This is a genomic window from Pseudomonas sp. GW821-FHT09A09 (genome assembly GCF_059418405.1).
Map to the genome: position 1 here is coordinate 1 of NZ_JBWKPU010000001.1, position 115,343 is coordinate 115,343.

Annotated in this window: 89 protein-coding genes and 1 tRNA gene (1 of these 90 running past the window's edge); 62 read left to right on the plus strand and 28 right to left on the minus strand. The window is 62.0% G+C overall.

What is annotated here, in order from left to right; translation table 11 throughout:
* Window positions 1-176 precede the first annotated feature (176 nt).
* The 6 genes from AC07OV_RS00005 to AC07OV_RS00030 all read left to right on the plus strand — a co-directional run bounded on the left by AC07OV_RS00005 (window position 177) and on the right by AC07OV_RS00030 (window position 8,316).
* The gene (locus tag AC07OV_RS00005) at window positions 177-1,712 is read left to right on the plus strand and encodes an MFS transporter (RefSeq protein WP_495091197.1); all 1,536 of its coding nucleotides are present in this window, start codon (window positions 177-179) and stop codon (window positions 1,710-1,712) included.
* 15 nt (window positions 1,713-1,727) lie between these two features.
* Window positions 1,728-2,786 (plus strand): HlyD family secretion protein, encoded by a 1,059-nt coding sequence (locus AC07OV_RS00010; protein WP_495091198.1) that lies wholly within the window; start codon window positions 1,728-1,730, stop codon window positions 2,784-2,786.
* Window positions 2,783-4,228, plus strand: coding sequence for an efflux transporter outer membrane subunit (locus AC07OV_RS00015; RefSeq protein WP_495091199.1), 1,446 nt, complete (start codon window positions 2,783-2,785; stop codon window positions 4,226-4,228). The genes AC07OV_RS00010 and AC07OV_RS00015 overlap by 4 nt, the downstream gene beginning before the upstream one ends.
* 74 nt (window positions 4,229-4,302) lie before the next feature.
* The gene (locus tag AC07OV_RS00020; RefSeq protein WP_176997450.1) at window positions 4,303-4,812 is read left to right on the plus strand and encodes a sigma-70 family RNA polymerase sigma factor; all 510 of its coding nucleotides are present in this window, start codon (window positions 4,303-4,305) and stop codon (window positions 4,810-4,812) included.
* Complete coding sequence (locus AC07OV_RS00025; RefSeq protein WP_495091200.1) at window positions 4,809-5,759, plus strand: FecR domain-containing protein; 951 nt, start codon at window positions 4,809-4,811, stop codon at window positions 5,757-5,759. Before AC07OV_RS00020 ends, AC07OV_RS00025 begins: the two co-directional genes overlap by 4 nt.
* 106 nt (window positions 5,760-5,865) lie before the next feature.
* Window positions 5,866-8,316: a TonB-dependent siderophore receptor gene (locus tag AC07OV_RS00030; RefSeq protein WP_495091201.1), complete on the plus strand. Its 2,451-nt coding sequence runs from the start codon at window positions 5,866-5,868 to the stop codon at window positions 8,314-8,316.
* A gap of 74 nt (window positions 8,317-8,390) precedes the next feature.
* Here the strand turns inward: AC07OV_RS00030 and AC07OV_RS00035 are convergent, their stop codons facing one another.
* Together AC07OV_RS00035 and AC07OV_RS00040 are read right to left on the minus strand one after the other, a co-directional pair.
* Window positions 8,391-9,095, minus strand: a complete 705-nt coding sequence (locus AC07OV_RS00035) for a DUF3142 domain-containing protein (RefSeq protein ID WP_494996023.1) — start codon at window positions 9,093-9,095, stop codon at window positions 8,391-8,393.
* Window positions 9,092-11,263, minus strand: coding sequence for a PA5441 family protein (locus AC07OV_RS00040; protein ID WP_495091202.1), 2,172 nt, complete (start codon window positions 11,261-11,263; stop codon window positions 9,092-9,094). Before AC07OV_RS00040 ends, AC07OV_RS00035 begins: the two co-directional genes overlap by 4 nt.
* A 163-nt stretch (window positions 11,264-11,426) precedes the next feature.
* On the opposite strand from AC07OV_RS00040, the gene AC07OV_RS00045 reads away from it, so the two are divergent.
* Genes AC07OV_RS00045 through AC07OV_RS00060 form a run of 4 tightly spaced genes read left to right on the plus strand, consistent with a single transcriptional unit; the run spans window position 11,427 to window position 16,143 of the window.
* The gene (locus AC07OV_RS00045; protein WP_176997443.1) at window positions 11,427-12,200 is read left to right on the plus strand and encodes an efflux RND transporter periplasmic adaptor subunit; all 774 of its coding nucleotides are present in this window, start codon (window positions 11,427-11,429) and stop codon (window positions 12,198-12,200) included.
* Window positions 12,197-13,516, plus strand: coding sequence for an efflux RND transporter periplasmic adaptor subunit (locus AC07OV_RS00050; RefSeq protein ID WP_495091203.1), 1,320 nt, complete (start codon window positions 12,197-12,199; stop codon window positions 13,514-13,516). Before AC07OV_RS00045 ends, AC07OV_RS00050 begins: the two co-directional genes overlap by 4 nt.
* Window positions 13,516-15,612 (plus strand): site-2 protease family protein, encoded by a 2,097-nt coding sequence (locus AC07OV_RS00055; protein ID WP_495091204.1) that lies wholly within the window; start codon window positions 13,516-13,518, stop codon window positions 15,610-15,612. Before AC07OV_RS00050 ends, AC07OV_RS00055 begins: the two co-directional genes overlap by 1 nt.
* Before the next feature lie 15 nt (window positions 15,613-15,627).
* Window positions 15,628-16,143, plus strand: a complete 516-nt coding sequence (locus tag AC07OV_RS00060; protein ID WP_494996028.1) for a GNAT family N-acetyltransferase — start codon at window positions 15,628-15,630, stop codon at window positions 16,141-16,143.
* On the opposite strand, the gene AC07OV_RS00065 is transcribed toward AC07OV_RS00060, so the two are convergent.
* Entirely contained in the window at window positions 16,119-16,427 is a 309-nt protein-coding gene (locus tag AC07OV_RS00065; protein ID WP_494996029.1) for a hypothetical protein, read from the minus strand. The genes AC07OV_RS00060 and AC07OV_RS00065 overlap by 25 nt on opposite strands.
* Window positions 16,428-16,483: 56 nt before the next feature.
* A complete protein-coding gene (locus AC07OV_RS00070; protein WP_495091205.1) occupies window positions 16,484-17,074 on the minus strand; it encodes a phage tail protein in 591 nt (196 codons plus the stop codon).
* Between the two features lie 199 nt (window positions 17,075-17,273).
* Between AC07OV_RS00070 and AC07OV_RS00075 the strand changes: the two genes are divergently transcribed.
* The 22 genes from AC07OV_RS00075 (at window position 17,274) to AC07OV_RS00180 (ending at window position 55,819) form a co-directional block, all read left to right on the plus strand.
* Window positions 17,274-18,887, plus strand: coding sequence for a glycosyltransferase family 39 protein (locus AC07OV_RS00075; RefSeq protein ID WP_176997437.1), 1,614 nt, complete (start codon window positions 17,274-17,276; stop codon window positions 18,885-18,887).
* Window positions 18,888-18,996: 109 nt separating this feature from the next.
* Window positions 18,997-19,839, plus strand: a complete 843-nt coding sequence (locus tag AC07OV_RS00080; RefSeq protein WP_494996186.1) for a sulfotransferase family protein — start codon at window positions 18,997-18,999, stop codon at window positions 19,837-19,839.
* 111 nt (window positions 19,840-19,950) lie between these two features.
* Window positions 19,951-25,926 carry an Ig-like domain-containing protein gene (locus AC07OV_RS00085; RefSeq protein ID WP_495091206.1) on the plus strand — a complete coding sequence of 1,992 codons (5,976 nt, stop codon included), beginning with the start codon at window positions 19,951-19,953 and terminating at the stop codon, window positions 25,924-25,926.
* A 41-nt stretch (window positions 25,927-25,967) separates the two neighbouring features.
* Complete coding sequence (locus tag AC07OV_RS00090; protein ID WP_256349859.1) at window positions 25,968-27,482, plus strand: TolC family protein; 1,515 nt, start codon at window positions 25,968-25,970, stop codon at window positions 27,480-27,482.
* Window positions 27,472-28,077 carry an adenylyl-sulfate kinase gene (gene cysC / locus AC07OV_RS00095; RefSeq protein WP_256349858.1) on the plus strand — a complete coding sequence of 202 codons (606 nt, stop codon included), beginning with the start codon at window positions 27,472-27,474 and terminating at the stop codon, window positions 28,075-28,077. Before AC07OV_RS00090 ends, cysC begins: the two co-directional genes overlap by 11 nt.
* Before the next feature lie 9 nt (window positions 28,078-28,086).
* Entirely contained in the window at window positions 28,087-28,341 is a 255-nt protein-coding gene (locus AC07OV_RS00100) for a DUF2789 domain-containing protein (protein ID WP_176997434.1), read from the plus strand.
* 88 nt (window positions 28,342-28,429) lie between these two features.
* Window positions 28,430-29,941 (plus strand): Fic family protein, encoded by a 1,512-nt coding sequence (locus AC07OV_RS00105; RefSeq protein WP_176997433.1) that lies wholly within the window; start codon window positions 28,430-28,432, stop codon window positions 29,939-29,941.
* Window positions 29,942-30,234: 293 nt separating this feature from the next.
* Window positions 30,235-30,645 carry a MarR family winged helix-turn-helix transcriptional regulator gene (locus AC07OV_RS00110; RefSeq protein WP_176997482.1) on the plus strand — a complete coding sequence of 137 codons (411 nt, stop codon included), beginning with the start codon at window positions 30,235-30,237 and terminating at the stop codon, window positions 30,643-30,645.
* Entirely contained in the window at window positions 30,642-32,720 is a 2,079-nt protein-coding gene (locus AC07OV_RS00115) for an FUSC family protein (protein WP_495091207.1), read from the plus strand. The genes AC07OV_RS00110 and AC07OV_RS00115 overlap by 4 nt, the downstream gene beginning before the upstream one ends.
* Window positions 32,717-32,926 (plus strand): DUF1656 domain-containing protein, encoded by a 210-nt coding sequence (locus AC07OV_RS00120; protein WP_012721577.1) that lies wholly within the window; start codon window positions 32,717-32,719, stop codon window positions 32,924-32,926. The genes AC07OV_RS00115 and AC07OV_RS00120 overlap by 4 nt, the downstream gene beginning before the upstream one ends.
* Window positions 32,923-33,813 (plus strand): efflux RND transporter periplasmic adaptor subunit, encoded by an 891-nt coding sequence (locus AC07OV_RS00125; protein WP_176997431.1) that lies wholly within the window; start codon window positions 32,923-32,925, stop codon window positions 33,811-33,813. The genes AC07OV_RS00120 and AC07OV_RS00125 overlap by 4 nt, the downstream gene beginning before the upstream one ends.
* On the plus strand, window positions 33,810-35,252 hold the full coding sequence (locus AC07OV_RS00130) for an efflux transporter outer membrane subunit (protein WP_176997430.1): 1,443 nt from the start codon (window positions 33,810-33,812) through the stop codon (window positions 35,250-35,252). Before AC07OV_RS00125 ends, AC07OV_RS00130 begins: the two co-directional genes overlap by 4 nt.
* Before the next feature lie 81 nt (window positions 35,253-35,333).
* Window positions 35,334-35,966, plus strand: coding sequence for an NADH:ubiquinone oxidoreductase subunit N (locus AC07OV_RS00135; protein WP_176997429.1), 633 nt, complete (start codon window positions 35,334-35,336; stop codon window positions 35,964-35,966).
* Between the two features lie 147 nt (window positions 35,967-36,113).
* Window positions 36,114-37,610, plus strand: a complete 1,497-nt coding sequence (locus tag AC07OV_RS00140) for a YdgA family protein (RefSeq protein ID WP_494996036.1) — start codon at window positions 36,114-36,116, stop codon at window positions 37,608-37,610.
* Between the two features lie 299 nt (window positions 37,611-37,909).
* The gene (gene pgaA, locus AC07OV_RS00145; protein ID WP_494996037.1) at window positions 37,910-40,390 is read left to right on the plus strand and encodes a poly-beta-1,6 N-acetyl-D-glucosamine export porin PgaA; all 2,481 of its coding nucleotides are present in this window, start codon (window positions 37,910-37,912) and stop codon (window positions 40,388-40,390) included.
* A gap of 12 nt (window positions 40,391-40,402) precedes the next feature.
* Complete coding sequence (gene pgaB / locus AC07OV_RS00150; RefSeq protein ID WP_495091208.1) at window positions 40,403-42,400, plus strand: poly-beta-1,6-N-acetyl-D-glucosamine N-deacetylase PgaB; 1,998 nt, start codon at window positions 40,403-40,405, stop codon at window positions 42,398-42,400.
* Between the two features lie 2 nt (window positions 42,401-42,402).
* Complete coding sequence (gene pgaC, locus AC07OV_RS00155; RefSeq protein ID WP_176997425.1) at window positions 42,403-43,743, plus strand: poly-beta-1,6-N-acetyl-D-glucosamine synthase; 1,341 nt, start codon at window positions 42,403-42,405, stop codon at window positions 43,741-43,743.
* A gap of 2 nt (window positions 43,744-43,745) precedes the next feature.
* Window positions 43,746-44,228, plus strand: coding sequence for a poly-beta-1,6-N-acetyl-D-glucosamine biosynthesis protein PgaD (gene pgaD / locus AC07OV_RS00160; protein WP_176997424.1), 483 nt, complete (start codon window positions 43,746-43,748; stop codon window positions 44,226-44,228).
* Window positions 44,229-44,624: 396 nt separating this feature from the next.
* Window positions 44,625-46,349 carry a ShlB/FhaC/HecB family hemolysin secretion/activation protein gene (locus tag AC07OV_RS00165; RefSeq protein ID WP_494996038.1) on the plus strand — a complete coding sequence of 575 codons (1,725 nt, stop codon included), beginning with the start codon at window positions 44,625-44,627 and terminating at the stop codon, window positions 46,347-46,349.
* 31 nt (window positions 46,350-46,380) lie between these two features.
* A complete protein-coding gene (locus AC07OV_RS00170) occupies window positions 46,381-55,032 on the plus strand; it encodes a two-partner secretion domain-containing protein (protein ID WP_495091209.1) in 8,652 nt (2,883 codons plus the stop codon).
* A gap of 8 nt (window positions 55,033-55,040) precedes the next feature.
* Complete coding sequence (locus AC07OV_RS00175) at window positions 55,041-55,499, plus strand: SMI1/KNR4 family protein (RefSeq protein WP_494996040.1); 459 nt, start codon at window positions 55,041-55,043, stop codon at window positions 55,497-55,499.
* 8 nt (window positions 55,500-55,507) lie between these two features.
* A complete protein-coding gene (locus tag AC07OV_RS00180) occupies window positions 55,508-55,819 on the plus strand; it encodes a hypothetical protein (RefSeq protein ID WP_176997420.1) in 312 nt (103 codons plus the stop codon).
* Between the two features lie 70 nt (window positions 55,820-55,889).
* Here the strand turns inward: AC07OV_RS00180 and AC07OV_RS00185 are convergent, their stop codons facing one another.
* The 3 genes from AC07OV_RS00185 to AC07OV_RS00195 all read right to left on the minus strand — a co-directional run bounded on the left by AC07OV_RS00185 (window position 55,890) and on the right by AC07OV_RS00195 (window position 58,751).
* Window positions 55,890-56,477, minus strand: coding sequence for a hypothetical protein (locus AC07OV_RS00185; RefSeq protein WP_495091210.1), 588 nt, complete (start codon window positions 56,475-56,477; stop codon window positions 55,890-55,892).
* A 3-nt stretch (window positions 56,478-56,480) separates the two neighbouring features.
* Window positions 56,481-57,092 (minus strand): hypothetical protein, encoded by a 612-nt coding sequence (locus AC07OV_RS00190; protein ID WP_494996042.1) that lies wholly within the window; start codon window positions 57,090-57,092, stop codon window positions 56,481-56,483.
* A 150-nt stretch (window positions 57,093-57,242) separates the two neighbouring features.
* Window positions 57,243-58,751, minus strand: coding sequence for a M10 family metallopeptidase C-terminal domain-containing protein (locus AC07OV_RS00195; protein ID WP_495091211.1), 1,509 nt, complete (start codon window positions 58,749-58,751; stop codon window positions 57,243-57,245).
* Window positions 58,752-59,187: 436 nt separating this feature from the next.
* On the opposite strand from AC07OV_RS00195, the gene AC07OV_RS00200 reads away from it, so the two are divergent.
* The 3 genes from AC07OV_RS00200 to AC07OV_RS00210 all read left to right on the plus strand — a co-directional run bounded on the left by AC07OV_RS00200 (window position 59,188) and on the right by AC07OV_RS00210 (window position 62,153).
* Window positions 59,188-60,840 carry a vWA domain-containing protein gene (locus tag AC07OV_RS00200; RefSeq protein ID WP_495091212.1) on the plus strand — a complete coding sequence of 551 codons (1,653 nt, stop codon included), beginning with the start codon at window positions 59,188-59,190 and terminating at the stop codon, window positions 60,838-60,840.
* A gap of 138 nt (window positions 60,841-60,978) precedes the next feature.
* Window positions 60,979-61,551, plus strand: a complete 573-nt coding sequence (locus AC07OV_RS00205; RefSeq protein ID WP_494996045.1) for an RNA polymerase sigma factor — start codon at window positions 60,979-60,981, stop codon at window positions 61,549-61,551.
* Window positions 61,548-62,153, plus strand: coding sequence for a hypothetical protein (locus tag AC07OV_RS00210; protein ID WP_495091213.1), 606 nt, complete (start codon window positions 61,548-61,550; stop codon window positions 62,151-62,153). Before AC07OV_RS00205 ends, AC07OV_RS00210 begins: the two co-directional genes overlap by 4 nt.
* Window positions 62,154-62,210: 57 nt before the next feature.
* On the opposite strand, the gene AC07OV_RS00215 is transcribed toward AC07OV_RS00210, so the two are convergent.
* Window positions 62,211-62,287: transfer RNA gene (locus tag AC07OV_RS00215), tRNA-Arg, on the minus strand.
* A 369-nt stretch (window positions 62,288-62,656) separates the two neighbouring features.
* On the opposite strand from AC07OV_RS00215, the gene gabD reads away from it, so the two are divergent.
* From gabD to AC07OV_RS00230, 3 genes are all read left to right on the plus strand, one after another.
* The gene (gabD, locus tag AC07OV_RS00220; RefSeq protein WP_494996059.1) at window positions 62,657-64,099 is read left to right on the plus strand and encodes an NADP-dependent succinate-semialdehyde dehydrogenase; all 1,443 of its coding nucleotides are present in this window, start codon (window positions 62,657-62,659) and stop codon (window positions 64,097-64,099) included.
* Window positions 64,100-64,284: 185 nt separating this feature from the next.
* Window positions 64,285-65,562: a 4-aminobutyrate--2-oxoglutarate transaminase gene (gene gabT / locus AC07OV_RS00225; RefSeq protein ID WP_259172851.1), complete on the plus strand. Its 1,278-nt coding sequence runs from the start codon at window positions 64,285-64,287 to the stop codon at window positions 65,560-65,562.
* A gap of 138 nt (window positions 65,563-65,700) precedes the next feature.
* On the plus strand, window positions 65,701-66,909 hold the full coding sequence (locus tag AC07OV_RS00230; RefSeq protein ID WP_495091214.1) for an HDOD domain-containing protein: 1,209 nt from the start codon (window positions 65,701-65,703) through the stop codon (window positions 66,907-66,909).
* 185 nt (window positions 66,910-67,094) lie between these two features.
* Here AC07OV_RS00230 and AC07OV_RS00235 read toward each other — a convergent pair whose 3' ends face one another.
* Both AC07OV_RS00235 and desA read right to left on the minus strand, forming a co-directional pair.
* Entirely contained in the window at window positions 67,095-68,096 is a 1,002-nt protein-coding gene (locus AC07OV_RS00235) for a sensor domain-containing diguanylate cyclase (RefSeq protein ID WP_495091215.1), read from the minus strand.
* 188 nt (window positions 68,097-68,284) lie between these two features.
* Window positions 68,285-69,469 (minus strand): delta-9 fatty acid desaturase DesA, encoded by a 1,185-nt coding sequence (gene desA / locus AC07OV_RS00240; RefSeq protein WP_176997401.1) that lies wholly within the window; start codon window positions 69,467-69,469, stop codon window positions 68,285-68,287.
* Between the two features lie 166 nt (window positions 69,470-69,635).
* Between desA and dibA the strand changes: the two genes are divergently transcribed.
* The 6 genes from dibA (at window position 69,636) to AC07OV_RS00270 (ending at window position 75,959) form a co-directional block, all read left to right on the plus strand.
* Window positions 69,636-71,552: a phosphodiesterase DibA gene (gene dibA, locus AC07OV_RS00245; RefSeq protein ID WP_494996062.1), complete on the plus strand. Its 1,917-nt coding sequence runs from the start codon at window positions 69,636-69,638 to the stop codon at window positions 71,550-71,552.
* Window positions 71,553-71,849: 297 nt separating this feature from the next.
* The gene (oscA, locus tag AC07OV_RS00250) at window positions 71,850-72,032 is read left to right on the plus strand and encodes a sulfur starvation response protein OscA (protein WP_010565387.1); all 183 of its coding nucleotides are present in this window, start codon (window positions 71,850-71,852) and stop codon (window positions 72,030-72,032) included.
* A 74-nt stretch (window positions 72,033-72,106) separates the two neighbouring features.
* A complete protein-coding gene (locus AC07OV_RS00255; RefSeq protein ID WP_016975030.1) occupies window positions 72,107-73,117 on the plus strand; it encodes a sulfate ABC transporter substrate-binding protein in 1,011 nt (336 codons plus the stop codon).
* Window positions 73,118-73,270: 153 nt separating this feature from the next.
* Window positions 73,271-74,089 carry a sulfate ABC transporter permease subunit CysT gene (cysT, locus tag AC07OV_RS00260; protein ID WP_012721625.1) on the plus strand — a complete coding sequence of 273 codons (819 nt, stop codon included), beginning with the start codon at window positions 73,271-73,273 and terminating at the stop codon, window positions 74,087-74,089.
* A 13-nt stretch (window positions 74,090-74,102) separates the two neighbouring features.
* Window positions 74,103-74,975 carry a sulfate ABC transporter permease subunit CysW gene (gene cysW, locus AC07OV_RS00265; RefSeq protein WP_176997399.1) on the plus strand — a complete coding sequence of 291 codons (873 nt, stop codon included), beginning with the start codon at window positions 74,103-74,105 and terminating at the stop codon, window positions 74,973-74,975.
* Between the two features lie 3 nt (window positions 74,976-74,978).
* Window positions 74,979-75,959, plus strand: coding sequence for a sulfate/molybdate ABC transporter ATP-binding protein (locus AC07OV_RS00270; RefSeq protein WP_176997398.1), 981 nt, complete (start codon window positions 74,979-74,981; stop codon window positions 75,957-75,959).
* A gap of 121 nt (window positions 75,960-76,080) precedes the next feature.
* Here AC07OV_RS00270 and AC07OV_RS00275 read toward each other — a convergent pair whose 3' ends face one another.
* Window positions 76,081-76,608, minus strand: coding sequence for an Mpo1 family 2-hydroxy fatty acid dioxygenase (locus tag AC07OV_RS00275; RefSeq protein ID WP_176997397.1), 528 nt, complete (start codon window positions 76,606-76,608; stop codon window positions 76,081-76,083).
* An 83-nt stretch (window positions 76,609-76,691) separates the two neighbouring features.
* On the opposite strand from AC07OV_RS00275, the gene AC07OV_RS00280 reads away from it, so the two are divergent.
* Complete coding sequence (locus tag AC07OV_RS00280) at window positions 76,692-77,378, plus strand: Crp/Fnr family transcriptional regulator (protein ID WP_495091216.1); 687 nt, start codon at window positions 76,692-76,694, stop codon at window positions 77,376-77,378.
* Between the two features lie 106 nt (window positions 77,379-77,484).
* Here AC07OV_RS00280 and AC07OV_RS00285 read toward each other — a convergent pair whose 3' ends face one another.
* Window positions 77,485-78,489 (minus strand): AraC family transcriptional regulator, encoded by a 1,005-nt coding sequence (locus AC07OV_RS00285; protein ID WP_495091217.1) that lies wholly within the window; start codon window positions 78,487-78,489, stop codon window positions 77,485-77,487.
* A gap of 101 nt (window positions 78,490-78,590) precedes the next feature.
* On the opposite strand from AC07OV_RS00285, the gene AC07OV_RS00290 reads away from it, so the two are divergent.
* A complete protein-coding gene (locus AC07OV_RS00290; protein ID WP_494996065.1) occupies window positions 78,591-79,685 on the plus strand; it encodes a fatty acid desaturase in 1,095 nt (364 codons plus the stop codon).
* Here the strand turns inward: AC07OV_RS00290 and AC07OV_RS00295 are convergent.
* The 3 genes from AC07OV_RS00295 to AC07OV_RS00305 all read right to left on the minus strand — a co-directional run bounded on the left by AC07OV_RS00295 (window position 79,576) and on the right by AC07OV_RS00305 (window position 82,226).
* On the minus strand, window positions 79,576-80,511 hold the full coding sequence (locus AC07OV_RS00295; protein ID WP_176997393.1) for a LysR family transcriptional regulator: 936 nt from the start codon (window positions 80,509-80,511) through the stop codon (window positions 79,576-79,578). The two genes, AC07OV_RS00290 and AC07OV_RS00295, sit on opposite strands and share 110 nt — an antisense overlap.
* Before the next feature lie 97 nt (window positions 80,512-80,608).
* Window positions 80,609-81,778, minus strand: a complete 1,170-nt coding sequence (locus AC07OV_RS00300) for a CynX/NimT family MFS transporter (protein WP_176997392.1) — start codon at window positions 81,776-81,778, stop codon at window positions 80,609-80,611.
* On the minus strand, window positions 81,765-82,226 hold the full coding sequence (locus tag AC07OV_RS00305) for a nucleoside deaminase (protein WP_176997391.1): 462 nt from the start codon (window positions 82,224-82,226) through the stop codon (window positions 81,765-81,767). Before AC07OV_RS00305 ends, AC07OV_RS00300 begins: the two co-directional genes overlap by 14 nt.
* Before the next feature lie 106 nt (window positions 82,227-82,332).
* Between AC07OV_RS00305 and AC07OV_RS00310 the strand changes: the two genes are divergently transcribed.
* The 12 genes from AC07OV_RS00310 (at window position 82,333) to AC07OV_RS00365 (ending at window position 94,665) form a co-directional block, all read left to right on the plus strand.
* A complete protein-coding gene (locus tag AC07OV_RS00310; protein ID WP_494996068.1) occupies window positions 82,333-83,184 on the plus strand; it encodes a LysR family transcriptional regulator in 852 nt (283 codons plus the stop codon).
* Between the two features lie 240 nt (window positions 83,185-83,424).
* Complete coding sequence (locus AC07OV_RS00315) at window positions 83,425-84,246, plus strand: energy transducer TonB (RefSeq protein ID WP_495091218.1); 822 nt, start codon at window positions 83,425-83,427, stop codon at window positions 84,244-84,246.
* A gap of 51 nt (window positions 84,247-84,297) precedes the next feature.
* On the plus strand, window positions 84,298-85,020 hold the full coding sequence (locus tag AC07OV_RS00320; protein WP_135291170.1) for a MotA/TolQ/ExbB proton channel family protein: 723 nt from the start codon (window positions 84,298-84,300) through the stop codon (window positions 85,018-85,020).
* A gap of 1 nt (window position 85,021) precedes the next feature.
* Window positions 85,022-85,423, plus strand: coding sequence for an ExbD/TolR family protein (locus AC07OV_RS00325; RefSeq protein WP_060755558.1), 402 nt, complete (start codon window positions 85,022-85,024; stop codon window positions 85,421-85,423).
* A gap of 204 nt (window positions 85,424-85,627) precedes the next feature.
* Complete coding sequence (locus tag AC07OV_RS00330) at window positions 85,628-88,489, plus strand: glycosyltransferase family 32 protein (RefSeq protein WP_495091219.1); 2,862 nt, start codon at window positions 85,628-85,630, stop codon at window positions 88,487-88,489.
* A 195-nt stretch (window positions 88,490-88,684) separates the two neighbouring features.
* Window positions 88,685-89,266 (plus strand): alpha/beta hydrolase, encoded by a 582-nt coding sequence (locus AC07OV_RS00335; RefSeq protein ID WP_178924357.1) that lies wholly within the window; start codon window positions 88,685-88,687, stop codon window positions 89,264-89,266.
* Between the two features lie 50 nt (window positions 89,267-89,316).
* Window positions 89,317-90,228: a sigma 54-interacting transcriptional regulator gene (locus AC07OV_RS00340; protein ID WP_494996071.1), complete on the plus strand. Its 912-nt coding sequence runs from the start codon at window positions 89,317-89,319 to the stop codon at window positions 90,226-90,228.
* Between the two features lie 235 nt (window positions 90,229-90,463).
* On the plus strand, window positions 90,464-91,246 hold the full coding sequence (locus tag AC07OV_RS00345; protein ID WP_016970653.1) for a MetQ/NlpA family ABC transporter substrate-binding protein: 783 nt from the start codon (window positions 90,464-90,466) through the stop codon (window positions 91,244-91,246).
* A 489-nt stretch (window positions 91,247-91,735) separates the two neighbouring features.
* On the plus strand, window positions 91,736-92,401 hold the full coding sequence (locus tag AC07OV_RS00350; protein WP_176997385.1) for an amino acid ABC transporter permease: 666 nt from the start codon (window positions 91,736-91,738) through the stop codon (window positions 92,399-92,401).
* Window positions 92,382-93,041, plus strand: coding sequence for an amino acid ABC transporter permease (locus AC07OV_RS00355; protein ID WP_495091220.1), 660 nt, complete (start codon window positions 92,382-92,384; stop codon window positions 93,039-93,041). Before AC07OV_RS00350 ends, AC07OV_RS00355 begins: the two co-directional genes overlap by 20 nt.
* A complete protein-coding gene (locus AC07OV_RS00360) occupies window positions 93,038-93,814 on the plus strand; it encodes an amino acid ABC transporter ATP-binding protein (RefSeq protein WP_176997383.1) in 777 nt (258 codons plus the stop codon). Before AC07OV_RS00355 ends, AC07OV_RS00360 begins: the two co-directional genes overlap by 4 nt.
* Entirely contained in the window at window positions 93,811-94,665 is an 855-nt protein-coding gene (locus AC07OV_RS00365; protein ID WP_495091221.1) for a transporter substrate-binding domain-containing protein, read from the plus strand. The genes AC07OV_RS00360 and AC07OV_RS00365 overlap by 4 nt, the downstream gene beginning before the upstream one ends.
* A gap of 134 nt (window positions 94,666-94,799) precedes the next feature.
* On the opposite strand, the gene AC07OV_RS00370 is transcribed toward AC07OV_RS00365, so the two are convergent.
* Window positions 94,800-95,960 (minus strand): AAA family ATPase, encoded by a 1,161-nt coding sequence (locus AC07OV_RS00370; RefSeq protein ID WP_494996072.1) that lies wholly within the window; start codon window positions 95,958-95,960, stop codon window positions 94,800-94,802.
* A 121-nt stretch (window positions 95,961-96,081) separates the two neighbouring features.
* Between AC07OV_RS00370 and AC07OV_RS00375 the strand changes: the two genes are divergently transcribed.
* The 4 genes from AC07OV_RS00375 to AC07OV_RS00390 all read left to right on the plus strand — a co-directional run bounded on the left by AC07OV_RS00375 (window position 96,082) and on the right by AC07OV_RS00390 (window position 103,600).
* On the plus strand, window positions 96,082-97,164 hold the full coding sequence (locus AC07OV_RS00375) for an efflux RND transporter periplasmic adaptor subunit (protein WP_176997380.1): 1,083 nt from the start codon (window positions 96,082-96,084) through the stop codon (window positions 97,162-97,164).
* Window positions 97,161-98,231: an efflux RND transporter periplasmic adaptor subunit gene (locus tag AC07OV_RS00380; RefSeq protein ID WP_495091222.1), complete on the plus strand. Its 1,071-nt coding sequence runs from the start codon at window positions 97,161-97,163 to the stop codon at window positions 98,229-98,231. Before AC07OV_RS00375 ends, AC07OV_RS00380 begins: the two co-directional genes overlap by 4 nt.
* A complete protein-coding gene (locus tag AC07OV_RS00385; RefSeq protein ID WP_494996074.1) occupies window positions 98,228-101,293 on the plus strand; it encodes an efflux RND transporter permease subunit in 3,066 nt (1,021 codons plus the stop codon). Before AC07OV_RS00380 ends, AC07OV_RS00385 begins: the two co-directional genes overlap by 4 nt.
* A gap of 150 nt (window positions 101,294-101,443) precedes the next feature.
* On the plus strand, window positions 101,444-103,600 hold the full coding sequence (locus tag AC07OV_RS00390) for a glycoside hydrolase (RefSeq protein WP_495091223.1): 2,157 nt from the start codon (window positions 101,444-101,446) through the stop codon (window positions 103,598-103,600).
* A 91-nt stretch (window positions 103,601-103,691) separates the two neighbouring features.
* Here the strand turns inward: AC07OV_RS00390 and AC07OV_RS00395 are convergent, their stop codons facing one another.
* The 12 genes from AC07OV_RS00395 to AC07OV_RS00450 all read right to left on the minus strand — a co-directional run.
* Window positions 103,692-104,318 carry a class I SAM-dependent methyltransferase gene (locus AC07OV_RS00395; protein ID WP_495091224.1) on the minus strand — a complete coding sequence of 209 codons (627 nt, stop codon included), beginning with the start codon at window positions 104,316-104,318 and terminating at the stop codon, window positions 103,692-103,694.
* A 39-nt stretch (window positions 104,319-104,357) separates the two neighbouring features.
* A complete protein-coding gene (locus AC07OV_RS00400) occupies window positions 104,358-105,002 on the minus strand; it encodes a methionine ABC transporter permease (RefSeq protein WP_016974994.1) in 645 nt (214 codons plus the stop codon).
* A complete protein-coding gene (locus AC07OV_RS00405) occupies window positions 104,992-106,107 on the minus strand; it encodes a methionine ABC transporter ATP-binding protein (RefSeq protein ID WP_495091225.1) in 1,116 nt (371 codons plus the stop codon). Before AC07OV_RS00405 ends, AC07OV_RS00400 begins: the two co-directional genes overlap by 11 nt.
* Entirely contained in the window at window positions 106,104-106,919 is an 816-nt protein-coding gene (locus AC07OV_RS00410; RefSeq protein ID WP_176997374.1) for a MetQ/NlpA family ABC transporter substrate-binding protein, read from the minus strand. The genes AC07OV_RS00405 and AC07OV_RS00410 overlap by 4 nt, the downstream gene beginning before the upstream one ends.
* 176 nt (window positions 106,920-107,095) lie before the next feature.
* Entirely contained in the window at window positions 107,096-108,457 is a 1,362-nt protein-coding gene (locus AC07OV_RS00415; RefSeq protein WP_495091226.1) for an LLM class flavin-dependent oxidoreductase, read from the minus strand.
* Window positions 108,457-109,650, minus strand: a complete 1,194-nt coding sequence (locus tag AC07OV_RS00420) for an SfnB family sulfur acquisition oxidoreductase (RefSeq protein ID WP_495091227.1) — start codon at window positions 109,648-109,650, stop codon at window positions 108,457-108,459. The genes AC07OV_RS00415 and AC07OV_RS00420 overlap by 1 nt, the downstream gene beginning before the upstream one ends.
* Before the next feature lie 26 nt (window positions 109,651-109,676).
* Window positions 109,677-110,930, minus strand: a complete 1,254-nt coding sequence (locus tag AC07OV_RS00425; protein ID WP_495091228.1) for an SfnB family sulfur acquisition oxidoreductase — start codon at window positions 110,928-110,930, stop codon at window positions 109,677-109,679.
* A gap of 187 nt (window positions 110,931-111,117) precedes the next feature.
* Window positions 111,118-111,903 carry a hypothetical protein gene (locus tag AC07OV_RS00430; RefSeq protein WP_495091229.1) on the minus strand — a complete coding sequence of 262 codons (786 nt, stop codon included), beginning with the start codon at window positions 111,901-111,903 and terminating at the stop codon, window positions 111,118-111,120.
* 396 nt (window positions 111,904-112,299) lie between these two features.
* Entirely contained in the window at window positions 112,300-113,046 is a 747-nt protein-coding gene (gene tcyN, locus AC07OV_RS00435; RefSeq protein ID WP_494996082.1) for an L-cystine ABC transporter ATP-binding protein TcyN, read from the minus strand.
* Window positions 113,047-113,049: 3 nt separating this feature from the next.
* Window positions 113,050-113,715, minus strand: a complete 666-nt coding sequence (gene tcyL, locus AC07OV_RS00440) for a cystine ABC transporter permease (protein WP_071482540.1) — start codon at window positions 113,713-113,715, stop codon at window positions 113,050-113,052.
* Window positions 113,715-114,509, minus strand: a complete 795-nt coding sequence (tcyJ, locus tag AC07OV_RS00445; protein ID WP_176997368.1) for a cystine ABC transporter substrate-binding protein — start codon at window positions 114,507-114,509, stop codon at window positions 113,715-113,717. Before tcyJ ends, tcyL begins: the two co-directional genes overlap by 1 nt.
* 344 nt (window positions 114,510-114,853) lie before the next feature.
* Window positions 114,854-115,343: the 3' end of a D-cysteine desulfhydrase gene (locus tag AC07OV_RS00450; protein WP_495091230.1), read on the minus strand. The gene runs 506 nt beyond the window's last position; only the last 490 of its 996 coding nucleotides appear in the window; its start codon lies beyond the right edge, outside the window; the stop codon is at window positions 114,854-114,856.

The window sequence follows — 115,343 nt, forward strand, 5'->3', positions numbered from 1 at the left end:
TTGCCGGCGATGGCGATCTTGAATACGCCACCGCCGGCAAGCCGGGCTCCTACGAGGGGTGTGGGCAGATCAATGGATTGCGTTTCACGCACTTATAAGCTTCCGATAAGTAACTTTTTGTCATGTATGGGGCTGATTAAACTGCTCGGGTATTTTTAATGTCGAGCTCTCCGTTCATGACTTCCCTCGCTGCCCCCACCCTCGCGGCCGCAGCCAAACCCACCGCGATGAGCCCACCCGTGTTCGGCCCGCGCATCATCATCGGCCTAGTCGGCGTGTTGCTGGCGGTGCTGATCTCCGGCCTCAATGAGACGGTCACCAAAGTGGCCCTCGCGGATATCCGTGGTGCGCTGTACATCGGTTTTGACGAAGGCACCTGGCTGGTCGCGGCCTACACCGCCACGTCAGTCGCGGCCATGGCCTTCGCGCCCTGGTGCTCGGTGACGTTTTCCCTGCGCCGCTTCACCCTGTGCGCGATCGGCCTGTTCACCGTGCTGGGCATCCTGTGCCCGTTTGCGCCGAACTACGAAAGCCTGTTGGTGCTGCGCACCGTGCAAGGCCTGGCGGGCGGGGCGCTGCCGCCGATGCTGATGACCGTGGCCCTGCGTTTCCTGCCCGCCAACGTCAAGCTGTATGGCCTGGCCGGCTACGCGCTGACCGCCACTTTCGGCCCGAGCCTCGGCACGCCGCTGGCGGCGCTGTGGACCGAATACGTCGGCTGGCAATGGGCGTTCTGGCAGATCGTCGGGCCGTGCCTGCTGGCGATGGCCGCCGTCGCCTACGGCCTGCCCCAAGACCCGTTGCGACTGGAGCGCTTCAAGCAATTCAACTGGCGCGGCCTGCTGCTGGGGTTCCCGGCGATCTGCATGTTGGTGATCGGCCTGCTGCAAGGCAATCGCCTGGACTGGTTCGAGTCGGGCCTGATCACCTGCTTGCTGTGCGGCGGCACGCTGTTGCTGGTGCTGTTCATGCTCAACGAATGGTCGCAACCGATCCCGTTTTTCAAGTTGCAGATGCTCGGCCTGCGCAACCTGTCGTTTGCATTGATCGTGTTGGCCGGTGTGCTGATGGTGCTGACCTCGGTGATCCTCATCCCGTCGAGCTTCCTCGCGCAGGTCCAGGGTTATCGCCCGCTGCAAACCGCGCCGGTGATGTTGCTGATGGCGGTGCCGCAGCTCATCGCACTGCCGTTGGTGGCGGCGTTGTGCAACCTGCGCTGGGTTGATTGCCGCTGGGTGCTGGGCATTGGCCTGGGCATGTTGGTGCTGTGCTGCGTGGGCAGTGCACACCTGACCTCGGCGTGGATCCGCGACGACTTCTATGGCCTGTACCTGCTGCAAATCTTCGGTCAGCCCATGGCCGTGCTGCCGCTGCTGATGCTGTCCACCGGCAGTATCCAACCGATGGATGGGCCGTTCGCCTCGGCCTGGTTCAACACCATCAAAGGCCTCGCCGCCGTGATCGCGACCGCCGTGCTGGATGTGCTGACCACTCGGCGCCTGCACTTCCACTCGAACATGTTGGTGGACGGCCTGGGCAACGCCCCACTGGCCGACGCCGATGCGCCGGGCCTGGCGCACCGCCTGCACGAACAGGCTGTGGTGCTCACGTCTTCGGATCTTTATTACGTCATGGCCGCCGTCGCGGTGGCGTTGATTCTGCTGATTTTCTGGATGCCGACGCGGATTTTTCCACCGCGCGCACCGACCTAGCCAAAAGGATTGCTCATGAAACGCAAAGACAAAATTGCCGTCTCCGTTATCGCGGTGTTCGCCGTGGGCGTGCTGGTATACCTGGTTGCGCCGGCCGTGCTGGGCAGCAAGCGCCAAACCACCAACGACGCCTTCGTCGCCGCCGACTTCACCCTGGTTGCGCCGCGTGTGGCCGGCTTCATCAAAGAAGTGCTGGTGGAAGACAACCAGCGGGTCAAGGCCGGCCAGTTGCTGGCGCTGATTGACGACCGCGATTTTCGCGCCGCCGCCCAGGCGGCTGACGCCGACACCCTCGTCGCCCAGGCCCAACTGAAAAACGCCACGGCCACCCTGGAGCGGCAAAGCTCGGTCATCGCCCAGGCCCAGGCCACCGTCGCGGCAGACCGTGCCGAAATGGCCTTTGCCGAACACGAACTGAACCGCTACAACCACCTCGCCGGCGTTGGCGCGGGTACTGTGCAGAACGCCCAGCAAGCCAAGACGCGCATCGACCAAGCCACCGCACGCCTGGCCAATGCCACTGCCGTACTCGCGGCCGAACGCAAGCAGGTAGAGATCCTCACCGCCCGGCGTGATGCGGCCGAAGGCGGGCTCAAACGTGCCCAGGCGGCCTTGGAACTGGCCAGTTTTCAGCTGTCCTACACGCGCATTGTGGCGCCGGTGGACGGCATGGTCGGCGAGCGTGCCGTGCGCGTCGGTGCCTACGTGACACCGGGCAGCAAGATTCTCGCCGTGGTGCCGCTGGCCGATGCCTACGTGGTGGCCAATTTCCAGGAAACCCAACTGTCCCACATGCACGCGGGCCAGGCGGTTCAGGTGCGTGTCGACAGCCTGGATGGCGAGCTGCTCAACGGCCATCTCGAAAGCCTGGCGCCAGCCACCGGGGTGACGTTCGCGTCGGTCAAACCGGACAACGCCACCGGCAATTTCACCAAGGTGGTGCAGCGCATTCCGGTGAAGATCGTGCTGGAGCCGGGCCAGGCCCACGCGGAGCGCCTGCGGGTTGGTATGTCGGTGGAAGCCAGCGTCGATACCCAGCCGGCAGTGAAAACCAGTGAGGTGGCCCAGCAATGAAGCACATCGCCTGGCTCACCTTGAGCCTCGTCAGCCTGAGCGCCTGCACGGTCGGCCCGGATTTCCACACGCCGCAAAGCCCGCAAGTGACGCAATGGAGTGAACCCCAGGGTCGCCAGGCTGACAGCCATGCCACCAGCGACCCGCTGCAAGAGCGCTGGTGGGACGTGTTCCACGATGAGCAACTCTCAGCCCTCACGCGTCGCGCGCTCACCGACAACCTCGACCTGAAGCTGGCCAGCAGCCGCCTGCAACAGAGCCGTGCCGTGCGCCAGGTGACCACCGCCGAGCGTTACCCCAACGTCAACGCCACCGGTGACTACCTGCGCCAGCGCAACAGCGCCAAGGGCTTGAGCGACCCGTCCGGCGAAAACGGCCGCTCGGCCTATAACCAGTGGGACATGGGCTTCTCTGCCGCATGGGAGCTGGACTTCTGGGGCCGGGTCAAACGCGAAACCGAAGCCGCCGACGCCACCCTGCAAGTGGCAGAGAATGACCGTCGCGCCGTGCTGCTGTCAGTCCTTGCCGAGACTGCCCAGGACTACATCCAGCTGCGCGGCGCGCAAAATACCCGCGCCGTCACCGAGCAGAACCTGGACGTCGCCCGCCACAGCCTCAAGCTCTCGCAACTGCGCCTGGCCGACGGCGTGGCCACCGATTTGGACGTTGCCGAAGCCGCCGCCCAAGTGGCGGCCATCGAAGCGCGTCTGCCGGATTTGCAGCAACGCCAGGACCAGTTGATCAACGCCCTGAGCCTGTTGATGGGCGAGCCGCCACAAGCCCTGCATACGCAGTTGTCCAAGGACGCCGCCGTGCCACAAACCCAGCGCCAGGTCGCCATCGGCCTGCCTTCGGAGCTGGCCGAGCGTCGCCCGGATATCCGCCAGGCCGAAGCGCGGTTGCATGCCGCCACCGCCAACATCGGCGTGGCCAAGGGTGACTTCTACCCGCGCATCACGCTGTCCGGCAGCCTTGGCTCCCAGGCGATGCAGCTGTCGGACTTTGGCTCATGGGGCTCGCGCGCCTTTGCCTTCGGCCCGCAGTTCAGCCTGCCGCTGTTCAATGGCGGGCGCCTGCAGGGCATGTTGAACCTGCGCGAAGCCCAGCAGCAGGAAGCGGCGCTGGCCTACCAGCAAACCGTGTTGCGCGCCTGGCATGAGATCGACGACCAACTGACCCGCTACAACGCCAGCCAACTGCGCCGCGACAGCCTTGCCGAAGCCGTGCGCCAGAACCAGATCGCCCTGGCCACCGCGCAGCACCAATACGTGGAAGGCGTGGTGGATTTCGTCAACGTGCTCACCGTGCAAAGCGCGCTGCTGGCCACCCAGGAGCAGTGGGTGGAAAGCTCCACGGGTGTTTCGCTGGCGATGGTCGGGTTGTACAAGGCGTTGGGTGGCGGCTGGGAATCGGTGTACCCACTGCAAACGGCTGCACGCTGATCTGCAAAGAGTTTTTGTCAGTCGCGAAATAAGGTGTAATGATAATTGCTCTCAATAATGTATCTGAGCTTTTCATGGACACCGCGACTGACGGCCAGCAACAGCTTCATCTCCTGTACCGCGACCATCACGGCTGGCTGCAAGGCTGGTTGCGCCAACGCCTGGGCGATCGCGAGCACGCTGCCGATGTGGCGCAGGACACGTTCCTGCGCCTGCTGGTGTCCGGGCGTTTTCCCGGCGACAAGGAAAGCCGCAGCTACCTGGCGCAGATCGCTCGCAACCTGGTGATCGACCAATGGCGGCGCCTGCGCATCGAACGCGCCTACCTGGAAAGCATCGCGCACTTACCGGAACCGGAATCACCGTCCCTGGAAACCCGTGCGCTGATCCTCGAAACCCTGATGCAGATCGATGCCATGCTCGACCGCATGCCCGACAACGTGCGCCGCGCATTCCTGCTGTCGCAGTTCGAAGGCCTGAGCTACGCGCAGATTGCCGAACGCCTGGGCGTCACCGTCAGCTCGGTGCAGAAGTACATGACCCGCGCCATTGTCGCCTGCTACCAGGTGGCCTACGCCGAATGAAACACGATGCGCCCATCGCCCCCGCCATTGTCGAGCAGGCCAGCGAGTGGCTGATGCTGCAATGGGGCGATGAACTGCGTGATGAACAGCGCGAAGCTTTCGCCCAATGGCAGGCCGCCGACCCGGAGCATCGCCGCGCTTGGCAGCGCCTTCAGCACTTGCAACACACCCTCAGTGGCGTGCCGGCCGACAGTGCCCGTGCCGTGCTGCGTGACACCCCGGATCCCCATCGCCGGGCGGCCCTCAAGTTGCTCGGCGTGTTGCTGGTGGCGGGCGGCAGCGGTTATCTGGTGCAGCGCAGCGAACCCTGGCAAGCGGCGTTTGCCGAGTACCACACCGCCACGGGCGAGATCCGTCAGTTCACCCTCAGCGACGGTACGCGCCTGGACCTCAACAGCGACAGTGCCGTGGACCTGCGTTTCAGCGCCAGTGAGCGACGCATCCGCCTGATCCGTGGCGAAATCCTGCTGACCAGCGGCCACGACCCGTTGCGCCCGCTGATCGTCGAGACGCCGGCCGGCGATGTGCAAGCGCTGGGTACGCGTTTTTCCGTGCGTGAATTGCCTGACGGTAGCCGTGTCGATCTGTATGAAGGCCGCGTGCGCGTCACCCCGGCACAGGGCACCGCGGTGCAGATGAACGCGGGGGACAGCCTGTGGTTCAACCAACGCCAAAGCTCGGCGCTGCCTGCGGTCAACGCCAATGCCAGCAGTTGGACCGAGCACCGTCTGATCGCCGAGCGCCAGCCACTGGGCGAGTTTGTGACGCAACTGGGCCGTTATCGCCCCGGCGTGTTGCGCTGCGATCCCGCTGTGGCCGGCCTGCTGCTCACCGGCGTGTTTCCGCTGACGGACACCGACGCCATCCTCGCCGCCCTGGCGCATTCGCTGCCCATCCACATACACAGCGTCACGCGCTATTGGATCACCCTCAAAGCCCGAGCCTGACCCCAACCCTACAAAAATAATGTTGCGGCGCCTTGTCGGTTTTCCGTGTTCGTCCGGGATACCTCTTGAAAGCCAATCAAGAAGCGATCTCACGGGGAGTCCTGCAATGCCGCACCACCCAATCCAACCCTTGGCCCGCGCCCTACGCCGTGGCCTGTTAGTCAGCCTGCTGGCTGCTGTGCCGATGGTGCCGACCCACGTGCACGCCGAACAAAGCGCTGAAGCGCTACGCACCTACAGCATTGCGGCGGGCAACCTCGACCAGGCGTTGAACCAGTTCGCCAGCGCCTCGGGCATCTTGTTGTCGGTGGATGCAACACTCACCGAAGGCAAGCGCAGCGCTGGCCTGCAAGGGCGCTACGCCGTTGGGAGCGGCCTGGAGCGGTTGCTGGCGGGCACTGGCTTGGTGGCCGTGCAGTCGCCGGGCGGTTGGTCGGTGCAGGCACTGGTTGGTGACGGCCCGGTGCAGCTTGGCGCCACCCAGATCAGCGGCCAGCAAGCGCAGGAAAGCGCATGGGGGCCGGTGGATGGCATCGTCGCCACGCGCAGCGCCTCCGGTAGCAAGACGGATTCGGCACTGGTGGAAATTCCCCAGACCATCAACGTGATCAGCGCCGCCGAGATCAAGGCGCGTGGTGCCCAAAGTGTCACCCAGGCCTTGCTCTACACGCCGGGTATGACGGCGGGCGGCTTCTCCGACCGGGTCAAATTATTCGACGAACCGACCTCGCGTGGTTTCTCGCCCACGCCGCTGTACCTCGACGGCCTACACCTGCCTTACGGCGGCGGCAGCACCGGTGGCGCGTTGCAGATCGAGCCGTACTCCCTGGAGCGCATCGAAGTGCTCAAAGGGCCCGCGTCGGTGTTGTACGGGCAGAACCAGCCAGGTGGCATCGTCAACATGGTCAGCAAGCGCCCCACCGAAACCCCGTTGCACCAGGTGGTGCTGGAGGCCGGCACCTATGAACACAAAAGCGCCGCCATCGACCTCGGCGGCCCGCTGGACGAGCAGGGGCAATTTCTCTACCGCCTCACCGGCCTCGCCAATGACGGGCAGGACGAGATCAACTATGTAAAGAACAAGCGCCAGTTCATTGCCCCCAGCTTCACCTGGCGGCCGAACGACGATACCCACCTGACCCTGTTCGCCCAGTACCAGAAAGACAAAGGCGTCCCCGAAGCCCAAGGCTTGCCCGCGTCCGGCACGTTGTGGAACAACCCCAACGGCAAGATCAAGCGCGACCTGTTTATCGGCGAGCCGGGCGTGAACCAGTACAACCGCGAGCAATACGTACTCGGCTACGAAGTGTCCCACCGCCTGAACGAGACTTGGACCCTCAAGCAAAACGCACGCTATGCCGAGGTCGACGACCGCTACACCGCGCCGTTGCACGGCTACGCCTTCGTCGCCAACCCGGTCACTGGCGTGCAGGACCAGCGCTACCTGCAGCGCTATGCCGTGGACTGGTCGCAGAACAACAAGGTGTTCGGCGTGGACAGCATTGCCCAGGCCGAATTTGATACCGGCGCACTGTCGCACACGATGATTTTTGGCCTGGATTACTACCATTCCGGCTCTTTGTTCCACGGCCTGTACGACCGCAACCCGCCGGTGATCGACCTGTTCAAGCCGGTCTATGGTCAGCGGATCAACTACGGCCAACCTTACCGCTGGGACCGTACCCTGAGCCAGACTGGCCTGTACGTGCAGGACCAGATCAAATGGGATAAGTGGGCGCTGGTCCTTGGTGGCCGCTATGACTGGGCCAGCGTGGTGAACAAGGAGCCAATCCAGGACACCCGTTTTGCCAGCAAGGACGAAGCCTTCACCGGGCGCGCAGGCTTGGTGTACCTGTTCGATAACGGCTTCGCGCCCTTTGTCAGCTATTCCGAATCCTTCCTGCCGTTGACCGGCACCAATGCCGACCACAAGCCGTTCGACCCATCGACCGGCAAGCAATATGAAGTGGGCGTGAAGTACCAACCACCGGGCCAGAAGAGTTTTGTGCAAGCGTCGGTTTACCAGCTCGACCAGGAAAACGTGCTCACCACCGAACCCGACGCCACCTTCAGTACCCAGAGCGGTGCCATGCGCTCACGGGGCGTGGAACTGGAAGCCAAGGCCGTCCTCAATGATGCCTGGGACATCATCGCTTCGGCGGCGCGCAACGACATCAAGTACACCAAGGACGAAGAGGGTCGCCAGGGCCGCCACCCGGCTGGCATCTCGCCGCTCACTGCCTCGATGTGGGTCAACTACACCGTGCTCGGCGACACCCCGCTGGCCGGCCTCGGCGCAGGCCTGGGTGTGCGCTACGCCCGCCAGAGCCTGGGTGATTACTATGCCGGTGCTTTCACGGTGCCGTCCTACAGCGTCTACGACGCCAGCCTGAGTTACGACCTGAGCCGCTCGCCGCTCAAACTCAAGGGCGTGAAACTGGCGCTGAACGTGCAGAACCTCACCAACAAGACCTATGTGTCGCAATGCACCAGCGACCTGGATTGCTACTACGGGGAAGGGCGCACCGCCGTATCAAGCCTGACCTACGACTGGTAACCGCAACCCCCTGTAGCAGCCCGGCTTGCCGGCGATGAGGCCACTGAGACCGCCATCGCCGGCAAGCCGGGTGCCTACGGGTTCTGCAAAAACACCACATACCCGCGAAACCACTCACTCTTCTTCAAATACCCCGGCTCCTCCCAAACCCCGCCCTGAATCAACCCGATCTTGAACGGCACCCCCAAGCGGTTCATCCGTGGCAAATACGCCGCGTAGTCCGGAATGCTGTGCCGCCCTTGATAAGTCTGCACCACCACCTCATCCACCACGCCTTTGAGCTGGGCGATGGCGGCGGGGTCGGCGTTGCTGCTCCAGTCCATCAGGCCGGTGATGCTCAGGCGCAGGTCGGCCGGCAGGCGTTGGCGCAGGTCGCGCAGGAAGTCGGCGTATTCGTGCAGGTATTGGGTGCGGGCGTCGAAGTCGATCTGGATGCCGACCACCGGGTTGCCCGCATCACGCCAGCGTTGCACCTGGCCGAGCAGTTGGGTGTAGACCCGCTCTGGCCAGTGCAGCGTGTGGGCGCGGTACACCACCCAGACCTCGCCACGGGTGAGGCGCGGCACGCTCATGCCTTGGGCGATAAGCTGCACGCCGCGCGCTGGCGCCCGGCGCGTTGAGTTGATTTGGCCCTGGAGGATGTACAGGGTGTTGGCCTGCTTGAGCACCGGCTGGGGCGTCACGCCGCTCCACAGCCAGAAGGCGTCATAGTCGCTGGCATCGACGGCGCCGAACGCCGGGCTTGCCAACAGGAGCAAGCCCAGCCACAGGTGCTTCACCAGTAGTACTGCAGCGATTTGCCCCACTGGGTGTCGGCGAAACCGCTCTTGAGCTGGCGGAACCAGGCTTTACGCACGGCCGGCTCTACATCAACGCTGCCGCAACTGTTGTAGCCGGCCGGCGCGTAGCAATTGATGGCGCGGAACAGCGCGTAGGCCTTATCGTTCTTCGACGCCTTGGCGTTGCCGATCACCTGCTTGTAGCCGTCGAGCCGCGAAAAGGTTTCGCCTTTGAACTGCGACGCGGTGCTGCCCAGGCTGCCCGCTGCACGGGCTTGTTCCAGTGGCATGCCGTCGAGGTTGTTGCGCAGGATGAACTCACCCAGGCAGTTCAGCGCCTGTGGGTTCTTGCCGTCGGCCTGCAAGGTGGCGGCGGTTTGCGCAATGCTCGGGCAGGCGTAGCCCGACTCGGCCTTCTCGCCGTTCCACTGGAACAGCTTCAAGGTCTGGCTGGCGCTGTAGATGTAACCCAGGCTGGTGCCCAACTTGTCCTCGGGGGCCGAGGCGGGCAGTTGCTTGAGGTCGTCGGCGAATGTCGCGTACTGGCCGCGCAGCAAGTCTTTATAGAGCAGCACGAACTGGGCGGTCTCGCGCTCTACCGGGTCGCTGGCCTTGGCGATCTGCTGGCGCAGCAGGTCGGGGCCTGCGATGTTGCGCAGCAGGATGTAACGCACCTGCTTGGCGCCTATCGGCGAGTCGGCGGCAAACACCTTGGCCAACTGGCCGCTGCGCTCGTAGTTCATCGCCAGGGCCAATTCCAGCTGGTCGCGTTGCAGTGGCAGTGTTGCCAGCGGCAGCAGTTGCAGCCACAAGGCCTCGGCGCCTTTCCAGTCTTGTTTGGCTTCCAGGGCCAGGGCGCGCAGGGTCTGCTGGCTGAAGGCGAAGTAATTCAGGCTCGACGGCACGTTCTGCGGCAACAGCTTGAGGGCGGCGTCGGGCTGCTGCTCGGTGTACAGCGCATTCACCGCCAACAGGTAGTCGTAAAGTTCCGGCTCGCTGGCAAACACCGCCTTTTGCTGCTCGATGTCTGCACGACTGAGGCTCGGTTGGTTGCCGCCGCGCATCACCATCAGGTCGCTGACCAGCTGGATCATCGGCGTCTTGACGGTCTCGCTGTTGACCATCAGCAGCTTGAGGTCTGCCTCTTCCACCAGCTCATCCACCGACACATTGCGCTGTGCATCGCTCGCCTGGGTCAATTGCCAGGCGAACGCGTCGGCCAGCTTGCTGTTGTCGTTGGCCAACCAGTACACCCGGCGCAACAGGCCCCGTGCGGAGGTGCTGTAGGTGCCCTGTGGATAAGCCTTCAGGTAGCTGTCGAAACCCTGCTCGGCCTCGGCCAGGGCGGACTTATCCACACGGTCCAGGTGCGGCATGCCGTCTTCGTCGTAGGCGTTGGCCTGAGCCTGATTAAGCGCAGTGCGCGCGGTCATGTACTGCGCGGCTTCCTTCAACCACGGCAACGCGCTTTTGCCGGCCGCCGCGAAGCCGCTGGACGCCTCGGCGAAACGGCCGCTGTAGAAGTCGGCGGCGGCTTGCAGGTAGTCGCGCAACACTTGGCCGTCGGCGGACTGGATCTGCTGCGGGTCCGCTACCACCGGGCCGTCCCAGTCGCAGGTGGTCAGCAGTTGCAGGCGGGCCTTGACCAGCAATTCGCGCTCCGGCGCAGGCATGTCGGCTTTGAACACCTGGCTGATGAACGCGGTGGCGCTGTCATCGTTGTTGCTGCGGCAGCGGCTGCCTTCGCCATTGAGGAAGGCTTCGCCGGCGGTTTTGTACTCGTCGCGCTTGATGCCCAGCGGGCCGAGCAAGGTATCGAGTTCAGCAGTGCGCGAATCGTCCGGGCCGTCGTCGGGCTCGGTGCTGTTGTCTGCATGGGGCGCCAGGCGGTACACCGGGAACGGCACCGGGCCGAAGCCTTGGGCCAGGTCATCGTCATTCAGGGCATTCGGCGTCAGGGGTGCGGATTTCTTATCGGCCAGCAACAAACGCAGGTTCACCCGGCTGTCATTGCCCGGGCTCAGGAAGGGCAGGTTGCTGCAGGTGTCCAGGCTGCTGCGCGACACCCGCCAATCGGGGTAGCACGAGTCGTCGGAACTGGCCTGGGCCTGCAGGGAGGTGCCGGCCAGCAGGGCCAGTGCCAGGGGTGACAGAAAACCGATGCGCATGACGTGTCCTTGATCCTGAGTCCTTGGAGGGGCCGCAATCATAGCTTGATCCGACAGCCTCTTCGGTGAAGGCCCACACAAAATGCTGATTTGTCCGATTTTTAGTAGTGGCAATTTAACCTCTCTGCCCTAGACTGCGGACATCGTCAGGGAGGTCGATCGTATGAAGCCGTTACGTGGATGGGTGTTCGGATTTTCCTGCTGGATGGGCATTGCACCGTTGGCCCTGGCCCAGGATCCATTACTGGATCAGCCGGCTGCCGCCGCAGCCAGCGCCAGCAGCGAGGCCCGTGGCGTATTGCGCGCCCGCGACCAGGCGATGCTGGCCAGCGAGCTATCGGGGCGCATCGTCGAGCTGCCGTTCAGCGAGGGTGAGTCGTTCAAAAAGGGCGACACCCTGGCGCGTTTTGACTGCTCGGCCTACCAGGCCCAGCTCAACGCCGCCCAAGCCGCCAGCCGTGGCGCCGGTGAAGAACTGGCCCACAACAAGCAATTGGCGGCGCTCAATTCCGTCGGGCGTTTTGAAGTGGCCCGCGCCGAAGCTAAGCTCACCGAAACCCAAGCCCAGTCCCAGGTGTACCAGGTGCAGGTCAAGCGCTGCAGCGTGCTGGCGCCGTATGACGGCCAGGTGGTGCAGCGCAAGGTCCAGCGCTATGAGAGCGTATCGGCCGGCGCGCCATTGCTGGAAATCGTCGACAACCGCAGCCTGGAAATTCACCTGTTGGTGCCGTCAAGCTGGATGGCCAAACTCAAGCCCGGCCAGACCTTCAACTTCACCCCCGACGAAACTGGCCAGGCGTTCAGCGCCACGGTCAAGCGTCTCGGCGCGCGTATCGATGAGGGCAGCCAGACGCTGCTGCTAGTTGCCACCCTGCCCAATGCCACGGGCTTGATGGCCGGCATGAGCGGCACCGCGCACTTTGCCCAACTGCAATGAACGCACCGATCCCGGGCAACACCGAGCGGGTGTTCGCGCAGTTCCTCGACCTTGAGCGCCAGACCCGCGCCGCGCGCACCACTGAGCAACTGGCCTACAGCCTGGTCAACGATGGGCAGCCGCTGTTCGGCTATCGCCATGCCGCCTTGCTGATCGCCGGCAAGGTGCAGGCGGTGACGGCGGTGAGCAGTGTCGATCCGAACGCGCCGTTCGTGGCATTTGTCGAGCAGGCGGTGGCGCAGTTGCACGCCCAGGGTTTGGGCGAGATGGCGCGGGTGGTGCCCGCCGAGCCATTGAGTGCAGCGGTGCAGGCCGATTGGCAGAGCTTGTCGGCTGCCCATGTGTTCTGGTTGCCGTTGATCGACCCTCAAAACCAAGTGTTCGGCGGCCTGTGGTTGGCACGGGATACGCCGTGGAACCCGGCCGAGCAAGTATTGCTTTCGCAATTGGGCGGCACCTACAGCCATGCCTGGCATGCGCTGCAACCGCGCCGGCCGTGGCGCCTGCGCCTGACGCGCAAACGCCAGGTGCTGGTGGTGGTCGCGTTGCTGTTGATGCTGCTGATTCCGGTGCGCCAGTCGGTATTGGCGCCAGCCGAAGTGGTGCCACTGGCCGGTCAGGTGGTAGCAGCACCCCTGGATGGGGTGATCGCCGAGTTCCTGGTCAAGCCCAACCAGACGGTGAAAACCGGCGACCTGCTGCTGCGCTTTGAAAGCACCACCCTCACCGCCCAGGCCGATGTGGCCGCCCGCGCCCTGGGCGTGGCGGAAGCCGAACTCAAGGCCAACGCCCAGCGCGCGTTCGCCGATGCCGAATCCAGCTCGCGCATCGACCTGCTGGCCGCTCGCGTCGAACAAAAACGCGCCGAACGCGACTACGCCCGTGAGCTGCTCAAGCGCAGCGAAGTGCGCGCCGAGCGCGACGGTATTGCGGTCTTTGCCGACGCCGAGCGTTGGACCGGCAAACCCGTGCAAACCGGTGAACGCTTGCTGCAGATCGCCGACCCCGGTCAGGCCGAGCTGCGCATCGAACTGGCCGTGGGCGATGCGATTGCCCTGGCGCCCAACGCCCAAATCGCGCTGTTTCTCGACAGCGACCCATTGCAACGCTACCTGGCCACCCTGCAACGCGCGGCCTACGAAGCGCAGCCCACGCCGGGCGGCCAATTGGCCTATCGCCTGGATGCGCAGTTCGATGCCGCGCCGCCGCGTATCGGCCTGCGCGGCACGGCGAAGATCTATGGTGAGCGCGCGCCGCTGGCGCTGTACCTGTTGCGCCGGCCGCTGGCGGGTCTACGCCAGAGCGTTGGCCTCTGATGAACCTGCCTCAACTGCGCGACGACCTGCAACTGTCCAGCAGTGGGCCGGCGTTGGATGGTTCGCCCCGCTGGACCCTGGCCGACCCGGTGCGCGGGCGCTATTTCAAATTGGGCGCTACGGCCATTCGCCTGCTGCGCCATTGGTCGCTGGGTGATCCGGACAAAGTCTTGCAAGCCGCCAACCGCGAGCCGGGCTTGCCGCTGGGCGATTCCGAGGTGGAAGAGCTGCTGGGTTTCTTGCGCGCCCACGACCTGATCGCCGCTCTCGACCCGGAACAACGCGCCAGCTACCTCTATAAAGCCGCCGCTCAGAAGCAAAGCCTGTGGCAGGTGTTGCTGCACCAGTACCTGTTTTTCCGCATCCCGCTGTGGCGGCCGGATGCATTTCTCAATCGTGCCTGGCCATGGCTGGCGCGCTTCGGCCCGGGGTTGTTGCGCTACGGTTTGCCCATTGTGCTGGGCCTGGGCATATTTTTGGTTGCGCGCGATTGGCAGCGCTTCCTGGCGACGTTCCCGCATCTGTTCAGCCTGGGCGGCGCCCTCGCATTTGGTGTGGCGCTGTTCTTTGCCAAGTTATGCCATGAGTTCGGCCACGCGTTTATGGCCAAGCGCGCCGGTTGTCGCGTGCAGAGCATGGGCGTGGCGTTCATGGTGTTGCTGCCGATGTTCTACACCGACGTGAGTGACGCCTGGCGGGTCAATGATCGCCGGGCACGGTTGATGATCGGTGCCGGTGGCGTGATGGCTGAACTGCTGCTGGCGTGTGTGGCCTTGCTGGCCTGGTCACTGTTGCCGGACGGTCCGGCGCGCACCGCCGCATTCATGCTGGCCAGCGCCACGTGGTTGACGACGCTGGCGATCAACCTCAACCCGTTCATGCGCTTTGATGGTTACTTTTTGATCAGCGACTTATGGGGCGTCGACAATTTGCAAGGCCGCGCCTTTGCCCTGTGCCGCTGGCGCCTGCGCGAGGCGCTGTTCGGCTACGGCGAGCCGGCGCCGGAGCCGTGGTCGCCGGTGATGCAACGGCGGTTGCTGTGGTGGGGCTACCTGTCGTGGCTGTGGCGGGCGGCGTTGTTCCTGGGGATTGCGCTGGCGGTGTATCACCTGTTCTTCAAGCTGCTGGGGATCTTCCTGATGCTGGTGGAGCTGGTGTGGTTCATCTTCCTGCCGATCTGCAAGGAGTGGCGCGAATGGTGGGGCCGTCGCAGCCAGGCCCACGCGCCCCGCGTGCTGCTCAGCGGCCTGGGCCTGGCGTTGATCGTGCTGGTGCTGGTGGTGCCGTGGCGCAGTGCGGTGGAATTGCCCGCCATGCTTGAAGCCGGGCGGGCCAGCGCGTTGCATGCGCCGGTGGCGGCGCGGGTCAAGCAATTACGCGTGGTGGATGGCCAAGTGGTGACCCAGGGCCAGGTGCTGGTGGAGCTGGAGTCGCCGGACCTGGACGCCCGGCAAAGCATCGTGCGCCGTGAAGTGGAGATTTTGCAGCTGCAAATGCGCCGCCAGGCCGGGCGCAGCGAAACGGCGGCAGACGCCGGCATCAACGATCAACGCCTGTCACAGGCCCTCGCCGAATACCGTGGGTTGGCTGCCCAGCGTGAGCGTCTGCTGTTGCGCGCCCCCCACGCGGGCACCGTGCGCGATGTGTTGCCGCAATTGAGCGTGGGTCGCTGGCTGTCGCCCAAAGACGTGCTGGCGCGAGTGGTGGAAGACGGCGCGCGCCTGCGCGGTTACCTGGCTGAAGCCGAACTGTGGCGGGTTGCGTCGGGGTCGACCGGGCGATTTATCGCTGATGACCCGATGCACGCCGCCATCGCCGTGGAGCTGACCGATATCGACGCCAACGGCGTGGCGTATCTGGACCAGGAGGCACTGACGTCCGATCACCACGGGCCGATTGCCGTGCGCCGCGATGAAAACCAGCGTCCGGAGCCGGTGCAGGCCCAGTACGGCGCGCGGTTGAAAAGTGTGCAAACGATCGAAACTCCACACCAACCGTTGCGCGGCGTGGTGGTGCTGCAAGGGCGCAGCGAGTCAGTGCTGGGCGTGGCCTGGCGACGGGCAGCGGCGTTGGGCGTTCGGGAAAGCGGGTTCTGACAGGAGTTGAACGCGATGATGAACAAGGAGGGCGCGTTGGCGCTGGGGCTGGAAATGCGCCCTTCACGGGCGGGTGATCAGCCGTTTTTGCACAGTTTGTACCGTTCGGCGCGGGCGGATTTGCAGTGGATTGATGGCGAGCAGGGGCTGGTGGAAGAGGTGATCAGCCAGCAGTTCCAGGTTCAGGAAACCGGCATGGACACGCATTTTCCTGGCGCCCTGCATTACGTGATCGAAAAGCTCGGCACGCCCATCGGCGCCTTGAGTGCAGACTTCGGGCCCAACGAAATTCGGGTGCTGTATTTGGCGTTTATCCCCGCGGCACGCGGCCAGGGGTTTGGTCGTGCGGTGCTCAAAGGCGTGCAGCAAGCCGCCACGCAGGTGTTTTGCCCGGTGGCCACGGTGGTGTGGGCCAGCAACCCCCAGGCGCGCCAGCATTACCTGGCGCTGGGGTTTCGGGTGGAGGAAGAGACACCCGCCGCGCAGCGGTTGGTGTGGTACCCGTCTCAGTTGAACACAATGCAGAAGTAGCCCCGCTCGCTGTCACGGCCCATGGCGGGCTCCCGGGACACAAACACCTGTTCCAGGGTGGCGCCGGGCAGCGGCAGGCGGCATAAGCCATCGACAAAGTCCGTCGGGCCGAGGCTGTTGAGTTGCACACTGAACGCTGCACGAGTGGCGCCGGGCATAGTGGCGTCTGGCGTTTCGCGCAGACTCTGCACCTGGATCGGCAGTGCCGAGCCGTCCGGCAGGTACAGCACGCTGGTGCGCGCGAGCAAGGGTCGAAAGTGTTCGAGGGTGACCAGGTTCAGCATAGGAAGGCTCCACGTCAGAGGTGCCGAGGCCCGCGAGCCTCGGCCAAGGCAGTGCGTCAGCCGCGTGACGGAAAGATGCCGCTCAGGGCAATACTGAAATTGATCGCCAGGAAGGGGTTCATGGACCCCATCGGTTGGCCCTGGCCAGCCGGGCCGATCGTCGGGCTGGTCACCGTGGTGCTCACACCCTTGAGTGGTACCGGGTTGGCGCCCTGTTGGTCCGAGTAGATCGACGCGCTGCCCGGCCCGCCGCCGGAGGCGCCGATAAATGAGTTGGTGGCGGTGGGTGTTGTCACCGGGTTGCTGGTCAGGCTCGTCAGTTGGATCGCCGTGGTGGCGGTGATCGCGGTGGCGGTGTGGGTATGGACCGGCAGGTTGACCAGCGTGGCCGTCACGGATTCAGTGCCGGAAAATTCGCCGATGACGCGCGTGGTCAGGCCCGCGCCGCTGCCTTGGCCGACGGGCAGCCGGCCTTGCAGGTCTGGCAACTTGAAGGTTTGCACGCCATCGCCGCCATAGGTGGTAGTGATCAGGGCGAACAATGCCTGGTTCTGGTTGATGGAGAGGGTCTGGCCGGCGCACAAGGCCCAGCCTTGTGGGGCAAAGTTAAACGCAAAGGGTTGAATGGTGCCGATGAATACTTCCATGAATCGCTCATCCTTGTATGGGCTATACGGGGTGTGACGCCAATCGATCTGGTGTCATCGCAGAGCGTAGACGCAGCTGTTGCGCGCCGCCTGTCGGCAGCGAAACAGCGAGCGAAACCGGGGCTTTTGTCCTAGAGTGGCGCTTGTTTGCACGTGTGCAGGTTTTGCCCGGCCAGCGGGCAGTTTCAGGGGAATTGAGGTGCGACGGTCTGTGGTAGAACAAGACGACAAGGTTGGGGTATTTCCCGCAGTCAATCGCCTCGAAGGCGCCTGGGAAGGTGCTGGTTGGCTCAGCCGTTTATGGTGGGTGCCGATCCTGGCGCTGGCCATGGGCGTGCGTTTTTATTGCCTGACCGCCTCGGCGATCTGGGGTGACGAAGGCTCCAGCCTGCTGCTCAGCGAATACGCCATGGCCGACCTGTGGTTTCACGCGGCCCACGACGTGCACCCGCCGTTGTATTTTTTCATGCTGCGGGGATGGATCGAGCTGTTCGGTGACGGCATCTGGTCAATTCGTGGCATGAGCGCCATTCCCGGCGTGGTCGCGGTGGGCCTGGGTATCTGGCTGACGCGGCAGGTGTCCACTCGTCGCGCCGCTGTGCTGGCCGGAGTGCTGCTGGCGTTATTTCCTACCGCCGTACGCTACAGCCAGGAAGTGCGCATGTACTCGCTGCTGGCTGTGTGGCTTTTGGGGGCGACGCTGGCATTGGTCTACTGGATTCGCCAGCCTCAGCGCACGCGCTACCTGGCGGCCTACGTGCTGCTGATGACGGCCGGCTTTTACACCCATTACTTCACCGCGCTGTGTGTGCTGGTGCACTGGGCTTACCTGGGGGTGTTGTGCCGCGGCCAGCCGGCTGGCCAACGCCTCATCCTGCGCCCGTCCTGGTGGTGCGCCAACGCTGTGATCGTCGCGCTGTACTTGCCGTGGCTGCCGAACTTGCTGGACCTGATCCAGCACGTCGAACAGCTCAAGGTTGGCGGTGATATTGGCTGGGAAGACCCGGTCACGTTGATCTCCGTACCGTCGATGATCTGGCAGTTCATGCTTCAGGACGAAGGCATCGGGTTCTGGAAACCGCTGTTCTGGTTGTTCCCGCTGCTGCTGATCGCCGTGGTCGGTGTCACCGCCTGGCGAGACCGTGAACACCAACGGCCCGCCTGTCTGCTGGCGTTGTTCTTCCTGCTGCCGTTGCTGCTGGTGTACGGCGTGTCTTTTATCTCGCCGGTGTTTATCGAGCGCTACCTCACCGTGTATGCGCTGGGCTTGCCGATCCTGGTCGCGCTGGCCATCGACCGTTTGCCCGCACGCCGGTCTTGGTTGGGTGCCGCGCTGTTTGTGTTGTTCGTGGGTGTGGAACTCCTCGGGTTGAAGAACAACTTCACCGTTGACGAGCATGACCAGTTCAACGTGCCGGTGGAGTTCGTCAACCGTAATTACCAGGAAGATGACCGCATCGTCCTCAGCGACATGATGTGGTACCTCAGCTACGTCTATTACGACCAGACCGACGCCCAATTGCAGCTCTACACGCCGCCCAAACCCGATGGCACCCCGACCCGGCCGAATGCCTATGGCTTCGGCACCCTGGTGGACCAGGATGGCGGGCGCATTTACCTCGACCGTTTGTCGGCATTACCCGCCGATACCCGGCGCGTGTGGTTGATCAGCAGTACCGACATACCGGACGATTTCGCGCCGATTCCCGAAGGCTGGAAACAACTTTTGCAGCAGGACGGCGGCGGGGCGCGGGCGCGGTTGTTTGTGCTGTGCCGCGGGCCAGAGCCTTCGCAGCCCGAGGGCTGCCGTTAATATCCATTCGGTATTAGGGGAATACCAAAATAGTGGCAATTGACCACTAGTTGATCGCGCAATCCTGAACTACTCTACGGCCACAAATGGATTTTTGTCTGACAAAGTGGTGAAGGGATTGCAGTATCACTTTATCTCCGGATTGCCCCGTTCAGGGTCCACCCTGCTCTCGGCGATTTTGCTGCAGAACCCGCGTTTTCACGCGGGCATGAGCAGCCCCGTTGGCACCCTGTTTAATGGCGTGCTGGCGCAATGCAGCGCCGGCAGCGAATTCGGCGCGGTGATTGACGCCAATACCCGTCGCCGCCTGTTGCGCGGCCTGTTCGATTCCTACTACGCCGACAAGGTCTCCACGCCGCTGGTGTTCGACACCAACCGCCAGTGGTGCGCGCGCATGCCCGCGCTGCATGACCTGTTTCCCCAATCCAAAGTCATTGCCTGCGTGCGCAACGTCGCCTGGATCATGGACAGCCTGGAACGGCTATACCGCGCCAATCCTTTCGAAAACACCAAGCTGTTTGGCGACGATGTCGAGCGCAACACGGTGTACAGCCGCTGTGAAACCCTGGCGCAGCGCAACCGGTTGGTGGGCTTCTCGTGGGCGGCACTCAAGGAAGCCTATTACGGCGAACACGCCGACTCATTGCTGATCGTCGATTACGACCTGCTCAGTCAGGCCCCGGAGCGGGTACTGCGGCTGGTGTACGACTTTATCGGCGAGCCGTGGTTTGAGCATGACTTCGACAACCTCGTCTACGACGCGCCCGAGTTTGACCAGGCGCTGGGTGTGTCCGGCTTGCACAAGGTCCAGCCCAAGGTGCGCCTGCAGGCGCGGCGCACGATTTTGCCGCCGGACCTGTTCCAGCAGTACACCGAGTTGTCGTTTTGGCAGGACGGTTCAGCCAGTGCCGCCAATGTGATTCGTATGAAGGCCAACGCCGCGATCAATTGATCGCGGCGTTTTTATTTTCTCTCAAAGAACGTTCGACGCCGGGTGAGCAGCATGTGGTGGAGCAATCGCAAGTCGCGGGTTAGCGAAGTAACACGGGCGCGGGTCTCGCCCATGATCATGCCCCTTGAACCGCGCATGCTGTTCGATGGCGCCGTCGCCGCCACCGTGGCCGACGTGGCGCAGCCCGACAGCCACCCCACCGCTGACGCGGCCAAGGCGCCGACCGGCGACCACCCGGTCGCAAGCAAGGACACCCATGGCCAGGCCGATGCGCCAGCCGCTGCACCCGTGGCGGTGCCGGGGCAAACCGTGGTGTTTGTCGACGCCCGGGTAAAAGACTCCGCCATCTTGCTGCAGGGCGTGGCGCCCGGAACCCAGGTGGTACAGCTGGACGGCAGCAAGGACGGCCTGCAGCAAATCGCTGATTACCTCGATACGCATCAGGGCGTCAGCTCGGTGCAAATCATCGCCCACGGCAACGCGGGCGATCTGTGGCTCGGCACCACGTACTTGTCGGCGGATAACGTGGCTGCCCGCAGCGCGGTGCTGGGGCAAATCGGCAAGGACATGAATGTCGGCGGCGACATCCTGATCTACGGCTGCTACACCGCCGAAGGCGAGCGCGGGCTGAATTTCGTTGATTCCCTGGCGCAACTGACCGGCCGTGACGTGGCGGCGTCGACCAACCGCACCGGCGTGGGCGGTGACTGGGACCTGGAGATCGCCACCGGCACCATCGAAAGCGCCAACGTGCTGTCGACCAAAGCCATGAACGACTACCAGTGGGGTCTGGCCACGTGGACCGCGACCAACAACGCGAACACCGGGGTGGGCTCGCTGCGCGCGGCTCTGGCTTCGGCGCAGAACGGCGATATTGTGACGTTCAGCAGCAGTATGACGGTGCAGCTCACCTCTGAATTGCTGATCAACAAGAACATCACCGTGGACGGTGACCTGAATAACGACGGCGTCGCTGACGTTACCCTCGATGGTCAATACAAGACGCGGGTGGTGGAAATCACCTCCGGCAGTACGGTGACGCTGGACGGTCTGGTCATCACTCGTGGTCTGGTTTCCGGCAATGGCGGCAATGGCGGTTACGGGGCAACCGGCGCCATGGGCGGCGGGATTTTCAACGCCGGTATCCTGACCTTGAATAATGTTTCAGTCACCGGCAACGCAGCGGCGGGCGGCGGCGGTGGCGGCGGTGTCACGGGCGCCAACTACGGCGGCGGTGGCGGCGGTGGTGGCGGCCTGGGCGGTCAGGGCGGCGGGCACGGCGGGACCGCCGGGCCGGGCACCGGCACGCTGGGCGGGCAGGCTGGCAGCGGTGGCGCCGGCGGCTATGGCGGCGGCTATGACGCGACGCACATGGGCGGGCGCGGCGGTTCCACAACCGGCGGGGCCGGCGGGGTGGGCGTGTCTTATTACAGCAACGGCGGCAATGGCGGTACGGCCAGCAACGGCACTATTTCCATCGGCGGCGGCGGCGGCGGGTCCGGTTGGGACAAGGTCGGCGGCGTCGGCGGCAATGCGGCCGGCGGCATTTACAACGCCTCGACCGGCACCCTGAAAATCATCGGCACCTCGGTCATCAGCAATAACATCGGCGCAGGTGGTGGCGGCGGCGGCGGCAGCGGCCAGGGCAGCAACAACCTGAACGGCGGCGACGGCGGGCGCGGTGTCGGCGCAATCTGGAACCAGGGCGGCACAGTGCTGATTACGTCGTCCAACTTCAGTGCCATCAGCGGCAACGCGGCCGGCAGTGGCTCGGGCGGTGCAGAGTTGGGCGGCGGCGTGACGGGGAGTGTTCCGTTGGCGTTCGCGGCGATCTACAACAACGGCGGCACGCTCAACACTGCCTATGTGGAGCCTCCGACCGCGACTATCGTGATGGCCGACACGGCCCTGAAAATCGGCGAAACCTCGCTGGTGACCATCACCTTCAGCCGGGCAGTCGCCGGGTTTACCAACGCCGACCTGACCATCGCCAACGGCACGCTGACATCGGTCAGCAGCAGCGACGGCGGCCTGACCTGGACCGCGACTTTCACGCCTACCAACAACATTACCGACAGCACCAACCTGATCACCCTCGACAACACCGGGGTGACCGCCATCAGCGACGGCGTGGCGGGTGTCGGCACGACCAGTTCGGTCAATTACGCGATCGACACCGCACGGCCGACCGTGACTATCGTGATGTCCGACACGGCGTTGAAGATCGGCGATACCTCGGTGGTGACCTTTACCTTCAGCGAGGCGGTGACCGGCTTCACTAACGCCGACCTGACCATCGCCAACGGCACGCTGAGCGCAGTGAGTAGCAGCGACGGCGGCATCACCTGGACCGGAACGTTCACCCCGACGGCCAGCATCACTGACACCACCAACCTGATCTCCCTGGACAATACCGGTATCGCTGACCTGGCCGGCAACGCCGGCAGCGGCACGACTGATTCGGCCAATTACGTGATCGATACCGTGCGGCCGACCGCGTCCATTGTGGTTGCCGACACCAGTCTGGCGGCGGGTGAAACGTCGCTGGTGACCATCACCTTCAGCGAAGCGGTCAGCGGCTTCACCTCCGCCGACATGACAGTGGCCAACGGCACCCTGACCGGCCTGAGCAGCAGCGACGGCGGCATCACCTGGACCGCCACGCTGACGCCGACCAGCAACATTACCGACACCACCAACCTGGTCACCCTGGACAACACCGGGGTCGTCGATCTGGCCGGCAACGCCGGCAGTGGCACCACCAATTCCAACAATTACGCGATCGACACTGCGCGGCCGACCGCAACCATCGTGGTGGCGGACAACGCGCTGAAAATCGGCGAAACCTCACTGGTGACCATCACCTTCAGCGAAGCAGTGACCGGTTTCACCAACGCCGATCTAACGATTGCCAACGGTACGTTGACGGCGGTGAGCAGCAGCGACGGCGGCATTACCTGGACGGCGACGTTAACGCCGACCGCCAGCATCACCGACGCGACCAACCTGATCACGCTGAACAATACCGGTATTGCTGATCTGAACGGCAACGCCGGCAGTGGCACCACCGACTCCAACAACTACGCCATCGATACCGTGCGCCCGACCGCGACCATCGTGGTGGCCGACAATAACCTGCGGATCGGTGAAACCTCACTGGTGACCATCACCTTCAGCGAAGCGGTCAGCGGTTTCACCAACGCCGACCTGACGGTCGCCAACGGCACGTTGAGCGCGGTCAGCAGCAGTGATGGCGGCATCACCTGGACCGCGACGTTCACCCCGAGCGCCAGCGTCACCGATACCACCAACCTGATTACCCTGGACAACACCGGCATCGTCGACCTGTCGGGCAACGCCGGCAGCGGCACCACCGACTCCAACAACTACGCCATCGATACGGTGCGGCCAACCGCGACCATTGTGGTCGCCGACAGCAACCTCACGGTCGGTAAAACCTCGCTGGTGACCATCACCTTCAGCGAAGCGGTGAGCGGCTTCACCAACGCCGACCTGATAATTGCCAACGGTACGCTGACCGCCGTGAGCAGCAGCGACGGTGGCATCACCTGGACGGCGACCTTCACCCCGAACGTGGGCGTCAACGACGCGAGCAACCTGATCGTGCTGGCCAATACCGGCATCGCGGATCTTGCGGGCAACGCCGGCAGCGGCACGACCAACTCCAACAACTACACCATCGACACCGTGGCACCGACCGCAACCATCATCATTGCCGACAATGCGCTGAAAATCGGCGAAACCTCGCTGGTGACCATCACCTTCAGCGAGGCGGTGACCGGTTTCACCAACGCTGACCTGACCATTGCCAACGGTACGTTGAGCGCGATCAGCAGCAGCGACGGCGGCATCACCTGGACGGCGACCTTTACGCCGACCACCAACATCACCGACGCCACCAACCTGATCACGCTGGACAACAGCGGCGTGCAGAACCTGAGCGGAAACGCCGGCAGCGGCACCACCGACTCGAACAATTATTCAATCGATACCGTGCGCCCGACCGCCACCATTGTGGTCGCCGATACGGCGCTCGGCGTCGGCCAGACCAGTCTGGTGACCATCACCTTCAGTGAAGCGGTGACCGGTTTCACCAATGCCGACCTGACGGTCGCCAACGGCACACTGAGTGCTGTGAGCAGCAGTGATGGCGGGATCACCTGGACGGCCACCTATACACCGGCCGCAGGTATCACCGATACCACCAACCTGATCACGCTGGACAACACCGGCATCACGGACCTTGCGGGTAACGCAGGCAGCGGGACTACCGACTCCAACACCTATGCCGTCGACAGCCAGCGCCCGACCGCGACCATCGTCATGAGTGATTCCAACCTGCGACCAGGTGAAACCTCGCTGGTGACCATCACGTTCAGCGAAGCTGTGACCGGTTTCGACAACGCTGACCTGAGCATCGCCAATGGCACGCTGAGCAACGTCAGCAGCAGCGACGGCGGCGTCACCTGGACGGCTACATTCACGCCGAACATCGGGGTTACCGACCTCACTAACCTGATTGTGCTGAACAACACCGGTATTTCCGACCTGGCTGGCAACACCGGCACCGGAACTACCAGCTCGGCAAATTACCAGGTGCAAACTGCGGTGCCGACCGCGACCATTGTCATCGCCGACACCTCGCTCAAGGCCGGGGAAACTTCCTCTGTCACCATCACGTTCAGCGAAGCGGTGAGCGGCTTCACCAACGCCGACTTGAGCATCGCCAATGGCACATTGAGCGCTGTGAGCAGCAGCGACGGTGGCATCACCTGGACCGCCACTTTCACGCCTGGCAGCAATGTCACCGACGCCACCAATCTCATCACCCTGAATAACAGCGGCGTGACGAATGGCTCGGGCAACGCGGGCGTGGGGGTCACCGATTCCAATAACTTCAGCATTGACACCCAACTCCCGACCGCAACCATTACCGTGGCCAACAACCACCTGGGTATTGGCCAGACGACGACCGTTACCATCGCTTTCAGTGAAGTGGTGAGCGGTTTTGACCTGTCTGACCTGAGTGTCGCCAACGGTGTGTTGTCCAACTTGATGAGCGCCGACGGTGGCAAAACCTGGACCGCAACCCTGACGCCGACCGCGGCGGTTACCGACGCCACCAACCTGATCGTGCTGGATACCAGCCAGGTAAATGACATGGCGGGCAACGCAGGGGCCAGCATTGCCATATCCAACAACTATGGCGTGGATGGCGACCGGCCCACCGCGACCATCTCGGTCTCCAACCCGAACCTGACCGTGGGCCAGACCAGCACCGTGACCTTCACCTTCAGCGAGAAAGTCACCGGCTTTGATTTGTCGGACCTGAGCGTGGCCAATGGCGTGTTGTCCAACCTGGCCAGCAGCGACGGCGGCAAGACCTGGACAGCCACCCTGACGCCGACGGCGAATATCACCGACCCGAGCAACTTCATCACCCTCGACACCAGCCTGGTCACCGACTTGTCGGGGAACGCCGGCAGCGGGTACGCCAACTCCAACAACTATGGGATCAACACCATCGCACTGACGGGCGACCCGTTGTTCCGCACCACCGACCCCGCCCCACCACAAGGTGCGCCCGACGCGCCGTTGCAGCCGATCATCTATGGCCAGCCGACCGGCAACCTGGGTTCACCCCTCGGCTTCCCGCCGTTGTTCGAGCAGCGTGAATTGGGCGGCGGGTTGCCTCCGGTGGGCAGTATTTTCATCAACCACGGTGCATTGGCTCCCAGTTTCATCGCCCAGATGTTCAACACCGACGGCGGCGGGGATGGCGCCGGCAAGGGCTTCCTTGGTTTTGGTGGTGGGGATGGCGGGATCTTCGGGGCCAGTACCCTGTCGACCCTGTTCATCCGCGACAGCGCTGATGACAGCGGCTTCAAGGCGTTCGAGAGCAAATCGATCAAGGGTGTGAGCGACCCGGCTCACGGAATGCGCAGCGTGGTTGGCGCGCCAACCCTTGGTCAGCAATTGCAGCAGATCAAGGACACGGAACAACGCCAGGTGGTTGACCTGGCGCATGCACTGCAACAGGTCGGCATCAGCGAAATGCAGGCCTGAACACACTTAACTCAAGGCGCAGTAACAGGGGCAGAACAAGGATGAAGACAGGTCATAAGGTGTTCGGCATCAGCTTGCTGGTGCTGGCGATCAGTGGTTGTGCGGTCACCAGCGAGCCGATTGAACGCAGTGTCAGTGAGCAGCGAGCCCGCAGCGACCTGCAAGGCATGTACAAGGATCAAGAGCCGCTGAACGGCCCGCTGACGCTGCACCAGGCCATGGCCCGCGCGGTGAAGTACAACCTCGAAGGCCGCCTGAAAGTCATGGAGGAAGCGCTGGCCAAGCGCCAATCGGACCTCTCCAGCTTCGACATGCTGCCGCGCATGGCGCTGTCGGCAGGCTACGCCGGGCGCAACAATACCAACGCCTCCAGCAGCCAGAGCGTGCTCACCGGCACCCAATCCCTGGAACCGTCGACCTCTCAGGACCGCGACCGTCGCGTGGCGGACCTGACCATGGTGTGGAACGTGCTCGACTTCGGCGTCAGCTACATCAGTGCCAAGCAGCAAGGCGACCAGCGCCTGATCATTCAGGAGCGCCGGCGCAAGGTGATCAATACCATCGTGCAGGACGTGCGCTCCGCCTACTGGCGTGCCGTGGCGGCCGAGCGTTTGCTGACCCAGATCGACAGCCTGATGGCGCGGGTCGACCAGGCCCAGAGCAACAGCCAAAGCATGAGCGAGCAACGCATCGGCGATCCGGTGCAAGCCCTGGGCTACCAGCGCTCGCTGATCGAAGCCACGCGCCAATTGCAGGAGCAGCGCCGTGCGTTGTCCCTGGCCAAGACCGAATTGGCCACCTTGATCAACCTGCCAATGGGCACGGACCTCAAGCTGGCTACGCCTGACGATTACAACGTGCCTCAACTCAAGGTCAACCTGGCCAGCCTGGAACAGGAAGCCCTGGCCAACCGCCCCGAGTTGCGTGAGCAGGACTACCAGACCCGCATCAGCGCTGCCGAAACGCGCAAGGCCATGCTGCGCCTGCTACCGGGCCTGGAATTTTCGGCCGGTGGGCATTACGACAGCAACTCGTTCCTGGTGGACAACCGCTGGGCCGACTATGGCGCCAAGGTCACCTGGAACCTGTTCAACGTGATCTCTGCACCGGCGGCCATCGATGTCGCCAAGGCCGGTGAAGAAGTCGCCACCGCACGGCGCCAGGCGATGTCCATTGCGGTGCTGGCGCAGGTCTACGTGGCCAACGCCAACTATCAGGACGCGGTGCGCCAGTTCAAGACCAACGACCAGTTGGCCAATATCGACGGGCAAATCCTCACGCAACTGCGCAACCGCCACGAAGCGGCAGGCCTGGGCGAGCTGGACCTGATCCAGGGCGAGCTCAACACCCTGCAAGCCGACCTGCGCCGAGACCTGGCCTACGCCGACCTGCGTAACGCCTATGGCCAGATCTTCGCCAGCGCCGGCCTCGACCCGCTGCCGGAACAGCTGGACTCGGACCGCGTGCAGACCATCGCCACGGCGCTCGCCAGCCGAGAATCGGCGTGGGCCGCTGGCAACATCGCAACGCCGGCGCCGCGTCCCGTTGCCCAGTAACCTGGTGGCGCCGACGGCGAGCATCAGCCGCCGTCAGCGCGAGGCGCGCAATGGGCATCGCGGTGTGGCGATCCTGCTCACCGGGTTGCCCGCGTCCGGCAAATCCACCCTGGCCCAGGGGCTGCAAGCGGCCTTGTTCGAACAAGGCTGGCACAGCATCGTGCTCGACGGCGATGCCCTGCGCGGTGGCCTTAACAAAGACCTCGGCTTTGCCGACAGCGACCGCCTGGAAAACATCCGCCGCGCCAGTGAACTCGCGGCGTTGCTGGTGGAAAACGGGCAAATCGTGATCCTGGCGATGATCGCGCCGTTGGTGGAGTTGCGCGCGGTTTTTGCCGAGCGCCTGGGTGCCGACTATCGGGAAGTCTGGTGCAGCGCCTCGTTGGCGGTGTGCGAGGGGCGTGACCCCAAAGGTCACTACGCCCGCGCCCGCAAAGGCGAATTGCCCGGGTTTACCGGCATTGGCTCACCCTACGAACCGCCCCCGCACGCCTCGCTGGAACTGGACACCGGTGTGCTCTCGGCACAGCAATGCGTCGAGCGGTTGCTGAGCTGGTTGGCGCCTGGACTAGACTCTGGGGAGCCGTCTTTCTAGGAGCCTCCCATGGAATCGCCTGTGCACAGCTTGCCGTCTCTGTTCAAGCAGCTTGGGCTGCCGGATGACCCGGTAAGTATCGAGAAGTTTGTGGCAGTGCATTCGCCGCTCAAGCCTGAGTTGCATCTGGCAGATGCGTTTTTCTGGACGGAGAACCAGAAGAAGTTTTTGCGTAATGAAATTCTGGAAGATGCGGATTGGGCCGAGGTGGTGGACGAGCTGAATCTTCTGCTGCACAGCGGAAGAGGGGTGCAAAAAACTTAGCGAATACGCAGAAAGTTGAAAAAATCTGGTGTTGGTTGAAAAAATCTGGGCTTTAATCGCGCAAGTGAACTTTTTCTGAGGTTGCGCGATGTCTCTGGTTGGTTACGCCCATCTTCATCAATTGCTCGGGTTAAAAGCGACTGCTCCTGCTCGTGCCGCGATGATCAAGCCCGTTACGCGGATCTCGATGATTGGTGACTGTCTGGCGGTTCCTCATACCGTTGCGCCTTCAGCCGACGCGATACTCGACCACATTCTTTTCGCACTCAAACATGAAGGCATCAACCTCGGCATCCTGGCTCAGGCGCTCGAGGCGGTTAGCCCGGGCCAACTGTTGCAAGAGCTGGAAAAAGCCCCCAACGGCGTGTTCATTCGCAAGGTCTGCTACCTCTGGGAAGGCTTGACTCTTCAACGGCTGGACTACGACAAGCCAATCAACAGCCGCGTTTCACCCTTGTTTGATCCCCAGCGCTACGTGACTGGACCCTCAACACGTAATTCGCGTTGGCGTATCGATTTCAATGGTCTGGGCTCTTTGGCGTATTGCGCGACAGTTGAACGCACGCCTGAAATCGAAGCCTTGTTGGATCTGGACATCTTGGGCCGTGCCAAGTCCTTTATGGCTACCCTTCCATCGGAAATGATGGACCGCGCCATCCAATGGGCCTATCTCCATGAAACCCGCGACTCGTTCGCCATCGAAAAAGAACAACCCAGCGAGGAAAAGTCGCGCCGTTTCGTCCAACTGTTACGCCAAGCCCATGAAGGCCGGCTGCTCACTGAAGACTATTTGGTAGAGCTGCAAAACAGCACTGTTTCCAATCCTTTCGACAAAGCCGTTGCATTCCGCCACGAACAAAATTATCTGCACAATGGTTTGCGCGGCTCCGCGGGCGTCAGCTATGTACCACCAGCACCTGAGCTGTGCCAGGAACTGATGGAAGAGTTGATGGCCTTTGCCAGTCAGCCAGTGCGTGAGGTTGACCCGCTTGTGGCTGCGGCCGTCACCGCCTTCGGCTTTGTGTTCCTGCATCCGTTCATGGATGGTAACGGACGTCTGTCGCGATTCCTGATCCACCAGACACTCTGCCACTTCGGTGCACTGGAAAACGGCCTGTTGCTGCCTGTTTCCGTTGCGATGAAACACGAAGAGCAAGCCTACCTGGAGACCCTCAAGGCATTTTCCCAGCCGACTCGAGACTTCTGGAATGTTACCTGGCTGGACGGTGAGCAAATGGCTTTCGAGTTCATTGGCCACTCCTCTATCTACCGCTACTGGGACGCCACCCGCTGCGTCGAATTCACCCTGCAGATGGCCAGGCGTGCGCTGGAAGTGGAATTGCGCGAAGAGACCGAGTTCCTCGACCGCTACGACCGTGTGATCAAGGCCGTGAACCAGCGCTATGACGTGCGCGGGAGTGATTTGTCCAAGCTGGTGATGATGTGCCTGGATAACGACGGCAAGGTGTCCAGGCATCGGCGCAAGCAGTTTCAATACAACGTGCCGGAGGAGGTATTTGAGTTTATTGAGGAGGAGGCAGGGCGGGCTCTGCGAGACCGCTTGGAGAGGGTGGACGACCAGGCCGAACAGCAGTCTTGAAACCTGCACTGATCCAAATGTGGGAGCTGGCTTGCCTGCGATGACTTGGGTCCGGTCGAGAGAGATGTCGACTGACACTTCGCTATCGCAGGCAAGCCAGCTCCCACAGGTGTTTTGCAGTGTCAGAAAATTCTGCGCCCACGCTTAAACCCGCTTTACTTACCTCTATCCCCAGCCGCCCATCCATAAATTGTTTCAAAACTTGACGGCATTGGATCCATCCACCATATTGATAGTTAGCAAACTAACTGTATGCGAACTATCCAGTGTCCCAGACCCTCGAACAACTCCAGATGAACCTCAGCAGCAGCATGGTGGTGGGCGCCCGCAACTGGCGCAAAATCTGCCAGACCACGCTGGTGAGCTACGGTATTTCCGAAGCCTGCGCCGTGCCGCTCTTGATGATCGGGCGTCTGGGCGACGGTGTGCACCAGGTCAAGGTGGCCCAGGCGTCCGGGATGGAAAGCCCGTCGCTGGTGCGCCTGCTCGACCAATTGTGCGCAGGCGGCTACGTGTGCCGGACCGAAGACGTCCACGACCGCCGCGCCAAGGCGCTGAGCCTCACCGAACGTGGCCGCGAGCTGGTGCAAGCGGTGGAGGTGCAACTGGTGCGCCTGCGCAAGGAAGTCCTGGCCGACATCGCGTCCACCGATCTGGAGGCTGCGCTGCGGGTGTTGCGCGCCTTTGAGGCGGCCTCGCTTTGAACGGATTCTTTACCGGTTTTCCGCCAGCACGCGACTGGTTCTACGGGGTACGCACGTTCGCCGCGTCGATGATCGCGTTGTACATCGCCATGCTCATGCAAATGCCACGGCCGTACTGGGCGATGGCCACGGTGTACATCGTCTCCAGCCCGTTTGTCGGGCCGACCAGTTCCAAAGCCTTGTACCGCGCCATCGGCACCTTTATGGGCGCGGCGGCGGCGGTGTTTTTTGTGCCGATGTTCGTGCAGTCGCCCTATGTATTGGTGGTGGTGATTGCCTTGTGGACGGGCATCCTGCTGTTCCTCTCCATGCACCTGCGCACCGCAAACAACTACGCGCTGATGCTGGCCGGCTACACCTTGCCGCTGATCGCCTTGCCGGTGGTGGACAACCCCCTGGCCGTGTGGGACGTGGCTGAAGCGCGCACCGAAGAAATCTTCCTCGGCATCGCCGTGGCCGCGGTGGTGGGCGCGATGTTCTGGCCACGGCGCCTGGCGCCGGTGTTCGATGGTTCGGTGAGCAAGTGGTTTGCTGACGCCCAGGTCTACAGCCAGCGCTTTCTGACGCGCAACGTGGAGCCCGAGGAAGTCAGCAACCTGCGCGGCGGCATGGTCGCCACCTTCAATACCCTTGAACTGATGATCGGCCAACTGCCCCACGAAGGCGCGCGGCCGCAGACGGTGCGCAATACCAAGGAACTGCGTGGGCGCATGATCCACCTGCTGCCCGTGGTGGAAGAACTCGACGACGCGCTGTACGCCATCGAGCACCGTGCGCCGGAGTTTCTCGACCGCCTCACGCCGTTGCTGGAAGCAGCGAATCAGTGGCTGGAAAGCACCACCGAAAACGCCACGCTGGACAGCTGGCGCAGCCTGCGTGATCAGATCGACGCCCAGCAACCGACCGGTGAAGCGTTGGACGATCGCCACACCCTGCTGTTCTCCAACGCGCTGTATCGCCTCGCCGAATGGGTTGATCTGTGGCAAGACTGCCGCAGCCTGCAAGCCGCCATCCAGTGCGAAAGCCAGGACACCTGGCGCGCCGTGTACCGCCACTGGCGCCTGGGCCGACTCACGCCGTTCCTTGACCGTGGCCTGATGTTCTATTCGGCATTTTCCACCGTCAGCGCGATCATCGTGGCCTCGGTGCTGTGGATCCTGCTGGGCTGGACCGACGGCGGCAGTGCGGTGATCCTGGCCGCGGTAGCCTGCAGCTTCTTCGCCTCAATGGACGACCCCGCGCCGCAGATCTACCGGTTCTTTTTCTGGACCGCAATGTCGGTGTTGTTCGCCAGCCTCTACCTGTTCCTGGTGCTACCCAACCTGCACGACTTCCCGATGCTGGTGCTGGCGTTTGCCGTGCCCTTTATTTGCATCGGCACACTCACCGTACAACCGCGTTTCTACCTGGGCATGCTGCTGACGCTGGTGAACACCTCGTCGTTCATCAGCATCCAGGGCGCCTATGACGCCGACTTTCTCAACTTCGCCAACGTCAACCTGGCCGGGCCTGTGGGGCTGCTGTTCGCCTTTGTGTGGACGTTGATCGCACGGCCCTTTGGCGCCGAGCTGGCGGCCAAGCGCCTGACCCGTTTCAGCTGGCGCGACATTGTCGGCATGACCGAGCCTGCGACCCTGGCCGAACACCGCCACATGGCCGCGCAAATGCTCGACCGGCTGATGCAGCACCTGCCGCGCCTGGCCCTGACCAACCAGGACACCGGTATCGCCCTGCGTGACCTGCGTGTGGCGCTGAACCTGCTCGACCTGCTGGCCTATTCGCCGCGCATCCTCGGCGTGCCACGGGTGCTGCTCAACCAAGTGGTTGAAGGTGTGGGCGGCTATTTCAAGGCGTGCCTGAAAGCCGGTGAACGCCTGCCTGCGCCCAGCGGTCTGCTGATGACCCTGGACCGCACGCGCCGCGCCCTCAACGGCCAGGGCCTGCAAGACGAAGACGACACCCGCGTGCACTTGCTGCATGCGCTGGCCGGCCTGCGCCTGGCGTTGTTGCCGGGGGTGGAATTCATTGGCGGCACCGAGATGGAAGCGCCGCTACCTGATGGAGCGCCTTTATGATCGGTGATCTGGATATCAGCGGGGTGTTCCTGCCCACGCTGCTGGTGCTGATGGGCATTACGTATGTGTTGTTCCTGGTGGTGCACGGGTTGTTGACCCGCGTCCACTTCTATCGCCTGGTCTGGCACCGGGCATTGTTCAATGTGGGGCTCTACGCGCTGTTGCTGGGCGCCGTGGACTCACTCAGTCGATACCTGATGACATGAAAAAACCTTTTTTAACCATCGGCCGTGTAGTCCTGACGTTGTTGATCGTGACCTTTGCGGTCGTCGTGGTGTGGCGCATGGTGATGTACTACATGTTTGCGCCGTGGACCCGTGACGGGCACATCCGTGCCGACATCGTGCAGATCGCCCCGGACGTGTCCGGGTTGATCCAGCAGGTGCAAGTGCGCGACAACCAACTGGTGACCAAGGGCCAGGTGCTGTTTGCCGTGGACCAGGACCGCTTCAAACTCGCCCTGCGCCAGGCCCAGGCCGCCGTGGCCGACCGCCAGGAAACCCTGGCCCAGGCCCAGCGCGAGTACAAGCGTAACCGTGGCCTGGGCAACCTGGTGCCGAGCGAGCAACTGGAAGAAAGCCAGTCCCGCGTGGCGCGCGCCCAATCGGCCTTGGCCGAAGCGCAAGTGACGGTGGACGCCGCCCAGCTCAACCTCGACCGCTCGGTGATCCGCAGCCCGGTGGACGGCTACGTCAACGACCGCGCGCCACGTACACAGGAGTTCGTCACGGCCGGGCGCCCGGTGTTGTCGGTGGTGGACAGCAACTCCTTCCACATCGACGGTTACTTCGAAGAGACCAAGCTCGACGGCATCCACGTCGGCATGGGCGTGGATATTCGCGTGATCGGCGACAACGCCCGCCTGCGTGGCCACGTGCAGAGCATCGTCGCCGGCATCGAAGACCGCGACCGCACCAGCGGTTCCAACCTGTTGCCCAACGTCAACCCGGCGTTTAGCTGGGTGCGCCTGGCCCAGCGGATTCCGGTGCGCATCGCCTTTGATGATGTGCCCGCGGACTTTCGCATGATCGCCGGGCGCACGGCGACCGTGTCGATCATCGCCGACACGGCCAAAGACGGAGACAAGCCATGAAGCAGCTCCTGGCAACCGCTGCCTTAGGGTTGTTGCTGTCGGCCTGCCAAATGGTAGGGCCGGATTACAAGCTGCCGGACACAGCCGCCGTCAACCGGGGCGACCTGCAAGGGCAGATCGCGGGCGAAGGGCACAACGTGGTGTCGGCGCCGGTGCCGGCCGACTGGTGGAAGCTCTACAACGACCCGCGCCTGGATGAGCTGGTGCGCCAGGCCATGGCGTCCAACACAGACCTGCGCGTGGCGGCCGCCAACCTGCAACGCTCGCGTTATCAGGTGCAGCAGGCTGAATCCGCTGGCGGCTGGAATGCGGGTGTGAAAGCCGAAGCGCAGCGCCTGCAGGAATCCGGCGAAGCGTTCTTGCTGACGGAAAAAGTCCCGGTGGCCAACATCGGCAGTGTCGGTATCAGCACCTCGTATCAGTTCGACCTGTGGGGCACCTTGCAGCGCGGAATCGAAAGCGCCCAGGCCAGCGCCGACGCCGCCCAGGCCGCCGCCGATATCGCACGCATCACGCTGGTGGCGGATGTGGTGCGCTCCTACACCCAGGTGTGCGCGGCCAATGAAGAACTGGCGATCGCCAACGAATCCCTGGACCTGCAAGCCCAGAGCACCAAGCTGACCCAGCGCCTGCGCGACGCCGGGCGCGGTGATGAAACCCAGGTGACCCGCTCGCAGACCCAATACAAATCCTTGCGCGCCGATATGCCGCGCTACGAAGCCGCGCGCCAGGCCGGGCTGTTCCGCCTGTCAATGCTGCTGGCCAAGCCGGTGGACCAACTGCCGGCTGGCACCGGCACGTGCGCCGAGCTGCCGCACATCGCCCAGTTGCTGCCAGTGGGCGATGGCGCCGCGCTGCTTAAGCGTCGACCTGATGTGCGCCAGGCGGAGCGCCAACTGGCGGCCGCCACCGCACGTATCGGCGTGGCCACGGGTGCGTTGTACCCGGACATCAGCATCGGCGCCACCGTCGGCACGGTCGGTATCCTCGATGACCTGGGCACTGCGCCCACCAACCGTTGGGGATTTGGCCCGCTGATCAGCTGGTCGGTGCCGACCAACGGCGCGCGGGCGCGCATTCATGAAGCGGAGGCCGCCACCCAGGGCGCCCTGGCGCACTTCGACGGCGTGGTGCTCAACGCCATCCGCGAAACCCAGACAGGCCTGGCGCAGTACACCGCACAGCTGCAACGCCGTGACGCCCTGGCCGATGCCGGCGAGTCGGCCAAGGAAGCGTCGGAGCAGACGCACCGCTTCTTCCAGGCGGGCCGCGCATCGTTCCTGGCCGACCTGCAAGCCACCCGCACCTACACCGATGTACGGGCGCAGTTGGCGGCGGCAAACACCCAGGTTGCCATGAGCCAGATCGATCTGTTCCTGGCCCTCGGCGGCGGCTGGGAAAGCGGACGAACGCAAGCGTCACAGCCCGGCAAACCCTGAACGAAACGCTATGCTTTGTCAGGTGAGGCGCCGTGACGCTTCACCTGACACTGCTCGCGTTTGCTCATGGGGATTCCAATAATGAAAAACCCTTATGCTCCCGCTTTCTGGTGCGTGTTCTTCGCACTGGTGTTGTTATCGGCTGCCTATTTCTACGGCGTCATGCTGGCCCACCAAATCGACAAGGCCATGGTGTTTCTCGACAGCGCCTGCGCGGTGATCGGCACCTTGTCCATCGGCGTGGTGGCGTGGGCGTCGTATCAGAACCAACGCGTGAAGAAAAAACTCCTTGAGCAAGGCAAGACCCGCGTGGCGATCTGGGACACCAAAGTCGCCCTGCGCCGGGTCGAAACCGTGTTCGATCGCTATTTCTGGGGCAGCTATTGGCAACCTGGGCGCACCTTCCAGGAAGTCATGGGCGAACTCACTGGCACGCCCCTGGAAAAAAGCCTCGAAGCGTTGAAGAAGCAATGTGTGGTACTCGACCAGCAGGTCGCCGATGGCCGGCATTGGCTGAACAATGCGCGGGAATTGTCCGATGTAGCCAACCAGATGGCGCGTGAACGCTACCAACTGGACTTCTGTGATCCCAAGGCCGACACCCCGGGCAATGCGGTGATCCACCGCGAGTTTGAGGTGCTGGTGTACACCTGGACCGCTCGCTTGAAGAGTTTTGACCACCAACTCGATGAAATCGATTTGGAGTATTCCTGAACCAAGTGCCGACTTGATCGCTCTGAGAAAACTGGGCCGTGCGCGGCCGCCAGTGCTAATCTTCCCCCGTTTTCGGCGGGCTTGAGCCAACCCCTCGGGGTTCAAGGAAGACAGCCCACTTCTCACAGGATTTGATCAGGTCACTTCATGAATAAGCCAGCCGTTGTTTTCTTGGGTTTTGTTGTCGCCGTTGGCGCCGTCAGTGCAGGCGGTGCCTGGTACACCGGCAAGCAACTGGAGCCCGTGCTGCAAACCGCCATCCAGAACGCCAACAAGGAAATCCAGACGTCCCTGGCCGGCGTCGACGGCACGGCGACCCTTGAGCTGGTCTCCCTGGACCGTGGCGTATTCAGCAGCACCGCCCACTACCGCCTCAAGGGCCAAGGTTCGGTATTTGGTGAAGACAACCCGAACCCTGAACTGCTGTTCGTCGACCACATCGAACACGGCCCGCTGCCGTTTTCGCGCCTGGTGACCCTGAAGTGGTTGCCGGTCATGGCCACCAGTCACTACGAGCTGGAAAAGAACGCCACCACCGAGAAATGGTTCGCCGCCAGCAAAGACGTGTCGCCGCTCAAGGGCGTGGCCAGCATCGGCTACAACCGTTCGGTCACCGGCAACGTCGAGCTGCTGCCTCTGGAGCTCAAGGACGACAAGTCTTCGGTGAGCTTCTCTGGCGCCAACATGGACTTCGACAGCACCGCCGAAGGCCAGAAGGTCAAGGCCAGCGGCTACATGAACAGCCTTAAGGTGGCCGTGGTCGACGCCAACGGCGAACCGCTTGAAGCCGAACTGGCGGGTTTGACCGTTGCCAGCAACCTGGAGAAATCCACCTTCGGTTTCTACACCGGGCAGAACACCGTCGAGCTGACCGACACCAAGGTCACCTTCGGTCCTCAGAAAGCCGTGCTGACCCTAAAGGGCTTCGAGCAGAAAGACTCCAGCGAAACCAAAGACAACAACCTGGCTGGCCGCGTCGACTACAAGATCGACGAAATCGGTTACCAGGGTAAGCCTGTGGGCTCGGCCGCCATGGCCTTGAGCATGAAGAACGTCGACATCCCGGCGATGCTGGTACTGACCAAGCTCTACCAGGAAAAAATGCAGCCGGTGCAAGCCGCTGCCGCAGCGGGTGAACCGGTGCCTGAGCTGCAACTGACCGAAGCCGAACAGACCCTGGCCGAGGCCAACGTCAACCAGGTGCTGGCCGCCAAGCCGCAGCTGGCGGTGGAAAACCTGTCGCTGAAAACCACCCATGGCGAAAGCAAGTTCAACCTGCTGGTCGACCTGACCAAACCAACGTCCATGGAGTTGCCACCGGTTGAGCTGGGCAAGCAGATGGTGGCGTTGCTGGACGCCAACCTGACCCTGTCCAAGCCGATGATCGCCGACGTTTCCGCGTTGCAGGCGCAGGCCGGTGGCGTGACCGATCCGAAAGCCATCGAGCAGCAATCCCAGATGGCGGCCGAAATGGTCAGCGGCGTGGCGGTGGGTACTCAACTGGCAACCCTGGTCGGCACCGATGTGGTGTCCAAGCTGCACTACGCTAACAATGAAGTGACCTTCAATGGCCAGAAGATGACCGTCGAGCAGTTCATTGGTTTTGTGATGGCCAAGGTCGGTGCGGTCAGCGGCGCGCAGTAAACATTTCTACATCAAGCAGAAATAAATAGTGTGGGAGCGGGCTTGCTCGCGATAAGGGTCAAACAGTCGACACTCGTGTCGGCTGGCACCCCGTTATCGTAGGCAAGTGCGCTCCCACACTGGTTTTTTCGCAACAAAGACAATTCTGAACAATTGTTCTGAATTGGACTTTTCCCTACTTTCCTAATGGATAGTTCCTACAGGAAAGCTAGGTCGGGTCACTAGACGCCGACACCCTGATGCAAATTGCTCAGGACCACCTATCGTTACAGCTTTCCGTGTGTAAGGAAGCTCACGATATGCTGCGAAACCTACCACTCAGTGCTTCAGGCCGGTTGCGACTGCTCATCGGGGCAGCCTTATGCAGCCAACTGCTGATGCCTGCTTTAGCTTTGGCCGACCCCGCCTATGACGCGCTGATCATTCAGGCGCGCAACGGCAACTTCACCCCCGCCCTCACTCAATTGCGCCAACTGCCTGCCGAACGCCAGACGCCGGGGCAGATCAGCGATCACCTGGTGATTGCCGGCTGGGCCGGGCAGGACGCCGAAGTGCTGAAGGTGTACGAGGCCCAGGGCAAGAATCGCAACTTGAGCACCCAGGCGCTCGCCACGGTTGCGCGCACCTATCGCAACCAGAAGCAGTGGGCCCAGGCGACGGCGGTCTACAATCAAGCGCTGTTGCGTGAACCCAATAACGTCGATCTGCAGTTGGGCCTGGCGCTCACCCAGGCCGATGGTGGCCAGGTCGACGAAGCCGTGCGGCGCACCCGTGCGCTGGTGGCGGCCAACCCGAACGATCCCAACCGGCGCATGGCGCTGGGCTACGCGTTGACGCGTGCGGGCCTGAACTACGATGCACTGGCCGAATTCGACCACGCCTTCGTGTTGGCCGGTGACAAGCCCGAAGTCATCCGTGAATACAGCGTAGCCCTGCAAAAGGCTCGCCTGCCGGAGCCGGCGCTGCGGCTGTCGGCCAAACACCCGGGCGTCCTCGACCCTGTGACCCAACGTCGCCTGGAAGGCGACCTGGCCGCCGAGCGCGTGCGCATGGCCGAGTTCGCCACGCGCAGCGAGCAAGAACGCTACGTGGTCGCCGACCGCGCCCTCAAAGACTACGACCAACTGCTCGCCCGCTGGACCCCAGACCCCAGCGCCCATGACGACGTGGTGCGCTGGCGCATCGACCGCCTGGGCGCACTCAAGGCACGGGCGCGCATGGCCGACGTGATTCGCGAATACGAAACCCTCAAGGGCGAAGGCGTGCAATTGCCTACCTACGCCATCCGTTGGGTCGCCGCCGCTTACCTCGACCAGCGCGAGCCGGAAAAATCCGAGCCGCTGTACCGCCAGGCCCTGACCGCGCCGGACGCCGACCCGGCCGACCATGTCGAAGACAGCACGGCGCTGTTTTACGCGCTGCTGGAAAGCGACAGGGTGGAAGACGCTCGTGAGGTCGCCAACAACCTGGCCAACAGCCAGAACCCGCGTGTGGAACTCAAGGGCCTGCCTATCGGCAACCCGAATGACAGTTGGATGGACGCGCAACAACTGGCCGCCCAGGCCGGCACCTATGGCGGTGACCTGCCGGGCAGTGAGACCGGGCTCGAAGCCCTGGTACAAAAAGCCCCGGGCAACGTTGGCTTGCGCCTGGCCCAGGCCGATATGTACCGCGCCCGCGACTGGCCGCGCCGCGCCGAAGGCAGCCTGAAGGAAACCGAAGCCCAGTCGCCACGCGACATTGGCCTGGAAGTGTCCCAGGCCTACACCGCCATGGACCTTCAGGAGTGGCGCCAGATGGACGCGCTCACCGATGACGTGCTGGCGCGCAACCCCGACAACCGTCAGGTACAGCGCCTGAGCCGTCTGCGCGATGTGCACGACATGGCCGAGCTGCGTGTCGAGGCCTACACCGGCAAAAGCTTCGGCGGTGGCAACAACGGCGATGCCGGGGCCGTCTCGGGCAGCCGCGACTGGGGCATAGAAAGCCGGCTCTACACGCCGCCCATCGACGAAGACTGGCGCCTGTTCGCCGGTGCCGGCTATGCCCGTGCCGATTTTACCGAGGGCACCGGCCAGCATCGTTGGCAGACGGTAGGCGTGGAGCGGCGTACCCGTGACATGACCCTTGAAGCCGAGGTCTCCAACCATTCCTATGGCGATGGCTCCAAACAAGGCGCTGCGGTGTCGATTGCCCGCGACATCAACGACAACTGGCAATACGGCGGCAGCCTCGGCTACCTCCTGTCGACCACACCGCTGCGGGCGCTGAATGACGGCGTCACGGCCAATGGCGGCAGCGGTTTCATTCGCTGGCGCGCCAATGAAAGCCGCGAGTGGAAACTGTCCCTGAGCCCGTCCCACTTCAGCGACGGCAACAACCGGCTCGAAGCCTTGCTCAACGGTCGCGAGGGCATCTACAGCTCGTCCCATGTGCAAGTCGACCTGGGCCTGGAAGTGGGTGCCAGCCGCAACACCAAGGACGACACGGTGTACTTCAACCCCAAGTCGGACTTCACCGTGTTGCCTTCCGTCACGGTCAACCACGTGCTCTATCACCGCTATGAAACGCAGTGGAGCCAGCAGTTCCAGATCGGTGCAGGCACCTATACCCAGCGCGATTATTCCACCGGCGGCATTGGTTTGATTGGTTACGGCCAACGCTTTCGCTGGAACGACGTGCTGGACGTGGGCGCCAACCTCAGCCTGATCAGCCGACCTTACGACGGTGATCGCGAACGCGATCTGCGCCTGCTCGTCGACCTCAATTACCGTTTCTAGAAGAGCCTGACCATGACCGTCCTCAGCCGTTGCTTGTTGGTCCTGGGTGTATTGCTGGCCGGTGCCTGCGCCCAGCAACCCGCGCCCTATACTCCACCCGCCGAGCGCCCGGTGCCGCCGACCGAAGCGCCGTGGCCGAAAAACCATTTTCTGGGCATTGCCTACCATGACGTTGAAGACCGCGACCCCGACCAGGCGGTCGTGGCGGTGCGCACCGAGCGCCTGATTGACCAGTTGGCCTGGCTGCGCGAGAACGGTTACCAGCCGGTGTCGGTCGACCAGATCCTGGCCGCACGCAGCGGTGGCCCGGCATTGCCGCCCAAAGCCATCATGCTCAGCTTCGACGACGGTTACTCCAGCTTCTACACCCGGGTGATGCCGATCCTGCGGGCTTATCACTGGCCGGCCATCCTGGCCCCGGTGGGGTATTGGATCGATACGCCGCTGAACAAACCGGTGGATTTCGCCGGCACCCCAAGGGCGCGCTCCGACTTCCTCACCTGGCAGCAGGTGAAGGAAATCTCCCAGTCGGGCCTGGTTGAAATCGCGGCCCACACCGACGCCAGCCACACCGGTATCCTGGCCAACCCCCAGGGCAACCTGGAGCCGGCCGCTGCCACGCGTCGCTATGATGCCGCCACCGGCAAGTACGAGACCGAAGCTCAGTTCCAGGCGCGGATGCGTGCCGACGTCACCGCGATCTCCAACAAGTTGCGCGCGGTCACCGGCAAGGCGCCGCGTGTGTGGGTATGGCCTTACGGCGCGGCCGATGGCACTTCGTTGGCGGTAGTGGGCGAGCACGGTTACCAGATGGCCCTGACCCTGGATGACGGCCTCGACGACCTCGCCAACCTCAAGAGCAGCCCACGCTTTTTGGTGGCCTCCGACCCGGATGGCGAGCACTACGCCAATGCCATCGTCGGCGCCGAGACCAAGGCTTCGATGCGTGTGCTGCATGTGGACCTGGACAACGTCTACGACCCCGACCCGGCTCAGCAGGCACGCAACCTCGACGCGTTGATCCAGCGCGTGGTGGACATGGGCGTCAGCACCGTGTTCCTGCAAGCCTTCGCCGACCCGAAAGGCGATGGCCTGGTGCATTCGCTGTACTTCCCCAACCGTCACCTGCCGGTGCGCCAGGACCTGTTCAACCGTGTGACCTGGCAACTGCGCACCCGTGGCCACGTCAACATCTATGCGTGGATGCCGGTGCTCAGTTTCGCCCTGGACCCTGCGCTGCCGCGTGTGACCCGGTGGGACCCGCAGACCGGCCAGGTCGGCCTCGACCCAGACCAGTACAAGCGCCTGTCACCGTTTGATCCGGCAGTGCGCCAGCAGATCGGCGAGATCTACGAAGACCTGGCCCGCAACACCGCGATCGACGGCATCCTGTTCCACGATGACGCGCTGTTCTCCGACTTCGAAGACGCCAGCCCTGCCGCGCTCAAGGCCTATGCGGTCAACGGCCTGCCGGGCAGCATTGCCGCGCTGCGCGCAGACCCGGCGGTGATGCAACGCTGGACGCGCTTCAAGAGCCGCTACCTGATCGACTTCACCCAGGAGCTGACCGGCAAGGTCCGCGCCATCCGTGGGCCGCAGGTGCAGACCGCGCGCAATATCTTCGCCGAGCCGATGCTCAACCCTGGCAGCGAAACCTGGTTCGCGCAGAACCTCGATGACTTCCTCCAGACCTACGACTGGACTGCGCCGATGGCCATGCCGTTGATGGAAGGCGAGAGCCTGAAAAACTCCAACGCCTGGCTGGAAAAACTGGTGGCCACGGTCAAGGCGCGTCCCGGCGCGTTGCAACGCACCGTATTTGAACTGCAAGCCAAAGACTGGCGGACCAAGGAAGCGCCAGACATCGACGCCGCACAGATGGCGGAATGGATGGGGGTACTCAAACGCCAGGGGGTCAGGAGTTTTGGCTACTACCCGGATAACTTCCTGGAAAATTCCCCGGACTTGAAGACAGTGCGTCCGGCCCTTTCCAATCAATGGAACCCTTGACCATGTTCGACAGAATCCTGGCTTTATTCGTGTTGGCGCTGGTGTTGGGCGTGCCCCTGGGCCTGATTTTCCTGGTCACCGGCCAGTTCCTGATGGACTTCGTGTTTTTCTACCCGTTGTTCATGTCGGCGCTGTGGATCGCTGGCGGCCTGTATTTCTGGCTGCACTGGGAACGTCACTGGCCGTGGAAAGAGGACACCCCGGCGCCGACCCTGGCTGGTGACCCGCTGATCTCGATCATCATCCCTTGCTACAACGAGGGCGATAACGCGGCGGAGACCATCCACGCCGCGCTGGACCAGCTGTACCCGAACATCGAGGTGATCGCGGTCAACGACGGCTCCAAGGACAACACCGCCGCCGTGCTCGATGCCCTCGCGCTGGAAAACCCGCGCCTGCGTGTGCTGCACCTGGCGCAGAACCAGGGCAAGGCCGTGGCCCTGCGCATGGGTGCCGTGGCGGCGCGCAGTGAGTACCTGGTGTGCATCGACGGTGATGCGTTGCTGGATAAAAACGCGGCGGCCTACATGGTGGCGCCGATGCTCGACAACCCGCGCCTGGGCGCCGTGACCGGTAACCCACGGATCCGCACACGTTCGACCTTGATCGGCCGGGTGCAGGTGGGCGAGTTCTCTTCGATCATTGGTTTGATCAAGCGTACCCAGCGGGTGTTCGGCCGGATCTTCACGGTGTCGGGTGTGGTGGTGGCGTTTCGCAAGAAGGCGCTGGACCGCATCGACTACTGGAGCACCGACATGATCACCGAGGACATCGATGTCAGTTGGAAGCTGCAGCTCGATCACTGGGCCATCTTCTATGAGCCGCGTGCCCTGTGCTGGATCCTGATGCCCGAGACCGTCGGCGGCCTGTGGAAACAGCGCTTGCGTTGGGCCCAGGGCGGCGCCGAAGTGCTGTTCAAGAACATCCGCGGTATCTGGCAATGGCGCCACCGCTACCTGTGGCCGCTGCTGTTCGAATACTGCCTGTCCACCGGCTGGGCGTTTACCTTCCTGCTGTCGGTGATCTTCTGGGCGGTGGGCAAATTCGTGGTGCTGCCACCGGCGATCGCCGTGGACTCCCTGGTGCCTCCGGCCTTCACCGGCCTGGTGCTGGCCATGGTGTGCCTGGTGCAGTTTGCGGTGAGCATCATGATTGACCGTCGCTACGAAAAGGACCTGTGGAAAACCCTGTTCTGGACCGTGTGGTACCCGATGGTGTTCTGGCTGGTCAGCTTGTTCACCACCCTGGTCAGTTTTCCCAAGGTGCTGTTCAACCAACACCAGAAACGTGCGCGCTGGGTCAGCCCGGATCGCGGTATTAAACCTGCCGAAGAGGAGGCCTGATCATGAAACTGGTCAGAACTCGCCAGAATCGATTGATGTGGCTGGTTGACGTCGTGTTGACCCTGCTCGCCTGGGCCGGGTTGATCTGGCTGCTGGCGCGCGGGATCACCGCCATGCTGGAAACTCACGGTGGCCCGCGCATCGAGGCGCCGATCTTTGCGGCGCTCAATACCCTGCAGGTCTACCTGTGGATTGCCTTGCTCAACGCACTGATCCTGATCACCTGGGCGCGCTATCAACAGCGCCGTGGCCGCAAGTTCGCCCAGCGACGCGCCGAAGCCAATGCGCTCACCGACAAGACCTTGAGTGAGAGTTTCAAGCTGGGCGAGGGCGACCTCGAACAACTGCGCAGGCCGGGAGTGCTGGTGATCCACAACGACGAAGACGGCGGTGTGGAGGAAGTGAAGTCCCATGTGTCACGTGATGTGGAGCGGCCCGGGTTGACCCTGGTGCCGGGCCAGCAGAAAGACAAAGACATCGGCTGAACCCGCGCAAAGGGCTGTGGCGAACGGGGCAATCCCGCTCGCCACGCGAGTTCCCTGCCTATTCCCGATCAGATTTTGGAATTCCGATAAATGGGATCCAATTCACAAAACCTTCGCGAACTTTTCGCACTTTCCCGGTACTAACTTATCTCGGTGACAACTTGATGGCCAACTAATGGCCATTAACAAATTGTTTTCCGTATCGCTATCAAAACAGTCGCCGCTTGTCGGAATTAAAACTCCAGTTACAGGCGTCCTGTCTTTTTGATAAATTTTATTTGTTATTAATCAATGGCTTGAAGGTTTAATTAGTACGAATGTCCAACTAATCCGTTTTCTTGGATTCGTTGAAGTTCGATGTTAGTTTGCCGGCCCTTGATTTTCGATGGATCGAACATGTCTTTGTTACTGCCACGGACTCGGTATCTTCTGTGCACTTTCCTGCTCGCTTACATGAGTGTGAACAGCGCTGGGGCTGCGCCTACGCCGGGTGATCAGGACCTGATTCGTGAGCGGCAGAACCGCCTGCTCGAAGAGCAACGCCGGCGCCTCGAAGAGCTGCAGGACCTGCCCGGCAAGGACACCCGCTCCCAAGCCCCGGCGCTGCCTGCCGACACCCGTTGCTTCCCCATCAAAGACATCGAACTGCAAGGCGCCGACAGCCTGTCGGCCGCGGCCAAAGCGAGCCTGGTCAAACCCTACATCGGCCAATGCCTGGGCGTTTCGCAGCTCAATGAATTGCTCAAGGTCGTCACCGACTACTACATCGCCAAGGGCCGCGTCACCAGCCGCGCCTATTTGCCCCAGCAGGACCTCTCCACCGGCCACCTGCGCGTGCTGGTGGTGGAGGGCAAGCTCGAAGGCATCAAGGGCGCCCAGGGCAGCAACGTGACCGACCGTGAGCTGGCGATGGCCTTTCCCGGCAAGGTCGGCGAAGCGCTCAACCTGCGTGAGGTCGAGCAACTGGTGGACCAGCTCAGCCGCTTACCCTCCAAGCAAGCGCAGATGGAACTGACCCCTGGCAGCGAAATCGGCGGCAGTGAAGTACTGGTCAAGAACGTGCCGCAAAAGCCTTGGCGCGCTAGCCTGTCGCGCAACAACGACGGCCAGCGCAGTACTGGCGAACAGCAATGGGGCGCGGGCCTGGAGTGGGACAGCCCGCTGGGCCTGGCGGATCAGTTGGTGCTGCGTGGCGGCCATGACGCCATCAGCGACCACCAGAAAACCTCGAAGAACAGCATGCTCTACTACAACCTGCCGTGGGGGTGGTGGAACTTCAGCTACGCCTACAGCGAGAGCGAATACCGCACGCCGGGCGCGGTCGATGACTTCAAGTACAAGCAATGGGGCGAAAGCCAGAACCACCAATTGCGCGCCGAACGCGTAGTGCACCGTGACGACGTGAGCAAGACCTCGGTCAACGTCGGCCTGACCCATCTGCGCACCAACAACTACATCAATGACACGCGCCTGGACGTGAGCAGCAACCGCCTCAGTGAGTTCCAAGTGGGCGTCAGCCACGGGCGCCGCATCGCCAGCGCGTTCGTCAACCTCGATGTGGGCATGCAGAACGGTATTGGCGCTTTCGATGCCCAGAGCAACACGCAGTTTCGCGATGGTTTCGGCAACCTCACGCCCACCACGCACTACCGCAAATACACCGCCACCGTCAGTTACCTGCAACCGTTCGCCTTGTGGGGCGAGTCGTTCACCTTCACCAGCCTGGCCACCGGGCAACGCAGTGAAGACGTGTTGTACGCACCGCAGCGCATGAGCCTCGGCGGTTCGTATTCGGTGCGCGGGTTCAAGGACCAGCAACTGACCGGTGACAGCGGCGGCTACTGGCGCAACGACCTGCGCTGGACCCGCCCAGTGAACGTCGCCTGGCTGCGCCCGGCGTTCCTCGAATACGGCGCCGGCGTCGGCTACGACCAGGGCGTGATCCGCAACGACCGTTACAACGACACCCAGCATGGCCGGGTGTCGAGCAACTCCGTGGAGTTGTTCGCGCGGGGCAAATACGTCAGCACCAGCGTGACGTTTGCCCATTCCCTGGAGCGACCTGGCGTGATGACCGAGCGCGAAGCGCCGATCTATTTGCGCCTGGATGTCTTCCTGTAATTCAACGCCCGCTGCCTTGAGATTTAAGAATATGGATGTTCGCCCCTCTTTTGCCCTGAAAAGCCTGTCCCAACGCGGCCTGGCTCTGATCCTGGCCAATGCGCTGTTCTGGCAGCCACTGCTGGCCCAGGCCGACGGCATCGTGGTCAGCGGCCCTGGTACCACTGTGGGCCAGGCGGGCAACGGCGTGCCGGTGGTGAACATCGCCACGCCCAATGGCAGTGGCTTGTCCCACAACCAGTTCAAGGATTACAACGTCGGCCCCAATGGCGTGATCCTCAACAACGCCACCGGCATGGTGCAAAGCACGCAGCTGGGCGGGATCATCGTGGGCAACCCGAACCTCAAGGGCGGCGCGGCGAACGTCATCCTCAACGAAGTCAACGGCGGCAGCCCCAGCCAACTGCGTGGCTACACCGAAGTGGCAGGCCAGTCGGCCAAGGTCATCGTCGCCAACCCCTACGGCATCACGTGCAACGGCTGCGGTTTCATCAACACCCCCAACGTCACCCTGACCACCGGCAAGCCGATCATCGACAAGGCCGGCCGCCTGGACCATTACCAGGTGGACGGTGGCGCCGTGACCATCGACGGCAAGGGCTTGAACGCGAGCAACGTCGACCGCTTCGAGATCATCACCCGTTCGGCCAAGATCAATGCGCAGATCAACGCACGTCAGCTCACGGTGATCGCCGGGCGCAATGACGTCGATGCCCAAAGCCTGAAAACCACCACCCGCGCCGACGACGGGAGCGCCAAGCCGGAACTGGCCATCGACTCGTCGGCCCTGGGCGGCATGTACGCAGGCGCGATCAAGCTGGTGGGCACCGAAGCCGGGGTGGGTGTGAAACTCGATGGCACGCTCGCCGCCAGTGGCGGCGACATCCAGCTCGACGCCAACGGTCACCTGAGCATGGCCCAGGCCGCCTCCAGCGGTGCAGTGGACATCAAGGCCGCCAGCCTCGACGCACAAGGCCCGATCTACGCCGGCACCACGCTCAAGGCACAGACCCAGGGCGAGCTGAAAAACCGCAAGACCCTCGCTGCACGCGACAGCATCACCCTGGCCAGCAACGGCCAATTGACCAACAACGGCATCATCGAGGCTGGCGTCAACGCCGATAACACCCGCAACGCCGGTGGCGACGTGAAGCTCGACAGCCAGCACCTCACCAACACCGGCACGGTGATCGCCAACCGCAACCTCACCGCCAACGCCGCGCAAACTCTAACCAACCAAGGCGGTACCTTGAGTGCCAAGCAGGCCTTGAAGGCCACCGCCGATACGGTCGACAACCAGAACAAAGGTCGACTGCTCAGTGACAACACCCTGAGCGTTACCAGTGCGCAGCTCAACAACAGCCATGAAGGCGTGATTTCCAGCGACGGCGCGCAAACACTCACCGTCAGCGGTGTGCTGGACAACAGCCAGGGCGGCTCCATCGACAGCACCGGCGCCTTCGAACTGCACGGCAATACCCTGGACAACAGCGCCGGCAGCCTCACTGGCGCCAGCACCATCACCCTGGATCTGCTCGGCAACCTGATCAACCAGAACGCCAAGCTGGCAAGTGCTGGCGCATTGCTGATCAAACACGCCGATCACATCGACAATCAGGGCGGCAAGTTCACCAGCCAGGGCCTGCTGACCCTGTTCGCTAACAGCGTCGATAACAGCAACAACGGCACCCTGGCCGCCAACGATGGCTTGGCCCTGACGGTGGGCGGCCTGTTGCAAAACGGTGGCAATGGCCTGATCCACAGTGAAAAGGCTGGCGTCAACTTGACCGTCGGCACGTTGGAAAACGACGGCGGGCGGATCACCGCCAAAGCCGGGGATGCTGTGGTTGATGCCACCGCGTTCAACAACGGCGGCGGCTATCTGTTTGCCCGCGACCGCGTGCGCCTGGGCGGCATGAATGTCGATAACGGTGGCGAGATCGCCGGCAATCAGATCGACGTCAGCCTGCGCGGCGCCCTGACCAACCGTGGCTTGATCGAAAGCGCCACGACCCTCGACGTCGACACCGCCAGCCTGAACAACAGTGGCCAGATGCGCGCGCTGGGCGCCACGGGCAAGACCCGCTACGCCATCGGCGGCTTGCTGGCCAACAGCGGCAAACTCGAAACGGCGAACAACGAGTTGAGTCTCGCCGCGGGCACGTTCAACAACGTCGGCGGCAGTGTGTTGCACGTGGGTAAGGGCACGCTCGACCTTAGCGGCATCAGCCTCGACGACGTGGGCGGCAGCCTGGTGACCCAGGGTGACCTGACCCTCGACAGAGCCAGCTGGACCAACAGCACTGCGATCCAGGCCGGGCAGTTGACCGTCAACGTCGGCAACCTGCAGCAGACCGCTACCGGCAAATTGCTCGGCACCCGCGCGTTGGTCGGCAACGGCCAGGACTGGACCCTGGCAGGCACCGTGGCCAGCCAGGGCACGCTCGACCTGAACGTCGGCAGCCTGCTCAATGACCATGGCCTGGTCTTCAGCGGGGGTGACATGAGCCTGCGCGTCGACCGCCTGAAAAACATCGCCGCCGATATCTACGCCATGGGCAACCTGCGCATTGACCGCGACGGTCAGGGTGGATTGGCCAGCAGCATCATCAACAGCTCCTCCACGATCCAGGCCGACGGCAATCTGAGCCTGGCTGCCGGTTCGATCCAGAACATCCGTACCGTGCTCACCACCGAGTCCGGTATCTACAGCGCTTCGATCACCCCTACGCCTTGCATCGAAGGCGTGACCGGTGGCGACTGCGACGGCGGCAAGCAGAACCGTCCGTTCCTGATTACTCAGCGCGATCGCTTCATCGTCAGCGATGCGACGGCGGGCTCCGCCATCACCTCGGGCGGCAACCTGTTGCTCACCGGCGGCGAGTTGCTCAACAGCAGCAGTAGCATTGCGGCGGGGGGCAACCTGACGGCCGCGGTCAACCAACTGACCAACGTCGGCGTCGTGACCCATGACACCGAATACCAACGCATCTTCACCTCTGAACGTGAGCGCAACCCAGACGGCTGGTACCGCGCAGCGGCGGCCTTCACCCAGCAATATTCGGCAGGCGGCGCGAAGTACGATCCGAAGAACCTTGGCGGCCTGGAGGCGGCCATGGCGTCGTTCATTGGCCAGATGGAAAGCGAACAGACCGGGCTGCGCAAAACCACCGAGTTGAGCACGCCTGACCAACGTTACGGCGCAGTGATCCAGGCCGGCGGTGCGGTGGATGTGAAGGCCCAGGCCGGCATCGACAACAGCGTGGTCCGTGGCGGCTACACCTACGTCGGCAGCGGTGCGACGACCGGCGGCGCCACAGGCTACTCGACGCAGATCAACCTCAACGCACAATTGCCGGCCGACGTGGCCCAGCAGCAGGTCAATCCGCTTGGCCTGCCGGGCTTCAACCTGCCCACCGGGCAAAACGGCCTGTTCCACCTCAACGATGGCAACGGCGTGAGTGGCCTGCCCACCAGCCAGTTCGCGGCCAACCCGCACAAATACCTGATCGAAACCAACCCGCTGCTCACCGACATGCGTCAGTTCATGAGCTCGGATTACATGCTGGCCAAGCTCGGCTATGACCCCGACACGGCCCAACGTCGCCTGGGCGATGGCTTCTACGAACAACGGCTGATTCAACAGGCGGTGCTCGCTCGTACTGGCCAGCGTTTCATCGACGGTCAGACCAGCGACGCCGACCTGTTCAAGCACCTGATGGACAACGCCATCAGTAGCAAGGACGCCCTCAACCTGTCGGTGGGCGTGAGCCTCACCGCCGAGCAAGTGGCGGCGCTGACCCACGATATCGTGTGGATGGAAAACGCCACGGTCGCCGGCCAGCAAGTCCTGGTGCCGGTGCTCTACCTGGCCCAGGCCAACAACCGCCTGGCCCCCAACGGCGCGCTGATTACCGGCAATGACATCAGCCTGCTGGCGGGCAGCGACCTGACCAACGTCGGCACCCTGCGCGCCACGGGCAGCCTGTTGGCGAGTGCCGGGCGCGACATGAGCAACGCCGGCTTGATGGAAGCCGGTGGCCGCCTCGACCTGCTGGCTGGCAATACCTTGAGCAACCGGGCCGGTGGTGTGATCGCCGGGCATGAGGTCACTCTGGCCGCACGCGGCGACCTGCTCAACGAGCGCACGGTCACTACTCACCAGAGCGCCAGTGCTTACCGTGCCGAGCGTTCGGATTTCGCCGACAACGCCGCACGTATCGAATCGGCCAGTGCCCTGACCCTGCAGGCCGGCCGCAACATCAACAACGTCGGTGGCGCGCTCAGCAGCGGCACCGATACCACCACCCAGGCGGTGGGCGACGTAAATATCGTCGCCGCGCAAACCCAGAACAGCAGCGTGATCGGTACTCGCTCGCGCCAGGCCAGCATTACCCAGCAGGGGTCGGTCATCCAGGCCGGGCAGGACATGAAGGTGACGTCCGGGCAGGACGTGAACATCGCCGCCAGCCAGCTTGAAGCCAAGCGCGACGTGGCCGTCGTGGCCACCGGCAACCTCAATGTCATCAGCGCCGCCAACGAACAGCACTCGGCGTACAACTCGAAGAAGGTCAAGAGCATTGAGGACCACGTGCAGCAGGTGTCTTCCGTGCTCAAGGCTGGCGGCGATGCCAACCTGAGTGCAGGTCAAGACCTGCAACTGGTCGCGAGCCAGGTGAATGCGGGCAACGAAGCGTACCTGGTGGCCGGCAAGAACCTCAGCCTCAAGAGCGCCGAAGATCACGACTACAGCTTCTTCAGCAAGACCAAGAAGACGTCCCAGGGCAAGTCATTCCGCCTCGACGAAACCGACGCGGTAAACAACGTCGGCAGCCTCGTCAGCGCGGGTACGCACAGCACGGTGGTAGCCGGTGAGAACCTGTTGCTGGCAGGCAGTGCCGTCACCGCTGAAAAAGGCACAACGCAATTGGTGGCCGGTGGGGATGTGAACATCCTGGCGGTGAGCAATTCCGACAGCGCCCGCCATGAACGCAAGGACAGTAAAAGCAGCTGGGGCGGGCTGAAATCAAGCAAGGTTGAGGACCAGGTCAACGAAAAACGCACCACCGCGATGGGCAGCATGGTCTCGGGTGAAACGGTCACTGTGGCCGCCCAGCGTGATGCGACCGTCACCGGTTCCTCCCTGGTCAGCACCGGCGACCTCGCCGTACAAGCCGGCCGTGACCTGACCATCGATGCGGCGCAAAACACCTTTGCTCGCACTGATATGCACAAGGAAAAAAACCGCGACCTCACCGGCGTGTTGACCGGCAACAAGCTCGGCCTGGATGACCTTACCGGTAACCAGCACCTGTACATCAACAGCTCGAAACACAACGGCACCGCCAATGAAATGACCTTGACCGGCAGCACCATTGGCTCAAGCACAGGCAATGTGTCGCTGACGGCGGGGCGTGAGTTGTCGGTGGTGGCCAGTGACTTGGTGAGTACCAAGAGCATGGCGCTGACGGGCTCCAATGTGAACATTGTGGCGGGGGCTGAAACTGCTCGGCAAACGTCGCAGGACAGTTCCAGGAGCCTGGCGGTCGGCCGGGTGATCGGTGGCGCGGTGGTGGACACGGCGCGCAGCATTCGGGATGCGACCGAGGCGGCGAAGAGTGCCGATGACCCACGCCTCAAAGCGGTGAAAATCGCCCAGGCCGCCCTCGCCGCCTATAACCTCGGCGGCCAGGCCTCGGACGCCAATGACCAGAGCACTGGCTTCAAAGACAAGCAGGGCGGCAGCCCGAGCAATGGTTCGCTGATCAAGATCGGCACGGAACTGGCCAATAACCGCAGCAAGAACAGCAGCGAGTTCAACAGCGTCACGGCCAAGCAAAGCACGCTCAACGCAGGGGAAGAGCTGTCGGTGGTTGCCACGGGCACGGCTGCGGGGACTCAAGGCGATATCCAGATCACCGGCAGCGCCTTGAAAGCCGCCAATACGCTGTTGCTGGCGAAAAACACTGTGCTGATGCAGAGCGCGCAAAATACCGTGGATCGCAAGAACGAAGGGTCGAGCAACAAAACCGCGATTGGTGCCAGTTTCAACATTGGCGAGCAAAACGGTTTCACCCTGGACCTGGGGGCCCAAGGTGCCAAGAACAATGGCAACGGTAATTCCATCACCCAGGTCAACAGCACCCTCGACACCGGAAGTCTGCTGTTGCAAAGCGGTGGTGATACCACCCTCAAAGGTGCCCAGGTTCGTGCCGACAGCATCAAGGCGGATATTGGCGGCAACCTGAATATCATCTCGTTGCAGGACACCGAGTCCTCACGCAGCAAGCAAAGCAGTGGCGGCTTCGGTGCGAGTATTTGTATTCCACCGTTCTGCTATGGCTCCACCGTTGCGGGTTCTGTGAACCTTGCCGCCGCCAAGATGAACAGCGATTACAAGGGCGTGACCGATCAGAGTGGGCTGTTTGCGGGTGCAGGCGGCTACGACATCAATGTCGGCAAGACCACCACCTTGCAAGGTGCTGTCATTGCCAGTGAGGCGTCCGCTGATAAGAACCGGCTCAGCACTGATCGTCTGATCGTCAGCGATATCAAAAATGTCAGCGAGATCAAGAGCCAGTCAGCCGGTATTTCGGTGTCTTCAAGCAGTGCCGGTGGCGCCTCGATGGGCGGCAGTATTCCGCTGGCTCTCAAAGATGAAGAGCGTAGTCATACCCGCAGCGCAGTCAGCGAAGGCTCGATTGTGGTTCGCAACCCGGAAGGCGCAAATGACCTGGTGGGCCTCAACCGCGACACCGCCAATGCCAATCAGAAACTCGACAGGCCGGATGAAAAGGCCATGCAGGAGCGCATTGACCTGATTCAAAGCTCGGCGCAATTGGCCAGCGGTGTGATCAGTGCAGTGGGCAAGGCGAAAGCGGATGAGGCCAAGGCCCTGGCCGATCGGGCGAAAGTCCAGACCGAGGCTGGCTCTGCGGATGCAGCGGCGACGACGCAAGCGGCCAACGCTGCTTACACCGAGGCACAACGCTGGCAGGTGGGAGGCGACAAGCGTCTGATGGCGGACATCGCGTCTGGCCTGATCGCCGCAGGCCTGGGTGGGGCGCCCGTGGGGACCAGCGTGGGTATCGTGGCCAACACCGCCTCCAGCGACATCTTCAACAAAATTGGCGATTACGCTCAGTCGCGTGCCAATGATCCCAAGTTGGATGCCGCCACCCGAGCGGCTTGGGCAGAAGGTGGTGCGGCGCGTGTGATGTTGCACGCGTTGGCCGGTGCCGCTATCGGGCTGTCCAGTGGCAACGTGCAAAGTGGCGCGCTGGGTGCGGGCGCCTCGGCGGCCTTGATGCCAAGCATTGCGGCGGCATTGGGCAAAAATGGCATCAAAGGGGCAGACCAGGATGCGTTGGCTGCGCTGGTGGCAGTGGGTGTGGGAGCAACGGTCGGCGGCGGTCGTGGATCGACGGGAGCGTTGGTTGCAGGAACTACGGCAGGTGCCGTCGACCAATACAATCGACAAGCGCACCCCACCGAAGCGCGCCTCATACAAAAAGAGGCCGATAATCTGGCGGCGCAGGCCGGAATATCCCCGGCCGAAGCGGAACGGCGCATGGCCGCAGCGTTGGCGTTCTATACCGACAAAGGATGGGGCGCGACGATTGATAAAGCCGGTGAAAGCCAGTTCGATCCGCTGACCCTGAAGCATCTGGGCGAAGCGTTGGCACCGCTGGCGGCGATCTACGACAACAGTGCTTTGTACCCCGAAGGAACGCGCCGATCCTACAGCGGCGACGAAACCGTCAACCTGCTGAAGAACTTCAGTACCACGCATGCCAGCGAGTACAGAAACGGCAACATCAACATCAGCTACCTGGGCGACCCCGACACTTACAACAGCGCCGGGTTGGTGGACTATTACAAAGCCAATCTGGATTACCGGGACAAAGTCTCTGGAGGCAGCGCCCAAGGCAGTTCCGCGGGCATCGGGCGTAGCGTGCTGGAGGTGGCCCAAGGCATGAGCTCGCTGTTCAAGCTTGCCCTGGGCGGTAATTCATTGGAGGAAGCCAACAAACTGATCAGTCCTTTTGTGGACCCGTCCACCGATATCATTAATGACTGGAGGACTCAGTACGGCGGCCAAGGTCTGGTGTTTGGTCTGCAGGGCAATGACTACGAGCAGTACGCAAGGAACACCAAGATCGGTGCCGATGTATTGCTGATGGGGTTGCCTGGCCCTGCAGGCAAGACAAGACAGTTGGAAAAGGTCGCGGAAGCGGCGAAGGCAGAAGGTAAACTGGCGCAACAGGTCCATGACCTCGAGCTGGCGTTGCCTCCGGAAAAGCCGACGGGCTACAGCGTTGCGTTTGAAACGGCCCTGGACCCGGCTGACTTCGGTCGCAGTCGAAATGTGCATTTCAACAGGTCCAATGCTGCGCTGGACAATGCAATGAAAATGGATTCGGCGTTTGCAGAAATGATGGAAACATTGATCCCTAACGTTCAGTCCTCGGTTGCGAAGGTCGGCGGCCGCGCGACGCCAGCGGGATGGACATGGGAGCATGCGTCGTCGTCGGTTGCTTTCAATCAGGAAGGCATCATGCGATTAGTCCCGAGCGCGCAGCACACGCCAGGCTCTCCCTGGTGGCGGGTTCTTCACCCTGATCCCGGCGCGGCGGGCGGCTATTCTGAATGGGCCATTCCACGGGGCGCCCCAAAAAATTAGGTAAAAACATGAATATTGCTGAACTGAATATCAATGTCGGGGGGCATGCGAGCCTGGGATTCAACGGCGAAGAGTCCTGCGTGCGTGCGGTTGAGAAGCGGCTTGGCCACTCGCTCCCACAAAGCTATCTTCACTTGATCCGCAGTGCCAATGGCGGACACCCCGAAGTCGGGACCTTTTTCCTGGATACTTCGACGGATTCCAGCGTCAGCGTCGATTGGTTTTATCCATTGGGGGCAGGCGGCGCCGAGAGTCTGGAAAAGGCGCTTGAGGATTGGTCTGAAGTGCTAGGTTCCTCGATGTTGCCATTCGGTCGTGATGGCGGGGGGAACGTGTTTTATATTTCGCTGGCTTCGCCGTCGGGCGCCGTCTGGTACTACTCACATGAAGGTTCGGAGCGAATCTTACTGGCAGAGAGTTTCGAGGCGTTTTTGCAGCAATTGATCGTTCACCCGGATTTTATTTGAGAAGCGCTATGAATCGATACGAGGGCAAACCCTTTCTACGCCTGTTGGAGTGCTATGTGCTGTCGGCCATTGATGAGCTGACAGACGAGCAAAAAACAGCCTTGAGTGCATTGGAACCCAAGCTGCACGAGCTGTATGGGGTGCAAGGCAACTGGTCTGAAGTGGTTGCGGCTCAAATGGATTTTCCTGAGTCGCTGGCGGGCAAGATCCGCGAAATATGGCGTGTGAACTCAGAGAAATTTGCCGCGGCGGGGGCACACATCAACGCTGAAGATTTTGCGAAAAACTTTGTGGACACCAATTTTCCTCCAGCGCCCTGATGGGCGTTGACCTGTCGGTTATTGGAAGGCATGTGGCAAGCGGACGTAGCCGCCTGCCACACGTGTAGCGTTACAGCAACTTGCGTTGGACGGCTTCGTCCAGCGTGCTGCGTGTCAGCGCCTCGACCACTTCCCGGGTGTCGGCCTGGAATGGAATCGTCACGATCAACACCAGGTGCATCCAGGTACGCACCGACTCGCTCTTCTTGACCCGGCCCAGTTCTTTGCCGTCCTTGTCCTTGAACACCGTTTCCAGGGTGAAGGTGTTCTTCGCCGTGGACGGGATGATGAAGAACGTCGCGCCGGTGATGATCGCCGAGGCCATGCTGAACTGTTCGTTGTTGTAGAGGGTGGCTTCGGCGTAGATGTCCGAGTCCACCTTGTCGGTGCTCACCCGTGAAAAGCGGTTGGACTGGCGAAACGCGTCAGCCACGGCCTTTTCCCACAGAACAGTGTTCGCGCCAGCGGTCGCATTGCCCGGACCACCGTTGATCTGGTTCAACGCTGTAGTGCGCACGAACGCGGTGGGTTTTTGTGCCGGTGCGTTGGCGGTTGGCGGCCAGGTCTGTACAGCGGGCAGTTCGTGTTGCGAGTAGGACACGCAACCGGTCAGCAACACGGCGGCGAGCACCAGGCTGTGCTTGATCAATCCTTTCATGGGTTATTCCTTGGGCAGCTTGGCGGTGGCGGAGTCGAGCAGTTGTGAGACCAGCTCATTGAGCTGTTTGGCACCCATGGTCGGTGCCCAGTATTCGCGGCCATACAGGCCCACGTTGCGCTCGAACTTGACCTCTTCCTTGGCGCTCGCCAGTTCCTTTCCGTTGCGGTCGACGATCACCAGGTCGCCGGCCACGTCGAAAGTGTCGACGTAGATCGGGCCGTTGACCCAGATCCATACGGTCAATGTGAGCAACGCGCCGGGGAAGTACCCCGGGTGCGGCCCACGGTGGCCCTTGAGGGAGGTCATGTTGAACTTCAGCAGGACATCGTCTTCCCCCAGGCGCGTAGGGTATTCGGTGACCTGCTTGAAATAGCCCGCTGTGCGCACGTACTGATTCAACTGCGCGGTGAGGGAGCGGCTGATGGCCGTTTTGTTGGCGTCGTTGATGTCGGCTGCGGTGACGGCGACGTCGGCGATTTGCGCACTGCGTGGGCTGCTGGTGGACGCCGGGTGGAGCGGGGCGCCGACGGGACCTGTGACGTTGTACGACACGCAGCCGGTCATCGACAGCGCCGCGATCAGGGCGGTCGCCCGGAGGAAGGTTTTCAACACGTAATTCCCTATAAATGAACCAAGCAAGCCATTGTCTCGACTTGCCTGGGGATAACTTGAGTGCGTAACTTTTATTTCATCAATGGCGTTCTTGAGGGCGCGAGCAGTGCGAGGGAGGCGCAGGGTCGCCGCCGCCAGGGTGTGACACCCTCACAGCTTTGTTTGGCGCCAACGGCTCTGCGCCAATGGCGGGCGAAGCTTGAACTGGATGAAATCTTCGGGGTTTACCTGCCCGTGCGTATTGATCATCAGGTCGGCGCGACCGTTGCCCGAGAGGTCGATGGAGACGCTGCCGCGTCCGGTTTTTTCGTCATGTGCAAGAACACTTTCACCGGCCTTGCCACTGAAGGCTTGGGTAAAGACCAGCGCTGGCGTATCGGCTTGTTGCATGGCACCGCTGACATCGATCTTGTCGGTGCCGGTGGTGAAGTCCATCAAGGTGTCGGGTTGATCGGGCGTAGAGTCGCTCGCGTGGCGGTAGACAAACGTATCGGCACCGTCGCCACCGCGCAGTTGGTCCGAACCGCCGTTGCCAGTGAGCTGGTTATCGGCGGCATTGCCGATCAACGCGTCCTGGCCCGAGCCGCCTATGGCATTTTCGATCGTGCAGCCTCTGGCAATCGAGAGGTTGCCCTGCAGGCCGCCTACGTCGGAAAACGTACCGGCCTTGAGGTTGAGGGTCTGGTTGGAGCGGTAACCGGAAAAATCCAGGGTGTCGTTGCCTGCCCCGTCCCATATGCAGGCGACGAAGCGGTCATGTGCGGATTTGAGCGTGTAGTAGTCCCTTCGAGTATTTGAATTGAAGCCGTAGGTGTTGTTTTCTCTGCGGGTTCGATGGTTCGCACCGTAGTGCTTCTGGATGGCCGTGATGTCATCCATCATGGGCGCCTTGGGTTTGGCGCCCAGGTCCTTGCCGCTGCTGCGGTCACCGAAATAGCTCATGACGGTGTGGGCAATGGAGTCCTGCGCATAGACGCGCTGGTTTTCTGATGCACTGCCGTCGTAGTGGCCGGGGTGACGAAGCCCCAGGGCATGACCGATTTCATGGGTCATGACGGCGCGATCGACCATGGCCGGGTTATAGAGGGTTTCGCCCCCTCCGTGCCCGTTGGGTGTTGGGTAGGTGCCTTGCGCGGTTTTGATAAAAGGCGAAATGCCAAACGTCAGCCGGCCTTCGGCTGCGCCACCATTTTCGGTGAAGGCCAGGTTGGCCGCGTCACTCCAGGACTCTATCGAACGCCGTGCCTCGCGTTTCTGTGCCTCGCTGAACCAGCCGTTATTGAATGAATAGGCAATTTCAGTGACGTTGTTTTTATTTCGGTCATGCCATTTTCGGATACCCCCGGTGAGTTGCCTGGCGCACTGTTGTTCGTCGAAGGCGCGCTTGTTTATTTTGGAGATATAGGGGTCGTCCGGACGCAGGGTTGGGTCCTGCGCACTCCGGTTGCGCCCGGCAGGTTTATCCACATTGCGGGTGGGATCACCTCGATCTGGTGTCAGGGGCTGATGGTCTGGTCGGGGCATAGGGCGCAAAAAGGGTTGGATGAACGGCCGTACGAAAGGATGGCTGATGAACGGGCGCACAAAGGGGCGAAAGATCAATGGTAAATGGAAGGGCCGGAAGAAATTCTGCGGCGTCGAAGGGCGAGTGAACGGCATGACGAAACCGGGGAATCCAGAAGGTATTCTCATGTGAGGAATATTCCAGGGAGATCTTTATTTTTATCCTTGGTCAATGACGTTGGGCAATGTCCTATTGCGCTTATTAAGCTGGCAGTGCGGTGACTGGCGGCCAAGGATTTTTATGTTTCTTGAAGGTTGCCATGGGTGGGTGTCGCATGCTGTTGCAGATGTATGGTTTTAAAGTCAATGCGCTGGTGTACCGCAAGCGTCGAACTAGAGCGGGTTCCATCTATTTGTATGGATGGGCTTTTCGAAAGTCGTCTACTGGACACTAAAAGACATATACATGGGCTTACAGGATTGCCTGTCTCATCCTCGTGTTGGGTAAAGCAATACCCAGGTTTAACCCGAACCGAAGGCACCTTGCGTCTGATGCTGTGTAGGCATCATTTATCCGCGAGGTCCTGTCGCCATGTCCCCTCTCTCCACGTTGTACCTGCGCCCTTTTTTCCAGGGATTCGCCGTCGTCTCGTTGATCGCGCTCGCCGGGTGCGGGCTATCTTCTTCCCGCGATGAGGCCAAGCCTGAAGCAGCCACCGTCGCAGCGCCTCTTTCCGAGCTGAGCAGCGAGCCGGTGCAAGGTGCGCTGGTCAAGCGTATGGCGCTGCCAGCCCCGATGACTGCGCGGTTGATGGCGCAAGACTCGACGGCAATGGCGTATCGCAGCGAACCCCGTGAGCAATACGCTAACCTGCCGGACAACCCGGTGCACCGCGTGGTCGAGACACCGGTCTCGACCTTCAGTGTCGACGTCGACACCGGCAGCTACGCCAACGTGCGACGGTTCCTCAACGGAGGTCGTTTGCCGCCTGACGGCGCCGTGCGATTGGAGGAAATGGTCAACTACTTTCCCTACAGCTATGCGCTGCCCACGGACGGTTCACCCTTTGGCGTGACCACCGAGGTGGCGGCCACGCCGTGGAATCCAGACACGCAATTGCTGCGCATCGGCATCAAGGCGTCCGACCGCGCCGTGGCGCAGCTGGCGCCGGCCAACCTGGTGTTCCTGGTGGATGTGTCCGGTTCCATGGACCGCCCGGAAGGCCTGCCGCTGGTGAAAAGCACCTTGAAGTTGCTGGTGGATCAACTGCGTGAGCAAGACCGTGTGTCGCTGGTGGTGTACGCCGGTGAATCGCGTGTGGTGCTCAAGCCCACGTCCGGCCGCGACAAGGCGAAAATCCGCAATGCCATCGACCAGCTCACCGCAGGCGGCTCCACCGCAGGAGCCTCGGGTATCGAGCTGGCCTACCAGATGGCCCGCGAAGGCTTTATCGACAACGGCATCAACCGCATCCTGCTGGCGACCGACGGTGACTTCAATGTGGGTGTCAGCGACTTCGACAGCCTCAAGCAGATGGCCGTGGACCAGCGCAAAAGTGGTGTCTCTCTCACCACCCTGGGGTTTGGTGTGGACAACTACAACGAACACCTGATGGAACAGCTGGCCGATGCGGGCGATGGCAACTATGCGTATATCGACAACCTGCGCGAAGCCCGCAAGGTGCTGGTGGAACAGCTCAGCTCGACCCTGGCGATCGTCGCGCGGGACGTGAAGTTGCAGGTGGAATTCAACCCGGCCCAGGTCAGCGAGTACCGTTTGCTCGGCTATGAAAACCGCGCGCTCAAGCGTGAGGATTTCAACAACGACAAGGTCGACGCCGGTGAAATCGGCGCAGGGCATACGGTAACTGCGCTGTACGAAATCGTGCCGAAGGGCAAGAAAGGCTGGATAGAACCGTTGCGCTACGCCAGTGAGCCTTCGTCGGTAGGCAACTCCGCTGAGCTGGCCATGTTGCGCGTACGCTACAAGCCCGCTGCGGGGGGCGACAGCCGATTGATCGAGCGCCCGATCAGCAACGCATCAAACAAGGCCAGCGACGACCTGCGCTTCTCGGCGGCCGTGGCCGCCTTTGCCCAACAGCTCAAGGGCGATGGCCGCTACACTGGCTCAATGAGTTTGAGTGACACGGCCGCACTGGCACGCTCGGCCCGGGGCGATGATCCCTTTGGCCTGCGCAACGAGTTCGTGCAACTGGTTGAAATGGCCCAGGCCCTCAAACACTGATTTCCAACAAACCGCCCACCTGTAGGAGCCGGCTTGCCGGCGATAGCGGACTCTCTGTGGCGCATGCGTCACCTGACACACCGCCATCGCCGGCAAGCCGGCTCCTACACGGAATACCGAAAGGAGTTCGCCACCCGCATGGCCGTCCCAGACGATTCACCCAGCGATGAAGCGCTACTGGCCCGCTACCGAACCGGTGAAAGTGCCGCGTTTGAGGTTCTGTACGCGCGGCATCGCCAGGGCTTGTACCGGTTCCTGGTGTCCTTGAGCAACAAGGCTGAGCTGGCCGAGGAAATCTACCAGGAGACTTGGCTCAGCCTGATCCGCAGCAATACCCAGCCACAGGGGCGGGCGAGCTTTCGCACCTGGTTGTTCCAGATTGCCCGCAACCGCCTGATCGACTACTGGCGCAAGCACGGCATTCACAACCCACTGCACGACAGCTACGACGAGCAACTGCATGCCCAGGCCGACGACAGCGCCGGCCCCGAGCAGCAATTGAGCCTGAGCCGCGACCAGGCGCGCCTCGACGCTGCGTTGCAGGACTTGCCCGAAGACCAGCGCGAGGTCTTCCTGCTGCGCCTGCACGGCGACCTGGAAGTGCCGCAAATCGCCGCACTCACCAACACGCCGCTGGAAACCGTAAAAAGCCGCCTGCGTTACGCCCAGCAGAAACTGCGTCGCCTGCTGGCCGAGGAGATATCCGCATGACCGACCCCCGACACACCCCGGATACCGACGACGTGCTGCTCCAGCACTATCGTCAACACAGCACCGGCGAACCGCCTGCGTCCCTCGACGCCTTCATCCTCGCCACCGCCCGCCGCGAAGCCCCGGCCTCACGGCCGAACCTGTGGCAGCGCTGGCTGCAAGCTTGCCAACGCCCGCGCTGGCAGATGGCATTCGCCACCGTGGCGGGCTTGGCGCTGATGATCGGCGTGGTGATGCGCTCGCCCGTTCCACAGCCGGAAATCTCCACGGCTACCTTCTCCGCGCTCCACGAAGAAGCCGCCCGCCCGACGCCGCCCCCGACGCCGCCCCCGATGTCGGCCCCTGCGCCCGTGGCACGCCTTGCCGTTGCACCCAAGGCCGAAAGTGCGCAAGTCATGGGCTCGATGGCGGATGAGTCCAGCGCCAGGCTCAGCAAGCGTGCGCCGGTGGCGTTGCCTTCGTTGGAGGATGGGTTGCATGAGATAGTGAGGCTGCGTGAAGCAGGGCAGGCGAGGGCGGCGGATGAGAAGCTGCTGGCGCTGCATGCGCGCTTCCCTGGGGAGGATTTGCCGGCAAGGTTGGAGGCATTGCAGAAGCGGTGAATTGACACCCATAAAAAAGCCCCAGGCCTTTCGACCTGGGGCTTTTTCGTTCGTATCTGGTGCACCCGGCGGGATTCGAACCCACGACCCCTGCCTTCGGAGGGCAGTACTCTATCCAGCTGAGCTACGGATGCTTGTGCGGGCGACATCATACCCATGTCGACCTTGGGCGTCCATGCTGGTCTTTGGCCGTTTAAAGGTAGGAATTTGCCCGCCGAAGGCCCTGCGCCGGGTGCCACTGATCGAGATCCTGGAACCCGGCGGAAATACGCTGATCAGAAAGTTTCGGCAAATGCGCCGTTTTCGTTCTTTTTTTCGAACAGACTATTGCCCTGCCCCCCCATTGATCCTAGGATTCGTTTGAGATTTCAAACGCTCTGTCTCCCGTGCGCCTTTCACTTTTTCGCGTGCTGGGGCTGATTTCCCTGACGGCAGCCCACAAGGCGCCTTTCAACAACTCTAATTCGCTCCGCGTGCGCGCGGTGCTGTTAAGGAAAGCCGACATGCAGCTTAAAGATGCCCAGTTGTTCCGCCAGCAAGCCTTTATCGATGGCGCTTGGGTCGATGCGGACAATGGCCAGACCATCAAGGTCAACAACCCTGCCACAGGTGAGATTCTCGGCACCGTGCCGAAGATGGGCGCCGCTGAAACCCGCCGCGCCATCGAAGCCGCCGACAAGGCCCTGCCGGCCTGGCGTGCACTGACCGCCAAGGAGCGCGCCAACAAGCTGCGCCGTTGGTTCGAACTGCTGATCGAAAACCAGGACGACCTCGGTCGCCTGATGACCCTCGAACAAGGCAAGCCGCTGGCCGAAGCCAAGGGCGAAATCGCCTACGCGGCCTCCTTCATCGAGTGGTTCGCCGAAGAAGCCAAGCGCATCTACGGCGACGTGATCCCCGGCCACCAGCCCGACAAGCGTCTGATCGTGATCAAGCAGCCGATCGGCGTGACCGCTGCCATCACCCCGTGGAACTTCCCGGCCGCGATGATCACCCGTAAAGCCGGCCCGGCCCTGGCCGCCGGTTGCACCATGGTCATCAAGCCGGCTTCGCAAACCCCGTTCTCGGCCCTGGCCCTGGTTGAACTGGCGCACCGTGCCGGTATCCCGAAAGGCGTGCTGAGCGTGGTGACCGGCAGCGCCGGCGACATCGGCGGTGAGCTGACCAGCAACCCGATCGTGCGTAAGTTGTCCTTCACCGGCTCGACCGAAATCGGCCGCCAGCTGATGGCCGAATGTGCCAAGGACATCAAGAAAGTCTCCCTGGAACTGGGCGGCAACGCGCCGTTCATCGTGTTCGACGACGCCGACCTGGATAAGGCTGTCGAGGGCGCAATCATTTCCAAGTACCGCAACAACGGCCAGACCTGCGTCTGCGCCAACCGTCTGTACATCCAGGATTCGGTGTACGACGCCTTCGCTGAAAAGCTCAAGGTTGCGGTGGCCAAGCTCAAGATCGGCAACGGTCTGGAAGAAGGCACCACCACTGGCCCGCTGATCGACGAAAAAGCCGTGGCCAAGGTGCAGGAGCACATCGCCGACGCGCTGAAAAAAGGCGCCACGCTGCTGGCCGGTGGCAAGGTGATGGAAGGCAATTTCTTCGAGCCGACCATCCTCACCAACGTGCCGAAAGATGCCGCTGTCGCGAAGGAAGAAACCTTCGGCCCACTGGCACCGCTGTTCCGTTTCAAAGACGAAGCCGAAGTGATCGCGATGTCCAACGACACCGAGTTTGGCCTGGCTTCCTACTTCTATGCCCGCGACCTGGGCCGTGTGTTCCGTGTGGCGGAAGCCCTGGAATACGGCATGGTCGGCGTGAATACCGGGTTGATCTCCAACGAAGTGGCGCCGTTCGGCGGCATCAAGGCTTCGGGCCTGGGCCGTGAAGGGTCCAAGTACGGGATCGAGGACTACCTGGAAATCAAATACCTCTGCCTGGGCATCTAATCGGCCCGGCAAGAGCTTGCAGTAAACGCAGAGGGCACGAGAGCGCTGACCCTTTGCGTGTTTCACCCCGTTATTCGTAGTGGCCGGGAAAGCTGTGGCAGTCGATCATCGCATGCTGCCGTAGTTGCCTCCCCGCCACGTATTCCTTGGACCACGCCACCCGATGAGTGGCGAATGAGGACTTTATGAGCAAGACCAACGCATCCCTGATGAAACGCCGCGAAGCCGCTGTACCACGCGGTGTTGGCCAGATTCACCCGATCTTCGCCGAATCCGCGAAGAACGCCACCGTGACCGACGTTGAAGGTCGCGAGTTCATCGACTTCGCCGGCGGTATCGCCGTGCTGAACACCGGCCACGTGCACCCGAAAATCATCGCGGCCGTGACCGAGCAACTGAACAAGCTGACTCACACCTGCTTCCAGGTACTGGCCTACGAGCCTTACGTGGAACTGTGCGAAAAAGTGAACGCCAAGGTCCCAGGTGATTTCGCCAAGAAAACCCTGCTGGTCACCACCGGTTCCGAAGCCGTTGAAAACGCCGTGAAAATCGCCCGTGCCGCCACCGGCCGTGCTGGCGTGATTGCGTTCACCGGCGCTTACCACGGCCGCACCATGATGACCCTGGGCCTCACCGGTAAAGTCGTGCCGTACTCGGCCGGCATGGGCCTGATGCCGGGCGGCGTGTTCCGCGCGCTGTACCCGAACGAGCTGCACGGTGTAAGCGACGACGACGCCATCGCCAGCATCGAACGCATCTTCAAGAACGATGCCGAGCCGCGTGATATCGCTGCCATCATCATCGAGCCCGTGCAGGGTGAAGGCGGTTTCTACGTCGCGCCAAAGTCCTTCATGAAGCGCCTGCGTGAACTGTGCGACAAGCACGGCATCCTGCTGATCGCCGACGAAGTGCAAACCGGCGCTGGCCGCACTGGCACCTTCTTCGCCATGGAACAGATGGGCGTTGCTGCCGACCTGACCACCTTCGCCAAATCCATCGCGGGCGGCTTCCCGTTGGCCGGTGTGTGCGGCAAGGCTGAATACATGGACGCCATCGCACCCGGCGGCCTGGGCGGCACCTACGCCGGTAGCCCGATCGCTTGCGCCGCGGCCCTGGCCGTGATGGAAGTATTCGAAGAAGAGCACCTGCTGGACCGCTGCAAGGCTGTCGGCGAGCGCCTGGTCACCGGTCTGAAAGCGATCCAGGCCAAGTACCCGGTCATCGGCGAAGTGCGTGCCCTGGGCGCAATGATCGCAGTCGAGCTGTTCGACGACGGCGACACCCACAAGCCAAACGCGGCGGCCGTTGCCTCCGTGGTGGCCAAGGCGCGTGACAAGGGCCTGATCCTGCTGAGCTGCGGCACCTACGGCAACGTGTTGCGCGTACTGGTTCCGCTGACCTCGCCGGACGAGCAACTGGACAAAGGCTTGGCGATCATCGAAGAGTGCTTCTCCGAGCTGTAAGCCGAAGTTGACCTGATCGACAGAAAAAACCCGCTTCGGCGGGTTTTTTTATGCCCATTGCCGCACATTCAGTCCGTGTTCATTGTACGTAGGCGCCTTGATTGTCTAAGGTGCAAGCATTGCCGATGGAGCGTGCGGATGACTGCTGTTGATTTGCCAGCTGTACCCCGAGTGTTGATTGCCGAGGCGGACCCTTGGTCGCGGGATCTGCTCAAGCAAGTGTTATTGAATGTGCGCTGTGACGCGCGGCTGGATGTGTGTGCCGATGGGCACGAGGCCGCCACGTTGTTGCGAGACAAACCCTACGACCTGATCCTGGCGGATTGGGAGTTGCCGGGCATCGATGGCCTGAGCCTGCTGCGAAACGTGCGCCAGAAGCGCCGCTCGCCCCTGCTGCCGTTCATTCTGCTGAGCAGTCGCAATGACAGTGCCAGCGTGCGGGAAGCCCTGCCCCTGGCGCCGACCGCCTACCTGACCAAACCCCTGAATATGGAAGGCCTGACCCAGCGCCTGCAGGACCTGCTGCTCAATGAAGGCGAGAGCGTGTACTGCGAGATCCCCCCGCTGGCGCCGGGCATGACCTTGCCAGTGTTCCTGGAGCGCCGCCGCGAAACCTGCGACGGCGCGCCACTGCGGGTCGATGTGAAAGCCGCCGTGCAGCACAGCCTGGGCGCTGATGGCCTGGACCTCAAGCGCCTGGAAGACCGAGTGCGCATGGACCCGCAGATCACCGCCGTACTGATTGCCGCGGCCAACAGCGCCGGCCACCACGGCACACCGGTGCAGACCTTGCCTGCTGCGCTGCACAAGCTGGTGGCGGGGCAGAGCATGAACCTGATCCTCGGCCTTGCGCTCAAGCACAACGTGGTGCTGGGCGATCCGGCTTTGGTGGCCTACGCCGAGCGTCACTGGCAATTGTCCCAGGACACCGCCGACTACGCACGTCGCCTGGCGCGCATGCTGGAGCTGGACCACGAGCGCTGCTACAGCGCGGGAATCCTGCACCGGCTAGGCGACTTGGCGTTGCTGCGTTGCCTGGAAGACTGGCGCCAGGGTGGCGGTGCGTTGGATGACGAGATGATTGGTGAATCTCTCTACACCTTTGGCGCGGCTTACGGCTCGGCATTGCGCGCGCGTTGGCGCCTGCCGCTGGAACTGCGTCAGTTGATCGCGGCGATTTACTCATTGGAAGGCGGCGTGTACGCCCGGGATGCGCTGGTGGTGAACCTGGCGGCGCAGATGGCACGCCTGACCGAGCATGAGGGGCTGGAAGAGCTGGCCAAGAGCAAGACCGCACGGTTGCTCAAGGTGGGCTTGTCGGAACTCACCCGCGTCCGCAACGCCTGAAAAACACACAGCCCCCTGTAGGAGCTGGCTTGCCAGCGATCGCAATCGATCAGACAAAACATTTGGCACTGACCCACCGCTATCGCCGGCAAGCCGGCTCCTACGGATATACAGGGCCTTGGAGGACGACAAAATCCAAATGTGGGAGCGGCGGTTTTTAGTGTGGCCGATGAATGTGTTCGGCTTTAGCCAGCGATGACGCGGTTCTTGCCCTGCCGCTTGGCCTCGTACATGGCCGCATCGGCTCGTGCGAACAGGCTGTCGAGGGTTGAATCTTCCTCGCTGAGGCTGGCCAGGCCCTGACTGACGGTCACGGTAAACGCCTGGCCTTCGTAGCTGAAACTCAGCGCCTGGATCTCGTTGCCCAGCCGCTCGGCCACCTGCAATGCCATGTCCGGCGCACAACCGGGCAGCACCGCAGCGAATTCTTCGCCGCCAATACGCCCGAACAGGTCACCACGGCGCAACACACTTCGGCCGCTCTCGGCGATACGGCGCAGTACCTGATCGCCTTCCAGATGGCCGTAGGAGTCGTTGACGTCCTTGAAGTCATCAATGTCCAGCAGCAAAAAGGCCAGCGGGGCGCCCTGGGCGCAGGCGCTGTCGAACGCCTGGTTGGCACATTCGAAGAAGTGTCGACGGTTGCTGCTCTGTGTCAGCACATCGGTGGTGGCCAGGCGGTGCAGCTCAAGCTCAAGCTGCTTCTTTTCGGTGATGTCTTCGGCCATCCCGACCACGATCACCGGCTCGCCGGGCTCTACTTGCTGGTTGATGTAGCACTTGTCACTCAGCCAGCGGATCTGCCCGTCGGCGGTGATGATGCGGTATTCGCGGTCTTCCACGGCGCCGTGCTCCAGCACGCGGGCCAGGCTGTGTTCGGCGTAGTCGAGGTCTTCGGGGTGAATGCTGTTGCGCCATTCCCGATGGTCGGCCAGCAGCAAACCCGCCGAACGGCCAAACACCCGTTCATAGGCCGGGCTCACATACAGCACGCGACGCGTCTCCCAATCGATGGCCCACAGCACCGCGTTCACGCTGACCAGCAGCGAGCTGAGCAGTTGCTCGCGCTCGCTCAGGCGCTCGACCTCGCCTTGGGCATGCATCAAGGCCAGCAGGGTCGCCGCCGCGGCCGGGCGCGGGTGCTCGGCGGTGGGGGTGTCGGGCAGGTAGGGCTTTTCGGGGACCATCGGCACAACTCTCTCTGGGCGCGCCGCAGGATTGAACAGCGGTCACTACAAGGGGCCACCATGATGGCGAAGTGTTCTTTGAGAGAGGGGAATTGCGGTGAAGTTCCGTGATTGGCATGGATTGCCCGTGCCCGGAAAATGACGCCAAAAAGAGGAGGTGTGGGAGGGCGAGCCCTCCCACATCGCGCTTACACCGCTGCTGGACGCAGGGAGTAGGTCTTCAACTGGTGAGCAAAATCGCGCAACGACTGAATGCCACTGGCCTCGGCCTCGTGTACCCATTCCTTCATCGCCGCCAGCATATCGTGGCCATTGGAGCTGGTCTTGAGCCAGATCTGCTGCAGCGCCAGGCGCTTCTCGTAGATCACTTTCAGGGCCTGGCTGTGTTCCAGCATGCTCTGGATGCGCACGTGATGGCGGTCATCCAGCAAGCTGGTTTCACGCGACAGCAACCGCTTGGCCCGGTGGAACTGGTGGCGTACCGAATGATCGACCTTCTCCAGCTCCTGCTTGACCAGCGGGCCGATCACCAGCTTGCGGTACTGGGCCATGATCTGGAAGCGGTTGTTGAGGATCGCCATGGCAGTGTCCATGTCCAGGTGACCCTTGCCTTCCACGCGGTGGGCAATGGGCGCAACACGTTGCACCTTGGCCAAACGCAGGAAGCTGAACACCTTGATCCACGCCCAACCCAGGTCGAACTCCCACTTCTTCACCGACAGCTTGGCGGAGTTGGGATAAGTGTGGTGGTTGTTATGCAGCTCTTCGCCGCCGACGATGATGCCCCATGGCACCAGGTTGGTGGCGGCGTCACGGCATTCGAAGTTGCGGTAGCCCACGGCATGGCCGAGGCCGTTGATCACGCCGGCGGCCCAGAACGGGATCCACATCATCTGGATCGCCCAGATGGTGATGCCGATGGTGCCGAACAGCAGCAGGTCGATCACGCCCATGATCGCCACGCCCAGCAACGGGTAAGGCGTGTAGATTTTGCGTTCGATCCAGTCGTCCGGGCAGTTCTTGCCGTAGATGCGCAGGGTCTCGGGGTTCTCGGCTTCGGCGCGGTACAGCTCGGCGCCTTTGCGCAACACCGTGGACAGGCCCTTGATGACCGGGCTGTGCGGGTCATCGACGGTTTCGCATTTGGCGTGGTGCTTGCGGTGGATGGCGGTCCACTCGCGGGTGTTCTGCGCCGTGGTCAGCCACAGCCAGAAGCGGAAGAAGTGTTTCAGGCCACCATTGAGCTCCAGGGAGCGGTGCGCTGAATAACGGTGCAGATAGACCGTGACCCCAACAATGGTCACGTGGGTCATCAACAGCGTGACTGCCACCAGTTGCCAGGCTGACAGGTCAAGAAAACCGTTGTACCACATAGGCTGTATGGCCCTCAGATAAAGAAAAAAACAGCTCACGCATTATCACTAAGCCTACAGAGAAAACCAGCCGCCCTTTCAGATAGGAGTGACTGGATGTTTCTTATTCTATAATCCGCAGCCTTTGTAGGGCGATTCTGTTTTTTTGGTAAGGATTACTGACCATATGCTGTTTTCATACCGAGGTGCCCTGCGTGCGGGGCTGGTATACCTGTTGGTGTCCATTGCGTGGCTCCAGCTCAGCAACCATCTATTGATCAACTTTCTCGATGAGCCTGGGGAGTTGGGGCGCTGGCTGCAGGTGCGCGGCTATGTGTGGGTGGCCTTCAGCGCGCTGGCTATCTACCTGATTTGCGTGCGATTTGCCCGTACCCACCAACTGCAGCAGCCCTTGAAAGAGAACCGCGAGCGCCTGCGCCAGGCCGCCGCTGTGTTCGACTGCACCCGTGAAGGAGTGCTGGTCACCGACGCCAAGGGGCAGATCGTGCACGTCAACCGGGCGTTCATGGAAATCACCGGCTACAGCCGTGAAGACGTCATGGGCCAGCAACCGAGCCTGTTCAAGTCGGGGCGCCATTCGTCGAATTTTTATCAACAGATGTTCCAGACCCTGGCGCGCAACGGCGAATGGAGCGGTGAAATCTGGAACCGGCGCAAAAGCGGCGAGATTTATCCACAGTGGCAGACCATCCGCGTGATCCACGATGACCTGGGCCAGGTCAGCCATTATGTCGCGGTGTTTTCCGACATCAGCGCCATCAAGGACTCCGAGCACGAACTGGCTCACCTGGCCCACCACGATCCGCTCACCGACCTGCCCAATCGCCTGCTGTTCACTGACCGCGCCGAACAGGCGCTGGCCTCGGCTCAGGCCCACAAACGCGGCTGTGCCCTGCTGCTGCTGGACCTGGACCACTTCAAGATCATCAACGACAGCCTTGGCCACAACGTCGGCGACCAGTTGCTCAAGGTGGTCGGTGAGCGCCTCAAGGGGCTGTTCGGCCCCGGCGTGACCCTGGCGCGCCTGGGCGGTGACGAGTTCGCGGTGCTCGCCGAAAGTTGTCCACAGGTGGTGCAGGCGGCGGCACTGGCCCAGCGCATATTGGATGCGATGAAGCAGCCGTTCATCTTCGACGGGCACCAACTGTTTATCAGCGCGAGTATTGGCATCAGCCTGTTCCCCAGCGATGCCCTGAGCGCCGAACAGTTGCTGCGTAACGCCGACTCGGCGCTGTTCAAGGCCAAGAGTGCAGGGCGCGAAGGCTACGCCTTGTACACCGAAGAACTGACCGCCCATGCCCAGCACCGCGTCGAGATCGCCAGCGAATTGCGCCGCGCCCTCGACCAGCAGGAGTTACGGGTGTTTTACCAGCCCGTGCACGACCTTCACGGCAGTCGCCTGATCGGCGTAGAGGCGCTGGTGCGCTGGCAACACCCGGAGCGCGGCCTGGTGCCCCCGGGCGACTTCATCCCGATTGCCGAGCGCACCGGACTGATTGCCGACATCGATGCCTGGGTGATGGACCAGGCCTGCCGCCAGATGTGCCAATGGCTGGCTGACGGCGTGCCGTTGAGCTTCATCGCCGTGAATGTCTCCAGCCGACTGTTTGCCCGGCGCGAGCTGTATGAACAGGTCGCCCAGGTGTTGCACGACACCGGCCTGGACCCGGCTTTCCTGGAGCTGGAAGTGACCGAAAGCGCCGTCATGGATGACCCCGAAGAAGCCCTGGAGCAACTGCACCGCTTGCGTGAACTGGGCCTGCGCCTGGCCATCGACGACTTCGGCACCGGCTATTCCTCGCTGTTGCGCCTCAAGCGCCTGCCCGTGCAGAAGCTCAAGATCGACCAGGGTTTTGTCGCCGGATTGCCATGGGACGAAGACGACGCCGCCATCGTGCGCGTGGTGATCGCCCTGGCCAAAAGCATGGGCATGCAGGTGCATGCCGAAGGGATCGAGCAAATGGAGCAGGCGCGGTTCCTGTTGGAGCATGACTGCGACATGGGGCAGGGGTATTGGTTTGGAAGGCCGGTGCCGGCAGGTGAAATTGATTGGGACAGGGCTCCCTCGATCCGACAGGCATAACGCCGTCAATGTGGGAGCCGGGCTTGCCCGCGATGGCGGTCTTACATTCAAAATAGTGGGTGGCTGACACACCGTCATCGCGGGCAAGCCCGGCTCCCACAGGGTTCTGTAGCGCCCTTGAAGCAGTATTTCGAAGCCGAAAACTCTCGCAACCCCACGTCCTGCCAGAAAATTCTTTCTGGTTATATAAACATTCTTAAATAGTATTTTTAAGAATATCCGCGCTTATCTACTATCGCCCTCACGCCACAAGCAGTGCCGCCACTGCGAGGCACTATTCATTTCAGGAGCGAGACCATGAGCGCATCTCTACGTAGCGTCGACGGCCAGGACGAAGCAGCCATTTTGCGTGAGATCCAGAGCGCGTTGCGCGACCTGCGGTTTGGCGCGGTGGAAATCACGGTGCACAACGCCCAAGTGGTACAGATCGAACGCAAAGAAAAATTCCGTCTGCAGAACCCGGGCAACAAACCGGCGTAAGCAACCACGGCGATTCGCATGCTAGACCCGCAACTATAAGAAAAAGCCAACACCCAGAATTTTCAGGAGCTTCTATGTCGTCGATTCGCCGTTACGCCCTGGCCGCCCTGGCCAGCGCCGTGTTTGCAGGTTCCGCCGTTGCCAAGGACTACGAGTTGCTCAACGTCTCGTACGACCCTACCCGTGAGCTGTACCAGGACTACAACGCTGAGTTCACCAACTTCTGGAAACAGTCCCACCCCGGTGACAACGTCAAGATCCAGCAATCCCACGGCGGCTCGGGCAAACAAGGCCGTGCCGTGATCGACGGCCTGCGCGCCGACGTCGTGACCCTGGCCCTGGCCGGCGACATCGACGAAATCGCCAAGCTGGGCAAGACCCTGCCGGAGAACTGGCAGACCCGCCTGCCGGACGCCAGCACCCCGTATACCTCGACCATCGTGTTCCTGGTACGCAAGGGCAACCCTAAAGGCATCAAGGATTGGGGCGACCTGATCAAGAAAGACGTATCGGTGATCACGCCGAACCCGAAAACCTCCGGCGGTGCGCGCTGGAACTTCCTCGCCGCCTGGGCCTACGGCCTGAAAGCCGGTGGCAGCGAAGCCAAGGCCCAGGAATACGTGAAAGAGCTGTTCAAACACGTGCCCGTGCTGGACACCGGTGCTCGCGGTTCGACCATCACCTTCGTCAACAACGGTCAGGGTGACGTGTTGCTGGCCTGGGAAAACGAAGCCTTCCTGGCCCTGAAAGAAGACGGCGGCGCCGACAAGTTCGACATCGTCGTGCCTTCCCTGTCGATCCTGGCCGAGCCACCGGTGGCCGTGGTCGACAAGAACGCCGAGAAAAAGGGCAACACCGAGATCGCCACTGAATACCTGAAGCACCTGTACAGCCCGGCTGGCCAGGAGATTGCGGCGAAGAACTTCTACCGCCCACGCGATGCGAAAGTAGCCGCCAAATACGCCCAGCAGTTCCCGAAACTGGACCTGGTGACTATCGACAAAGACTTCGGCGGCTGGAAGACTGCCCAACCGAAATTCTTTAACGACGGCGGCGTGTTCGACCAGATCTACACCGCGCAGTAAACGCATGCCCTTGTAGGCGCTGGCTTGCCAGCGATGAGGCCAGAGAGAACACTGCAAGCCTCAAGGCCCCATCGCCGGCAAGCCGGCTCCTACAGTTAGAGCCCGCATTCATTTGCGGGTTTTGTATGTTTGTCCCCTTACTCAAGGACTCTTATGTCGCGTCGTATCTCCCCCGTCATACCCGGCTTCGGGCTGACGCTGGGCTACACCGTGGTGTACCTCAGCCTGATCGTACTCATCCCCCTTGCGGCGATGTTTGTACACGCCGCTCAACTCACCTGGGATCAGTTCTGGAACATCATCTCCGCACCGCGCGTGCTGGCGGCGTTGCAACTGAGCTTCAGCACCGCGCTGTACGCGGCGCTGATCAACGGCGTGATCGGCACACTGCTGGCCTGGGTGCTGGTGCGCTACACCTTCCCTGGCCGCAAGATCATCGACGCGATGATCGACCTGCCGTTCGCCCTGCCCACCGCCGTGGCCGGTATCGCGCTGACCGCGCTGTACACGCCTAACGGCCTGGTCGGCCAGTTCGCCGCCGACCTCGGCTTCAAGATCGCCTACACCCCATTGGGTATCACCCTGGCGCTGACCTTCGTCACCCTGCCGTTCGTGGTGCGCACGGTGCAGCCGGTACTCGCCGACATCCCCCGGGAAGTCGAAGAGGCCGCCGCCTGCCTGGGCGCCAAGCCGTTGCAGGTGTTCCGCTACATCCTCGTGCCCGCGCTGCTGCCTGCTTGGCTCACCGGCTTCGCCCTGGCGTTTGCCCGTGGCGTGGGTGAGTACGGCTCGGTGATCTTCATCGCCGGCAACATGCCGATGAAGACCGAGATCCTGCCGTTGCTGATCATGGTCAAGCTCGACCAGTACGACTACCGCGGCGCCACCTCCATCGGTGTGCTGATGCTGGTGGTTTCCTTTGTCCTGCTGCTGCTGATCAACTTGTTGCAGCGGCGCATCGAACGTCCATAAGGAGGCGCGGAACATGTCCCAATCGTCTATTTCCGCTGCGTCCTCGGCCAACGCTGCCCGCCGTGGCAGTGCTGCGTCGCGACGTATCCTGATCAGCCTTGGCTGGCTGGTGTTCGCGTTGTTCCTGCTGTTGCCATTGCTGATCGTGGTGACCCAAGGCTTGAAGAACGGCCTCGGCGCATTCTTCACCGCGATCCTGGAACCCGACGCGCTGTCGGCACTGAAACTCACGGTGATCGCCGTGGTGATCTCGGTACCGCTCAACGTGGTGTTCGGCGTCAGCGCCGCCTGGTGCGTGAGCAAGTACTCGTTCCGTGGCAAAAGCATCCTGGTCACGCTCATCGACCTGCCGTTCTCGGTGTCGCCGGTAATCGCGGGCCTGGTCTACGTATTGATGTTCGGCGCCCAGGGCTTCTTTGGCCCTTGGCTGGCCGACCACGACATCCAGATCGTGTTCGCCTTGCCCGGCATCGTGTTGGCGACCATCTTCGTCACTGTGCCGTTCGTGGCTCGTGAACTGATCCCGCTGATGCAAGAGCAGGGCACCCAGGAAGAAGAAGCCGCGCGGCTGCTGGGCGCCAACGGCTGGCAGATGTTCTGGCACGTGACCGTGCCGAACATCAAGTGGGGCCTGATCTACGGCGTGGTGCTGTGTACCGCACGGGCCATGGGCGAGTTCGGCGCGGTGTCGGTGGTGTCCGGCCATATCCGTGGCGTCACCAACACCCTGCCGCTGCACGTCGAGATTCTCTATAACGAATACAACCACGTTGCCGCGTTTGCGGTGGCCAGCCTGCTGCTGATCCTGGCGCTCTTCATCCTGCTGCTCAAGCAGTGGAGCGAGAACCGTATCAACCGCCTGCGCAAAAGCGCCGGTGAGGAATAAGTCATGTCGATCGAAGTCCGTAATGTCAGCAAGAACTTCAACGCCTTCAAGGCCCTGAACAGCATCAATCTGGACATCCAGAGTGGCGAGCTGGTGGCTTTGCTGGGCCCGTCCGGCTGCGGCAAGACCACCTTGCTGCGCATCATCGCAGGCCTGGAAACGCCAGATGACGGCAACATCGTGTTCCACGGTGAAGACGTCTCCGGCCACGATGTGCGTGATCGCAACGTCGGGTTTGTGTTCCAGCACTATGCGTTGTTCCGCCACATGACCGTGTTCGATAACGTCGCCTTCGGCCTGCGCATGAAGCCGAAGAACCAGCGCCCGACCGAAAGCCAGATCGCCAGCAAAGTGCACGAACTGCTGAACATGGTGCAGCTCGACTGGCTGTCGGATCGCTATCCGGAACAACTCTCTGGCGGCCAGCGTCAGCGTATCGCCCTGGCCCGCGCCCTGGCGGTTGAACCGAAAGTGCTGCTGCTGGACGAGCCCTTCGGCGCCTTGGATGCCAAGGTGCGTAAAGAACTGCGCCGCTGGCTGGCGCGCCTGCACGAAGACATCAACCTGACCTCGGTGTTCGTGACCCACGACCAGGAAGAGGCCATGGAAGTCGCCGACCGCATTGTGGTGATGAACAAGGGCGTGATCGAACAGATCGGCTCACCGGGCGAAGTCTACGAAAACCCGGCCAGCGATTTCGTCTATCACTTCCTCGGCGACTCCAACCGCCTGCACTTGGGTGAAGACCAGCACGTGCTGTTCCGCCCGCATGAAGTGTCGTTGTCGCGTCACGAGCTGGAAGACCACCACGCGGCCGAAGTGCGTGACATCCGCCCATTGGGCGCGACCACCCGCGTGACCTTGAAAGTGGAAGGCCAGAGCGAACTGATCGAAGCCGAAGTGGTGAAGGACCACGACAGCCTCACCGGTTTGGCGCGTGGCGAGACCCTGTTCTTCAAGCCCAAGGTCTGGCAAAAAGCTTAATCCCACCCATCCCCCCTGTGGGAACCGGGCTTATGTGGGAGCTGGCTTGCCTGCGATAGCATCACTGCGGTGTGACTGACACACCGAGGTGATTCCATCGCAGGCAAGCCAGCTCCCACATTCAGACCTTTCTTGGCTCCAGATCGCGGCGGGTTACAGGCCCCGATCGCTCTTCGATCTGCTGCTTGAGGTCACCCCGCAACCCCACCAGAAACGCCAACTCCGCCACCACAAACAGCGGCCCGACGATCAGCCCCGACACATCGTCGACGAACGCTGGCTTGCGCCCTTCGTAGTAGTGCCCGACAAACTGGATCACCCAGCCCACCACAAACATCCCGATACCGCTGCTCAGCCACACCAGTGTGCTCTGCGCGGCCAGCACGTGCCCGGCCCACACCGACAAGCCCATCAGCACCGTCATCAGCACGCCCAAGGCCAATTCCAGGCGCAGGTAAAACCACGCGGAAAACAGCGCGAGCAGAACGGCGGGTGAGAGCCAGAGCCCGCCTACGGTCCATTCGGGGCGGGATAACAGCACCGCCACTGCGACGACGATCAGCGGAATGCCGATAAAGTGGCTGGCGATATTGCGTGGGTCACGGTGGTAGGCAGCATATTGACTGAGGTGGTCGACGAGGCTTTTCATTGTTGTTCCTCCTGTAGGATGCTGGATCATGCCCTGTCAGCCTTTGCCTGACTGTCAGCTGGGCGACAATCTTCGGAGTTCTCATGGACGCAGAGCAATGGCACGCGCGGCTGGCCATCGGTCATTGGTTCAGCCACCTGCCGTCATCTTTTCAGCATAGCCTGCTGGCCCAGGCCCGGCTGCGCTCGCTGGTGGCGGGGCAGACCCTGTTCAAGCGCGGCGATCCGCCGTGTGGTTTGTATGCCGTGCTCGAAGGCACCTTGCGCATCAGCGCGGTGAACGAGCAGGGCAAGGAAGCGATATTGAGCCTGGTGGAACCGCCTTACTGGTTCGGCGAAATCTGCCTGTTCGACGGCTTGCCACGCACCCACGACGCCTGCGCCGTCGGGTCGTGCACTTTGTTGCAGGTGCCGCAGCAGGCGTTGTTGAATATCCTTGATGACGCCCCGCACTACTGGCGCAACCTGGCGCTGTTGATGAGCCAGAAACTGCGTCTGAGTTTTATCGGCCTGGAACAGCTCAGCCTGATGCCGGCCCCGGTGCGCCTGGCCCACCGCTTGTTGATGATCGTTGAAGGTTATGGCGACATCGAACACTCCAGGCGCGTGCTGCAACTGCCCCAGGAAGACTTGGCGGCGATGTTGAGCCTGTCGCGCCAGACCACCAATGCGTTGCTCAAGGACCTGCAGGCCCAGGGCGTGGTGCGTTTGGGCTATGGCGAAATTGAAGTGCTGGATGTGCAGCGGCTGCGGGAGGTTGCACATACCTGAGGGGACCCCATCGCGGGCAAGCCCGCTTGCTCCCACAATTGGAATGCGTACCCCTGTGGGAGCTGGCTTGCCTGCGATGAGGCCCTCAAAAACACTACAGAGCCCGCTACCGCAACCCATCCCGAAACTGCCCCGGCGTCAGCCCCGTCCAACGCTTGAACGCGCGGTTGAAACTGCTGGTATCGGCAAACCCCAATAAGTGACTGATCTCTGCCAATGAACACTGCGGGTCGCGCAAATGCAGCAACGCGAGGTTCTCCCGGCACTCATTGAGCAACGCATCAAACCTGCACCCCTCGTCCGCCAGATGCCGCTGCAGGCTGCGCAAACTCAGGTGCAGCGCCTGGGCGACGCGTTCGGCACTCGGCTCGCCATCGGGCAGCTGCGCTTCGATCACCCGGCGCACCTTGCGCTCCCAGGTCAGCGGTTGCAGTTGGGCGAGGGTGCGCTTGAGCACGGTCTCGTTGTGCTCGGCCAGCTCCGGGTTGGCATCGTCCAGGTGGCTGTCGAAGTCGTGGGCGGCGAACTCCAGGCGGTCTTCCTCGGCGGCAAAAAACACCGGAGCGCGAAACACCGTGTGCCACGGCTGGGGATCGGCCGGTTCAGGCCGGCGCAGGTACACCGCCAGCGGTGCGTACTCACGGCCCAGCCGGTTGCGACACGTGCGCACGTAAATCGCCGCAAACGCATCGATGGCCTCGAACGCCGGCGCCGGGCTGCCCTCAGGCTGCAGCAGGCGGAAACGGTAACGCTCGCCGTCTCGACTAAGCTCCAGGGCCAGGGCATCGCTGACCACCTGGTGATAGCGCACGATGCGCTCGAACACCTCGCGCAGGCTGCCGCTGGCCACCAGCGCATAGCCCAGCGCATGAAAGGTGGTGGGGCTGACAAACCGCGACACGCGCAAGCCGATTGCCGGGTCCCCGCTGGCCTGCACGGCCAGCGCCCACAAGCGTGTGGTGGCCGACAGCGGGTAGCGCGCATTCGGGTCGTCCATGTGCTGCGGGTCGAGCCCGGCCTGCGTGCACAGCGCGGCACTGTCGAGGCCCAAGGCATCGAGCTGCTTGCGCAGGGCGCGGGTCCAGCTGGCGAGTGAGGTGGGTTCGGTCATGGCGATTGGCGCTTGCGGTCAACAGGTTGGCGTCCGGGGCTAGCGTCCTGCGAGATCGCTTGGGGCAGGATGGGCGCATCAATAAGCAAGAGGATGGAAGCATGGACGGTACTTCTGCAAGTCCCCAGCAGATGAACGCGCAACAGCGTTCGGCGCATATCCGTGACGTGGTGCTGGCCGAAGGCATGCGCCTGCGCCAACAACACCCCTGGCTGCTGCATCAGGACGCGCTGGGCGCGGGCATCCTGGTGTTTGCGTTGGTGGGCATGGTCGGCTCTGCGGCGCTCTATATCACGGGCCACATGGCCTGGTGGGTGTGCCTGCTGCTCAATGCGTTCCTCGCCTCACTGACCCACGAGCTGGAACACGACCTGATCCACAGCATGTACTTTCGCAAGCAGCGCCTGCCGCACAACCTGATGATGGGCCTGGTGTGGCTGGCGCGGCCGAGCACGATCAACCCGTGGGTGCGCCGGCATCTGCACCTCAACCACCACAAGGTTTCCGGCACTGAAACCGACATGGAAGAGCGCGCCATCACCAACGGTGAACCCTGGGGTTTTGCGCGGTTACTGATGGTGGGTGATAACGTGATGTCAGCGTTTATCCGCATCCTGCGAGCCAAGAGCTGGAAGCACAAACTCAGCATCCTCAAACGCTCGCTGCTGGTGTACGCACCGCTGGCGCTGCTGCATTGGGGCGCGTGGTACGTGTTCCTCGGTTTTCACGCGGCGAATGGCGTCGCCAGCCTGCTGGGCACGCCCATCGACTGGTCAGCCACCACGCTGCACGTGATGCAGGTGATCGATATCGCCGCCGTCGTGATCATCGGCCCCAACGTGCTGCGCACCTTCTGCCTGCACTTTGTCAGCTCCAACATGCACTACTACGGCGACGTGGAGCTGGGCAATGTGATCCAGCAGACCCAGGTGCTCAACCCCTGGTGGATGTGGCCGTTGCAGGCGTTCTGCTTCAACTTCGGCAGCACCCATGGCATTCATCATTTCGTGGTGAAGGAGCCGTTCTACATCCGTCAGATGACCGCCAGGGTGGCGCACAAAGTCATGGCCGAGATGGGCGTGCGCTTCAATGATTTCGGGACGTTTGCCCGGGCCAATCGGCTTGGCTTTCCACCGCCAGCAGGGTTTCGATCAGCGCCTTCGCCGCAGGCGACAAACGCACCCCAGCGCGGCTGATCACGCCGCAACGGTTGCTCAGACTGTCGAGGTTGTGAGGCAGGTTGCGCCAGTGCAGCACCTTCAGTGCGCCGCTGGCCAATTCATCGACGAACGCCTCTTCGGCGCCCAGGCCAATGGCGTCGGACTGGCGCACGATGGTGGCCAGCGCCGAGAACTGTTCAAGCTCGATAGCGGGCGCAAAATCGATGCGTCCGCTGAGGTTAGCGAGCAGTTTGCGAATACCCGGTGCAATCAACGGCGTAGCCAGTGGGAAACCAAACAGGTCGTTGGTGGACAGGCTGTCCTTGGCCAATAACGGGTGCCCGGCCCGGCAGAAAAACACGCTGCGCCGGGGCGTCAGGGCCTGGATCTGGAAGTTGGGGTCAGCCTCGAAGTGGCGCACATCGGCGATAAAGAATTCGATCTCCTCGCGGCTCAGGCTGCGCCCGAGCTTTTCCCAGTTATCCACCTGCAATGCGGTGCGTACCTTGGGGTAGGTGGTGATAAACCGCGCCATGGCCTGGGGCACCAGGTTCACGGCCGCCACAGCGTCGCTGCCCAGGCGTACTTCACCGGCGTCGAGCTTGGTCATGCGCGTGACTTCATGACTGAGCAGCGCGGCGCCCTGGACCAGGCTCAGGGCATGTTGCAGCACCACCTGGCCTTCGGGTGTGGGGCGCAGGTCCTTGTGGGCGCGGTCCACCAGCACGCAGCCGAACTCCTGTTCCAAACCCTGGATGCTGCGGCTGAACGCCGGCTGTGTGATGCCCATGGCGTCGGCGGCGCGCACAAAACTGCGGTGCTCGTTGAGCGCGATGAAGTAGCGCAGCTGACGAAGATCCATGGGGCGCCCGGCGTCCAAGAGGGGAACCGGGATTTTAAGGGGCTTGCTTATTCCGTCAATGAAGCACGTTTGTTTTATCTAGATCTTAAATGCATATCTATAGAGCAGGCACCGTGCGGTAGGTGGCCGGGCTGAAGACCCGCGTCACCACCAGCATCGCCACCACGGTTACCGTGAGTACTACCCAGGCGCTGACAAAGGTGCCAGTCAGCTCACGCAGCCAGCCGGTCAACCAGGGCGAAATTGCATTGATCAAGAAGCCCACGCCCTGCACGAAGGCCGCCAGTTGCCCGGCTTGGCGCGGGTCGCGGTGGTGGTCGAGGGTCAGCAGCAGGCTCAGGGCGAAACACGCGCCCAGGCCAAAGCCGATCAGCGCGACCCACAGGTGGGGAAACTGCTGCGGCGCCATCAGCAAGCCGAGGTAACCCACGGTCTGCGCCAGCAGGCTGACGCCGAGCAAGGGCCGACGGTCGATCCCGCGTTGGGCCAGCACCGGCATCAGCAAGGCTGCGATCACCTGGAAAATGGTCATGAATGCCAGCAGCGAACCGCTCGGCAACACGCCCCAGCCCAGTTGCTGGTAGTACGCCGGCAGCCACGCCACCATGCTCATGTAGCCGCAGTTCACCAGGCCGAAATACAGCGCCAGCAACCAGGCACGGCGGTTGCGCAGGCCTTTGAAGGCGGGAATCACCAGCGCGCTTCTGGGCGCTCCCAGCGGCACAAATGCCCACAGCAACAAGGCGGCCAGCGCCGGCAACAGCCAGATCCCGAGCCCCGCCTGCCACTGCTGGAAGTGCGTGGCCACCACCGGGCTGAGCAACGCGGCCAGCCCGCCACCGGCCATTAGCGAGGCCGAATACACGCCCATTGCCACCGGTACGCGGTGATGGAATTCGCGCTTGATCATCGCCGGCACCAACGCCTGGATCAGCGCCACCCCGGCACCACCGAGCAAGGCCGTGACCAGCAGTGCCGAGGCCTGGCCCATCAGCCAGCGCGCCAGGCACGCCAGCAGAATCATCATCAAGCCCAGGGCGATGCCGCGTCGCTCGCCCAGCCGTGCTTCCACCCGTACGCCGATCAAGGCCACCAGGCCCATGCACACCACGGGCAAGCTGGTGAGCAGGGCACTGCTCTGGAAGCTCAGGCCAGTGGCCTGGCGGATCTCGCCCAGCAGCGGGCTGATGGAGCTGAGGATCGGCCGCAGGTTCAGGCCCAGCACCACCAGCAGCCCCCAGCCGGCGAGGGATTTATTGAGGGTCATGCAGGGTTTTCCATTGCTGGTACAGGGTGGTCATGGCCGCGTCGGGCAGGTGCTGGATCGGCAAGCGTTGTTCGCCCAGGGGCAAGCCGACCTGTTGCCCAATCGCCGCCGTCGACAAGCCGAAGGGCTCGGCCATCGCGTTGCTGGCCGCAAACACCACCCGTTCCACGCCGCACAGGTACATGGCGCTCAGGCACATCGGGCAGGGCTGGCCGCTGGCGTAGATCACGCAGCCTTCCAGGCGCGCACCGAGTTGGCGGCTGGCTGCACGGATCGCCAGCAGCTCGGCGTGGGCGGTGGGGTCCCGGGTCAGGTGGATCTCGTTCACCGCTTCCACCAGCACCGCGCCGTTGTGCGTCAGGACCGCGCCAAACGGCCGGCCGCCTTGACTCACATTGGCCCGGGCCAGGGCGATGGCGCGTTGCAGGTGCGGATGGTCGTCGCTCATGGCGCTACCTCGGGGAGGAATGGAGGGTGAAGTATGGGCAGCGGCCTTGGTATTCTGAAATTAAATATAACCATGCCAACCAGTGGCAAAGAGAATGGTGACGCTCATGTTCGACCCCGTGTTGCTGCGCAGCTTTGTCGCCGTGGTGGACTGCGGCAATTTCACCCGCGCCGCCGAGCGCCTGCATGTGACCCAGTCCACCGTCAGCCAGCAGATCCGTCGCCTGGAGGACGCCGTGGCGTGCCAACTGCTCGACCGCGACCAGCGCCGGGTAGTCGCCACTGCCGAAGGTGAGCGCTTGCTGGCCTACGCGCGGCGCATCCTCGCGCTGCATGAAGAGGCCGCCGACGTCTTGATCAACCAGCAAAGCGACGGCGTGTTGCGCCTGGGCGTGCCGGAAGACTTTGCGGCTGAACGCCTGATGCCGTTGCTGTCGGCGTTTGTGGTGGCGTACCCCCGTGTTCGCCTGGAAGTCACCAGCGGCCTCGGCCCGGAACTGCAGCGTCAATACCGCAGCGGTGAGTTTGATGTGCTGCTGGTCAAACAGATGGGTGACAGCGATGACTGCCTGGCTTCCTGGCCGGAGCCTTTGTGTTGGGTCGACAGCCGCAGCACGCCATCCCTGGGGCGTGACCCGCTGCCCTTGGTGGCGTTTCCGGTGGGTGGCCTGTACCGCAACGAAATGCTGCAGCACTTGGAAGTCGGCGGCTGGCGTTGGCGTATTGGCTATTCCAGCGCCAGCCTGGCCAGCGTGTGCTCGGCCGTGGCGGCGGGGTTGGGCATCAGCCTGTTGCCCAAACGCGTCGTGCAGACAGGGCACGTGGTGCTGGGACCAGGCAGTGGTCTGCCCGCCGTGCAGGGCGTGCGACTGGCCCTGTATGCCCGCAGTGGTTTAGGCCCGGCGGGGCAGACCTTGCAGCGCCAATTGCTCGATTTGTGCGCAAACAGCCCTGCCTGAGCCATGCCTTTGCCGAATATTTTTTATGCCTCAAAAGCATCGAAAAACGCGGCCTGCGCGCCAGGCCGCGCAGCACAAGGCTTTGGCGTTTCGGGATGTTTCATTTATTCATTTTAGATCTATGTATAACTTTAAAGATTACTTTAAGAGATAAGCGTCTGGCCCCGATGATTCAGCCCTCGACGGCCTCCCATGCAGGCCTGTCGGTTTTTTTGTTTCAAAACCGTAGGGAGTGAATCAATGGGCAATGTCCAGACCGCCGCCAGTGCACAAGAGGCGCAGTGGCGCCAGGCACCAGGTGGTGAGTTGGTTGACCTTGGCCGGCCGCACCGTGCGCCGTTGGGGCAACAGCGTTTGCAGCAAGCCCCGAAACGCTTTTCGAGCCGCCGCGAAGGCCTGTTGCTGGGCTTGCTGGTGCTGGCCTTGCACGGCGCGGTGATCTATTGGGTGAGCCAGAAGCCGACCCCGGTGTTGCCGATTGTGCCGCCGGAAATTCCGCCGATGACCATCGAGTTTTCCCAACCGGCGCCACCTGTGGTCGAGCCGCCACCGCCGGTTCCGCCACCCCCGCCGCCGCCTGTGGTAGAGCCACCGCCACCGGTGGTGGATGAATTGGCCGCCAAGCCGGCGCCACCCAAACCGATTCCAAAACCCAAGCCCAAGCCAGTGCCAAAACCTGAGCCCAAGCCCGCGCCTAAACCGGTTGAGCAGCCACCTGCACCACCGACACCCGCGCCACCGGCTCCCCCTGCGCCGGCCGCACCGCCGTCACCGGCACCCGTGACACCGGCTTCGGCCAACGCCGCGTACTTGAAGAACCCGGCGCCCGAATACCCCTCGCTGGCCCAGCGCCGGGGCTGGGAAGGCACGGTGTTGCTCAGGGTGCATGTGTTGGCCAGCGGCAAGCCGGGTGAGATCCAGGTCCAGAAGAGCAGCGGTCGCCAGCAACTCGACGACGCCGCATTGGCCGCCGTGAAGCGCTGGAGTTTCGTGCCGGCCAAGCAGGGCGACGTGGCACAGGACGGCTGGGTCAGCGTACCGATCGATTTCAAGATTCACTAACTATTCGGCTGCGGTGTGTTGGACACGCCGCGACCTGCACAGAGGGAAAACATCATGGCATTAGCATCTCCACTTGAATCCATCGAAAGCGCGGTGATCTGGCTGCTGGTGGTCTTTTCGGTTGCCACCTGGGGCCTGGCCCTGCTCAAGGGCGTGCAGTTCGGCCGCCTCAAGGCGCAGGATCGCAAGTTCCATAAACAGTTCTGGGCGGCGTCGAGTCTCGACTCTGCCGCCGAACTGGCCGAAACCCAGCCCGGTGCGGCGGCCCGTGTCGCCCAGGCCGGTTATGCCGCGATCCAGGTGGGCGATGCGCCACACGCCGCCGATTTGAGCCAGGCCATCAACCACCAGGACCGCCTCGAACGCGCCCTGCGCCAGCAGATCGTGCGTGAACGCCGCTCCCTGGAAACCGGCCTGGCCGTGGTCGCCAGTATCGGCAGCACCTCGCCGTTCATCGGCCTGTTCGGCACCGTGTGGGGCATCATGGAAGCGTTGAAAGGGATCAGCGCCGCCGGTTCCGCCAGCCTCGAAACCGTGGCCGGCCCGATTGGTGCCGCACTGGTGGCAACGGGTGTGGGTATCGCCGTCGCGGTGCCTGCGGTGCTGGTTTACAACTACTTCCTGCGCCGCCTCAAGTTGACCGCCGCCGACCTGGATGACTTTGCCCACGACTTCTACAGCCTGGCGCAGAAGAACTCCTTCCGTGTGCTGCTGCACCCAACCCTGAACAAAGCGGCGGCCGGCAACCCGCAAAAAGTGAAGGAGGCGTCCTGAGATGGCCTTCTCCACGCAAGACAGCGATGAGGTACTGAGCGAGATCAACGTGACGCCCCTGGTGGACGTGATGCTGGTGCTGCTGGTGGTGTTTATCGTCACCGCGCCGCTGTTGACCAACGCGATTCCGATCAACCTGCCCAAGACCCAGGCCGTGGCCCCGGTGGAGCAGAAAGACCCGCTGGTGGTGAGCATCGACGGCGCCGGCAAACTGTTTATCAACAAGGACGAAATCCAGCCGGACCTGCTGGAATTCAACCTGCAGGCGGCCAAGGCCAAGGACCCCGATGTGCGGGTGCAACTGCAGGCTGACGATGGAGTGAACTACGGCGAAGTGGCGCGAGCCATGGCGTCGATCGAACGCGCGGGCATTACCAAGCTGTCGGTGATTACCGCGCGTTGATAGCAAAAGCCTCGACACGTTTTTGGCCGTCTCCTTGGCAGGGTGCGGCCTTTTTTTTGGTGTATAGATGTATATAAGTGTCTCGTTGTAAAATAATCCTGTTGTAAAATTTGCTCTTGTTTTCTAATGTTTCCGGGCGTGCAATGTGTGCGTAATTTAATTATTTCTAGTGGGGTACAAACTATTGAGTTGACGGAGAGGTTTATGGCAATTCGTTTCCCTGCTGACGTTGTAAGGTTCGTGACGCATTCATTGCCGAATAGTAAAAATCCTGAAGGCTCTGCTTCAACTCCGCCTGCCTGCGCAATATATTCTGGTGAATCCTCCAACGACTCAGTGAGTGCAAGCGGTGAAAAATCCCCACTCAACAGTAATCCGCTCATCGACCGGTCGGTGTTAGGAAAAAATGATCGTATAGATCGCTACCTCAACGCGCATGCCTCGGACTTCATGACACCCGAAAAAGAGATGGCGAAAATATTATCGAGTGAGTTAAAGCACTGTTGGAAGGTGGAGGTAGATCCGGATAAGACATTCTTGGTCACCTTTAAAGACGGTGAGCGCAATGAAAAGAGTGTGGTAGAAAAAGTCACGTTGACTCAGGCCGCTCTAAATAATAGCCAGGGCGTGCCTATTGAAAATAATAAGAGCTGGTTTCAAAAAGTGGGTCAGTACTTCTCACCTCTGGTGTTTTCTTACAATAAAGTAGAAGAGGCTATTGAGTCATCGCACGCTGAGCAAGGTATTTATCGCCAGCCTGCGTCTTACACTGACTCGCCTTACAGTGCTTCGACACGGCTCGACATACCCGTAGCAGACTTTAAGGCACTTGTTTGGGATACCGATCGGACCCAATTATACAAAAATACACTCACCGCTTTTTGGGGCAAGCAGACCGAGTCCTATGCGGCCTTGAGCAAAATTTCGTTTGTCAAAGCCGTTAAGCTGCAGAGCCTTGAAGGAACACTGGGCGAGGAAGAGACAAAGCTGGCTCTGCGCGTTATCGGGCCGTTTGCGCAAAAACTATGGACTGAACTGAGCGCTCAGGATTTTACTCGGTGTACGTTGCAGGACCCGAACCTTGATGTCGGCCTGCTTAGCGTAAACGGTATGACGTCTACTGATTTGATGAGTGTGACGGACAAGAAAACCCAGCTGACGTTGTTACATATACCCGGTAACTCTTCCCCCCTGCATCGTTTTGATAACCCGGAGCAAATGCGGCTGTGGCTGGCCAAACAGGCGGCTGACCCGGTAAAGCGTGCAGCGCTTATGACGCATTTTTCTCTTGAAGACCAAGCGGACAAGTCTTTTTCCGATGGCATGTATCAATCCCTGCAGGGGTTGGGCGCTTGGTCCGATGCCCAGGGCAAGCAGGGCTTTAGCCTCTCCAAACTCAATGATTGGTCACCTGGGCGATACATCACGGTCGATCCGTTGAGCGGCGATCCGTTTCAGCAAATCATGACCCGTCAAAAGGCTAGGTCCTTTTCGGATGCAGATAGTGCGATCGTCAGTGATCGTGATTATACAAAGACCAAAATAACCGAAGGCATTGAGGGGGCCGCTAAAGTCGCGCTGTTTATGACCCCCCTGGCGCTTGTCATGCCAGAGGTAGCGCTGGCGCTGGACGCGTTCTACCTGGCTGCGGGAGCTACTGAGATGGGAATCGGCATTGATGATGTGGCCAGAGGAAAATCCAAGGGAACGGATCGCATTGTATTTGGCGTATTGAATGCTGTGCCGCCGTTGGTTACCCATGGCGCAGGTTCGCTTGCAAAAGCGTTGAAACCGGAAGGTGAAGTTGCAGAACATACCGGGCAAGCCAGTGAGCAAGTCCGACCCTTCTTTAAGTTGCCTCAACGTATTAATGGTCAGATTGGATACCCAATGAGTCCGGTCTCGCCGCCCGCGCCGTTTCGAGAGTTTAAGATTCCCCTGGATGGTGTCATAAGCGCTAAAGGGACAACGGGCTCCATAGATTTGAATGGGTACTTATCACCCGTTGTTTATGATTTGCAAGCCGAGGCATGGCGTGGCCTGACTTTCCACGGAGAAGTCACTGATGTCTTTCATTGGCGTGAGGGTACGGGGCCATGGTTGTCAGGTACGCGAGAGCAACTGATAGCCAACAGTGCAAAGAGAGTGGCTTCGGTGAGTCATCGGGTCGTAAAGTTACCGGAACTGCCCCTGTTGCCATTGAACCCAACAGAAGTGCCCAAGACGATCCATTATTTTTGGGCAGGTAATGAAATGCCCGAGCACCTCGTAAACAATATTGCTGAAAATGCTCGAAAGAGTCCGGGTTATAAATCAATTGTGCATGTCGATGCCAATGATCAAGCAACTTTCCTCAAGGTAAAAGAAGCGCTGGATCACAAAGTAGGTGGCTTGGAAGTTCAGGGCCTGAACGCCGATGAGGGTTTTCGTGAGTTTAATGCCGGTCAATATGGCGAGATGTACCAATACTTTCGATCAGGTCAAACACAGAACCTTGCCGCCTCGTCGGATGTGATGCGTGTGGCGTTAATGAAGCGTTACGGCGGCATTTATATGGACACGGATGACACGCTTACTGTCCCGGTGGGCGAAATTTCCCTTAAGGCGGCGTCAAATGATGTATTGATGAACGCTCCCGTCACGTACGCGGCGGCGGACTTTTACGGTTTTAATACCAGTAATTTTGCAAGCCACGCGAATAATCCGGTGTTCGACAAGGTGTTGGAAGAAATGCATCGACGCTTTAAGAACAACAAAGAGTGGTTGGATGCTAACCGACCTTTTATCGGAGAACATTCCAGCGCATCCGACTTGGATGTGTACAAGGTTTACGAGAAGAAAGTCTTTGAGGTGACAGGTCCGGTGGCTTTTAATGACGTCATGAAACAAGAAAAATATGGCCTTTTTCCTGTTATTGACGATTTAGCCGATGTGCTCAAAGGAAGGTTGATAGCGCCCGATGCCTATAGCCAGCAGTTGAAACAGGCGCAAGAGTACTACCAGTCAATGTGGGAGAAATTTCGGGCCGACATTGGTGCGGAGCATTCTATGCGCCATTCCCGCTGAGTGAGCACACATAGCCGACCACGTTATCGCCCCCGACGCGAATGTGTCGGGGGGTTGATGAATTGACCCGCAAGGGTGAGTTCGAGCGAAGAATCTACGCTTTGGTTATTAATAAATAGCTTCTTATTCCTTAACGAATATAAACCTCGTCCCTATACTGGTCAGCAACGTTAAACGCTGCAGGAGGGCACACCCATGCACAGCGAGTTGATTCGTTACCTGATCGTGCCGGGCTGGCAAGGATCGCCAGAAGATCATTGGCAAAGCCATTGGCAGAACAGCCTGCCCAACAGTGCGCGCGTGGAGCAGGCCGATTGGCTGACGCCCCGTCGCGAAGACTGGGTGGCGGCGCTGGCCGAGGCCATCGCGGCTGACAGCACGCCGGTGATCCTCATCGCCCATAGCCTGGGTTGCATCACCGTGGCGCATTGGGCCGCTACCGCGCCGGTGCAGTTTCTGCGTCAGGTGCGCGGCGCCTTGCTGGTGGCGCCCGCCGATGTCGAACGCCCGGCCTGTGCCCCCGCCCTGCGCAACTTTGCGCCGATTCCCACCGACCTGTTGCCGTTCCCCAGCCAAGTGGTCAGTTCCGACAACGACAGCGCCGTCAGTGCCCCCCGGGCCCTGGAGCTGGCGCGCAACTGGGGCGCCGAAGCCGGCATCCTCGCAGGCGCGGGCCACATCAATGTGAAATCCGGCCACCAGCGCTGGGAGCAGGGCTTCGCCTACCTCTATCGCCTGCAACACCGCCTTGAGCACCACGCCCGGCGTACTGCCTGAACATTTTTCAACGCCCCGTCCCTTGAGTGGATCTGGGGCGGGAGCCTGCCATGAGTCTGCATGAAACCTACGGCCAGCCCTTGCTGACCTTCCCCGACGCCGAAAAAAGCCCGCTGAGCATCCGCGCCAAGGCCTTGGTGTTTGTCGACCCACGCTCGCGCCAACTGCGCGAAGACCTCGAAAGCCTCGCCCCCCGCGCCTTGCCTGTGTTGATTCGTGGCGAGACCGGCAGTGGTAAAGAACTGCTGGCACGGCATATCCACCGTGGCAGTGATCGCGGCGGTTTGTTTGTGTCGGTCAATTGCGGTGCGATCAGCCCCACTTACGCGGACGCCGAGTTGTTCGGCTATGCCGCCGGCAGTCACAGTGGTGCGGCCAGCAGCCGCGCCGGGTGGTTTGGTTCGGCCAATGGCGGCACCCTATACCTGGATGAGATTGGCGACTTGCCGTTGCCGATCCAGGTCAAATTGCTCGCCGCGCTTGAGAACCACGAAGTCACCCGCGTCGGCGCCCATCAGCCCAGCCCCGTGGACGTGCGCCTGGTGGCCGCCACCAGCATCGACCTGGCCCAGGCCGTGGCGGCGGGCAAGTTTCATGAGCGGTTGTTCCATTACCTGAGCGAGGGCCAGCTGGAACTGCCGGCCTTGCGTGAGCGCATCGGCGACATCCTATCCCTGGCCGAATACTTCCTCGGCATCTACAGCCAGCGCCTGGACCTGCCGGTGCCGCTGATCAGCGAAGCCGCCCAGCGCGTGCTGGAACACCACAGCTGGCCGGGCAATACCCGTGAGCTGGAAAACGTTATTCACTTTGCGTTGCTGGTGAGCAGTGGCGACGAGATTTTGCCCGAGCATTTGAACTTGCCGGCGGCGGGCTCACCTTTGGAGCAGGTGCGGCGGATTGTCGAGGCAGCGAGCCCCGCTGACCTCCAGGCCCTCAAAGCCTACCTCGCCTCCCTGTAGGAGCCGGCTTGCCGGCGATGAGGCCCTCAAGACCGCCATCGCCGGCAAGCCGGCTCCTACAGGTGAATGGTGTGAGAGTGTGTATGAATAAAATGGAATATCAACGTGAATAAAAGATATTGTTCGGGAATAAAAAATCTAGGTATTGTCACTCCCACGCCGCGATAGCATTTCGCTGGCACACCCTATAAAAACGGTCGTCAGAGACGCCCCGGAATTTCGATAAGGACACTGCATGAAAAAGGTTCTGTTGTTTACCGCACTGGCGGCTGCCCTGACTGCAAGCTTCGCCCAGGCCAACGAGAAGCTGGTGGTGGCTGCCACCCCGATCCCGCACGCGGAGATCCTCGAGCTGGTCAAGCCAACCCTGGCAAAAGAAGGCGTGGACCTGGAAATCAAAGTCTTCACCGACTACGTGCAGCCTAACGTGCAAGTGGCCGAGAAGCGTCTGGACGCCAACTACTTCCAGACCCTGCCGTACCTGGAAAACTTCAACAAGGGCAAAGGCACCAACCTGGTGACCGTGGTCGGCGTGCACGTTGAACCGTTCGGTGGCTACTCGAAGAAGATCAAGAACATCTCTGAACTCAAAGACGGCGCCACCGTTGCCATTCCCAACGAAGGTTCCAACAGCGGCCGTGCCCTGTTGCTGCTGCAGAAGGCCGGTGTGATCACCCTGAAAGACCCGAGCAATGCTCTGGCTACGCCAAAAGACATCAAGGACAACCCCAAGCACCTGAAATTCAAGGAGCTGGAATCGGCCCTGCTGCCACGCGTGCTGGACCAGGTTGACCTGGACCTGATCAACACCAACTACGCCCTGGAAGCCGGCCTGAACCCAGCCAAGGACGCGCTGATCATCGAAGACGCCAAGTCGCCGTACGTGAACTTCCTGGTGGCTCGCCCGGACAACAAGGACAGCGACGCTATCCAGAAACTGTCCAAGGCCCTGACCAGCCCGGAAGTCAAAGCCTTCATCGAGAAGAAGTACAACGGCGCAGTCGTGCCGGCGTTCTGATGTAACCCAAAACCCCCTTCAAGGTTTCAACGCCGACGGCTCTCATAGCGTCGGCGTTTTTTATTGGGCATTTGCAATGCAATCAAACCCTGTAGGAGCCGGCTTGCCGGCGATTGCGGTGGGTCAGTTGATACCTCTATAGCTGATAGGCCGCCATCGCCGGCAAGCCGGCTCCTACAAGGGATCATGCGGCGCGGCTGTTGATGGCCCTGCGTAGCGCCACCAACCACTTCACCAGTTCCTGCGGATCAATCGGTTTCGCTTCGTTCATGGTTCATTCCCTCGAAACGGCTTTCCTGCGACCCCAAGACCATAGCTGCCAGCTGTCAAACCCGCGAATCCGGCGGTTATCTTTTTGGGTGATATCAATATGCTATTTAGGTATTTAAATTTTGATTTTTATACCTTTAAAGTTCGCGCTACCCGGCGTTACCCACGTCGGCCTGGATTGCGCTCGCTGCATTACCCCTGCGGCGTCATGGACTGCCAATGACCTTCGATTTCGCTTTTATCCTCAGCACCTTGCCGGCGTTTCTGAAAGCCGTGGGGGTGACGCTGCAAGTGGGCCTGATCGCCATTGCCACCTCGCTGCTGGTGGCGCTGATCAACGCCGCGCTGCTGGTGTTTCGCACGCCCTACGTGTCGCGCCTGGTGGCGCTGTACGTAGAGTTGGCGCGTAACACGCCGCTGCTGATCCAACTGTTTTTCGTCTACTTCGCGCTGCCGGCCCTGGGGTTCAATATTTCCGGGTTCTGGGCGGCGATCATCACCATGACGTTCCTCGGTGGCGCCTACCTCACCGAAGTGCTGCGCGCGGGTGTGGAAGCCGTGCCGCTGGCGCAGATCGAGTCGGGCAAGTCCATTGGCCTGTCGGACTGGCAATTGCTGCGCCACGTGATCCTGCCCCAGGCCGGCATCCTCAGCCTGCCGGCGCTGTTCGCCAATTTCATCTTCCTGCTCAAGGAAACCACCGTGGTGTCTGCCGTGGCGGTGCCAGAGATTCTCTACACCACCAAGAGTTACATCGCCCTCTACTACAAGACTTACGAAATGCTCGCCGTGCTGACGCTGATTTGCGTGTTGCTGTTCTTGCCGTTGTCGCTGCTGCTCAGCCGCCTGGAAAGGAGGCTCCAGCATGGCCAGTTCGGGTCTTGAGTTGCTGTGGGTGTCGTTGCCGCAACTGGGCAAGGGCGCCGCGCAAACCCTGTCGATTTCGTTGCTGAGCATCGCGTTCAGCACCGTCGGCGGCGTGTTGTACGGCGTGCTGCGCACCTTGAACAAACGGCTGATTAACGCCGTGCTGCGGGTGTACCTGGAGCTGTTCCGTGCGATCCCGGTGCTGGTGTGGTTGTACCTGCTGTTTTTCGGCCTGCCGATTTTCTTCGGGTTGAGCATCCCGAGCTTCTGGTGCGCAGTGTTGGTGCTGTCACTGTGGGGCGCCAGTGAAGTGGGCGAGGTGGTACGTGGCGCGTTGCATTCGCTGCCCCGTGGCCAGCGTGAGGCGGGCTTGTCGATTGGCCTGTCCGACCCACAACTCTACGGCTATGTGCTGCTGCCCCAGGCCCTCAAGCGCATGACCCCGCCGACCATCAACGTCTACACGCGCATCATCAAGACCAGCTCCCTGGCGGTGCTGATCGGCGTGGTGGATGTGATCAAGGTTGGCCAGCAAATCATCGAACGCACCTATGAGTCGGTCCTGATCTACGGCGTGCTGTTCCTGTTTTTCTTCTTTATCTGCTACCCGTTGTCGGCCGCCTCCAAGGTGCTGGAACGGCGCTGGGCCCAAGCATGAGCGCATTGATCGAGTTCCAGGGTTTCAACAAATTCTTCGGCGAGGCGCAGGTGCTCAAGGGCATTGACCTGCGCGTGCAGAGCGGTGAAGTGGTGGTGATCCTCGGCCCCAGCGGCTGTGGCAAAAGCACCTTGCTGCGTTGCCTCAACGGCCTGGAAGTGGCCCACAGCGGCAGCCTGCGCTTTGCCGGCAATGAGCTGCTGGATAAAAAAACCGACTGGCGCCAAGTGCGCCAGGACATCGGCATGGTGTTCCAGAGCTACCACCTGTTCCCGCACATGAGCGTGCTCGACAACATCCTGCTCGGCCCGCTGAAAGTGCAGAAGCGCGACCCTCGCGAAGCCCGTGAACAGGCCGAAAAACTGCTGGAGCGCGTGGGCCTGGCCGACAAGCGCGACGCCTTCCCGCGCCAGCTCTCCGGTGGTCAGCAGCAACGCATCGCCATCGTGCGTTCGTTGTGCATGAACCCTCAGGTCATGCTGTTTGACGAGGTCACCGCCGCCCTCGACCCGGAAATGGTCAAGGAAGTGCTGGAGGTGATCCAGGGCCTGGCCCGCGATGGCATGACCTTGCTGATCGTCACCCACGAAATGGCCTTTGCCCGCGCCGTCGCCGACCGCGTGGTCTTCATGGAGGCCGGGCGCATCCTCGAACACAACACCCCCGAGGCATTCTTTACGAACCCGCAGACCGCACGCGCGCAGCAGTTCCTGGAGAAGTTCTCCTTTGTTTCAACACTGCCCAAGAAAACCAAGGAACTGGAGCTGATATGAAAAAGTTACTGCTGCCACTGTTTGCCGTCGCACTGCTGGCCGGCTGCGATAAAAAGGCCGAAGAGCCTGCCAAACCGGCTGCCGCTGCGGCGAGCTACCTCGACAAGATCAAGGCACGCGACAAACTGATCGTCGGCGTCTTCACCGACAAACCGCCGTTCGGTTTTGTGAACGAAGCGGGTCGCTACGTCGGGTTTGATACCGACATCGGCCGCCAATTCGCCAAGGACCTGCTGGGCGATGAGAACAAGGTCGAGTTCGTTGCGGTGGAACCGGCGAGCCGTATTCCGTTCCTGCAGAGCGACAAGGTCGATTTGATCCTCGCCAACATGACCGTGACGCCGGAGCGCAAGGAAGCGGTGGACTTCACCAACCCCAACCTGAAAGTCGCGGTGCAGGCCCTGGTGCCGAACGACAGCGCGGTGAAAAGCCTGGATGACCTGGCCACCCGCACCACCATCGTCACCACTGGCACCACCGCCGATATCTGGCTGACCAAGAACCACCCGGACTGGAAATTACTGAAGTTCGAGAAAAACTCCGAATCGCTGCAAGCGCTGTCGGCCGGTCGTGGCGATGCCTATGCCCAGGACAACCTGGTGCTGTTCAGCTGGGCCAAGCAGAACCCGGGCTACCGCGTGCTGGAACAGAAACTCGGTGATGAAGCGCCAATCGCGCCAGCCGTGAAGAAGGGCAACACCGAACTGCGAGACTGGGTGAATGCCGAGTTGGCCAAGCTGGGTGAAGAGAGGTTTCTGCTCAAGCTGTATGACCAATATGTGCGCAAAGAGCTGAGCGATGACACCAAGCCTGAGAGTGTGATTGTTGAAGGCGGTAAGTGGCAGGGTTGATCAGTCAGTTATTGAGTGGCTGATCTACCGCTATCGCAGGCAAGCCAGCTCCCACAGTTGTTCGCATTCCGCAGGTGGAACACGGTCGAATGTGGGAGCGGGCTTGCCCGCGAAGAGGCCCTTGCAGGCGATGACTATTCCGGCCAATGCCACGCCGGCGCATCCAGAATTCCCTGCCCAACGATCTGGGTCTCCCCCAACACCTTCTCCAACACTATCGAATTGCACCCCTCATCCTGCTGCAGCGCCGCAATCAGGCGACTGGCATGGGACACCACCCACACCTGGCAGTGATTCGAGGCTTGGATGATCAGGCGCGCCAACGCCGGCAGCAGGTCCGGATGCAAGCTGGTTTCCGGCTCGTTCAACACCATCATGGTCGGCGGCCGCGGCGTCAGCAGCGCCGCGATCAGTAGCAAGTAACGCAAGGTCCCGTCCGACAACTCCGCCGCCGACAATGGCCGCAGCAAGCCTTCCTGATAGAACTCAATTGCAAAACGCCCGCCCTGCAACGGCTGGATATTCAAGCGTGCGCCAGGGAATGCATCGCTGACGGCCCGCTGCAGCGCCTCGGGGTCGCCAATCTCGCGGATCGTCTGCAAGGCGGCCGCCAGGTCGCGCCCGTCGTGATGCAACACCGGCGTGCGGGTGCCCAGTTGCGGCTGGCGCACCGGGGCGTCCGCATCGCTGCGAAAGTGATCATAAAAACGCCAGCCACGGATGCTTTCGCGCAGCAGCAACACCTCGGGCGAGCCGCGCAGGCTGCCGACCTGATCGAACAGGCTGTGATAGTTGGGGGTGTGCTGGGCCAGCACATCCCAACTTCGACCGTCGCGCGCGCGCACCATGGGGCCGGAACGCTGCACCAGCAGGCTGGCTGGCCGGTAGAGGTGGCCGGCCCAGATGCATTCCTTCTTCACTTCCGGGTCGAGGGAGAAAAAGGACAAGCTCGGCTCGGGCAAGCCCAGCGAAATGGCGTAGCTGAAATCATCCCCGGCAAACCCCAACCGCAGGCGTTTGACGCCTTGGCGCACGGTGGACTCGATCGGCACCTCGCCGTTGCGCATGCGCCGGCTGATGTTTTCCGGCCCGGCCCAGAAGGTGGAGTCCAGCCCGCCCTCACGGGCCAATGCATTGATCACCCCGCCCTGGGCGGTTTCGGCCAGCAGGCGCAGGGCGCGGTACAGGTTGGACTTGCCGCTGCCATTGGGGCCGGTGACCAGGTTGAGCCGGTCCAGGGGCACCACCAATTTATTGATCGAGCGGTAATTGGCCACCGCGAGGGTTTTCAGCATGGGGATTTAATCGGTTTGGGAACCCCCCGAGTATGGGATCCTCCATGCAGATAAGGAACCCTGATCTAAGCTCACAGTCGCATACACACTGGCACGTCGGCATCACGCATAAGGAGCCTGCATGGGCGGTCGTACTTCCACATTGATCTTCGGACTTGGCCTACTGACGCTGTTGAGCGGCTGTGGCCAGGAAAAGGCCGAGCCCAAGGCCCATTCCCGGGTGTTTGTGCAAACCGTGCAGCCGGCGGATTTTGCCGCGGCGGTGACCCTCACGGGTGACGTCCAGGCCCGGGTACAGACCGACCTGTCCTTTCGCGTTGGCGGCAAGATCATCCAGCGCATGGTGGACGTGGGCGACCGCGTGAGCGCCAAGCAAGTGCTGGCCAAGCTCGATCCCAAGGATTTGCAGACCAACGTCGACTCCGCCCAGGCCCAGGTCGTGGCCGAGCAGGCGCGGGTCAAACAGACGGCCGCCGCCTTTGTGCGCCAGGAAAAACTGCTGCCCAAGGGCTACACCAGCCGCAGTGAATATGACGCCGCCCAGGCTGCATTGCGCAGCAGCCAAAGTGCGCTGGCCGCCGCCCAGGCCCAATTGGCCAACGCCCGCGAACAACTCGGCTACACCGCCTTGATCGCCGATGCGCCCGGTGTGATTACCGCGCGCCAGGCCGAAGTGGGCCAGGTGGTGCAGGCCACCGTGCCAATTTTCAGCCTGGCCCAGGACGGCGAGCGCGATGCGGTGTTCAACGTGTATGAGTCGCTCTTGGTAGAGCCGCCACCCGACGCGCCGATCACCGTCAGCCTGCTTGAGAACCCCAGCATCAAGGCCGTCGGCAAAGTGCGCGAAGTCACGCCCGCCGTGGCCGCCAACACCGGCACCGTGCAAGTGAAGATTGCCCTGCAAGCGCTGCCCAAGGGCATGGAGCTGGGCTCGGTGGTCAGCGCCACGGCCAATGGCCCGGCCAAACCCAGCATCGAACTGCCTTGGGCAGCGCTCACCAAAGACCTCAACGAACCTGCCGTATGGTTGATCGACGGCGACGGCAAGGCGCAACTGCACAAGGTCACGGTGGCGCGCTACCTCACGGGCAAAGTGATCATTGGCGACGGGCTCAAAGGCGGCGAAAAAGTCGTGGTGGCGGGCGGGCAGTTGCTGCACCCCGGCATGGTGGTTGAGATCGCGCAGCAAGGAGTCCAGCCATGAAGCGCCTGACGGCATTACTCGCCACCGGCCTGTTGCTGGTCGCGTGCTCCAAGGAAGAGGCACCGCCCGAGCCCGTGCGCCCGGTGTTGTCCATGGAGGTGAAAGCTGAAGACCAGGAAAACCTCGGCCGCTTCGCCGGTACCATCCAGGCGCGCTACGAGAGCAACCTGGGTTTCCGAGTGCCGGGCCGTATCGCACGTCGCGCCGTGGATGTCGGCGCCGAAGTGGAGAAGGGCGCCTTGCTCGCGGTGCTCGACCCCACCGACCAGCAGAACCAGTTGCGCGCCGCCCAGGGCGACCTGGCCCGGGTGCAGGCGCAGTACATCAACGCCCAGGCCAATGCCCGTCGCCAGCAAGAGCTGTTCAACCGTGGCGTCGGCGCCCAGGCCCAGCTGGACGTGGCCCAGACCGACCTGAAAACCACCCAGGCGTCTCTTGATCAGGCCCAGGCCTCGGTCAACCAAGCCAAGGACCAACTGAATTACGCCGAACTGCGCACCGATCACGCCGGCATCGTCACCGCCTGGAATGCCGAGGCTGGCCAAGTGGTCAGCGCCGGCCAGCAAGTGGTGACCCTGGCCCGCCCGGACATCAAGGAAGCGGTGATCGACCTCCCGGCCGGGCTGGCTGAGCGCCTGCCGCCCGACGTGGTGTTCCTGGTCGCCGAGCAGCTCGACCCCAACGTGCACACCACCGCCATCGTGCGCGAGATCGAGCCCCAGGCCCAAAGCGCCACGCGCACCCGTCGCGCGCGCTTGACCCTGGCCGAGACACCGCCTGCGTTCCGCCTGGGCACGGCGATCAGCGTGACCCTGAGCACCGCCATCGCGCCGCGTATCGAACTACCCCTGAGTGCCTTGCAGGAGGTCGACGGCAAGACACGCATCTGGCTGCTCGACACCCAAAGCCAGACCGTGCAACCGCGTGACGTCACCGTCGTCAGCCGCGACAGCGCCAGCGCCGTGCTCAACGGCGGCGTCAAACCCGGCGAGCGCATTGTCACCGCTGGCGTGAACAGCCTGAAGCCCGGGCAAAAAGTCAAAATCGACGAGGACAGCCCGCGATGAAAGGGAGCTTCAACTTATCCGACTGGGCCCTCAAGCATCAGTCCTTCGTCTGGTACCTGATGTTCGTCGCGCTGCTGATGGGCGTGTTCTCCTACATGAACCTGGGCCGCGAGGAAGACCCCTCGTTCACCATCAAGACCATGGTGATCCAGACCCGCTGGCCGGGCGCGACTCAGGAAGAAACCCTCAAGCAAGTCACCGACCGCATCGAGAAAAAACTCGAGGAACTCGACGCCCTCGACTACGTGAAGAGCTACACCCGACCGGGTGAGTCCACGGTGTTCGTGTTCTTGAAGGACACCACCAGCGCCAAGGACATCCCCCATATCTGGTACCTGGTGCACAAGAAAATCGACGACATTCGCGGCACTTTCCCCCAGGGTTTGCAGGGGCCGTCGTTCAACGATGAGTTCGGTGACGTATTCGGCTCGGTGTACGCCTTTACCGGCGATGGCCTGACGATGCGCCAGTTGCGCGACTACGTGGAGCAGGTGCGCGCCGAGATCCGTTCGGTGCCGGGGCTGGGCAAGGTCGAGATGATCGGCCAGCAGGATGAAGTGATTTACCTGAACTTCTCCACGCGCAAACTCGCCGCCTTGGGGATCGACCAGCGCCAAGTCGTGCAGAGCCTGCAATCGCAGAACGCGGTCACGCCGGCCGGGGTGATCGAGGCTGGGCCGGAGCGGATTTCGGTGCGCACCTCGGGGCAGTTTGCCTCGGAGAAAGACCTTGCCAACGTCAACCTGCGGCTCAACGATCGCTTCTATCGCTTGGCGGACGTCGCCGAGATCAGCCGTGGCTACGTCGACCCGGCGCGGCCGATGTTCCGTTTCAACGGCAAGCCTGCGATTGGTTTGGCGATTGCCATGCAGAAGGGCGGCAATATCCAGTCGTTCGGCAAGGCCCTGCATGAACGCATGGACGAGCTGACCGCCGATCTGCCGGTGGGTGTGGGCGTGCACAAGGTGTCCGACCAGGCGGAAGTGGTGGAAGAGGCCGTCGGCGGTTTTACCAGCGCGCTGTTTGAAGCGGTGATCATCGTGCTGGTGGTGAGCTTCATCAGCCTCGGCATGCGCGCCGGGTTGGTGGTGGCGTGCTCGATCCCACTGGTGCTGGCGTTGGTGTTCGTGTTCATGGAGTACAGCGGCATCACCATGCAGCGGGTGTCGTTGGGCGCGTTGATCATCGCCCTCGGCCTGTTGGTGGACGACGCGATGATCACCGTGGAGATGATGATCACCCGCCTGGAGAAAGGCGAAACCAAGGAACAGGCGGCGACCTACGCCTACACCTCCACGGCGTTCCCGATGCTCACCGGTACGCTGGTGACCGTGGCCGGCTTTGTGCCGATTGGCCTCAACGCCAGTTCGGCGGGCGAATACACCTTCACCCTGTTCGCGGTGATTGCCGTGGCGATGCTGGTGTCGTGGGTGGTGGCGGTGCTGTTCGCGCCGGTGATCGGCGTGCACATCCTCAGTGCCAACGTGAAACCCCACGATGCCGAGCCGGGGCGGATTGGCCGCGCGTTCAACGGCGGCATGCTGTGGGCGATGCGCAACCGCTGGTGGGCCATTGGTATCACGGTGGCGTTGTTCGTGGCGTCGGTGTTCTCCATGCAGTTCGTGCAGAACCAGTTCTTCCCGTCGTCCGACCGCCCGGAAATCCTCGTCGACCTGAACCTGCCGCAAAACGCCTCGATCAACGAGACGCGCAAGGCCGTCGACCGCCTGGAAGCGATCATCAAGGACGACCCGGACATCGCCCGCTGGAGCACCTATATCGGCCAGGGCGCGATCCGTTTCTACCTGCCCCTCGACCAGCAGCTGGAAAACCCTTACTACGCGCAACTGGTGATCGTCAGCAAGGGCCTGGAAGAACGCGGCGAGTTGATCAAGCGCCTGCAAAAACGCCTGCGTGATGACTTCGTCGGCATTGGCAGCTATGTGCAGCCACTGGAAATGGGCCCGCCTGTGGGGCGGCCGATCCAGTATCGAGTGTCGGGCAAAGACATCGATCAGGTGCGCAAGCACGCCATCGAGCTGGCGACCCTGCTGGATAAAAACACCCACTTGGGCGAGATCATCTACGACTGGAACGAGCCGGGCAAAGTGCTGCGCGTGGACATTGCGCAAGACAAGGCGCGCCAATTGGGGTTGTCGTCGGAAGACGTGGCGCAGTTGATGAACAGCGTGGTCAGCGGCGCCTCGGTGACCCAGGTGCACGATGACATCTACCTGATCAACGTGGTCGGCCGCGCCGAAGATGCCGAGCGCGGTACCCCGGAAACCTTGCAGAACCTGCAGATCGTCACGCCCAATGGCACGTCGATTCCGCTGCTGGCGTTTGCCACCGTGCGGTACGAGCTGGAGCAGCCGTTGGTGTGGCGTCGCGACCGCAAGCCGACCATCACCATCAAGGCCTCGGTGCGCGACGAGATGCAGCCTACCGACCTGGTGAAGCAACTGGCACCGACCATCGAGCAGTTCAGCGCCGGCTTGCCGGTGGGCTACAAGGTTGCCACCGGTGGCACCGTGGAAGAAAGCGGCAAGGCCCAAGGGCCGATCGCCAAGGTGGTGCCGCTGATGCTGTTCCTGATGGCGACCTTCCTGATGATCCAGCTGCACAGCGTGCAGAAGATGTTCCTGGTGGCCAGCGTTGCGCCGCTGGGCTTGATCGGCGTGGTGCTGGCGCTGATTCCCACGGGCACGCCCATGGGCTTCGTGGCGATCCTGGGCATCCTGGCGCTGATCGGCATCATCATCCGCAACTCGGTGATCCTGGTGACGCAGATCCACGAGTACGAATTGGCCGGCTACACGCCCTGGGACGCGGTGGTGGAAGCCACCGAGCACCGGCGCAGGCCGATCCTGCTCACCGCAGCGGCCGCGAGCCTGGGCATGATCCCCATCGCCCGTGAAGTGTTCTGGGGGCCGATGGCGTACGCGATGATTGGCGGCATCATCATCGCCACGTTGCTGACCCTGTTGTTCCTGCCGGCGCTGTACGTGGCCTGGTACAAGATCCGCGAACCGAAGCAGGAACATCAGGAAAAGCGCGGTTAAACCTGTGGGAGCAGGCAAGTCGAATCGTCGCACCGCAGCTCCCACAGTTGGATTTTTATGCTGTATGAAATATCTCGAAATGCCTTTCGTGCCGCCTGCAAGTCTACGGGTGTTTTACCCTCGGCCCCCCTTCGGCACAGGATGAGCAGCATGAACTGGCACCATCACTTTCTACTGGTCTGCACGCTCCTCCTCTCACCACTGGTCTCTGCCGCCACGGTCCTGGAAAACCCCCAGTGGCGGGTCGAACTCGACCCCGCCACCCTGGCCATCCGCGTCACACCCAACGGCCAGGCGTCGGTGCAGGCTTCCAGCGGGGTGCAGGCGCGCGCCGTCAGCCAGCTCTCACACACGGATCAACAGGCCAGCTGGCAGTGGGATGAGGGCGCCTTCCGTATCAGCGCCCGCCTTGAGCAGCGTGACCTGCTGCTGACTATCCACGCTCGTGAGCCCGGCGCGCTGGCGATCCTCCAGCAACCTGCCAGCGCCATGGGTCATGGCGTGATGTGGCCATTGGCTGAAGGGCATTACGTGCCAGCTGATAACCCGATGTGGAAGGCCTTCCTGCTGGACCAGGGTGAACTCAATACCACCCAGGACCTCAGCCTGCCGCTGTGGGGCCTGGACCACGGCAGCTTCACCCTCAATTGGCTGCTGACCAACCCCTACAACAACCGCCTGTACTGGCAGGAAGGCATGGCCCTGTCATTGGCCCATGAATTCACCTCGCTCGATCCCTCTGCGCCGATGACCCTGCTGTTGCACCTGGGCGACGCCGGGCCTTTGGCGGGCGCCAAACGCTATCGTCAATGGTTGGTGGAACAAGGCCGCTATGAATCGTTGGCAGACAAGTTGCGGCAAACGCCCGAGGCGCAGAAATTGCTGGGCGCCAGTCATGTGTACCTGTGGGGCAATGACTTGCTGGCATTGGACGATGTGCGTGACTGGCCAAAGCTGGTCACGTTGCTGCGCGGTAATGAGCTCAAGGGGCTGTTGGATAAAGAGAGCACGCAGGTTCTGGCGCAGACGACTGCGCTGAATCGCTATGAACACACCGTGTTGCTGCGCGGCCTCAATGCGGCAATCAACAAGAAGGCACGACAGGTGTGGCAGGTTGAAACGCCGGATGTGGCCCGGCTGGCCGCCCGATATGGTGAGTTGCGCCGTGAGCTGGCTGTCACCTTTGCCGGCGCCTTGAACGACAACCCTGAAAACTGGGGTAGCAAGGTCATTCCATCCCTGAAAGCCGCTGGGCTCGAACGCTTGCTGGTGACGTTGGGCGAAGGTTGGGAGGGCGGCCTCTGGCACCCGGAAGCGATTCGCGCCGGTGTCGACGCCGGATACCTGATGGCGCCTTACGACTCCTATGAAACGGCGCTATCTGCCACCGAAAACCCGGATTGGACCACTGCTCATCTGGGCGACAATGCCTACCGTAACTGCGCCATCGTGCTTAAGGACGGCAAGCTGAAAACCGGTTTCCAGCAATCGGGCCACTACACCGACCCACGCTGCGTGCGCCCCTTGTTGGAGGCGCGGGTGCAAGCGGTGCAGGCCAAGTCCGGTTTCAACGCCTGGTTCCTCGACGCCTACGCCACAGGCATGGTGTTCGACAGCTACCGCGACAGCGCCCTGATGAGCCAGGCGCAGAACGCCGAAGGCAATGTGGATGCTTCCCGCTGGCTCAACACCGTGCTCAAGCTGCCGGCCGGTTCCGAAGACGGCAACGCCACCACCGCCCAGGGCATCCTGTTTGCCCATGGCATGCAGACGCCGGTGATGGGCTGGGGTGACCAGGACATGACCAAAGATAAGCAATCGCCCTATTACGTTGGCAACTGGTTCCCGCCGGAACAACCCGCGGTGTTTTTCAAGCAGGTGCCGTTGAAAGAGCCGTTTCGCACCGTGTATTTCGAGCCGAGCATGCGTCTGCCGTTGTACCAGGCGGTGTTCCACGGCTCGGTCATCACGACGCATCACTGGCTGTTCGACAGCCTGAAGCTGAGCAATGTGCGGGCAGAGAACGAGTTGACCCAACTGCTCTACAACGTGCCGCCGCTGTATCACCTGAGTGCCGGGACCGTTAAGCAGCGGTTGCCCATCATTCAACGCCAGGACGCGTTTTTCCGCCCGTTGCATGAACGCCTGGCCACGCAGGAAATGACGAGCTTTCGGTGGCTGACAGCCGATCGGCGTGTGCAGGAAACCACTTTTGCAGATGGCACGCGGTTGATCGCCAATTTTGCCGAGCGCAGTGTGACGGCGTTGGTGGTGGGCGAAGATCCAGTGTTGTACCAGGTGGAATAGCTATCGCAGGCAAGCCAGCTCCCACAGGGGAACGCATTCCAACTGTGGGAGCTGGCTTGCCTGCGATGGGGCCGGCCCAGACGCAAAAAATCTAAATTTTTCGCCAGACGCTGGCCAGCCACGGCTGCTGCTCACGAGGCAACCCAGCCGGCCGGTAGTAATGCTCCAACTCTTCAAAGCCGGCCTCCGTCAGCAACGCCTGCCACGCTTCAAGGTCGTGATAAGACCCGTACCGTGGCCCATTCCAGCCTTCCTGGTTCTCACCCCGGGGGTTGGAGCTGAACAACACGCCGCCAGGCTTCAACGCCCCATGCAGCTGCTGGAGCACACGCGGCAGTTCCTGCTTGGGAATATGAAACAGCACGGCGTTGGCGAAAATCCCGTCGAAGCGTTCGGCCGGCAGGTCCAGCTTCAGGAAGTCCTGTTGCAGCACTTCACAGCCGCTGTCTTCACGCGCCATCTGCGCAAAGCGCTCCGAGCCGTCCAGCCCCACGGCGATGTGCCCCAGGCGGGTGAAGGTCTGCAGATCCCGGCCCGGGCCGCAGCCAAAGTCCAGCACAGTAAACGGCGCGGTGCCTTGGATATTGCGCAGCAGCGCATCAATGTTCTGGCTTACATCGTGGTCGCGAGTGCCTTCACGGAAGTCCTCGGCCACCTTGTTGTAGTGGCCGAGGGTGGTGGAAGTGATCTGGTCGAGGTCGTCGGGCTTGAGGGACATGGCAAGTGATACCGGGCGCTGGGATGTCCCGACTATACCTCACCGCTTGTTCAACACCCGAGCCAAACGATCACCGCCCAACTGGATCACCGCCACCAGAATCACCAGCAGCACGATCACCGTCAGCATGATCTGCGTATCAAAGCGCTGATACCCGTAGCGGTAGGCAATATCACCCAAACCACCTGCACCAATCGCCCCTGCCATCGCCGACGAATTGATCATGGTCACCAACGTGATGGTGAACCCGCCGACAATCCCCGGCAGCGCTTCAGGCAACAGCACATGCCAGATGATGTGCCAGCGCCGGCAACCCATGGCCTGCGCCGCTTCGATCAGGCCGTGATCGACCTCGCGCAAGCTCACTTCGGCGATCCGCGCAAAGAACGGTGTGGCGGCAATGGTCAGCGGCACGACGGCGGCCCATACGCCATAGGTGGTGCCGACGATCAGCCGGGTAAACGGGATCAAGGCCACCATCAGGATCAAAAACGGAATCGAGCGGAACAGATTCACGAACGCCCCCAGCACGCGATTAAGCGCCGGGGCCTGGTAGATGCCGCCCTTGTCGCTGGTCACCAGGAACACCGCCAGGGGAATTCCCACCAGCAACGCGATCAGCGACGACACACCCACCATCAACAAGGTATCGATGGCGCCCTGCACTAAACGATCAAACCACATAGCCCAGCACCTCCGCCTGTTGTGCCCAATTGCCGGTGCGGGTGCGCAGTTCTTCCGGGGTGTGGGGCGAACCGCTCACCGCCAGCAGCAGTTGCCCGAGGGCGTGGCCCTGGATGCGTTCCACGCCGCCTTGCAGCAAGCGCACGCGCCCGCCCAGAGCGCCGAACAGCGCGGCCAGGTCCGGCTCATCGGTGTCGCTGCCGGTGAACTGCAAGCGCAGTACCACCGCGGCCTCCGCCGACGTTGGGCTGGCTTGCAAACGGCTTTGCAGTTCTTCCGGCAGCCCATGTTGCAACGGTGCCAACAGGGTTTTGCTGACCTCGTGCTGCGGGTTGCCAAACACTTGCCACACCGGGCCTTGTTCGACGATACGCCCGTGCTCGAGCACCACCACGCGGTCGCAAATCTCGCGGATCACTGCCATCTCGTGGGTGATCAGTACGATGGTCAGACCCAGGCGTTTGTTGATCTCACGCAGCAGGCCGAGAATCGACTGGGTAGTCTCCGGGTCGAGGGCCGAGGTGGCCTCGTCGCACAGCAAAATTTCGGGGTCGTGTACCAGCGAGCGGGCGATGCCCACGCGTTGTTTCTGCCCTCCGGACAGCTGCGCCGGATAGGACCTGTGCTTATCCTGCAAACCCACCAGCTCCAGCAGCTCACGCACCTTCTGCTCGCGTTGCAGTTTGGGCACGCCAGCCACTTTCAGCGGCAGCTCGACGTTCTGCCACACCGTCTTGGCTGACATCAGATTGAAGTGCTGGAAGATCATGCCGATGCGCCGGCGCAGCGCCACCAGGTGATCTTCGTCGAAGTCGCCGATGTCCACTTGGTCGATCAGCACGCGCCCGCTGCTGGGCTGTTCCAGGCGATTGATGGTGCGGATCAGCGACGACTTGCCGGCGCCGCTGCGGCCGATGATGCCAAACACTTCACCGCGCTGGATCGCCAGGTCGATGCCTTGCAAGGCGTGTACGGCGCCGTCGTAGGTCTTGCCCAGGTTGATAAAGCGCACATGGGCGCGGTTCAGGTCGGGGTGCAGTTCGGTCTGCTCGGCGTCCCTGGGCGGTAAGCCCTGGTTGCGCAGTTGGGCATGGGCGGCGGTCATTTTTTATCTTCCCAGCCGACCTGGTAGAGCTTGCCCAGGGACTTGTCCAGTGCAGCACGTACCACCGGCGAATGCTGGTAGATGTCGACGAACTTGATCACACGCGGGTCGGTTTTGCTTTTCGGCTGGATCACGAACTGGATCACGTATTCCGGGTGATCGAGGCCGTCGAACAGCAGCGCCGACTCCGCGTCGAAGGTCTTGGACAGGCGGATGTACGCCGGGTAGCCCTGCACCAGGTCTGCGTCGTCATAGGCGCGCACCAACTGCACGGCCTCGACTTGCAGGATCTTGATCTTCTTCGGGTTGGTCACGATGTCTTCTTCGGTGGCCTTGTAGCCCACGCCCGGCTTGAGCGTGATCAGCCCGGCCTTGGCCAGCAATTGCAGGCCGCGACCGCTGTTGATCGGGTCGTTGGCGATGGCCACGCTGGCGCCCTGTGGCAGGTCGTTGATGCTTTTGTATTTCTTCGAGTACAGGCCGACGTTGTTGATGATGCCCGGGGCGTAGGGCACCAGGTCAAAGCCTGCGGCAGCCTTTGCATTTTCCAGGAACGGGATGTGCTGGAAGTAGTTCACATCAATATCGCCGGCTGCCAGGCTGACGTTGGGGGCAATCCAGTCGGTGAATTCCACCAACTCGACTTTAAGGCCTTGCTTGCCCGCCTCGGCCACGGCGGCTTCCAGCGGGATCGCAAAGGCGGCGGTGGTGCCGATTTTCAGCGGCGCATCGGCGGCGAAGACGGCCGAGCTGAACAAACCAAACGCCAGGGCCAGTGCTTTGACTGGGTGGGTGAGCAGTGTTTTTTTCATCATCATTTTCCAGTCATAAGATATTTACACAGATCCCTGTAGGAGCCGGCTTGCCGGCGATGAGGCCCTTGAATGCGGCGGTGATCTCAAGGGCGCTATCGCCGGCCCCTCCCCCCCCCCACCCCCCCCCCACCCCCCCCCCCCCCCCCCCCCCCCCCCCCCCCCCCCCCCCCCTCCTACAGGGGGGAGTGGCGGTAGGTAGAACCGGTGTGTTGTTCGGGCAGGCGCGCGCTGTTGTGGAAGACTTTTTCACGCAGCGTGCCGGCCTCGTAGGCGGTCTTGTACGACCCACGCTTCTGCAGCTCCGGAACCACCAAGTCGATGAAGTCCACATAGCTTTCCGGCGTGACGATGCGCGTCAGGTTGAAACCATCCAGCCCGGTCTCGGCGATCCACGACTCCAGTTCATCCGCCACCTGTTCCGGCGAACCGACCAGGGTGATATAGCGCCCGCCCAGGGCGTGCTGCTCGAGCAACTTGCGTCGGGTCCAGTCATTGTTCTGCAGGTTTTTGGTGGCCGACTGGATCGCGTTGCTCTTCACGTACTGGATCGGTTCGTCCAATTCGTATTGGGCAAAGTCGATGGCCGTGGATGCCGAGAAGTGCGCCACGCCGGCTTCCGCGCTGGCATAGCTCAGGTAGTCGGCGTGCTTGGCCCAGGCCAGCGCTTCGGTGGCGCCGACGATCACATTGAGGCCCATGAACACCTTGATGTCGTCCGGGTTACGCCCGGCCTCGACGGCGCTGGCGCGGACCTTGTCCACCTGCGCTTTGGTCGAGGCCTTGTTCTGGCCGCTGATGAACACACACTCGGCGTGACGCCCGGCGAACAGCAAACCGCGATCCGAACTGCCGGCCTGGAACAGCACCGGTGTGCGCTGCGGCGAGGGTTCGCACAGGTGGTATCCCTCCACCTGGTAGAACTCGCCGTGGTGCTCGACCTTGTGCACCTTGCCCGGCTGGGCATACACCCGCGCCTGCGGATCGTTGAGCACCGCGTCGTCTTCCCAGCTGCCTTCCCAGAGTTTGTAAAGCACCTCCAGGTACTCATCGGCCTGGTCATAACGGCGGTCGTGCTCGACCTGCTCGGTCAGGCCCATGGCCTTGGCCGCGCTGTCGAGGTAGCCGGTGACGATGTTCCAGCCCACGCGGCCACGGCTCAGGTGATCGAGGGTGGACATGCGCCGGGCGAACAGGTACGGCGGTTCGTAGGTGAGGTTGGCGGTGAGGCCGAAACCAAGGTTCTGAGTGACGGCGGCCATGGCCGAGACCAGCAGCAGCGGGTCATTCACCGGCAGCTGGATCGACTCTTTGAGCGGCACGTCGATGGAGTTCTGATAGACGTCGTACACGCCGACGATGTCGGCGATGAACAGCCCATCGAACAACCCGCGCTCCAGGGTCTTGGCCAGGTCGGTCCAGTATTCGATGGTTTTATACTGGGTGGACGTGTCCCGTGGGTGCGTCCACAGACCGTGGTTGATGTGCCCGATGCAGTTCATGTTGAAGGCATTGAGCAGGATCTTTTTCTTGGCCATCAGATGGTCCCCCGCAGTGGCGGGTTTGCATCGTTGAGGTAGTAATTGCCCACCGCGTGGTACTTCCAGCGCACCGGGTCGTGCAGGGTATGCACGCGGGCGTTGCGCCAGTGACGATCCAGGCCGTGCTCTGCCAGGGTCGCCTGGCTGCCGGACAGTTCGAACAGCGTGCTGCCCGCCGCCAGGGAAACCTCGGTGCTCAGGGCGCGCACTTCAGCCACGGCAATCGAGGCGGCGGCGACGGTCTCGGCGTTGCTGTCAGCCTGGGCGCGGTCGAGAAATTCACCCGAGCGTTCCAGCAGCGCTTCTGCGGCATGCAGGCGCACGCTCAGGTGGCCGAAGCTTTTCAGGGTCAGCGGGTCCTCGGTGGCCTTGTCGTTGCCCGAGTCGATCCACGGGCGGGTCTTGGTGCGCACAAAATGCAGCGCATCTTCAAACGCCGCGCGGGCGATGCCGGTGTCGATGGCTGCGTGAAGAATCTGTGCCAGCGGGCCGACGGTGGTCGGGCGCTCGAACGCGCTCTGGAACGCAATCACGTCCTGCGCCGCCACCCACACGTTGTCGAACACCACCGAACCGCTGCCGGTGGTGCGCTGGCCAAAGCCGCTCCAGTCGTCGATCACGGTCAGGCCTTCGCTGCCACGCGGGACAAACGCCAGTTGCTGCACGCCGTGCTCATCCACCACGGAGGTGGGGATGCGCTGGGCGTAGATCGCGCCGGTGGCGTAGAACTTGCGGCCGCTGATGCGAAAGCCATCACCGTCGCGAGTGATGGAAGTCACGCGGTCGTGGGCCGTCTTGGTGCCCAGTTCCGCCAGGGCGTTGCCAAAGCGCTGGCCTGCGAGTACTTCTGCGTACAGGCGTTGTTGCTGCGCCGGGGTGCCGTTCACGCGCAGCACTTCCAGGGAGTAGAAATGGTTCTGCGGGATCTGGCCCAACGAGGCATCCGCCTGGGCGATCAGCGCAATGACCTTGGCCAGGGTGACGTTGGACACACCAGCGCCGCCGTATTCCTTGGGCACGCTGATGCCCCACAGGCCAGAGCGCGAGAACACGTCCAGTTCGGGCAGGGGCAGGCGGCGTTCGCGGTCGCGCTGGGCGCTGTCGCGGCGGAAATCTTCGGCCAGGTCGCTGGCGACAATAAGGGCTTGTTCGTCGCTGGTGATGACCGCGACGTGATGAGAAAGGGTCATGCGTATTTCTCCAGAGGTCTGGTCGGTCAAATCCAGGAGTGACGAGCCGGCAGCGTGCCGTTCAATCGAAAGGCGCCGATGGCGTGATACTTCCAGCGCACCGGGTCGTGCAGGGTGTGCACCCGGGCGTTGCGCCAATGCCGGTCGAGGTTGAACTCGGCGAGGGTCGCGCGGCTGCCGGCCAGTTCGAAGAGCTTTTCGCTGACTTGCAGCGACACTTCAGTGGTCAGCACCTTTGCTTCGGCCACGGCAATCGAGGCGCGGGCGGCAGACTGCGCGGTGATCGGTGCGGCGCTGACCTGGTCCAGCACCTGGCCGGCCTTGCGCAGCAGCGCTTCGGCGGCGTGCAGCTCGATCTTGAGCTTGCCGATGTCGGCGATCACATACAGGTCATCGCTGGCGCGTTCGACGTTGGCATCGACCCACGGGCGCGAACGTTCACGCACGAAGGCGATGGTGTCGTCCAGTGCACCGCGTGCAATGCCCGCGTCAATGGCGGCCTGGATCAGTTGCGAGACGGCGCCCTGGATATTCGGGGTTTCGCCGATGCGCCAGTTTTCGACCACCAGCTCTGCGTCCACCGGCACCTGGTCCAGCAGCACAGTGCCGCTGGCGGTGGTGCGTTGGCCGAAGCCCGACCAGTCATCCACGATGCGCAGCCCTTCGGTGCCACGGCGCACGAACGCCATGATCTGCTTGCCGTCATCGTTCAGCGCCTTGACCGCGACCCAATGGGCAAACAGCGCGCCGGTGGAATAGAACTTCTGGCCGCTGATCACATACCCGTCACCCTTGGCGGTGATGCGCGCCTTGAGTTCCAGGGTGTTTTTGGTGCCGCGTTCCGGGCCGCCATTGCCGATGCGCCAGCCGTCGAGGACGCTCTGGAACAGCTGCTTTTTCTGGCGCTCGGTGGCCGCACCCTGCACCAGGTGCAGGATGCCGAAATGGTTTTGCGGGATCTGCCCAAGGGCCGGGTCGGCCGCACTGATGATCGCGAACACATCGGCCAGGGTCACGAATGACACCTGCGGACCGCCGTATTCGCGGGGAATGGAAATACTGCCCAACCCGCTGCGGGTGAACTGTTCGATCTGTGCCCACGGCAGCTTGCGTTGCTGATCGCGCTTGGCGGCTTGCAGGCGTGCGGCCTTGGCAAGCTCGTGGGCAGCGTCCAGCGCCTCGGCGTCGTTGCGCAGCACGGCGGCCGGCAACAGCAGGGGGGCTATGTCGCGATCATTGTCCAGACCACTCTGGGGGGGTGTTTGAGCCAAGTTAGACATCAGCGCCGCTCCTTGGCTGCACGTAATGCCCTGGCGTTATGCACCGGGGTAATTCTGACCATACCGACCTCGCATTCAATGAAATAAAAACAGAAAAATCAGAGATGTCCGGTGGTCCGGTGCATATACCCTAAGCGTGTTAAATCTTTAAATAAACTAACTTCTAGGAATATGCATAGAAGGGCTGTCACCCCGGTTCGCAGGGTGAACCGGGGTGATGCGTTTGGTAGGTCGACGCGGCCTTGGCGGGCCGGGCTGGCGCCTGGGGTGAGCAGGCGGCGATGTTCAGTGTGCGGGTCGGTGCCCAGCGTGAATTATTGCCCACGCGATCAAGGATGCAGTACGTCACGTCCAGGCGGCTGTCGTCGCCGGCCTCGACAATCACCGTCGAGGGCACCCACAGGTGGACCGTCAGGCCGACGTCCGACGGTTGGATTGGCGGCAGGTCCAGGCGCACATCGCCCCAGCGCAGGGTGATGGCGTCGCCGCTGCTCATGTTCAGGTAGGGCTCGATGGTCAGTGGGATGCCACGCCGCACCTGATGACCATTGACGCCATGGCGACGGATCGTTTCGGGCAGGCCCACCGGGGCGAGGTTCTGGTTTTCATCGCTGAACAGGGGCGAAGGCTCGCCGCCGGGGTAATTGGTCTTCACCTTTACCCGCGTCGGGGCGGAACGGACCGGGCCGTAGCCCACTTGCATCACCTGGTAGTGCACTCGCGCCAAGCCATCCTGCACAAAGCTTTCCGGTACGCGCAGCTGGGTCGGCATGCCGATCTTGCAGGCCGTGATCCTCCGTGAGGCGGCGAAGCAGTTGTTCCAGAACAGTTCGATCAAGTCGCCCTCGTCCATGCCGGGGTAGGGCGCAATGTCGACTTGCAGCTGGGTGGCGGCCAGGGCGTTGATGCCTTCCCGATGCGCCTGGGGCAGGCTCGGGGCGGTGAGCAGGGGCGGGGTTGCAGTGCGCGTCATACGTAATCTCCTTGATGCAGCCAGCAGCAATCGTTCCGAACCGTTGGCGCGGGTGCGCAAGGGGGCCGAAAGGGAACGATTCAGTGAGTAGCCGGGATAGGATCCAATCCTCTAGGCCCTAGATAAGAGGGTTGGCCGGGGAGCGTCAATGGCGGCACGGGGCTAAACGGCAAGCAGGGGGAAATTCAGAAGGGTCTGACTCGCGCGGGGATATTCGGGTGGTGACGGCGGGGTGTTTTACAGGCTGGAATGAGCATTCCCTGTGGGACCGCGCTTCATGTAGGAGCTGGCTTGCCTGCGATAGCATCACCTGGGTGTGATGGATACACCCTGGTGTCTGCATCGCAGGCAAGCCAGCTCCCACACAAGCCATTTTCCATAGACCCAGGGGATGTTTCAGTGGGCGAGAAACTTGCTCAGGAACTGCTTGGTGCGTTCTTCCTTGGGGTTGGCGAACAGCGCCTTGGCCTCGCCTTGCTCCACGATCACGCCCTTATCGAAGAAGATCACCCGGTTGGCCACATCGCGGGCAAAGCTCATTTCGTGGGTGACGATGACCATGGTGCGGTTTTCTTCAGCAAGGCTGCGGATAGTCGCCAGCACTTCCCCCACCAATTCCGGGTCCAGTGCCGAGGTGGGTTCGTCGAACAGGATTACCTCCGGCTCCATCGCCAGCGCACGCGCAATCGCCACGCGCTGTTGCTGGCCGCCGGAAAGACGCCGTGGGTACGACTCCTCCTTGCCCGCCAGGCCAACCCTGGCCAGCAGCTTGCGACCGAGGGCGACCGCCGCGTCGCGTGGCATCTTCTTGACCACGATCGGGCCTTCGATGACGTTTTCCAGCGCGGTGCGGTGGGGGAACAGGTTGAAGTTCTGGAACACGAAGCCCACGTGCTGGCGCAGGCGCCGCACCAGGCCTTGTTGCTGGTTGAGCGGCTTGCCGGTGTCAATCTCGATGTCACCCACCTTGATGCGGCCACTGGTGGGTTCTTCGAGGAAGTTCAGGCAGCGCAGCAAGGTGGTCTTGCCGGAACCGCTGGGACCGATGATGGCGACGACTTCGCCTTCCTTGACCTCAAGGTCGATGCCGTTGAGTACCACCTGGCCCTTGAATTGTTTGGTCAGTTTTTCAACCACGATCATGCTTCAAGACTCCAGGTCATGCCGGTTGACCCGGTCTTCCAGGCGGTTTTGGAAGTGCGCCAGGATGCTCGCCAGAATCCAGTAGATCAGGGCGGCGGACAGGTACATGGTGAAGATTTCGAAGGTCCGTGCAGACACCAATTGGGCCTGGCGGAACAGCTCGGGCACCTGGATGGTAGCGGCCAGCGCCGTGTCCTTGACCAGCGAAATAAAGCTGTTGCCCAACGGCGGCAACGCCGTGCGCATGGCTTGCGGCAGGATGGCCCGGCGCAGGGTCTGCGCGCGGGTCATGCCGATACTCGCAGCGGCTTCCCACTGGCCACGCTCGATGGACGCGATGGCGGCCCGCAGGATTTCACAGGCGTAAGCAGCCATGTTCAGCGAGAAGCCGATCAAGGCCGCCGGGATCGGATCCAGCTCGATGCCCACTTGCGGTAAGCCGTAGTAGATCAGGAACAGCTGCACCAGCAAGGGCGTGCCGCGAAAGAACGACACATAGACCCGGGCGATCCAGCTTGCCAGCTTGAAGCGCGACAGGCGCATCAAGGCCAGGCCGAAGCCCAGCAGCAAGCCGAAAAACATTCCGCCGAGGCTAAGAATCACCGTGTAGTACGCGCCCTTGAGCAGAAAGGGCGCGGAGTCCAGCGCGAGTTGGAAACCTGCTTCCATTATTCAGTGACGTCAGCGTTGAAGTACTTCTCGGACAGCTTCTTCAAGGTGCCGTCGGCGCGCAGTTTGTCGAGGGCCTTGTTCACCGCGTCGAGCAGCTCAGGCTCGCCTTTGCGCAGGGCGATACCGGCTTCCTGGCGGGAGAAGGCGTCGCCGGCAGTGGCAGTGTCCGGGGCTTTCTTGGCGTATTCCAGGGCGGCCAGGCGGTCGATCAGGATGGCGTCGATACGGCCGATACGCAGGTCCTGGAACTTGGTCGGGTCATCGTTATAGGTCTTGATGATGGCTTTAGGCTGATTGTCCTTGAGCCATTGTTCGTAGTTGGTGCCCAGGCCTACACCGACTTTCTTGCCGGCCAGGTCGTCGGCGGTCTTGATGCTGTCGACGTTCTTTTTCAGGACCAGTGCCTGGATACCGGACACGGTGTAAGGCTTGGAGAAGTCGTACTTCTTCTTGCGCTCTTCAGAAATGGTGACCTGGTTGACCACCGCGTCCAGGCGCTTGGATTCCAGGGCGGCGAGGATGCCATCCCACGGCGTGGCCTGCAGCTTGACCTTCACGCCCAGCTCCTTGGCCAGGGCTTCGGACAGTTCCACTTCAAAGCCGCTGAGCTTGCCGCTTTCGTCGACGAAGCTGAACGGTGGGTAGGTGCCTTCCAGGCCGATCTTGATCTCGCCCGCTTTCTTGATGGTGTTCAACTGCTCGCCAGCAACCGCCTGGCCCATCCACCCAGCCCCGAGGGCCAGGCCCAAAGTGCCAACCAGCAACGTACGACGCAATGCAGAAATAGTCATGAAGAGCCCCTGTGTTTTTTATGTTGAGCGAAGCAGGTGACGCAGTAGTCGTATCCTGCCTTAAAGCGCGGTGCGCGTCTTCGCCTACGGCGCGATGATAAAGCCGCTTCTTAAGACTTGAAAATAATATAAAATTAATTTGTTATTCTGTTTTGGAATATAACGCCAATCTAATGTGGGAGCTGGGGGGGGGGGGGGGGGGGGGGGGGGGGGGGGGGGGGGGGGGGGGGGGGGGGGGGGGGGGGGGAAGAGACAGGCGATGGCGGTGGGTCAGCACAACATCCGTCGGCTGATACACCGCCATCGCAGGCAAGCCAGCTCCCACATTTGCAACCCGCATTTATTCAGTTGAACGCAGAGCCATAAGCAAACAGCGCCGGTGCCCCGCCGGTGTGCAGGAAAATAATCGGCCCGTCTTCAAACCGCTGACGCCCGATGCCGTCCAGCAAGCCGGCCATGGCCTTGCCAGTGTAGACCGGGTCCAGCAATAGCCCTTCCTGGCTCGCCAGCAGCTTGACCGCCGCCAGCGTGCCGGCATTCGGCTCACCGTAGCGCGGGCCGAAATACTCGTCCCACAGGATCACCTTGAACGCCTCGGGAATCGCCACGCCCAGCAATTCGGCAGTACGTTCTGCCAGGCCCTGCACTTTCGGGCGCTGGGCTTCATCGGTGCGCGACACCGTGACGCCAATGACCGGCAGGTTCGGCAGTACTTCACTTAAGGCAAGCGCCAACCCGCTGTGGGTGCCCGCGCTGCCCGATGCCAACACCACGGCGGCAAATTCGAGACCGCTGTCTTCGATCTGTGCGGCCAGTTCCAACCCGGCGCGCACG

Coding starts and splice junctions, on each gene's coding strand:
- AC07OV_RS00005 (WP_495091197.1), top strand. CDS start 177: ATGACTTCCCTCGCTGCCCCCACCCTCGCGGCCGCAGCCAAACCCACC.
- AC07OV_RS00010 (WP_495091198.1), top strand. CDS start 1,728: ATGAAACGCAAAGACAAAATTGCCGTCTCCGTTATCGCGGTGTTCGCC.
- AC07OV_RS00015 (WP_495091199.1), top strand. CDS start 2,783: ATGAAGCACATCGCCTGGCTCACCTTGAGCCTCGTCAGCCTGAGCGCC.
- AC07OV_RS00020 (WP_176997450.1), top strand. CDS start 4,303: ATGGACACCGCGACTGACGGCCAGCAACAGCTTCATCTCCTGTACCGC.
- AC07OV_RS00025 (WP_495091200.1), top strand. CDS start 4,809: ATGAAACACGATGCGCCCATCGCCCCCGCCATTGTCGAGCAGGCCAGC.
- AC07OV_RS00030 (WP_495091201.1), top strand. CDS start 5,866: ATGCCGCACCACCCAATCCAACCCTTGGCCCGCGCCCTACGCCGTGGC.
- AC07OV_RS00040 (WP_495091202.1), bottom strand. CDS start 11,263: ATGCGCATCGGTTTTCTGTCACCCCTGGCACTGGCCCTGCTGGCCGGC.
- AC07OV_RS00045 (WP_176997443.1), top strand. CDS start 11,427: ATGAAGCCGTTACGTGGATGGGTGTTCGGATTTTCCTGCTGGATGGGC.
- AC07OV_RS00050 (WP_495091203.1), top strand. CDS start 12,197: ATGAACGCACCGATCCCGGGCAACACCGAGCGGGTGTTCGCGCAGTTC.
- AC07OV_RS00055 (WP_495091204.1), top strand. CDS start 13,516: ATGAACCTGCCTCAACTGCGCGACGACCTGCAACTGTCCAGCAGTGGG.
- AC07OV_RS00060 (WP_494996028.1), top strand. CDS start 15,628: ATGATGAACAAGGAGGGCGCGTTGGCGCTGGGGCTGGAAATGCGCCCT.
- AC07OV_RS00065 (WP_494996029.1), bottom strand. CDS start 16,427: ATGCTGAACCTGGTCACCCTCGAACACTTTCGACCCTTGCTCGCGCGC.
- AC07OV_RS00070 (WP_495091205.1), bottom strand. CDS start 17,074: ATGGAAGTATTCATCGGCACCATTCAACCCTTTGCGTTTAACTTTGCC.
- AC07OV_RS00085 (WP_495091206.1), top strand. CDS start 19,951: ATGATCATGCCCCTTGAACCGCGCATGCTGTTCGATGGCGCCGTCGCC.
- AC07OV_RS00090 (WP_256349859.1), top strand. CDS start 25,968: ATGAAGACAGGTCATAAGGTGTTCGGCATCAGCTTGCTGGTGCTGGCG.
- AC07OV_RS00100 (WP_176997434.1), top strand. CDS start 28,087: ATGGAATCGCCTGTGCACAGCTTGCCGTCTCTGTTCAAGCAGCTTGGG.
- AC07OV_RS00105 (WP_176997433.1), top strand. CDS start 28,430: ATGTCTCTGGTTGGTTACGCCCATCTTCATCAATTGCTCGGGTTAAAA.
- AC07OV_RS00110 (WP_176997482.1), top strand. CDS start 30,235: ATGAACCTCAGCAGCAGCATGGTGGTGGGCGCCCGCAACTGGCGCAAA.
- AC07OV_RS00120 (WP_012721577.1), top strand. CDS start 32,717: ATGATCGGTGATCTGGATATCAGCGGGGTGTTCCTGCCCACGCTGCTG.
- AC07OV_RS00125 (WP_176997431.1), top strand. CDS start 32,923: ATGAAAAAACCTTTTTTAACCATCGGCCGTGTAGTCCTGACGTTGTTG.
- AC07OV_RS00130 (WP_176997430.1), top strand. CDS start 33,810: ATGAAGCAGCTCCTGGCAACCGCTGCCTTAGGGTTGTTGCTGTCGGCC.
- AC07OV_RS00135 (WP_176997429.1), top strand. CDS start 35,334: ATGAAAAACCCTTATGCTCCCGCTTTCTGGTGCGTGTTCTTCGCACTG.
- AC07OV_RS00140 (WP_494996036.1), top strand. CDS start 36,114: ATGAATAAGCCAGCCGTTGTTTTCTTGGGTTTTGTTGTCGCCGTTGGC.
- pgaA (WP_494996037.1), top strand. CDS start 37,910: ATGCTGCGAAACCTACCACTCAGTGCTTCAGGCCGGTTGCGACTGCTC.
- pgaB (WP_495091208.1), top strand. CDS start 40,403: ATGACCGTCCTCAGCCGTTGCTTGTTGGTCCTGGGTGTATTGCTGGCC.
- pgaC (WP_176997425.1), top strand. CDS start 42,403: ATGTTCGACAGAATCCTGGCTTTATTCGTGTTGGCGCTGGTGTTGGGC.
- pgaD (WP_176997424.1), top strand. CDS start 43,746: ATGAAACTGGTCAGAACTCGCCAGAATCGATTGATGTGGCTGGTTGAC.
- AC07OV_RS00165 (WP_494996038.1), top strand. CDS start 44,625: ATGTCTTTGTTACTGCCACGGACTCGGTATCTTCTGTGCACTTTCCTG.
- AC07OV_RS00170 (WP_495091209.1), top strand. CDS start 46,381: ATGGATGTTCGCCCCTCTTTTGCCCTGAAAAGCCTGTCCCAACGCGGC.
- AC07OV_RS00175 (WP_494996040.1), top strand. CDS start 55,041: ATGAATATTGCTGAACTGAATATCAATGTCGGGGGGCATGCGAGCCTG.
- AC07OV_RS00180 (WP_176997420.1), top strand. CDS start 55,508: ATGAATCGATACGAGGGCAAACCCTTTCTACGCCTGTTGGAGTGCTAT.
- AC07OV_RS00185 (WP_495091210.1), bottom strand. CDS start 56,477: ATGAAAGGATTGATCAAGCACAGCCTGGTGCTCGCCGCCGTGTTGCTG.
- AC07OV_RS00195 (WP_495091211.1), bottom strand. CDS start 58,751: ATGCCGTTCACTCGCCCTTCGACGCCGCAGAATTTCTTCCGGCCCTTC.
- AC07OV_RS00200 (WP_495091212.1), top strand. CDS start 59,188: ATGTCCCCTCTCTCCACGTTGTACCTGCGCCCTTTTTTCCAGGGATTC.
- AC07OV_RS00205 (WP_494996045.1), top strand. CDS start 60,979: ATGGCCGTCCCAGACGATTCACCCAGCGATGAAGCGCTACTGGCCCGC.
- AC07OV_RS00210 (WP_495091213.1), top strand. CDS start 61,548: ATGACCGACCCCCGACACACCCCGGATACCGACGACGTGCTGCTCCAG.
- gabD (WP_494996059.1), top strand. CDS start 62,657: ATGCAGCTTAAAGATGCCCAGTTGTTCCGCCAGCAAGCCTTTATCGAT.
- gabT (WP_259172851.1), top strand. CDS start 64,285: ATGAGCAAGACCAACGCATCCCTGATGAAACGCCGCGAAGCCGCTGTA.
- AC07OV_RS00230 (WP_495091214.1), top strand. CDS start 65,701: ATGACTGCTGTTGATTTGCCAGCTGTACCCCGAGTGTTGATTGCCGAG.
- AC07OV_RS00235 (WP_495091215.1), bottom strand. CDS start 68,096: ATGGTCCCCGAAAAGCCCTACCTGCCCGACACCCCCACCGCCGAGCAC.
- desA (WP_176997401.1), bottom strand. CDS start 69,469: ATGTGGTACAACGGTTTTCTTGACCTGTCAGCCTGGCAACTGGTGGCA.
- dibA (WP_494996062.1), top strand. CDS start 69,636: ATGCTGTTTTCATACCGAGGTGCCCTGCGTGCGGGGCTGGTATACCTG.
- oscA (WP_010565387.1), top strand. CDS start 71,850: ATGAGCGCATCTCTACGTAGCGTCGACGGCCAGGACGAAGCAGCCATT.
- AC07OV_RS00255 (WP_016975030.1), top strand. CDS start 72,107: ATGTCGTCGATTCGCCGTTACGCCCTGGCCGCCCTGGCCAGCGCCGTG.
- cysT (WP_012721625.1), top strand. CDS start 73,271: ATGTCGCGTCGTATCTCCCCCGTCATACCCGGCTTCGGGCTGACGCTG.
- cysW (WP_176997399.1), top strand. CDS start 74,103: ATGTCCCAATCGTCTATTTCCGCTGCGTCCTCGGCCAACGCTGCCCGC.
- AC07OV_RS00270 (WP_176997398.1), top strand. CDS start 74,979: ATGTCGATCGAAGTCCGTAATGTCAGCAAGAACTTCAACGCCTTCAAG.
- AC07OV_RS00275 (WP_176997397.1), bottom strand. CDS start 76,608: ATGAAAAGCCTCGTCGACCACCTCAGTCAATATGCTGCCTACCACCGT.
- AC07OV_RS00280 (WP_495091216.1), top strand. CDS start 76,692: ATGGACGCAGAGCAATGGCACGCGCGGCTGGCCATCGGTCATTGGTTC.
- AC07OV_RS00285 (WP_495091217.1), bottom strand. CDS start 78,489: ATGACCGAACCCACCTCACTCGCCAGCTGGACCCGCGCCCTGCGCAAG.
- AC07OV_RS00290 (WP_494996065.1), top strand. CDS start 78,591: ATGGACGGTACTTCTGCAAGTCCCCAGCAGATGAACGCGCAACAGCGT.
- AC07OV_RS00295 (WP_176997393.1), bottom strand. CDS start 80,511: ATGGATCTTCGTCAGCTGCGCTACTTCATCGCGCTCAACGAGCACCGC.
- AC07OV_RS00300 (WP_176997392.1), bottom strand. CDS start 81,778: ATGACCCTCAATAAATCCCTCGCCGGCTGGGGGCTGCTGGTGGTGCTG.
- AC07OV_RS00305 (WP_176997391.1), bottom strand. CDS start 82,226: ATGAGCGACGACCATCCGCACCTGCAACGCGCCATCGCCCTGGCCCGG.
- AC07OV_RS00310 (WP_494996068.1), top strand. CDS start 82,333: ATGTTCGACCCCGTGTTGCTGCGCAGCTTTGTCGCCGTGGTGGACTGC.
- AC07OV_RS00315 (WP_495091218.1), top strand. CDS start 83,425: ATGGGCAATGTCCAGACCGCCGCCAGTGCACAAGAGGCGCAGTGGCGC.
- AC07OV_RS00325 (WP_060755558.1), top strand. CDS start 85,022: ATGGCCTTCTCCACGCAAGACAGCGATGAGGTACTGAGCGAGATCAAC.
- AC07OV_RS00330 (WP_495091219.1), top strand. CDS start 85,628: ATGGCAATTCGTTTCCCTGCTGACGTTGTAAGGTTCGTGACGCATTCA.
- AC07OV_RS00335 (WP_178924357.1), top strand. CDS start 88,685: ATGCACAGCGAGTTGATTCGTTACCTGATCGTGCCGGGCTGGCAAGGA.
- AC07OV_RS00340 (WP_494996071.1), top strand. CDS start 89,317: ATGAGTCTGCATGAAACCTACGGCCAGCCCTTGCTGACCTTCCCCGAC.
- AC07OV_RS00345 (WP_016970653.1), top strand. CDS start 90,464: ATGAAAAAGGTTCTGTTGTTTACCGCACTGGCGGCTGCCCTGACTGCA.
- AC07OV_RS00350 (WP_176997385.1), top strand. CDS start 91,736: ATGACCTTCGATTTCGCTTTTATCCTCAGCACCTTGCCGGCGTTTCTG.
- AC07OV_RS00355 (WP_495091220.1), top strand. CDS start 92,382: ATGGCCAGTTCGGGTCTTGAGTTGCTGTGGGTGTCGTTGCCGCAACTG.
- AC07OV_RS00360 (WP_176997383.1), top strand. CDS start 93,038: ATGAGCGCATTGATCGAGTTCCAGGGTTTCAACAAATTCTTCGGCGAG.
- AC07OV_RS00365 (WP_495091221.1), top strand. CDS start 93,811: ATGAAAAAGTTACTGCTGCCACTGTTTGCCGTCGCACTGCTGGCCGGC.
- AC07OV_RS00370 (WP_494996072.1), bottom strand. CDS start 95,960: ATGCTGAAAACCCTCGCGGTGGCCAATTACCGCTCGATCAATAAATTG.
- AC07OV_RS00375 (WP_176997380.1), top strand. CDS start 96,082: ATGGGCGGTCGTACTTCCACATTGATCTTCGGACTTGGCCTACTGACG.
- AC07OV_RS00380 (WP_495091222.1), top strand. CDS start 97,161: ATGAAGCGCCTGACGGCATTACTCGCCACCGGCCTGTTGCTGGTCGCG.
- AC07OV_RS00385 (WP_494996074.1), top strand. CDS start 98,228: ATGAAAGGGAGCTTCAACTTATCCGACTGGGCCCTCAAGCATCAGTCC.
- AC07OV_RS00390 (WP_495091223.1), top strand. CDS start 101,444: ATGAACTGGCACCATCACTTTCTACTGGTCTGCACGCTCCTCCTCTCA.
- AC07OV_RS00395 (WP_495091224.1), bottom strand. CDS start 104,318: ATGTCCCTCAAGCCCGACGACCTCGACCAGATCACTTCCACCACCCTC.
- AC07OV_RS00400 (WP_016974994.1), bottom strand. CDS start 105,002: ATGTGGTTTGATCGTTTAGTGCAGGGCGCCATCGATACCTTGTTGATG.
- AC07OV_RS00405 (WP_495091225.1), bottom strand. CDS start 106,107: ATGACCGCCGCCCATGCCCAACTGCGCAACCAGGGCTTACCGCCCAGG.
- AC07OV_RS00410 (WP_176997374.1), bottom strand. CDS start 106,919: ATGAAAAAAACACTGCTCACCCACCCAGTCAAAGCACTGGCCCTGGCG.
- AC07OV_RS00415 (WP_495091226.1), bottom strand. CDS start 108,457: ATGGCCAAGAAAAAGATCCTGCTCAATGCCTTCAACATGAACTGCATC.
- AC07OV_RS00420 (WP_495091227.1), bottom strand. CDS start 109,650: ATGACCCTTTCTCATCACGTCGCGGTCATCACCAGCGACGAACAAGCC.
- AC07OV_RS00425 (WP_495091228.1), bottom strand. CDS start 110,930: ATGTCTAACTTGGCTCAAACACCCCCCCAGAGTGGTCTGGACAATGAT.
- AC07OV_RS00430 (WP_495091229.1), bottom strand. CDS start 111,903: ATGACGCGCACTGCAACCCCGCCCCTGCTCACCGCCCCGAGCCTGCCC.
- tcyN (WP_494996082.1), bottom strand. CDS start 113,046: ATGATCGTGGTTGAAAAACTGACCAAACAATTCAAGGGCCAGGTGGTA.
- tcyL (WP_071482540.1), bottom strand. CDS start 113,715: ATGGAAGCAGGTTTCCAACTCGCGCTGGACTCCGCGCCCTTTCTGCTC.
- tcyJ (WP_176997368.1), bottom strand. CDS start 114,509: ATGACTATTTCTGCATTGCGTCGTACGTTGCTGGTTGGCACTTTGGGC.